Here is a 115,343-nt window from a genome sequence, read left to right on the forward strand (position 1 = left end):
ATCTAGTTGTTGAGTTTGCAATATTTGGTCTGTAATCACCATGAAAACCGATTGTTTTAATTTGGTGTCATTAAGACATTGGCCTTGATAAAGCGGGTACTGAGGTACGGCATCTGTAAAGGCAAGCGGGCTGGTGCGACGGGCAATATAATCCACTTGATCGAACATACCATATTTGGTTAATAAAGTTTTGGCCGTTGATGGATAAGACAAGGGCAATACTGTGTCTTGGCGTAGTACATCATATTCAAGGTTGGCATCAGCCCAAATATGAATAATATGACTAAAAAAGAAAAAGCTCACCAGAGGAATAACGATAAAGCGCGCAAAAATAGTTTTTTGTAATTCTTTTAGGTGTTTCCAAGCATAATTGGACGCTATTAGTTCAAACGATAATATCACCATGGTCAATACTAGGCTAACAAACCAGAATGCTCGGCTATTTTGTTGTATTTCGTTATTAATAAGGTCAAGTATGGGCGCACTTGATGAAATATTTAAATGATAGCCTAAGCGGGTATAGATAAATGCGTCGAGCAGCAAAAGCAATAACTGGGCACTAAAAATGATAGAAGCGACCACCCGAATAAATCGGGTTCGAGGAAACAACAGGGTGATTGGAAACAAAATGAGCACAAAACTCATAAAAGTTAAGAAAGCTATATGGCTTAACCAAGTGGTAACTAAGTAGGTTTGCCCTAACAAAGTGTCAGGCATTGCTTCACTAAACACATAAATTGACGATAATAAGATCGCCGCAATAATATTAAAAAAAGTGAACCAGTGGCTCCAGCTGATTAACTGTAATAGTCGCTTACTATAGGGTTTTGATTCAAATGAAACCATTGCGTCGTTTAATTCTCTTATTATTTTTATGAATGTTGCTGATTATTTATACGTTTTATTTAGAATTTTGTATAGATTGTTTTAATGCATTGGTAAAATTGTTTACTATTGCCTCTCGTTCCTTTTTCGGCACATTATTTGTAATAATTTCTGTTAGGGTATTTCCTAGGCACATTAGCGCTAGATCAGGGGTTGCAGACTCGTTAACGAGTACATCAAGCAAATCTTTAATAATTTTTTCTACACGTTCGTTGGAATACTTGGATACAATAGGCATCTTATACACTTAATGGTAATTTAATAAACAGACTTAAGTTTATCAAATGCCCGAACAATATAATACTGACCTTTATCTATGAGCTTAATAATTTCGAATATTGCACTGCATTTTTTAACAAAAAAAGAAGAAACTGGCGAAGTTGTACTCAGGTTAGGTCCTGAGAATGTTGCAGCTAGCAGTAAAATTGAAAGTTTTGTTGATGCACTACATAAAATATACAACAGCAAAGGCAGTAAGGCCTACGGACATTTTTCTGCTATGCCAGCCCAAGGCGACAAAGCACGATTTGTTGATATTATGGAAAGCTATCTGGGTGATTCACAAAGTTTTCATCAATTTAGTAGCCAAGCAGGAAATTTACTTAAAAATGAATTAGAAAAATATGACCTTGCAGAAACCGGCTATTTAATTGTTTGCCATTACGAGTATATGGGTGGACGCTACTTACTAGCGGCGATAATTCCTATTTCTGAACATTATTCAGTTGATGGTGATTTACATATTTCAGCTGATCAACACCTTGATACCAATAAGCTTCAGTTAGCGGCTCGCATCGATTTATTCGATTATCAGAATAATGCCCAAGGTAACCGTTATATTTCTTTTATTAAAGGTCGCGCGGGCAGAAAAGTGTCTGACTTTTTCTTAGATTTTTTAAGCTGTGAAGAAGGCTTAAACTCAAAAGAACAAACCCAAACCTTAGTGCAAGCGGTTGAAGATTATGTTGCGGTTAATCAATTTGACGCCAATGAAAAACAACACAGTCGTAAAGAGCTCTTAAGTTACTGCAAAGAGCAAAAAGAGTCGGCGCAAGATGTTTCATTGCAAGAAATAAGTCATGTGATTAAAACCGAAGAGAGCGGCCAAGATTTTTATAAGTTTTGCCAAGAGCAATCATACCCCATTGAGGAGTCGTTTCCTCATGATCAAGCCGTAGTGAATAAAGTCACTAAGTATGCGGGTTATGGTAACGGTATCAGTTTAAGCTTTGAGCGTAGTCATTTTGGCCAAGATGTGGTTTATAATCCGGCCAATGAAAGTATTACCATTTATAAAGTGCCGCCAAATTTAAAAGATCAACTACTAGCGTTATTAGAAAGTAATGCGAACCAGAGCACTAGCCAAAGCCAAGCCATAACGTCAGAGCTAAGCTCAGAAGGCTCTGAAAACGAATACTAGCATTAGCTCAAGCTAATAAGTGATAAAACATATTGTCTACTAACGGCAGTAGCACATGAATAGATTACATTAGGAAAGAAAATGACTACATTAACGATTACTCGACCAGACGACTGGCATGTACATTTGCGCGATGGCGCGAGCTTAAGTAACACCGTTGCTGATATTAGCCGCTACTTTGGCCGTGCTATTATTATGCCAAACCTAGTACCACCGGTAACCAATGCTGAATTAGCGCGTCAATATCATCAGCGTATTATGGCGGCAAAGCCGAGTGCACAGTTCCAACCGCTAATGGTGTTGTATTTAACCGATCAAACCAGCGCAGAAGATATTAAAGCGGCAAAAGCCTCAGGTATTGTTTATGCGGCCAAGCTTTACCCCGCAGGAGCGACAACAAATTCTTCATCTGGCGTAACTAACATCGACAATCTTGCCCCAGTATTTGCGGCGATGGAAGCAGAGAACATGCCTTTATTGGTGCATGGTGAAGTAACCAGTCACGATATTGATATTTTTGACCGTGAAGCGGTCTTTATCGATACTATATTGCGCCCACTGGTGGCAAAACATCCAACATTAAAAATAGTGTTGGAGCATATCACCACCAAAAATGCGGTTGATTTTGTTAAAGCAGCGGGTGACAACGTAGCCGCCACCATTACCGTTCATCATTTATTATTTAATCGTAACCACATGTTAGTGGGCGGTATTCGTCCACATTATTATTGTTTGCCAATATTAAAACGTAATATTCATCAAGAGGCCTTAGTTGCCGCCGCGACCAGTGGCAGTGATAAATTTTTTCTAGGTACAGACTCTGCGCCGCATTCACAACATGCAAAAGAGAATGCCTGTGGTTGTGCCGGTGCTTACACCGCACATGCTGCTATCGAGTTATATGCTGAAGCATTTGAACAAGCCGGTGCGCTAGATAAGCTTGAAGGTTTTGCTAGTTTACATGGTCCTAAATTTTATAACTTACCGGTAAACACTGACAAAATAACCCTAGTTAAAGCGGCATGGACTGTACCGGCCACCATGGCTTTTGGTAACGACGAAGTGGTGCCTATTCGCGCGAATGAAACCATTGCTTGGCAAGTTAAGTTGGAGGAGAGTTATTAAATGCAGTTATTTGTAAATGATTTAACCGTTATCGACTTCTCGTACTGTTGTGCGGAACGTGGCATTGTGGGCGAAAGTTGGATTGTTGATGTTTTGCTTGAGGGTAGTTTAAATGAAATGAGTATGGTGCTTGATTTTGCTGTGGTTAAAAAGCAAATTAAGGCCATTATAGATGATGCGGTTGATCATAAATTATTATTGCCCATGCAAAATGACACCGTTAGTGTCGAAGTTTCCTCGCATCGAGCAGGTCATGAACTTGTAAATTTCAGTGCCAAGCAGGGTAGCTACTATTTACAATCACCGAGCTGTGCATTTGCCAAAATAGATATCAAGCAAATAGACATCGCCGCGGTGAAAAATTATTTAACCGATATAATTTTGAGTCATTTACCAAAAAATGTTCAAGGTTTGACACTAAATCTACGGCCAGAAAATATTGAGGGTGCGTATTATCACTATACCCATGGTTTGAAATTGCATGACGGTAATTGTCAGCGTATCGCTCATGGTCATCGTTCAAAAATTCATATCTATAAAAATGGTCAACGCTCAGCAGCGCTTGAAGCGGCTTGGAGTTCACGTTGGCAAGATATATATCTTGCGAGTGAAGCTGACCGCATGGCGTCAAGTGAGATAGAATTGTCAGCTACTGCGATGACTAATTTGACTCCCGATCACCAATTATTTTCTTACTTTGCGCCACAAGGTCGATTTGATATTGCCGTGCCAAGTAACATTTTAGATGTGGTTGATTGCGACTCAACGGTTGAGTTATTGGCTGACTTTATTGTGCGCCAACTTAAACAGCAAGCACCGAACGATGAATTTAAAGTAGTTGCTTTTGAAGGTGTTGCTAAAGGAGCCATTGCTAATGGCTAAACAGTATTCATTATTATTAACACTCACCTTCATAGCTAGCTTAGTTGCCACACAAGAGCTGTCAGCAAAAACATCAACTCAAACACAGCTGAGTGAGCAGTTTTTTCAAGGGGCGTTAATTGTAGGTAAAACAGCGCCAGAAAATAAAGTCATGCTTAATGGTAAAGTGATTAAAGTCTCTTTAAACGGCGACTATGCGTTAGGCTTTAGCCGAGATGAAAAAAATAATAGTGAACTCACCATCATTAACCCAAGTGGCGTAATAGAAAAGCAGATATTAAAACCGCTAAAACGTGAATACAACATTCAACGGGTTGAAGGTATTGCTAAAAGCATTATGAACCCTAACAAAAAGGCCAATATCCGTGTTAGGGAAGATAATAAAAAGATTAAAGCCGCTCGAAAAATTGACAGTAACTTAATCGCGTTTGCCAAGGGATTTATTCCCCCTATTGAAGGAGTAATTACCGGTGTTTATGGTAGTCAACGTTATTATAACGGTGTGCCTAAATGGCCACATTATGGTTTAGATTATGCGGGTGATACAGGCGACGCTGTTAAAGCGCCTGCCGATGGTACTGTGCTTATGTTTGTCTCTGATATGTTCTACTCAGGTGGCACAATGATTATAGATCATGGCCATGGTGTTAGTTCAACATTTTTGCATTTAAGCGCTTCATATGTCAGTGTTGGCGACAAAGTAAGCAAAGGACAACTGGTCGCTGCTGTGGGTGCGAGTGGAAGAGCTACAGGCCCACACTTAGATTGGCGCATAAACTGGTTTAATATGCGCTTAGATCCAGCATTAGTCTTAAAGCTCAAGCCTTTGAAATAAAAGTAAAAATAATTTAGTTAAGGCATAAATTAGGTTGCTATGAAAAAATTTCTCTTCTTAGTTTGTTTAATGGTAAATTTTACTAGTTATGCCAAAGATCTTTATGTTGGATGGGAGCTTTGGTTTCCTTACCAATATCGTAATAGCCAGCAAGAGCTTGTCGGCTTAGATTTTGAAATTTTCAACACAATATTTGCCAAAGTTGGTTATACAACAGAATATACTGAATTACCCTGGAAGCGACATTTACACTATATAAAAACCGGTGAAATGGATGTTGCTATGGGCGCGTCATTAAGCGAAGAAAGACGGCGTTACGCTATGTTTAGTGAACCTTATAGGCAAGAGACCGTGCATTTATTTGTTAGAAATGGCCAAGCTAATAGCATTAAGTTAGGTAGATTATCAGACTTAACCAACAGCAATTACATAATTGGTATCGAAAGCGGTTATTATTACGGTGATGAATATCAAGAATTAATGAAAACGGTTGAATTTCAAGAACATATTGTTGAAGTTGTTGATATTGAAGAGAATGTAACATTACTATTAGCTGGGCACATTGATGGTTTTTTGGTTGATCCGGCCACTATTAAAGCCTTCTCTGACAAGTATAAAATGACTGGAGAGTTTGAAAAACATGCTTTAAGTATTTACCAGGCAGACATTCATCTTATTTTTAGCAAAAAATCAGTTAAACCTGACGTGGTTACAGCGATTAATCAGGCCATTGGTGATTTAAAAAAATCGGGTGAGTTAGATAAAATAATTAATAAATGGAATCATCTTAATTAAGTGTAAAATCACTTTTCAATATCGAGTTTTAGTACGATGAATAAATGTAAAGCCACACTTGTTGGCTGTTAAGTTAGACCGGATCAGGTAAAATAATATAAAAATCTTATTTGAGCTTTAAAGCTGACTTTAGTGAGTCGGTGTTAACTGTTTTTAAATCTTAGCTTATCTTAGGCCAGCTAACCCAATAGACTAAATTTCACCGTTAATATTGTTTTTCCTTATTAATATCAATCTCACTAATTATCTGATCATTTTACTGGTTAAAATAACCAACTACTGCGTTATTTATTTAATAATTAGAACAATTATTTATTAAATAAATGCCTTATATTTGGCTGTTTTTCCTGCGTATAAAGTAGGCCACCTAATTAATGAAATTGGTATAAGTTCATTGCCGCTATTGCTTTCGGTTAAGTGTTTTCGATCAAGGATTTTGGCTATTAAATGTTGAACTTGTCGATGCAGTTTGAATAATTTGATTTCTTAACCATTTATTTGCTGGGTCAAAATCGACATTGCTGTGCCAATATAAATGCACGTCAATATCGTGCAAACTCACGGGTAAGGAAAATATCCGTAAATCAAGCAGCTGGCTGTACATTTGCGCTGTTGTTTCAGTCAGAGTTAGCAACATGTTGTTATCGGCAATGACTTGGCAGGCAGAAAAGGCATGCTGACACCTCAAGCCAATTTTTCGTTGTAGTCCTAATCGTCCTAACTCAAAATCTTCAATACTTAATCCTACTGTGCGAGATGAAACCAGTACATGCTCTTGTGCGAGGTAGGTGGCTAAATCAAGTGTCGATTTTACAATAGGGTGATTTTCTCGTGCTAGTACCACTAATTTGCTTTGATCTAATTGGGTATGCAAAATATTGTCACTAACCGGCAATAAGGTATCTATCGCTAAATCAATATCACCACTGGCCAATTTGTTTTCCAATTCATGGCGATTGACTCGGCGACTACTTTGTAAATTAATTAAAGGCGCTTCTTTTCTGATGCGTTGCATTAAAGGGGGTAAGTATGAGGCTTCTAAAGCGCCATGTAGCGAGATATTGAAGTTATTACGCGAGACTAAAGGTTCAAACTGTCTAGACTGCGCCAAGCAAACTTTTAATTGCTGTAAGGCTTCACGCACATCGGCAATAACATTATTGGCAACCGGTGTCGGCCGCATCTGGTTACCTTGACGAATAAATAAAGCATCATCAAAATTATGCCGAAGTTTACTTAATGAATGACTCACGGCAGGTTGCGATAAGTTAAGGGCTGAGGCCGCTTTGGTAATATTCCCTTCACAGTAAATCGCTTCAAACACCACAAATAGATTTAAATCTACTTTCATACTTTCTCCATTTAGTTTAGCAAGCATTAAGCCACTATTGGCAATGTTATTATTTCAATATCAGTTCTTTTTTTGCTACTAGTTAGCTAGATTACAAGTAATCTCCCTTCTTATCTATTCATAATTTGAATAGTAAGTTATAAGAACTATTCATTTGTTTAATTTATTGTAGGCACTTAGCATAGATTAATGGCGTTAAGCTGATATTTTAATCATGACAATGGCAAGTAATAAACTGGTAAGCAATAAAATGATCATAAAAGAATGTTTAAATTTAATTCAAAACCAATACGTTATGGCAGCAGCCTAGTTTTATGGCCGCTATTTATCTGATTCGTCATGGCCAAGCCTCATTTGGTAAAGCTGATTATGATCAGTTATCCAAAAAAGGGGCGATGCAATCTCAGTTATTGGGTAAATCTTGGCAGTCATTGCCGGCGCCTGATCATATTTTTTTGGGAGATTTACTACGCCATGAACAAACCCTTGAAAACTTTTCATTAGGTTATCAGGTGAGTAAACCCGCGAGGGTTTTACATTCAGGTTTTAATGAGTTTAACCATGTAGAAGTACTAACACGTTATGATGCCCAATGGAAAAATTTTGCTGATAAGGTAGCAAAAACAAATAAGTTACCCAACGCCAATCAAGTTTTTCAAGCAGAATTTTCACTGGCAATTAAACGCTGGATTGGTGGCGCATACGACAGTGATTATATTGAGAGTTGGCCACAATTTAAAAAACGTTGTATCACAGCTTTGCAAGACGTTATTAACCAAGAATTAATGAATGCCAAGCGGTCAAACGATATATGTATTTTTACCTCGGGCGGTACAATCTCTGTACTTGTTCAACATATATTAGGTTTATCAGATCAAAATACACTGGCAATAATTCAACAGTTACGTAATACCGGTGTGACCAAATTACTCTTTTCAAAAAAAAACTTAAGCATTGATTATTTTAATAATTATAGTCATTTAACTCAAGCGGGCACTGACTGGGTTACTTTTAGGTGAGATAAGCGTTGAGAGACAAGTAAAAATAAAGACAAAATTTATAACAAGGAATGAAGATATGAGTACCAATTTGTTTGATTTAACAGGAAAAATTGCTTTAGTTACCGGTGCAAGCAGAGGCATTGGCGAGCATGTCGCTAAACTGCTCGCAGAAAACGGCGCTCATGTTATTGTCTCGAGTCGTAAAATAGCAGGTTGCGAAGGCGTTGTTGAGCAAATTATTGCCGCGGGTGGCAGTGCACAAGCCATTGCTTGTCATATTGGTGAAATGGAGCAGATAGAAGCCATATTTGCTCAAATATCAGCAGAGCACGGTAAGCTAGATATATTAGTGAACAATGCCGCGACAAATCCATATTTTGGTCATGTATTAGATACTGATTTAGCGGCGTTTCAAAAAACGGTTGACGTGAATATTCGTGGTTACTTTTTCATGTCAACGATTGGCGCTAAATTGATGAAAGCAAATAACGGTGGGGCGATTGTTAACGTGGCTTCTATCAATGGTGTTATACCGGGTGATTATCAAGGTATATATTCTATTACTAAAGCTGCGGTTATTTCGATGACCAAAACGTTCGCGAAAGAATGCGCTCAATTTAACATTCGTGTTAATGCCATATTACCCGGTGGCACAGACACTAAGTTTGCCTCTACCTTAGTTAATAATCCAAAAATATTAGCACAAATGCTGCATCACGTACCGATGAAGCGAGTGGCTCAGCCTGAAGAAATGGCGGGTACTGTTTTGTACTTGGTTTCCAACGCTTCAAGTTACACCACAGGTACGGCGATTAATGTTGATGGCGGCTATTTGATTGGCTAAGTAATTAATAGCCCTTTAAATTGATATAACAAGTGTAAATTAGTGGTGACTTAGGCTGTCAGACTTATTGTCGCCACTTTAGTTAATTTACTCAGAGCAAATAAAAATGAAAGAGTTTAGGGAATAAGATGACTAGCATTGACGCAGAAACAAAGGTAGAAACAAAAACTGATAATAAGGGCGTAACTAACACCTTAACTAAAGCCGTAACTAACACCGTAATTAGTGCCGCTAAACTTTTTCAACCCATCTCTATCGGTGGTTTAACCTTAAAAAATCGTACTGTCATGGCACCGATGACCCGGACATTTTCGCCAAACTATATTCCAACCGACGAGGTAGCTCAATATTATCGTCGCAGAGCCGAAGGTAGCGTTGGCTTAATTATTACCGAAGGCACTTTTATCTCACATAAAGCCGCCAACGGTTATGAGCGTGTGCCGGCTATTTTTGGTGAAGAAGCTTTAGCGGGCTGGAAACATGTGGTTGATGAAGTTCATGCCGCCGGTGGAAAAATTGCCCCGCAGTTATGGCATGTAGGCTCAGTACGTAAAGAAGGCATAGGCCCAGATAAGGCCATACCGGCTTATAGCCCCTCAGGTTTGTATAAGCCGGGCACGCCCAACGGTATTGCCATGAGCCAAGCAGATATTGATGAAGTGGTTAGCGCATTTGCTCAAGCGGCTGCTGATGCTAAAGTTATTGGTTTTGACGCGATTGAAGTGCATGGCGCGCATGGTTATTTAGTTGACCAATTTTTTTGGCAAGGCACCAATCAACGCAGCGATAAATATGGCGGTTCATTAGAAAATAGAGCACGTTTCGCTGTTGAAATAGTGCAAGCTATTCGCCTTGCTGTTGGTGAAGACTTTCCAATCATTTTTAGATTTTCTCAATGGAAGCAACAAGATTACAAGGCTAAGCTTTGTCAAACACCTGAAGAATTAACCACATTGCTATCGTTACTGAGCAATGCGGGTGTTGATATTTTTCACGCCAGTACACGCCGCTTTTGGCTACCTGAATTTGAAGGTTCAGCCCTTAATCTTGCTGGTTGGACAAAAAAAATCACTAATAAACCGGTTATTACTGTCGGTAGTGTGGGTTTAGATAGTGATTTTACGGGTGAAGGCAGTGTCGATCTTGGGGCAACATCAAACCCAACCAGTATCGATGGTTTGTTGGCACGTTTAAATAATGATGAATTTGATCTGGTCGCTATCGGCCGAGCATTGTTAGTTGATCCAGAGTGGGTCAATAAAATTAAAGACAATAAAGCCGATGAAATCGCACAATTTAATAAAGCCGCGCTGATGAAATTAAGTTAATCGCCATCGCAGAAGTGTTCGCGATAGTGTGAATTTAAGACTGCAGAGGGTTAATGGCGCTAAAACGACATAAATAACAGCCAGATATTAAAAAATAATGAGGATCACCCATGGATTTTGAATACAGCGACAAAGTGAAAGAATTAATGGCACGTGTCGGCACATTTATGGACAGCCATGTTTATCCTGTTGAAGCACAAATGCATGAGCAAGTAGCTCAGGATCAATGGTCAACCCCACCCTTAATGGAAGCACTTAAAGCCAAGGCGAAAGCGCAAGGCTTATGGAATTTATTTTTACCGGTAAGTTACGGTAAATATAGTGCCGGGCTAACTAACTTAGAATACGCGCCTCTTGCCGAAATTATGGGCAAAGTGATGTGGGCACCAGAAGTGTTTAATTGCGCGGCCCCTGATACTGGGAATATGGAAGTATTGGCTAAATATGGTAATGAAGCACAGAAAAAAAAATGGTTAGAGCCGCTACTTGAAGGAAAAATTCGTTCAGCATTTGCCATGACTGAGCCAGAGGTTGCCTCAAGTGATGCGACTAACATTGCATTACGCATAGAACGTGAAGGTGATGAATATGTTATCAATGGTCGCAAATTTTATATCAGTGGCGCCTGTCGCAAACAATGTGAAATTATGATCGTGATGGGCAAAACTGATCCTGACAATAGCAATCGCTATATTCAGCAGTCTCAAGTGCTAGTGCCGATGCAAACACCGGGCGTCACTATGGTACGTCCAATGCAAGTATTCGGTTATAACGACGCGCCCGAAGGGCATGCTGAAATCACCTTTGACAATGTCCGCGTACCGGTTGAAAACATTATTGTCGGTGAAGGTAAAGGTTTTGAAATTGCCCAAGGTCGTTTAGGCCCAGGCCGCATTCATCATTGCATGCGCTCTATTGGCGTAGCACAACGTGCGCTTGATTTAATGTGTCAGCGGGTTAACGAGCGTATTGTTTTTGGTCGCCCCATGATCAAACAGCAATCAGTGCGTGAAGACATCGCTATTTCTGCTTGCCAGATTGAACAAGCACGCTTAATGACCTTAAAAGCGGCGCAAAAAATGGACACTGACGGTAATAAAGCCGCTAAAGATATTATCGCTATGATTAAAATCGTCGCGCCAAGTATGGCACTTGATGTACTTGACCGTGCTATTCAATGCCATGGCGCCGTTGGTGTCAGCCAAGATACCTTTTTGGCTCATGCTTTTGCGGGCCAAAGAACCTTGCGTTTAGCGGATGGCCCAGATCAAGTACACATGATGCAACTTGGCCGCGATTTAGTTAAAAAGACAACCTCAGGTCAATTGCTGTAAACATTGAGCAGGTTAAACCAATGAAAGAGATAAACAGATGACAGCAAGCTTTGCTTTTGATGTAGAAAAATTAACTCAATACCTTGAGGCTCATGTCGTAGGTTTTATTGGCCCTATCACATTAAGCAAGTTTACCGGTGGGCAGTCAAATCCTACTTTTAAAGTCACGGCTGAATCGGGTCTGTATGTATTGCGCAGCCAACCACCGGGTAAATTGTTAAAATCTGCTCATGCCGTTGATCGAGAATTTGCAGTGCTTGATGCTCTTAAATGTAGTGACGTACCTGTTGCTCAAGTCTATCACCTTTGTCGCGACACCGGTATTATTGGCGCTATGTTTTACTTGATGGAGTTTTGTGATGGTAGCGTTTACTGGAGTCCGTCATTAGCTGAAATTTCAACCAATGCCTATCGTAGCCAACTATATGATGCAATGAATAAAACCTTAGTCGCTCTGCACAACGTTGATATTGACCTAGTGGGTTTAGGTGATTATGGCAAAGCAGGTAACTACTTTGAACGACAATTTGGTCGATGGTCTTCGCAATATCGTACGACAGAATTACAGAAAATTTCGGCGATGGACCAGCTGATACTTTGGCTTGAAAAACACCTGCCTGAAGACGATGGCCGAGTTTGCTTAGTACATGGTGACTTTCGCTTAGACAATATAATGTTTGTCAAAGACCAGCCTAAAGTTATGGCGGTGCTGGATTGGGAATTATCGACGTTAGGGCATCCTTTTTCTGATTTAGCTTATCAATGTATGCAGCTGCGTATGCCACAAGGAATGGGTACTATCGATGGCCTGCAAGGGGTTGATAGGGTGAGTTTAGGCATACCCACAGAAGCAGAATATGTTGCAAGTTACTGTCAACGTATGGGGATTGACCATATCGACAATTGGACCTTCTACCTAGCATTTAGCTTTTTTAGATTAGCAGCAATAGTGCAAGGCGTGGCAAAACGTGCTTCAGAGGGTAACGCATCAAATAAACAGGCCAATAAAGTGGGGGCCTTTGTTGAACCTCTAGCGCAAATGGCTTTAAATATTATTGAAAAAACGGACGAAAAACCAGCTGAACAAACAACAGCACACTTAGCAAATAAATCTTCAAAAAAATCAACAGATAAGTAATGTCAAAGGTAAGTGTTGAAGAAAAATATCGCTATGTAAATTGATAGATAACGACGCGTTAGAACAAAAAATTCATCAACAATATTTGTAATGTAAGGGAAATACTATGGATGCACTATTAGATTTTACTGGAAAAGTAGCAGTTATTACCGGCGCAGCGCAAGGCTTTGGACAGCTGTTAGCACAAGAGTTGGCTAAGCGTGGCGCCAAGTTAGTGATCAGTGATATTAACGAGTCTGGTGTGTTAAAAGTTGCTGAAGATATAGCATCAACCGGCGCTGAGGTTATTGCACTGGCCTGTGATGTTTCAAAAAATGATGACTGTAAAGCCATGGTCGACACCGCGATTAAACACTTTGGCCGTGTTGATATAGGGGTTAATAACGCCGGTGTTGCCCACGAATTTATGCCACTACATGAGATAGACGAAGCCATAATGGACAGTCAATTTGCCATTAATGTTAAAGGTGTTCAATTTGGTATGCGCCATCAAATACAACAAATGTTGCAACAAGGTGAAGGTAGCATCCTCAATGTGAGTTCTATGGCTGGCCTAAGTGGTGCCGCCAGAGGTAGTGCTTATGCGATGGCTAAACATGCGGTGATTGGTTTAACCAAATCGGGTGCGGTTGAATATGGTCGTGACAATATTCGTATCAATGCCATTTGTCCATTTTTTACCTTAACGCCTATGGTGACTAATTTTGCTGACCAAGAACAACAAAAGAAAATGGCTAGAGGCGCCCCAATGAATCGCTTAGGCAAACCTAAAGAAATTGTTGCCATGATGCTGATGATGTTATCTCCAGCCAATACCTACATGACAGGGCAATGTATCGCCATAGATGGCGGTGTTTCAGCGCAATAAGTTAATAACCATGTAGTAACTTGCAATAACTCGCTGTTATTGAGTTAAGTAAAAAGATGAGAAGATAATTTTATGTCTGCAACATTAATGAATGAACGTGATCTTGAATTTATGCTCTATGAGCTTTTTGATAGTGAATCACTGATAAAACGAGCACGCTACCAAGACCATGACCGTCAGACTTTTAATGAGGTCATTAATACGGCTAAAGCCATAGCTGAGAAACACTTCTTACCTATTCGACAAAAACTTGATACGCATCAACCTACTTTTGACGGTAAAAACGTCAGTCTTATTCCTGAGTTAAAACCTGCTATTGAAGCGTTAATAGCCTCGGGTATTTCTTCAGCTAGTGCAGATTTTGCCTCAAATGGCATGCAATTACCGCCCATTATTGCAAGCGTGGCTAACACCTATCTAACCGCCGCAGGTGGTGTTGGCTTAGGTTACAACATGTTGACCACAGCTAATGCAAATTTACTGCAAGCCCATGGTAGCCAAGCCCTGATTGAAAAGTGGGTTAAACCCATGCGCTCAGGACGATTCATGGGCACCATGGCGATGACCGAGCCAGGCAGCGGCTCAGGGCTTGGCGATTTAATCACCAAAGCGGTTAAGTCTACAGATGATACTTATCGCATTAGCGGTAATAAAATTTATATTTCTGGTGGTGATCATGACTTAAGTGAAAATATTGTCCATCTAGTACTTGCGCGAGTACAAGGCGCAGTGAAAGGTATTAAAGGTATTTCATTATTTGTCGTGCCTAAATTTTTAGTGAACCATGATGGCACTCTGGGGGAAGACAATGAGGTAGCGCTGGCGGGCTTATTTCACAAAATGGGCGGTCGCGCTCATACCTCGACAGCCTTAAGTTTTGGTGAAAAAAATGGCTCAGTTGGTTACTTAGTAGGTGAAGAGAATCAAGGGCTTAAATACATGTTTCATATGATGAATGAGGCACGTATTATGGTGGGTACTAGCGCTGCAACGCTAGCGATTGCCGGTTATCAATATTCACTTGATTATGCAAAAAACCGTCCACAAGGGCGCTTGCCATCATGCAAAGATCCACTTTCTCCCATGGTTAATATTATTGAACACGCTGATGTTCGCCGTATGTTACTCGCGCAAAAGGCCTATGCTGAAGGCGCACTTGCACTGGTGCTTTATGGCTCACAACTGAGTGACGACGAAAAAACGGCCCCCACAATTGATGCACAACAAGATGCACAAGTGTTATTAGACTTTTTAACGCCAATTATAAAAACCTGGCCGTCAGAATATGGTACTAAAGCTAACGACTTAGCTATTCAAGTATTGGGTGGACATGGTTATATTAATGAGCATCCTGTTGAGTTGTTTTATCGTGACAATCGCTTAAATGCTATTCATGAAGGCACCACAGGTATTCAGTCGTTAGATTTATTAACCCGTAAAGTACCGATGAATAAAATGGCCGGCTACACAGCAACCCTAGCCGAAATTTATAAAACCATTGAACAAGCAAAACCCTATAAAAATTTAGCTGAATTTTCTAGCCAACTTAGTGCCGCTGTTGAGACCTTAAAACAAACCACTCAAGTGGTATTAGGTGCAATGTCGACCCACAATATCGATTTGGCTTTAGCTAACTCAGTAAAATATCTTGAATTTTTTGGTCACGTTATTGTCGCGTGGTTATGGTTAAAACAAGGCATAGTAGCTAGTAAAGCACTGAGCAAAAAACTACATCAAACCGATGAGCATTTTTATCACGGAAAGCTGCAAGCATTACAATATTTTTATCATTTTGAGTTACCAAAAATAGCGCTATGGTCGAGTATTTTAGTTAATGCAGACAGTACAACCTATGACATGGAAATAGACTGGTTTTAAAGCTTAACGAGCATTAAATAACCATGCGCTAAAGAGATATTTACTATGCCAACCATAATAACAAAAGATCAATTAGCCAACTACATTGGCTTTGAAGCTGAGCCAACCCCTTGGCACCAAATAACGCAGGCGCAAATTAATCAATTTGCTGATTGCACCCTAGATCATCAATTTATCCATATTGATGAAAAAAAGGCAAAAGCCACGCCATTTGGTTCAACCATAGCCCATGGATTTTTATCTTTATCAATGCTCTCTCATTTTGCGGAAGACTTTAGTGTCATCATTGAGGGTTGCTATATGGGTTTAAACGCGGGTTTTGATAACGTCAGGTTCTTGCAACCGGTTAAGGTAAATAGTCGCGTTAGAGCACAGGCTAAAACGCTAGCGATTGAAGAGAAAAAACCAGGGCAATATCGTTTATCTACCAAAGTGACAGTTGAAATTGAAGGTTGCGACACGCCGGCATTAGTGGCGGAATGGCTTTCAGTGCAAATGGTGAAATAACGCTATCTATCGTCTAAATGTGGATTGTCTAAATATGGGCAATTAATAAACAATAAATTAAAGCCTGTTAAGGAAATATTATGCCAATAAGTTTTGAAGGTAAGGTCGCCATTGTTACGGGCGCGGGTAATGGTTTAGGCCGTTCACACGCTTTAGCACTTGCAGCACGTGGTGCAAAAGTGCTGGTGAATGACTTAGGTGGTGCGCGCGATGGTAGCGGTGCATCGTCACAAGCCTCTGAAGACGTGGTGGGTTTAATTACAGAAAATGGCGGTGAAGCTATTAGTCACAGTGCTAACGTTGCCAATTTTGATGAAGTACAAGACATGGTGAATCAAGCCATGAAAAAATGGGGTCGTATTGATATCTTGATTAATAATGCCGGTATTTTACGTGATAAATCTTTTGCTAAAATGAGCTTAGATGACTTTAAACTAGTGATGGATGTTCATGTTATGGGCTCAGTTAACTGCACTAAAGCGGTTTGGGACATCATGCGCGAACAAAACTATGGCCGTATTGTGATGACCACCTCTTCAAGTGGTCTGTATGGTAATTTCGGTCAAGCAAATTATGGCGCGGCAAAAATGGCGGTGTTAGGTTTAATGAATACCTTAGTACTTGAAGGCGCAAAAAATAATATTCGCGTCAATGCCCTAGCGCCAACAGCAGGGACACGTATGACGGAAGATTTAATGCCGGCAGAAATTGTCCAAGCTTTTGCACCTGAAGCGGTAACGGCTGGCCTTTTAACACTGTGTGATGACGACGCCCCTAATCGCTTTATTTTATGTGCTGGCGCAGGCGGCTATTCAAGTGCCAGTATTATCGAAACCGAGGGTTGTTTTCTTGAGGGGCAAAACCAAAATCCTGAAACTGTGCGTGAACAATGGCCCGAGTTAACTAATCAAACTGGCCAAGTGGCATTAGCATCAGGTGCCAAACAAGGTGAAAAGTTTGTTTTAAAAGCCATGGCTTTTATGAAATCACAACAAAATAGTCACGCGTAACTATTTAAATATAAAATTTGCGAATAAGTTGGATTAAATTGTGCCGGTTACAGCAACAAAATTAGTGATGGACAAAGCAACAGATGCTATTAGTAAAGTATAAGTTTTATATTGTGCTCAAAAGTTGGGTATTCTAGAAGATCTTCGGAATGTAAATGGTGGTGCTATTGCAATTGGTCATCCATAAGGCATAAGCGGCACACGTATGGTTATGTATGGGTTAATTGAAGGTAAACGACGCTGTGTGAAATATGTGGTGATCAGCATGTGAATTGGTGGGCAAGGTGCAGCAGGTTTATTTGAAGTACTTTAAACATTAAGGCAATGTAGCAGGGTAGCAAAAATAATAATAACATCACTTTTTAAATATCAGATAGTAAGTGCCGATGATTAAAGGTCACTTAATAAGGTGGCTTAACAAGGTCACTTAAAAAATGAATAATTGGGGAGAGAATAAAATGGAAAGAATTTGGCTTGAAAAAAGTTACCCAAAGGGTCTAGCATTTGAAATAGATCCAGACAAATATCACTCTTTGGCAGATTTGTTTTTAAAATACACCAAACTTTATAAAAACAATACCGCCTTTATTAATATGGGTGCCAGTATTTCTTATCAAGAACTTGCACAACAAGCCACTGACTTTGCAGCTTATTTGCAACAAGATTTAGGATTAGTTAAAGGTGATAAATTTGCCATTATGATCCCAAATACCCTGCAATATCCTATCGCATTATTTGGTGCATTGATTGCTGGACTCACTGTGGTTAATGTCAATCCGCTTTATACCCCGCGTGAATTACAACACCAATTAAAAGACTCGGGCGCAAAAAGTATTCTTATTCTTGAAAACTTTGCTCATGTACTTGCCGCCGTTATTGATAAAACTGACGTAGAGCAGGTTATTATTACCGGTGTTGGTGACCGGTTAAGTAAAATTAAAGGCGCTATAATTAATGGCGTATTAAAGTATGTTAAGAAGCAAGTACCCCCGTACCATTTGCCTCAAGCAGTAAAATTTAATCAGGTAATGGCAAAAGGCGCGGCGCTTAATTTTACGCCAGTTGAGGTGGTGGGTACTGATTTAGCTTTCTTACAATATACTGGCGGCACAACCGGACCTTCAAAAGGTGCAATGTTAACCCACCGTAATATGGTTGCTAATCTTGAGCAATCTAATGCTGCGACTAAAAATGTTTACGAGGTTGGCAAAGAAATTATGGTCACCGCGTTACCGCTTTATCATGTTTATGCCTTAACCTCTAACTGTCTGTGTTTTATACCCTTCGGGGGCACTAATTTATTAATTACTAATCCTAGAGATATGGCCGGTTTTGTTAAAGAATTAGCTAAATACCCTTTTACCATCATAACCGGTGTAAATACTTTATTTAATGGTTTATTACATACTCCAGGTTTTGACAAACTTGACTTTAGTCCACTAAAACTTGGTTTTGGTGGTGGTATGTCTGTGCAACGTCCCGTCGCAGAACTTTGGGAAAAGGTCACTGGCACACGTTTATTAGAAGGTTACGGCTTAACTGAGTGCGCACCCTTAGTGACGATGAGTCCCTATAACCAAGAAAACTACAATGGCTCTATCGGCATTCCAGTTTCTTCAACAGATATTCGTTTAGTCGATGATGATGGTATTGATGTTGCGCTAGGACAGCCTGGTGAAATGTGGGTAAAAGGCCCACAAGTGATGAAAGGTTATTTTAATCGTCAAGCTGCCACTGATGAAGTATTAAAAGACGGTTGGTTAGCAACCGGTGATATCGCCACCATGGACGAGAATGGCTTTTTTAAGATTGTCGATCGTAAAAAAGACATGATTATTGTCTCTGGTTTTAACGTTTTTCCCAATGAAATAGAAGAAGTACTTGTGATGCACCAAGGGGTACTTGAAGCGGCAGCCATTGGAGTTAAAAACGATGCTAGCGGTGAAGCAGTAAAAGTGTTTATTGTTAAAAAAAATCCTAACTTAACCGAACAAGACATTTTTGATCACTGTCATGAAATGCTAACCAATTATAAACGTCCTAAGTTTGTAGAATTTATGGATGAATTACCCAAAAGCAACGTTGGCAAAGTGCTGCGAAAAGAATTACGCACCTAAACTGTTAAATCGACACTATTTTCCGCTATCGGCTTAATAAAAATTAACCACTGCTTTATCTGGTTGTCAGGCTTTATTAATCAGGCTCTGTATACTCAGTAAAGAAGATAACTGAGAGAAATTTAATGACTACTTATACCGCAATTAATTTAATCGCTCGTCCAGGTGCTGGACCCATTGGCCCAGAACTATTTGAAATTGTGAAAGTAGCAATGCCAACCGTTGGAGAAGGTCAGTTTTTAGTAAAACAAAACCATATGTCGCTTGACCCAGCCATGTTTGGTTGGATGAGTGCTGACACCGAAAGTTATATTCCGCCGGTGGCATTAGGTGACGTGATGCGCAGTTCAGGCATTGGCGAAGTAGTAGCAAGTCAACATGCTGACTTTAAAGTTGGCGACCGCGTTATGGGCATGATGGGCTGGAAAGAATATCACTTAAGTGACGGTGCAGGCTTGAACAAAGTTGCTGCGCCGCTGCCAGATGAAGCGATTTTATCGGTATTTGCTTTACCGGGCTTAACCGCCACACAAGGTTTGTACAGTATAGGTAAGCCAAAAAGTGGTGAAACACTGGTTGTTTCTGGTGCAGCAGGCTCGGTTGGCTCAATTGTTGGGCAGTTAGCGAAAGCTGATGGCCTTAGAGTTATTGGCGTGGTTGGTAGTGATGAAAAAGCCGATTGGATTATTAACGAATTAGGCTTTGACGGTGCTATTAATTATAAAACAGATAATTTAGCTGAAAAATTAGCCGAGCTTACCCCAAATGGTATTGACGTTTACTTTGAAAATACTGGCGGCCCAATACAGCACCATGTCTTTGAAAGAATGAATGCGCATGGTCGTATTGTCGTTTGTGGCTTAATTGCCGATTATCCAAAACAAAACCCTGACTTAGCGCCAAATTGGATCCCGATCATCAAAAAACGTTTAACGATACAAGGTTTTACCATGCCAGATCATTTTGGTGAAATTCCAGCCTTATTAGCCAAGCTTACACCTTACGTGATGCAAGGAAAAATCAAACATCGTGCGCACGTTTTAGAAGGGCTTGATTCCGCAATTACAGGCTTGAACTTATTCTTCACGGGTAAAAATAAAGGCAAGTTAATCGTAAAAATTTAACCAGTTAGCGAATTATTTTTGCTTGTAAATATTTGCTATAGTCATAAAATCACCCTGGCACTTTAGCGTTCAGCGCCAGGTTTTCGTAATCTTGTACCTGAAAAGGGTGATTGGCTGGTACTTTTAAGCTGAAAAGTATCGTTAGCATTGGCTTCATTAAAAGATGATTCAAAGAGAGTCTTAACTTAAATATAAGGAAACTAAAATGAGTATATCGGTGTTTAAGCAGTACTAAGCGATTTGCTCATTATTAATTTAGGTAATATTTGTGAAGCCATGTGTGGTTTGGAAATTAAGTATCAAAATTAAGGCCGTTTAAAAACGCTTTGGCCTTGTATTTAGTTAATCTCAATGCCCATAACCTTGGTAATGTGCTTTTTTTAAAACTCAATGGATGCCAATAACGGGTTATCGCTCATTTATTGAAGCTTAAAATGCAGTTGTTAACTATATCATTGGATATTACAGCAAAGTTAGTCCTCACAGTTATAGCGAAGGATTAACAACGAATGAGTCAGATAAAAGATATTTGCTAGAATACAAATCCGTGGCCAGTTTTACTTGACTACTACAATCCCATGCAGCGGTATTAATCAAGTTCACTCCATATAAAAACACATTTACCCCAGTGTATTCTCTAAAAGTGTGTTTTGATAATACTTTTAATATAAGTCCTGCTTAACGATACAAGAGGTTGGTACTGATTTAACTAACAAAATTAACATATCGATAACCGGTAATTATGAAATTATGTCGCTTCCTAACTGGTTTCGGTAGATGTTCTTAAAATTTCAAAAGTAAATTTCGAGCTTCTCAACAAGTTTTTTGTAGCGAACTACTTTTAAATACCGGAAGGAAAAAAAGTGGAGCATCAGTACTGGGCATTATGAAATATAGGCCCTTTATTTAGCTAACACTGATACGTTGAGGATATGTGACGAGGCTTTAGGCGATTATTTTTGTATTAATTATCAACCGTGAGCATATTTACTACGTACACCAAAAATAGGTGGTTAACCTTGATGTTTTTTCTACCCATGTTCTCCCTTATTAACCTCTTTTTGAAGCGAAGCTTTACGCAAATCTGATAATTTCTGACTGCCGGTTAAGAACATCGCCCAGCGTAACTGCTCTTTAAAAATAGAGATTCTTTCAATAACCGCTTCTGTGGAGATTAAGGCTGGTGCCAAAAAAGGTTGGGCTAAAGCGGTCATTTTAGCGCCTAATCGAATACAAATTGCTATATCTAGACCATTGCGAATACCACCTGATCCAATGAAATTCAAGGTCGGACATGCTGTATGCACTGTAGGCAGTATTTCAATCGTGTCCATACCCCAGTCAAGAAAAGGGCTAGCAATTTCTTGTTCCCGTTCAGATCCGTTTCGTGCTAATTCAATGCTTGCCCAGTTGGTACCTCCACGTCCAGCAATTTCAATCCAGTTAATGCCTGCATCCATTAATGTTTTAACGCTATTGGGGCCAATACCTGCACCAACTTCTTTAACGATAACAGGTACGTTAAGCTTTTCAGCACAGTGTTGAATCGCCTCTAATACATGCTTCCAGTTTCGGTCGCCATTTGGCTGTATTAACTCCTGTAGCGGATTAAGGTGAATAACCAACGCGTTAGCTTCTACAGATTCTACCGCACGCTGAGCGAGATCAACGCCATGTTGCTGAAGTTGAGTGGCACCTAAGTTACCCAGTACAATAGCTGAAGGCGCCCATCGCCTGACGTTTTGTGGTAATCCACGTTCTAAAGCCGCTCTTTGAGAGCCTAATGACATGGGAATATTACATGCTTGAGCAGCTTCAGCAAGATGTTGGTTAATAATCTCACCATTATCACAACCACCTGTCATTGCGCCTATCATAAATGGCGCTGCGATAGGCATATCCAAAAAATAACTATCAAATTCGACATCTTGAAGAGACATTTGAGGAAGTGGGTTAGGCTCAAATCGAATACGGTCAAAACCAGCCCCGCAACGAGCCTGATGTTTAGGCTGCAATGCAAGCTCAATATGATCCGCTTTGCGGGTACGAATATCAGTCATTTTAGCTTCCCTCGTAGGTAGAGTTTTCTATCCGCGTAATCGACCAGTAACATATGGGGTAAGGTGAGTGCCGCTAAGCCAATAAAGGTAATATTTATTAATGCGATAGAAGAAGGTTCTTGATAAAAATAAAAAATAAATCCTACTGAAATCCAAGAGATAACAGTATATATCGATGCTTCAGTTATACTGCGATGTCGCTCAGTTCCCTCTAAACTATGCCACAGACGCAATATATGTCCTCTGCTGTGCCAAAGACAAAAGTACAAAGAGAAGCTAATTAATGGTGGAAGCATAAAAACCAACCCAATAAAAACCAGTAGGCTAATTAAAGGTTTACGATATTGAGCTTGCCGATAAGCAAAGAAAAAATAGCCGACTAAACAAAGTAACCAAGGGAAGAATAAGTTAGTGATGACGTTCATCAATAAACTCGCATTATCCGCACCCACCAAAATTGTAAAAATAGGCTCAACCAATGTTGGCTGAAGGCTGGGAATAACGATGCAAATCAAACCGCCATGAGCTGCCCAAGGTAATACATCAGTACCTACATCAATAATATCACTCGCACCAAAGTGCAGTGCTGATATCAGTAAAAATACACTGAGACTCGCTAATGGAAATAACCACCAAAGCACAGTAACTAAAGCGGCTAAAACAATATAAGTAAAGTGAAAGACAAACCATGAAATAATACTAGTTGGCCAACCAATACGACGGGCAACGGCGCCATCTAGCCCACCATGAGGTACGCCAAATAATAAAACAGCGAAAATCGCAAGGATATCCCAGTTTGTCATTGAAGGAATATCTGTTTTATAAAGGGTATTTTTGGCATTGCTAATATCACTTTAGCCCAGTCAATAAATGAAGCAGAGCCAAGCATAAAACGCGCGAAACCGTCAGCATCCAAAGCTTTTGCTGTGCGTACCATAATAGTAACGCCAAGTTCAGGTTGTGCCATCAAAACACCATTGAATATTTTATCCATATAGTTTAAAAAGGGGCCAATAGGCACTGGAACTGAAAAATCACCACGACTGATACCCTCAGAAAGCTCACTAATTTGTGCCTGTATATTTGCAAAAGCATAACCTGATGAAAGCCTTACAGCACCACTTGCAGCACCAATGGCGCCAGATTTTATAGCTAATGGATTTAATGACTGCATAGGGATAACCCCAGTTTCTTCACCTAATTTTTCTTCAATTTCAATGTCTTGCTTCTCAAGCCACTGGTGAATAGCCTGCCGATACCACTCTTTATCTTCCAGGTGTTTAGATATCATCGTTGATTCAATTAATAAACGTCGGTCTGAAAAAGGCAATACATAAATAAAATGGAGTCCACGAGATTGGTCTACGCGAAAATCCATTAAGGTTGCAATTTTAGGATTGGTAATGGGCGTTTTTGTACGGATATCCCAGCCTAAAAAATGTTGCTTTAAACTGTCTTTGGACACTTTTGGAGGTCTACTATCATAAATTCTTTTAGCTTTGTATTGTTGTCCTGCAGCATTAAATGAACCGCCTATTCCCTCGGTACAAATATTTTCAGCTGCAGCACGAATTAAATCAACCCCTTCAACTAACTCACTCTCGCATTGTGCCATATACTTAGCCGCACTTAGGCTGATGTAGTGAAATTTTTCACTACTGTGGAGCACTTCAGTATGATGGTCAACAACTCGCCATTGCTGCCAACTGCCTTTAATAGCTGCCTTGAACTGCTTTTTTTGTGCGCTGTTAGCCCACAAAGCCCAACTACAATCACGCTCAGTGGGTGTTTTTGGCTCTACAACAACCGCAGAGAACTTACTTAACTTAGCAGCAAGTGTTATACCGGCACTCCCTCCACCGATAATAGCGATATCAAGTTCGGTTGATTTACTCGAAGTATTATGGAGAAATGACACCAGATAACCCCTTTAAATGTCGATGCAATGGCTCATGATGAGCTGGAACTTTTATGGGTCTAAGATCCATAATACTGCGTAAACTTAATAATGCTTTTTTGGGCGTGGCAACATAAACTCGCCCATGCCACCAACAAAAGTGACGATTTCTCAGTAATACACCAATTTGTCGATAAACACGCAAGGCAACAGTAATAGAAAAACGCGATCGAAATGGTAAGAGTTGAATACCCAGTAGAGCACTTTCATAGTATTCCTCTGCAAGATCGAGCATACGCTTAATCGCCAGAGCGACAGGCTTGTAACTTGTGGTATCTATCTCAGCAATATCCGAGGCAGATAAATTTACCCAACTTGCAGGTAAATAACGGCGTCCCATGTGTGCATCTTCCAAAACATCTCGGGCAATATTGGTTAACTGCATAGCAATGCCGAGGTCTATAGCAAAGCTTTCTGCACGATCTTCTTTACACTTTAGCACTCGGCACATCATGATTCCAACTGTGCCAGCGACCGCATAACAATAACGTAATAATTCCGTTTCATTTTCAAAAGCAGCAGGAGTTTGGTCACTTAACATACCATCAAGTAATTCTTCTGCTGCAGCAAGAGGAATGTTGTTATCAGTGGCGAGTTTGAGAAAAGCAATTATTTCAGCATCCACAGGTTGGTTATCACCCTTTAGACACGCACGAATATTTTCGAGTAATGCCTGACGGTCTGGGATGTCTCCATCGGCTAGATCATCAACATAGCGACAAAACTTGTAAAGTTGCGCTGCACTGCTCGCTAATTTTGGACCAAGAAATAGACTGGCCCAATAAAATGATTTTCCATGACGAGCCAGTAATTTTTTTGGTGATAAATTATCTAGCTGCAAATTATCCATCATCTATCCCCCCGATCCTACTTCAACACCCGTTAATAACTCTTCGACCACTTTAGCTGAGCTTACAACACCCGGAAGACCAGCACCGGGGTGAGTGCCGGCGCCAACAAAGTAAAGGTTAGAAATAGCGCTATCACGATTATGAAAACGAAACCAAGCTGATTGAGTAAGTCTTGGTTCAATAGAGAAACCAGCACCATGCATAGAGCGATAGTCTTTTGCAAAATCCTCTGGTGTCATCCAGAATACTTCTTCTATTACAGAGGAGAGATCTGGTAATATTGTTTCTTCTAGGGCAGTAACAATACGATCACGCAATACTTCTGCTTGAGTGCTCCAATCAACATTACCTTGTAAATTCGGTACTGGACACAAAACGTAAAAAGATTCACACCCCTCTGGCGCAAAGCTCTTATCTGTTGCCGTAGGTCGGTGCACATATAAACTAAAATCTTCACTCATCTTTTTATCATCAAAAATTTCGGAAAGTAATTCTTTAAAACGGGGACCCATCCAAATACTGTGGTGAGCCACATCGGGATATAGTTTTTTAGTACCAAAATATAAAACGTAGAGTCCCATACTATATTGCTTCTTAATTTTTGGCAGGCTAAGTTTACTTTTAGGGAGAAGATGTCGATAACAAGTTTCGGGATCTCCACCAAAAACCACTAAATCACAATTAATTGTTTGGTTATTACTCAGTCGAACTCCAGTAGCCGTATTTTGGGTAACCATAATTTCATCCACATCAGCACCAAATACAAGTTTGATACCCTGGCGTTCCATGAGTGCACCTAATTCATCAACCAATTTCCCAGTGCCACCCATACAAAAGAATACTCCCCAGCGGCGTTCTAAGTAGTGGATCAAGGTATAAATAGCGGTAGTCTTAAAAGGATTTCCACCGACTAATAAAGGATGAATTGAAAATGCTTGACGAATCAAAGGATGTTTCAAATGGCTATTTACCATTTGAGAAACAGTTTTATAACATTTTAATATTAATAAAGCAGGGATCTGTTTAACCATATCCCAAACACGTGTAAAAGGCCTATGCACAAGTTGTTTAAAAGCTACGTCGTAAACTTTTTTAGATTTTTCTAAAAGCTTTAGATAGCCGTCAGCATCTTCGGCACTAAAACGTCTTATCTCTGTAAGGGTATCCTCAATACTCGCACAATAGTCAAATTGTCTACCGTCGGCAAAATGAAATCGATAGAAAGGATCTAAAGGGACGAATTCTAAATGGTCTTCTATTTTTTCGTCAAAAAGTTCAAACAACTCATCAAATAAAAAAGGTGCCGTTATGACTGTTGGACCCGCATCATGGCGATATCCACCACGCTCAAATACTTGAGCCCTACCACCTAGACTATTGAGACGTTCAAGCAAGGTTACTTGATATCCTAACGCTCTTAGTCTCAGGGCCATAGCTATGCCAGCAAAGCCTGCACCAATCACGACTGCTGTTTTGTCTGTTACCATTATTTTTGCATTCAACCAGACCACCCCTGATGTTTAATCACTGTTTTTTGTTTTACTGAGGCAACCAATCCATAAACTACTGGTTGAAGTGGTGTGGGTAACTGATTAACAAGCTGCTCTGCTTTTACTAACCAATAATCGACAGATTCGTTAGCGTGAAGTATGACGTCACTTGAAGCGATACGCCGCTGCCAATGAGTTAATAACAAATTATCATTAGACAGATACCAGGTATTAAAATCGTCTCGTCCCAGACCTTCTTGGGCAAATAAACTAATAACTAAGTTCGGTTTTCGTCCGTCTAAATCACATGATCTGTGGCTAGAAGGTACAATATCATCAATGTCGTTACGGCCTTGATAAGCGAGACCACAAAAGCCAATTAACGTTTCCAAAGACCTTAAACTGTCTGAATTACTACTTAAACCTGCAGCCAAGGCAGCACCTTTAATAGGCGCAATTAGCAGTGGCGCAGTTTTACCTTTGGCAATTCGTTGCCACTCGGCTAATTCAGCACATTGGCGTTGAGTAATATCTGATATTTGACCACTGCAGGTTTCTTGCATGGATTGTGCGAGAAGTCCAACGAGTAGACCACCGTAAGAACTATTTCGTGAGGCTAATTCAAAAGCTTTAGCAACCATCCAATCGCCTAAACACAAAGCCATGTCAGAACCAAAATGCTTATTAATACTTTCTTGTCCTCGACGGTGAGTACTAGAGTCGCTAATATCATCGTGGATTAATGATGCGTTGTGTAAAAGTTCACATGCTGCTGCCCAATGCAAATTATCATGCTCATTTAAGCCTAAAGCCACACCACTTGATAAAGCAAGTTGAGCTCGAAAATATTTCCCTGGGTTTTTAAAATGATAGTTAGCAGCCTTAGTTAGGCTACTGTTTGAATTCGGCATTTCACAACTATAAAGTGTGTCTAATGCTTGTAACGTAAGAACATTATTTTTTATTGTTGGGAACATTATAAGTACCCTTAAAACACGTAACCTATAAATGGTTACTTTGTTATTTTTATTTTGTTAAAAAGGAGGAGTCAGAAACCTGACTCTCCCGGTCTTAAGTTTTTAAAACTTATTTTACTTTGCTTCTTGTTTTGAATCTGTATCAGCAACTGCTGCTGCCCAGATAACAACACCAAAGGCTATCTTGTTCCAGAAATCGGCAACATTATAGATAATGTTCATTGTGCCAGCATCTGCACCATTGGTGAAATAACCGACAAAATAACCTAATGGATAAATAGCCCACCCGACAGTGACTAAGAGTGTCATTGTTTTATAGGCTTTTTGTACATGAAGATTTGCTAAACCACCATTAATGCGGCTTGCTTCACCCTTAAAGATTTCCCAAATAATGAAACCCCAAGCAGCCATTGATGGCCAGAATGCTATTTGCGCGCTCATTATGCCTGTTTCGCCAGCATAGCCAAAACCTAACATCACAATAGACCCAAGCAGTAGTCGCCAAAATACGCCAGCAGGCACTTTTGTTACTGCAGATAAAATCAGGTAAAATTCTACCATAAGCAATGGCACAGTTAGCAGCCAATCAATGTATCGAAACGCTGTTGGGGATTCACCGGTAGCAATCCAAACATCGCGCATGTAAAAGTAGTGTACTGCCGCTATTAGCGTTACAAGCCCTGACACTGTCAAAGATGTTTTCCATTTACCTGCAACACGATCGCGCTCAACAAAGAAAAATGCTGTGGCGGCGACAAGTGCCATAGATATCAGCCAAAAGGACATACCGACATAATCATCGGCTATCAAGTTATTCGTCATTTTAAACCCCTTCAAATAAAGCGTTATTATTATTTTTAGTGCCAATATATCTGATAGAAAGTTGACATACGGCACTTCTATTTCAGCTGTTTCAATGTTTATCTTTTCAGGTAAATACTGAATATCTGATATCTAACTTCAAAACTCTTAAATATAATAAGTTATTTTATTTAAAGGCTTTGTAATGTTTAGACTATATATTATACGAATAAAGTATAGAAAAAGCTCAGTTAACACTGTGCTAATGGTTGATTTGGTTATTTGATATAAGGGCGCCACACCAAAAAATTATTATAAGTAATTAATAAATAAAATAAAAAATTAAAGTTACTTTGAAATTAAATTTTAAAATAAAGTAATTAATTTGTGAAAATAGTTAATATTATCTGAAGTAAAATGTAACACTATCGATACAACGACAACTTTTATTCTAATTATGAATACTAAGCATCATAATTTATTTTTTAATCTGTGATGGGGTCTTTGGTCGAGTTAATATCAAAAAAATTATCTATATTTCGTATAAATTATTTTGCTGTAGAAAAATAGCGGTAATTTTACTTTCTAACTCATAACTTTCCAAGGCTGCTCTATCGGTTTCAGATTGGGACTATAAGGTGGTAATAATCAGCACCATGCAATACTAAATTAATTTTTTCTTATCCGCATAATAGGCTTTAGTTTGCTTGGAAAAATGTATAATTGAATCGCTATTTACTGTTTCATATTGAGCTGTGGTTTTATCTTATAGGTGATGCCAATAACAAAAGGCAAAATCCAAAAACCGAATTTGAGTCCCGAATTCAGATTAGAAGTAGCGTAATTAGTTGTAGATAATGGATATACCCATGAAAGTGCAGCCAAGGCTATAGGCGTTGGCTATTCAACTATTAGCGAGTGGGTTAAGTAGCTTAAATAATAACGTAGAGGGAATTAACCCAAGGCGGCTCCGATGACGGCCGATAAAATTTCAATGCGCGGGCTTGAGGGTGGGGCTTAAATTATTGAACTATAAGGGTATATTTTGATATTACTACCACTACCACTTTGTTAATGTCAGACTTCTTGGGGAACTCTTATTACTTGAGAAAATCAATCAGAGAAATACAATAAAATACCCCATGATTATGTTGTGTGACGTTTTTAATGTTTAGCACAGTAGCTATATGAACAACTAATTTTAAACGCTAAATTATATTCAAACCAGTGCTGAATTATTCAGTGTGAGTCTACATTCATACCTGTGAAGTTCAACCTGGAATTAATATACAATAATTAATTTTTACACAACATGTGTTAATCTCTAAGTATATTTAACTTTTACAAAATTTAAATATTTTGTTGGTACTGGTTAGTGAATAATTAAATACGATACTTTATTCAACAACAACTGTATTAGCAAATAGTTGAACCATAACCAATAATATAAACATTAAAAAAAGAGATTGTTAATGTCATTTGTCGGCACAGAAAAATATATAACAAATAACGAACTACTACTTGCTGTCAATGCAGCAATAACGTTGGAGAAACCCTTATTAATTAAAGGGGAGCCTGGTACTGGCAAAACTATGTTAGCAGAAGAAATTGCCGCTAGCTTAGGAATGGAGTTCATACAGTGGAATATCAAATCAACAACAAAGGCCCAACAAGGGTTGTACGATTATGATGCTGTGTCACGATTAAGAGACTCACAATTAGGCGATGATAAAGTTAATAATATTGCAAACTATATTGTGAAGGGTAAGCTTTGGAATGCTTTTGATAGCGATAAGCGCTGCGTATTGTTGATTGATGAAATAGATAAAGCTGATATTGAATTTCCAAATGATTTGCTTCAAGAATTAGACCGCATGGAGTTTTATGTATATGAAACAAATCAATTAATAAAAGCTAAACATCGTCCAATTATTATCATTACTAGTAACAATGAGAAGGAGCTTCCTGACGCTTTTCTAAGAAGATGCTTTTTTCATTACATTAAATTTCCAACCAAAGTAGAGATGGAACAAATTATTGCCGTCCATCATCCGCATGTAAAACAAGATCTGTTAGCGCATACTTTAGAGGTGTTTTTTGATCTCAGGGAGGTGCAAGGTCTTAAGAAAAAACCGTCAACGTCTGAGTTAATTGACTGGTTAAAATTGCTAGTTGCCGACGATGTTGCTCAAGATGTACTGATCAATAAAAAGTCAGACATCATTCCTTTATTTGGCGCCTTACTTAAAAATGAGCAAGATGTGTCATTACTCGAAAAAATCGCTTTTATTAGTCGCAGAAACAGGCAATAAACGTGTTTATAGATTTATTTTTAACTCTTAGAAAGCACAAAGTACCGGTGAGTTTGCGAGAGCTCTTAGATCTTATTGCGTTACTCAAAAAAGGCGTTGTTTTTGCTAATGTTGAAGCCTTTTATCATTTAGCTAAAATCGTGATGGTTAAAGACGAAATCCATTATGACAAGTTTGATGGTGCATTCGCTGAATATTTTGACGGTGTGCAAAAAATCGATATTTTCGATAAGGTTGTACCAGATGAATGGCTAAGAAAAAATTTTGAAAGCCAACTCAGCCAAGAAGAGAAAGACAAGTTAAAGGCTTTGGGTGGTCTTGACGAATTAATGAAAACCTTAAAAGAGCGCCTTGCAGAGCAAGAGAAACGGCACGAAGGTGGTAACAAATGGGTTGGTACAGGCGGTAAGTCACCGTTTGGCGCCTATGGTTATCACCCAGAAGGTATTCGTGTGGGACAAGACGGCAATCGTAACAAACGAGCGGTAAAAGTGTGGGATAAACGCGAATTTAGAAACTTTGACCAAGATAGAGAACTCGGTACGCGCAATATTAAGCTTGCGCTTAAAAAACTGAGAAAATTTGCTCGCACTGGCGCCAGTGAAAAACTTGATATTAATACCACTATACGTTCGACTGCAAAAAATGGTGGCTTACTCGATGTGCATATGGAGCCTGAGCGTCATAATTCAGTAAAAGTATTAATGTTTTTTGATATTGGCGGCTCTATGGATGAATACATTCATACCTGTGAAGAGCTATTCTCAGCAGCGCATACTGAGTTTAAACACCTTGAATTTTTCTATTTTCATAATTGTGTTTACGAAAGTTTATGGAAAGACAACAGGCGTCGTCGTAATAACACCGTTGATGTAGAAGAAATAATAAGAACTTTTGGCAGTGATTATAAGGTGCTTTTTGTCGGTGACGCTACTATGGGGCCTTATGAAATAATCGCACCGGGTGGCAGTGTTGAACATTGGAATCAAAAAGCCGGCATTGATTATATGCAACGAATTTTGGGGCATTTTAATAAGGTGGCGTGGTTAAACCCACAACCAGAAAATCAATGGGATTATCATCAGTCAATTTCAATTATCAAAGGGTTAATTGACGACAAAATGTTTCCACTAACGGTTGACGGTATCGGTCGTGCTATTAAAGAAGTGAGCTAAAGGCTAATGTAAGTGTAAATAAAAAGTCGAATCTATCTATCACCTACAGAGAATTTACGGGTGATAATGTAGCTTTGGTAATTTTTTTGTAGTTAGAACTTTAGTCCGTCAACTACTAGGCGGGTGATTAACGCTATCGGCCAAAAAATCGGCAGCGAGTATTGTTTCTTATCAGTATTAATGCCAAAAGCAGTTAAATTTCATTTAACCTGACGGACTGAAGTCCATCCTACATAGAGCCTACGGGTGACAATGTAGATTTAGGTGATTTTGTAGTTCGAACTTTAGTCCGTCAACTACTAGGCGGGTGATTAACGCTATCGGCCAAAAAATCGGCAGCGAGTATTGTCTCTTATCAGTATTAATGCCAAAAGCAGTTAAATTTCATTTAACTGGATGGACCCAAGTCCAACCTATATTTACACCTAGATGCTTTCTCTGTAGGGCTTACTATAGATGATCATTATGCACTTAAACTAACTTTCTGATTTAAGTGCATAGGCAGGTATATCAAGCGGTTTTAAAGAATTTCTATAAAGCGATGACCATCGCTGCATCAAGGGCAATTGCCTCATCTAACGTCGCTAAAATATTTTTTCTTGTTTTTAACTTAGTACCGTGATGCGCATTCATATTCAATGTCAGCATATGAGTAGCAGCAATTTTCGCTGTTGCCATTAACTGTTCTGGTTCTACTAAGGTGTCTAAAAACCCAGCTAAAACTGCTGTTTCTGGCGAGAATAATTCTGCATTAATCACTGAGCGCGTTAAATAGTGAGTAGGTATGCGATTGCGGGCTATTTCAATGCCGGCCTGGTGCATAGTCATTCCAATAGTGACTTCGTTTAAGCCAATTTTAAATTTTCCTAAACTGCCGATACGATAATCACAACTTAGTAATAAAAAGGCCCCCTTAGCAATAGCATGACCAGAACATGCCCCGATAATTGGCAAAGGAAATGACAACATACGACGAGACAAAGTAGAACCCGCGGTAACTAAGGCTACTGCTGACTCTGAACTTTCTTTCATGGTTTTTAAGTCAAATCCAGCAGAGAATATACCGGGTTGAGCGGTTAAAATAACCACAGCACCTGCGGTTTCAGCTTGATCTAAAGCGTCATTTATTTCGGCTATCACTTGGTGAGAAATAGCATTAACTTTGCCATTTTTTAAAGTGATTGTTGCAATTTTTTCATTAATGTCTAAATCGATTAATTCCACGGTTCTTCCTAAAGTTATCTAATTTGAATGAAATGGTCTTACCAAGCAAAACTTGTTACTTTTTGGTCGGCTACCTTTGCTAATGTTAACAAGATAAGCTTGGGTCATGGTGCGATTTGCTAATCACCCAAAACTTTCAGCGATTGCTAATATAATTGTGATTATAGTATCAGCGGCAATGAAACAATCGCCAGCAAAATATCTGCGTTTACTTAAAAAATTTTAAATAGATTAAAAATAGCATTATATTTCCTTAGCAATATAACGCTATAGCGATTAAGTGTTGGTCTGCTTTTTAAGGTTATTTAAAAAAGGTAACAGCATTGGCCAGATCTTCACGCTCAGTTCGGGTGTTATTTACGGCAGCACTTTCATCAGCATAACCAAATGACATACCAAATAAAATGCCACGCTGTTCGGGTAAGTTAAGTGCTGCTTTTATAGGATCGGGGAATTGGCCAAGAGCACCTTGCATACAAGATGACAACCCATGCTCTGAGAGTATCAATGAAAGTGTTTGGGCATAAATACCTAGATCAACGGCTCCCATAATATCTAAATATTTATCCATGGTAAAAAAAGCGACATGAGGAGCATCAAAAAATCTCCAGTTTCGTATCATAGCAAGCTGTCTGCCTTGCTTATCTTCTCGGGTCACACCAACAGCACTATAAAGTGCATTAGCTGAACCAAATTGGCGATCCCGATGAACGCCTTCATATTTAGGTAGCCAGTTAAAATCAGGATTGGGAGCAGCACCTTTCATGACTGTTGAGATCAAAGTATTTTTTAATTGCTCTTTTTTCTCACCTGACACTACACAGGTTTGCCAAGGTTGCACATTACAGTTTGAAGGCGCTTGTTGTGCTTGTGTAAAAATGAATTCGAGTAATGGTTGTGGTATTGGTTTATCCAAATAAGCACGGGTAGAATAGCGTTTTTCTAACAGGGCAATCACTGACATAACAGGTCCTTTATAATGATTTAAAATAGCAGATGATTAATTTTCTGTTTGAATCTAAGCTTAATAATAACCAACAACATAGAAAGCATGCTTGTAGTGTTACTTCTGCTAAAGCTGATGTTTTATAACACTAATGAATAGTATTAATAATACGGTATTATAAAAACATATTGTGGTGATGATATATAAGATAAAAACGGCACTAAACTTGACGGTAGTTAAATAAGATATAGCCTATCTTGACACTAGTCAAATTATAGTTATATTTGATGGCTTCTTGTATACGAAAACATAATAGTGGGTAATAAAAAATATCCATTGGTTTTATAACTGTCTTGTTATTATCATAAAATTACAAGACCACTACTACTAATGATGGCCAGAAGACTTTTGATTATTCGAGGTTAACTTTAAATAAATTAAGTGTGACAGGTTTTTTTAGGGTTATTTTATTTAAAAGTAATCTAAAAAACTTAATTTCTCGTACTGGTACTACCACTGTGCTATTTTCAATGCTAGTAAAGTTAATTTCTATTAAAAAAGACTGTATCTAATAATAACTGGAGAATAAATAAATGCCTGAGTATAAAGCCCCGATTAGAGATATAAAGTTTGTTATGCAAGAGTTATTAGACTGCAACAAACATTACCAAGAACTTGGTTACTCTGATGCCAGTGAAGATATGGTTGATGCTATTCTGAGTGAAGCTGCCAAATTTACTGAGCAAGTTATCGCTCCCATCAATCAAATAGGAGATCAACAAGGTTGTACATTGACAGATGGCGTAGTAACTACTCCAGACGGATTTAAAGATGCTTATAAACAGTATGTTGACGGTGGCTGGCCCACATTATCTCAAAGCGTAGAGTTTGGCGGTCAAGGTTTGCCACATTCATTGAATGGCGCGATCAGCGAAATGATGTCAGCAGCGAATCATAGTTTTGCCATGTACCCTGGTTTAAGTCATGGTGCAATGGCTACCATTGAAGCGCATGGTACTGATAAACAAAAGCAACAATTTATGCCAAACCTAGTTGAAGGCAGCTGGACCGGCACTATGTGTTTAACTGAAGCGCATTGTGGTACCGATTTAGGCATGTTGCGCACCAAAGCAGAATTAACAGATGATGGTAGCTACTCATTAACTGGCTCAAAAATATTTATTTCAGCGGGCGAGCATGATTTGTCTGACAACATTGTTCATATCGTTATTGCCCGTATTCCGGGTTCTCCTGAAGGTAGCAAAGGTATTTCTCTTTTCATCGTACCAAAATTCAACGTTAACGATGATGGCACAATAGCGGACAGAAACGCGGTAAGTTGCGGTTCTATTGAACACAAAATGGGTATCAACGCTAACGCCACTTGTGTGATTAATTTTGATAATGCTAAAGGCTATTTAATTGGTGAAGTTAACCGCGGTTTAAACTGTATGTTTACCTTTATGAATGCTGCGCGCTTGGGTGTGGCACTTGAAGGTACGGCAGCAACAGAAGCGTCTTTTCAAGGGGCATTAGCTTATGCTAAAGACCGTTTGCAAATGCGATCAATTAGCGGTGTTAAAAACCCAAACGGCCCGGCAGACCCAATTATTGTGCATCCAGATGTGCGTAGAATGTTGTTAACGCAAAAATCTATTGCTGAAGGCGGACGAGCGTTATTGGGTTATTTGTCACAGTTAGTTGATGTAACACATGCCGAAAAAGATGCAGCCAAAGTAGCAGATGCTGAAACAAGACTTGCCTTGTTAACGCCGATAGCTAAAGCATTGTTGAGTGAATTAGGCTTTGAGTGTACCAGTCATGGTATACAAATATTAGGTGGTCACGGCTTTATCAAAGAATGGGGCATGGAACAATTAGTGCGTGATACTAAAATAAGTTGCATATATGAAGGCACTACCGGTATTCAAGCCTTAGATTTACTGGCGCGTAAAATTTTAGGCAGTAAAGGTGCGATTTTAAAACCTTTTATGACTGATATTGGTGCATTCTGCCAACAGCATGCCGGCAATCCAGAAATGGCAGAACATATCCAAGCATTGGGTGCTTATTCTCAGCAATGGCAAGAATTAACCGCTAACGTAGGTAAAAAAGCCATGAGCAACGCAGATGAAATTGGTGGCGCATCAGTCGACTATTTGATGTTTGCTGGCTATGTTACCTTAGCTTATTTCTGGGCAAGAATGGCTGCAGTGGCTGAAGATAAATTAAAAAATAGCGATGAAGATAAAGCGTTTTACCAAGCAAAAATTAAAACAGCAAACTTTTACTTTAAACGCATATTGCCACGTGCAAAAGGACACGCCGCTTGTATTGAGGGTGGTGTTGATTCAATGATGGCATTAGCGAGTGAAGACTTCGCTTTTTAATTGCTTTTAATTGCTTTTAATGGCATTTAATGACAACAGCATCTGACATTACTTTACGCTTGAAAAGGTGATGTTTTACTAAAAAATATAACAGTAACACTTAGTGTTGATAGGCTCTTTTTCGCTAAGTAATTCATGGTTATGTCTTGTTTAAATAGCAAGACATAACCATTTTTACCTTATATCAGGTGTTAATCTTCAGTGCGAATGGCTATCAACTCATACCCTGAATTAGAAATAAGCTAGCTTAAGTGCAGTTACTGATTAACTAACTCTCTAACCTTAGACATTGATTTTCCGTCAAAGATAAACTCAAAGTGTTTAGTTTGAATAGCGCTAGTGACATGAATAGGTGAAAATAATCCCCAACAGGTGGCACCTTGATTTCTTACCGAGTGATATTGAAAACCTTGCTGAGCATTTTTTTTAAGCTCTGCGCCAAGCCGCCTTGCTAGCGAGTAATCTTCTGGTTCATAAATACCTTTAACCTGAAATAAATCAACAATGCTGGCACTAAAGGTTACTTTTAAACAACGCATATCCACAGTATCATAATGTAAACCCTGCAGGTTTTGAAAGTATTTGTCTTGATGGTAAAGGGTTTCTTTAATGGCGGTATCAATCGTGTCGGCGAGATAAAGCACGCCAAAGTCACCATTGCTAAAGCGTGAGCCCTCAGGATTAATATGGGTAAAAGGCGCGGTTACATAATTTACACCATCAATGCCAAAAGGAATTTCATTACTTGATAGTAGTGATAAGTTGCCAAGCTCATTTAATATTCTTGGGTTGGTGAGCGCTTGAATAGTGTAAACCGTTGCAAAGTCTTCTTGACTGACAACATCATCAAACAGCGTCATAGGAGGAAATTTTGAGTTTACTAACCTAAAGGCAATTTTGTTCAGCAACTTTACTTTTTTAGTGTTCGGCTTCATCTTACCACTGCCCGTTACGCATGGCGTCTATACGCTTGAAAACTTCGTATAACGTGCCAAAATTTCCACTTGAGATCAGCGACAGTGGCGAATGACCATTAAAGTAAGGATTATCGTTTTTCATCGCCATAAAACCATAAACATTGTCAGGATTAGAAAAAACCATTTTTAATGCTTGATGAATATTAGCAATGTAACTAATACGCTCTAATTGGTCTTTAGAAAGGCTGGCGCTTTCATTATGGTTAAAACGATAATAGCTACTTTTGCTCAAACCTAGAATAGCTTGCTTGTCGCTGGCACTGCATTGCCACTTCTCTAATATATTACTACCGAGTTTAAAGGCCACGGCGCTGTTAATTTTAGGTGCTTGATTTTGCTTATTTGCAACGTTCATTTAGATCTCCTGATAAAATCGATGTGCCATAAAAGTCGCTAATTTTATTATTGTTAACCTGATTATTACCAACTTAAGTGTAGTTTCAAATGGTACTTTTATCAATAATTTGCCTCAAATGATGCGATTTTTTTAAATGATCAGGTATTTAATAAGCTAGTTATACTTGGGTACTGTGCTTTTTTTTGATAATTATTTTAAAGGTATTTTCTGCTAAGAGTAAAAATATTACCGCAGAAAGTATGGCGGAGGCGAAAATCATACACATGACAATAATTTGATATCTTACGGCAATTAAAGGAGAAATTCCTGACAGAATTTGTCCTGTCATCATGCCGGGTAATGAGACTAAACCCACAGCGAACAATGAATTAATGACGGGTATTGTCGCCGCATTAAGTGCCTGCTTACGTGCTATTGGATAGGGGGTTTTATTGTCCAGTTCTGAAAATATTCGTTCTGCAGACAAACTAATGCTGTTCATCGCGGTGGCAAATATCATACCCGCCAGTGGAATAATAACTTGTGCTTGATACCAGGGACTTAAAGACAATGCGCCTTGGCTGATCACCAATAAAGTAAAGCCACCGCCACATAATATGGCAATAAAACCTTGTTTAAACAGCACTAGTCGATAGGCAGGCAATGTGCGCAAGGCAATCCAGCAAGAAATACTGACCATAGCTAATAAAATTGAGGTGATTAACCAGACATTGTCGGAATAAAAAATGTAACTTAGTGCGTAGCCGATAAATAATAGCTGTACGAGCATACGTGAAAGGGCATAGCTCGCTTGTTTTACATTAAGTGACCATAAATATAAAAAAGCCAGCGCAATTACAACGGGGATAAAAGCAATAGATATATCAACTAAGCTAATCATTTGCAGGGTATCATTCATGGGCATTAACAGTAGTTAACCTAAGGTCTGCATAAACGTTTTGTCATCAATAACAAGCATTAAAAGAGCGCTATTAGTAAAATTCGCTTATGGGTTGATCAAATTATTTATAAAGGTGAAGCTATTATTTAGTATATTACCTTTAGATACAAATTTAGTGTATAACACGACGATTAAATATTTAATAACAAGCTCTAGTAACAAGCTCTAGTAACAAGGAACACTCAGTGCATAACACCCGTACAAATTTTATACTTTTACTCTTAATAACGACAGGGCTTTTTTCGTCATTTTCACTGTTGGCTCACGGCGTAGACGATGTTACAAAACAGTTTTTAGAAGCTAATAAAGGGGCCGCAATATTTCCATTTATTTATATTGGCGCAAAACACATGCTAACAGGTTATGACCATTTATTATTTCTGGTTGGTGTGGTGTTCTTTTTGTTTCGCAGCAAAGACGTGTTGCTTTATGTCAGCTTATTCACGTTAGGCCATAGTTTAACTTTACTCTATGGCGTATTTAACCAGATTGAAATTAATCCCTATATTATCGATGCCATTATCGGGTTATCTGTGGTCTATAAAGGTTTTGATAACTTAGGCGGTTTTCAACGGCTATTTAACTACCAACCCAACACTAAAATTGCTGTAACAGTATTTGGTTTATTTCATGGTTTTGGTTTAGCCACTAAAATACAAGAATTTCAGTTACCCAGTAATGGCTTAGTGAGCAATATTATTTCATTCAATCTGGGGGTCGAAATAGGTCAGATTTTAGCACTTGCCATGGTGTTAATCGTATTAAGTTTTTGGCGAAAACATAGTAGCTACTTAAGCTTTGCAACATTCACCAATACCGCGCTAATAAGTGCCGGCTTTATGCTGATAGGTTTACAACTCACTGGCTATTTTATCAGTTAGCGTTAGTGATTTACTCTTATTAAAGTACCATTAACTTAGGGTTATTTTAGGGAGTTGTTACCGTAGCAAGTAAATCAATAAAACAAATAAAAAGATATTTAGGATATAACATGCATAAATTTAATATACCTGTACATAGCACAACAACTTTAATTAAAGCCACTGCTATTGCGCTTTTAGTGGCAATAACGCTGCTAATTACCTGCATTTTACCGGCAGAATATAATATTGACCCAATAGGTATAGGCAAAGCATTAGGGCTAACGGCAATAGCCGAAGCGTCAGAAAAGTCGCCAAGCTCGATAGTAGAGCGAGGTAAACAAAATGATCTATTACGAACTGATAACGTTGAGATTATTATCCCTGCAGGCGAAGGGTTAGAATATAAGTTATTTATGGATAAATATGCCCATGTGGAGTACGAGTGGACATCTGGTGATACAGCACTTTATTTTGATTTTCACGGTGAACCCGCAGGGGATACAACGGGATATTTTGAAAGCTTTTCAATTGCCACTACAAACAATATGCAAGGTTCACTCACTACACCATTTAAAGGCTCTCACGGTTGGTATTGGAAAAATACCACGCAACAAGCGGTAACAGTTTCGTTATCAATTAAGGGCTATTATACGATTAAAGGCTAAAGGCTAAAGGCTTTGGTGATAAAAAGTGGTTATCATTGGCTTTTATGAACTGGCTTATTAACAATTTTTATTAATTTTTCAATGCTTTAGACGTTTTTCTGTCTTCATTCCTTACTGAGAATTTAAAGCAGCTAGGAGCGTCGAGACCCTATATTTGCTACATTAAGTGTCTTAATTATTCTATTATTTAGACACTCACTTTGTCAGTAAGGAAACGGCTTTGTTTTCACGTTTATATAACTTTATGCCTGGCTTGAACGTTTTGTTCAATTATCAGCGTAAATGGCTCGCTGATGATGCTAAAGCGGCACTGTCGGTTGCAGCAGTTGCTTTACCTGTTGCTATCGCTTATGCACAGCTGACTGGGGTTAATGCTGTTGTTGGCTTATATTCCTGTGTTTTACCCATGATCATTTATGCGCTATTTGGCACCTCCAAGCAATTGATTGTTGGCCCTGATGCCGCGACGTGTGCGGTTATTGCCGCCGTGGTAACGCCTTTAGCCGCAGGTGACATTGTTAAGCATTGGCAATTAGTGATCACCATGACGGCGATGACAGGTTTTTGGTGCATAATTGCTAGTCGTTTTAAGCTTGGCGTATTGGCGGATTTTTTATCCAAACCTATTTTGATGGGACTATTAAATGGTGTCGCCATTACCATTATTGTGGGTCAGTTTTCTAAAGTTTTTGGTTTTACATTTGATGAAAGGTACCTGCTTGAGCGTTTAGGGGGTGTGCCTGATTATCTCTCGCAAGCGCATGTGCCAACGCTATTAATGGCCTTATTTACTGTCAGCATTTATTTTCTTATTAAACGTTTAAAACCCACTTTTCCCGCTTCTATGTTCGCCATCGCTTTTGCAGCTGCGTTAGTATGGTTTTTTAATTTAGAGCAGTTTGAGATAAAAACCATTGGTATTGTTGAGGGTGGTTTACCCTTATTTAAAGCGCCTGATTTTGATCTTGGTATTATTCGTGGACTAGTTATGCCAGCACTTAACCTAGCGATAGTCAGCTTTGTGAGTATGATGCTGACCGCACGCAGCTTTGCTGAAAAAAATTGCTACGATATTGACTCAGATAAAGAGTTTATGGCTTTGGGCATGGCAAATTTTGCGTCTGCTTTATCCCAAGGCTTCGCAGTGAGCGGCGCAGACTCTCGCACGGCAGTGAATGATGCCAATGGCGGAAAAACACAATTAGTCTCTATTATAGCGGCGATTATTATTGCCATTATTGCTATTTTTTTAACGGCGCCGCTTGAGTTTATTCCTAGCGCGGCATTGGGGGTTGTATTGATTATTGCGTCAATACACCTTTTAGATTTAAAAGCGGTATGGCGATTAAGATTAAAAGACCGGCAAGCATTTTACTTAACCTTAATCACATTATTTGCGGTGCTGTTTATTGGTGTTATTCCTGGCATTACGCTGGCGGTATTACTGGGTTTATTTCAATTTATTCGTACCGTAATGCGCCCTACAGACAATATACTCGGTGTTGATATCAATGGTGTGGTGCGAAGTTTAGATACCAGCGATAAAGCCAAAGCGATAGATGGTGTTTTCATCTATCGTTTTAATTCACCTTTAACATACTTTAATTCTAGTTTTTTTAAACGTAGGTTATTAGAGCAATATGCCCGACAAAAAGATGATATTCAGTGTGTCATTATTGACGCGGTTCCGTGCTTCACCCACTTAGACTTAAGTGTCATGGCAATGTTGGCGGATTTGAATACTATCTTTAAAAAACGCGGGGTACGCCTTGAACTTGCCGGTAGAAAACGCCAACTGCTGGCGTGGTTTAAAAACGCAGATATTAAATCAGGTAGCGATGGCATTTATGTTCATTCTGATTTGTATTTAGCGCTGAGAATAAATAAAAGTAAACAAATCGCCGATAAAGAGGCGCAAGGTTAAGGGCTTTATGTGATCTATGTTCCACTAAATATTCGTTTTTACACCATTATATTCTAGTAAAATTAGGCTGACTTGTTGGACACGCCGTACAAAACTCTTTTTACATGCTCGCTCGTCTTTTGTATGGTCGTGTTCTCCAAAGGGACCAAATCCGTCAAGTGTTACTACGCCCGTTGCTGAAACAATGTTGGCGTCACTGACTCCACCTCTTGTTTCTGTCGGTAATTTCTCACCTAAAATAGATTCTAGCTTGGCGATAAATTTAGCCTGCTTATCGTTAGCTTGCATAACGTCGCGTTGGATATCGCCAGACAATTTGGCGGTGACACCTTTTACCTGCTCGGTTGCGACGATACCATTGATTGCAGCGAGTAAACGATCCCGTTCGTTGCCTTTGTGGTAACGAATTTCCAGAAGTAGATGTGCATTGGGTGAAATTGTATTGGCACCGATTCCGCCGCTAATTTTTCCAATATTTACGGTTGTGCCTTGTGCAAGATTGGTGAGCTGATTTAGTTTGATAACCATCTTTGCTGCCGCTAAATTAGCATCAGCACCTTGTTGATAATTGTTACCAGCATGGGCGGCTTTACCGCTAAGATCAATAACAAAAGTACCAACACCTTTGCGCCCAACCACCACTTCACCGTTTTTACCTGCGGCTTCAAATACCAGACAGGCCTGATAGCTTCTTGCTAATACGGCTGTGATCTGTCGGCTATCATCACTGCCTGTCTCCTCATCGCTCACTAGCAGTACGTCGATATCAGCAATACTTCCATACCTTTTCGCTACTTCCCTAAGGGCGCAAATGGCGACATGAATGCCACCTTTCATATCGCAGACACCTTGTCCATAGATCCAATCTTTATCTTCACTAAACACGTTAGGTACTTCTGGCGGCAAAACAGTATCGAGGTGACCAAGCAGTAAAAGTTTATTACCGCTGTGAGTTTGTGAGCTAAATAGTAGATGATCGCCGATATGATTTCTGGGGTATCGTTTGGTGTGATACCCCAATGTTTCAAAGAGGCTTTGATAGCGCTTACCTAAAAGATCGACTCCTTTTTTGTTGTGGGTATTAGAGTTCATTTTTATGAGTTCAGCGAGCTCCGAAAAATCATAATTTGATCCGTCAGATTTAATTGGCTCAGTGCCCGGTTTCAAGTCTAAATTAATCTTCATATGGCTCCTTATGGGTCAATAATATAGGCGATAAAAATACGGATGAACACTTATTACAAAGCTTAAAAAATTTAATAATCCCTCACCCTGACATTTGTCAAATTAGTTGCAGCTTAATTAATTTATAATTATTCAGATGAGGTTAATAACCGTTCGAACCAGCGTTGATATTTAATAACTATACGAGCGTTTATTTTTAGATTAACTCTGCTGAGTGGCAAATATATGACTGATTACACTATTGGAATGTGGATGTACCGAAATGGCGGTGGGGCATTAATACAGCAACGTATTATTGAACAACTAAATCAAAACGGGATCGCAGTTATTAATAACTTAAGTTTGAAAAATGGCTACGCAAATAATGGTCATATTTTTTCTGGAGAGGTGGACATGGCAAACCTTGATCTCTACTTTTCCTATAACGCTAGTGAGCAGAGTGATTATCAGGTTTATCTCTACCAAGCGCTCAATATGACGGTGCCTTGTATTAATAGCTTTGAAGCTTTTTGTGTGTCGGAAGATAAGTTTAAAACCTCACATTTACTTAATCGTAATGATGTCCCAACCGCTAATTATCAATTATGTCACAGCCAAGAGCTGGAAAGGGCCAGAGAGATATTGTGTAACTGGGGTGGGAAGGCACTGTTTAAACCCACTAACGGCTGGGGTGGCAAGGGTATTATTAAAATTGAAAGTGCAGCCGAATTCGAACGACTATTACCGTTATTGAATGAGATTAAACCTAGTTATTTTTATCTCGAAAGATGGATAGAAAATGATTTTACAGACTTTAGAGTAGACGTGGTTGACGGGACGATTGTGGGTTGCTACGGACGTAAAGCAGCTCAAGATGATTGGCGTACAAATATTTCTTGTGGTGGTTCGATAATTTTACGGGAGCTAGACGATCAAATTGCCTCTCTTTCACTACGTGCAGCTAGGTTAACAGGCTTAGATATTGCAGGGGTTGACCTGATTTATGACCGAGAACGGGAACAATTCGTAGTATTGGAAGTAAACGGCATTCCTGCCTTTGCTACACCGGAGCAAGAAAAATTTGGACTGGATTTTAATGCGCGAAAAATTGATAAAATTGTCAACTTAATCAAACGCAAAGTTAAACTTAATTCTATAGGAAACATTCATGAGCAAGTACTTGCCAAATACACTGCCTAAAATTGCCTTTTTATATCTGGACCATGTGCAACGTTTTTTTGATTACTCTAATTTTAAAGGCTGGCCAGATAAAATAGAAAAGGTGGTTTACCATTGGGGTAAAGACAAAGAACGCTTTATTGCTACGGTGAAAAGTAAAGAAATTGACGTATTAATCGGTAATATTCCGGCGACCGCTTATGAGACATTCCGTGAGATTGCGCGCGCCTTACCGCGAGTACAATTTATCCCATCTCTAGATAGCCAATTCTCAAATAAATCGAAGGAAAATGTGACTCGGTTTTGTAAAAAATATGCACTGCCTATCCCTAATACGCATATTTTTTATCAACCACAAAAGGCATTTGATTTTCTGTCTAAGGCAGCGTACCCGCTAATCATCAAAAAATCTTATGGCCCCTCTAACTATGGTGGTTATTTTGTCCACAAAGTAGATTCATTTGCGCAGGCCTGTGAACTTTTGCAGTGCAAAAAATATTACCCTGTATACGTGCAAGACTTTATCCCGATGGCAGCAGATATTCGGGTGATGTTAATCGGTCATAAACCAGTATGTGCCTTTTGGCGAAGACCACCGCTAGGAAAATGGTTAACCAACACGAGCCAAGGTGGCTCCATGGATTATCAAGCAGTACCCCGAAAAGTTTTGCAATTATCTGTTAAGGCATCAAAAGCAGCAAACGCTGAATTTTGGGCATGTGATATCGCCGTAGGAAAAGATGGTCAATACCGTATTTTAGAATGTGCCACGGCTTTTGCCGCTTTTTCTTATATCAGAGACTGGATAGGCCAGTACCTAATGTGGACCTTGTCTTCAGGCCAATTTTCTAAGCCTTATATCCCGCTTTATAACTGGGAAGAGTTAGGGAAAATAAATTCTGCTTTGCTTCGCAGTATGCGTCACATCAGTTTTTCACAACAATGTCACCAGAGTGTCAACGATAGTGGTGAAACCTTCGAAAAAATAAGTATAGACGGTTCTCCATTACTTAATACTGAGCCAAATCACTACGAAGAATGGCCGAGTGATATTTGGAATTATCAAGATAATTATGCGCGTTATCAATCAAGCCTTGATACAACCTCTGCAGTGCCTGTTCAATCAGTTGATGCACAGGAAAGTGATATATCTACTTTGGAAAATATAGGCAGAGAAGACATACAAGTAAAAGAGCAATTGTCGCTAGTAATGCCTGTTATAAGCGAACAACAGTAATATTATTGGATTGAAAAATAAAATGGCCTTCTATTATGAAAAAACAATATTCAACTTATCAGCAAACCTGTGAATTTTTGGCCAATGCGATGCGCGACTACCCTCATCTGATTCAGGTTAATAGCATTGGTGAGACGTGGGAAAAACGGCCCATTATGATGGCAACCATTTCAAATGATGTGAGTAACGCGAGCAATAAGCCGGCTTTGCTTTATACCGGTTCAATTCATGCGCGCGAGTGGATTGGCAATGAGTTGGCGATTAAGTTTATTCAATATATTATCGATAACCATCAATATCATCCGATGTTAGCATCGGCACTCAATAGCAGTAGTCTTTATATTGTGCCTTGTCTTAACCCTGATGGTTTTGAATATTCGCATACCCATTTTTCATTTTGGCGCAAAAATAGGAGGGACAACGGCGACAATACCTTTGGTGTTGACCTTAATCGTAATTTTGGCATACGCTTTAAAAAAGGAACAGATACCAGTTCGGCGATATATTCAGGCCCAGCAGCATTTTCTGAACCTGAAACTCAAGCCATCAAAGTGTTTGTTGAGACTCACCCCAATATTCGTGTTGCTCTTGATTATCATTCACAAGGTAATGTTTTTTTCCCCGCGCATAAATTCAATCACGAGAAAGAAATTGAAGGTACTGATTTGAATGTGTTGTGTGCCAACATGAACAATGAAATCAGAAAAGTTACTGGACGAGAATACGGTATTCATCGAGGAAAACCACCGTTTAATTTGATCCACGGTAGCGGCCGAGAGTATTATTATGATAGGGGGATAATGAGTATAGTAGTTGAAGTGGGTAGCCGAAATATTCCCGATTATTTGCAATATATGGCGCAATCGATTGATGAAAATATTCCCGCCTTGTTACTTGCTTTCAGAACAGTTAGAAATTATGTTGAAGAGGCTCCACCGCGTATTGCAAATTTCAATGTGACCGATATCACTGCTGATAGCGTTAGTTTGAATTGGGACGGTCTGGAAAATAAAGCGATATATTACGAAATATTTCGCAGCGACACCTCTAAATCAGCTTGTTCAAGAGAGAATTTGATTGCGATCACTCATAGTGGCGAGTTTACCGATATTCAATTGAAGAGCGGTCAGATATATTATTATAATCTTCACGCGATTGATCCCAGCAATATGCTGAACTCACCGTTTAGCCCCGAAATCAGGTTAAAAACAAGGTTGGCACCGGATGAATTTTCTCGTGCGTTACTCCCTGCCAAAAGCGATATTGGTTACCTTGGCGAATATAGTCTTGATGCCAATAAAAAACATTTTGGTCGAAATTCTATGTTTATTGGTGTTTCTAGTCAAAAAGGGATCTGTTTTGGCTTAATTGCTTTTTCACTGAAAAACTTATCCCCTGAACTAACCATCAAATCGGCCATTTTTTCTTTATATCCGATGAATAGAGTGGGTGCCAAAATTGAAACATATGGCGAATGGAGTATTTCGATCCTTGACGCTAATACGCTGGAAGACATTTCTGACTTTAATCAGGTTCAAAATGCTATACCTTTACATACTTTAGGGCAAACCATTGAGTCTGATCATCTCAGACAAGGTATATGGAAAGAATGGCGCTTTAACGGTGTTGAGCGCACGTTATTACAAAATCAAATTACGGGTGGACATATTTTATTTAGAATACAGGGACCAAACAAATTGCCCTTAGGGCAGAAATCTCAACTTATGCAGTTTGATATTGGTTATGGTCCATTTGGTGGAGGGGTCCATTATCGACCTTTCCTTGATATTATTTATCGCGCGAAACCAACCGAGCTAAGATTAGCGCCGGTAGCCTTAAACACCATTTCAATACACAAGATTGACGAAGATTGTCTGAGCTGCGGGTTTGACAGTGAAGGGGGGGTTGTTTATGGTCAAATGGCTTTTACCTTGGATCAGCTACCAGACCCCGAGGAAACGGTGATTACTGATGCCTATCTTGTTATGCAGAATAAGAATAGTATTAATACAAACAAAGATATTCGCTTTACGATTGAACTGGCAGAGCTTAAAGATCTGGATTATGTTAGCGTCAAGGAACGACAGAAAATTGAATTTATTGGTTATGAAATCAGTAACACACAACTTAAAAAAAGTGCCCAGCACCATCTGATTTTTGACAGCTATTGTCGTCAAGATCTTGAACGGCTTCACTCTGAAGGAAAGCCCGTCTACTTCATTATCAGACCGACGGCGAACTCTCAAGAACGTAACGCTATCATTGACTGGTCATGCCATGACAAAAATAACGAACCGAGTTTAATGATTAACTATGTCACACGTCGTAAAAATGCCGTGTCGCCAGCTACTAATTTAACGCTAACGATTGAAGATTCATTAGTGAAATTGAGTTGGGATAACCCAGAAGATAAAGATTTTATTGGTTGTTATGTGGTGAGAAATTGTTTTCATCCACCTATGTCACCATTCGATGGGGTTAAGCTTTATGCGGGAAGAGACCAATATACCTACGATAAATATGGGAACGCCAACATACCCAAATACTATTCTGTTTTTAGTTATGATGTGGTGCCAAACTATTCGAAGCCCGCAAGTATCTGTTATAACGTGACTGATACCCTGATTGTTAATGAAGATTTCATCGACTTCGATCATTTTGATGAAATGTTGAGCGAGTACGAGAATGATGACGGAGATATTGAATAGCCTGCTTTTTAAGTGTCATTTTACTCGCTCTAATTAAGACGATAATGGGTTTTGTCACCAACAGATGAAAACCATTAAAATGATACTGGCTTTTTTGTTAAGTGTCTTATCAAGTTTTTGACGCTTGATCTTTGTGCCCTTGTGTTATCTACCGATTACTAACTTCTTGGTCATCAGTACGCTTATTAATACTCGGTGGAGTGGGTATCTCGGCAACATATATGCCTTTGCTGCGCCATATTCCTGTATTCCAACGCTTTAAGGCTATCATTCCGCGAATACATTCATCTAGACTGGTTGCTAGCCAAATACCCACTAAACCATAGCCATAATGTAGCCCTAAAAGCCAAGCTAAGGGTAACGCCATAAACCACATAATAATGAAGCCAACCATTGACACATAACGTGCATCGCCAGACGCTCGCAATGATGCGCCAACAATGAGATTAAAACTTCGGCCAAACTCACCGATGATTGCAATAATTAATATCAGTTTGCCCAACGCCCAAATTTCAATATTGCTGGTAAATATTGCAAACCACTGGTCAGAAAATGCCAATAAGGTGAAAACAAAAAACATCGCTCCGGCAATACCCAGCTTCAGTCCCAACATCAGTTGTTTATCAGCCTCTTCAAAACGCTTAGCACCGATATAATGGGCGACCTTAATTTGTACGCCTGAACTGATAGCAAAGCCATATAAAATAGCGGTAAAAAGTAAGTTAAAGCTATAAATACGTGTGGCTAAAGCAAGCTCACCCATAGTGACGATCATAACTGTCATCAATATTTGGGTTAGTTGCCACGACATAGGCTCTAACACCGATGGCAGTGCTATTTTTAATATGGGCGCACTATCTGTTTTAAATAATAGCCAGCGCTTGGGTAAAGTAATCTTGATATGTAAATGTTTAATAATGATCACAAGGGTAAAGCATAAACTGACAACCCAAGCGATAACCGATGCATAGGCAACACCTTGTACTCCTAAATCAGGAAAACCGTGTTTTCCGTCAATCAATAGATAGTTAAATAATATATTGACTATGGTCATTACGAAAGTCGACCACATATTCCAATGTGTTTTACCTTGAGAGGTTAAAACAGCGGCAGCAGCAAAGCGTACGGCTAATATCGCAGTGCCCATACCTATGGTGCTTAAGTATATGCTTGCCATACCTGACATATCATCGGTTAAACCCATCCATTGCGCGAATGCAGGCGCAAAAGCCATCATAATAATGCTTAATAAGATACCGACAAAGAGCAGAATGGCAAACAGCACACCATAAGTTGTGGCTAACTTGTTATGATCTCCAGCGCCAATACGCTGTGATGCAACACTACTGCCACCTTGATGCATAGTACTGTAAAGCGCAAAGGCAATGCCTAAAATAGGCATAACAGCACCTATTGACGCAGCTGCAGAATCAGATATACGGCTCAAAAACCAGGCGTCAGTAACATTGATCATGAAAATGAAAAATAGATCAATAAAAATGGGCCAAGTTAAACTTAAAAGACTTTGGTCAGCAACTGATTGACTTGATTTGGGCACATTATCTCCGGGAAACTCGCAATAGCATAGTATAACAGTTGCCGCGGTCATTACTGATGAATACGATTGTTACAAATCGTACTTGTGCGGCGATAGTTAAGCGTACTGAAAAATGAGATAAACGTGAAAAAGTGTGAGGAAAAATCGCCGAATGATGTTTTATTGAACACTTGACAATAAAAATCAAACAAAAAGCCTAATAAGTTAAATTAGCACTTTACAAACCAGTGAACAGTATCTATTATTCGCCCCGTTCTGAAGCAGCAATGCTTTAGAACATTGGTGAGATGGCTGAGTGGTCGAAAGCACTGGTCTTGAAAACCAGCAAGGGTTTATAGCCCTTCTAGGGTTCAAATCCCTATCTCACCGCCAAACTATAAAAAACCGCTAATCGAAAGATTAGCGGTTTTTTTTCGTCTAGAACTTAGTGTTCTACGACAAGGTAAGGTTTATAGCGCTAATCTTTCGAGCAGGGTTCAAATCCCTATCTCACCGCCAAACTATAAAAAACCGCTACTCGAAAGATTAGCGGTTTTTTTTCGTCTAGAACTTAGTGTTCTACGACAAGGTAAGGTTTATAGCGCTAATCTTTCGAGCAGGGTTCAACTCCCTATCTTACTGGCAAACTATAAAAAAACGGCTACTCGAAAGATTAGCGGTTTTTTTTCGTCTAGAACTTAGTGTTCTACGACAAGGTAAGGTTTATAGCGCTAATCTTTTGAGTAGGGATTCAATCCCTATTTCTCCGCCAAATAGATACAAAAATGGGCCTCATATTAATGGTGCCCATTTTTGTTTGTGAAATTGCTGATACCAATTGAAAGTTACTTCCCTCAACTTTAAGCCTTTTTTGGGTAACAACAATTTTTGTAATTATTGCCTTTAGAAAAGCTTTGCTCGCTTCGGGACCCTATAACGTATTTTGTGTAACTGCTAGGTTTAAATAACATCTTTCAAACGGTCTTCAAATTTAATCATAAAACGATTAAAGGCCGTTTTCGAATTTCTTATCGGCATCGTCTATTTTTTCAATACTTGTTCAATCGCTAAGTAGATAACTTTTTTAGCCGAATCATCATGCGGGAATAGTTTACGCTTTTTAATGGCCTTGCGAATGACACTGTTCAGTGACTCAATCGCATTAGTGGTATAAATGGCTTTACGTGTATCATCAAGGTAGTTAAATAACGTATTGACGTATTGACGTATTGACGTATTGACGTATTGACAGTTACTCAGCCATGAGCGCGATATACTTGGGTATTTGTTATCCCATAGCTGTTCAAATTTCTTGAGCGACAACAAGGTTTCATCTTTCGTAACTTATTGGTATATTTGCTTTAAATTAGCCGTGATAGCTTCGTAGTCTTTCTATGGCAGGAACTTTAGTGAGTGACGCACCATATGCACGATGCAGAGCTGTATCTGTGTTTAAGGATAAACAGTATTAATCGCATTAGGAAATCCCTTAGGTCCATCCACACAAGTAATGGGGATATCCTTTACGCTTCGCTTTTGTAGTTCAGTCAGTACATTAAGCCAATACTTCGCACCTTCATTTTCTGATATTCACATACCGATTAATTCTTTATGCCCTTCAACATTGACGCCTAAGGCAAGATAAACCGCTTTGTGAATGACTTGCTTATCTTGCCTGATTTTAACCACTAAGCAGTCTAAGTAGACGATGGGATAAATCGCATCTAACGGTCGAGCTTGCCATTGTACAACCTGCTCAATAACGGCGTTCGTTAACCGAGAAGTAAGCGTTGGAGGCACATCAGCATTCTACATTTCTTTAAACGTCGAGACGATATCACGCTTTGTCATACCCTTGGAATACAGATATAAAATCTTATCATCCATCGAGGTAAAGCGAGTTTGGTTTTCCTTAACAAGCTAAGGCGCAAAGCTGGAGTCTCTATCACGTGGCGTGTCTAAAGCTACCTCACCATCTTCTGTACGAATAGTTTTAGGTGAATAGCCATTACAGTAATTATCTTTGTGGGATTGCTCATAACCTGAATAACTCAAGTGCTCGTCTAATTCAGCATTGAGTGCTGCTTCAACGGTGACCTTAGTGAACATTTTACGAAAGTCAGTTAAGTCTGGCTCGGTTTTAATTGATTTGGCGGCTTGCTTCACAAGCGCTTCAAGTGCTTTCTTATTCATAGTCTGCCTATCCTTAACCCTACATGGGTATTAATAATAGGCAGTTACACATATTTTGTTACAGGGTTCTAGACCACGGCATATTTTTTTAGTCGTGCTTGTCGTCATAACGAAAAAAAGTAGCTAAAAACACGTCAAGTAGTGCCCAGTTCTTATCATGACAGCATGTATGTGTAAGAGTTTAAGCACTTCATCTTACTGCTCTTGAGTTAAACCTACTTCTGGATGAAAGCCTAGCTCAGCTTGTAATTCTTGACCTAATCGTATTCGTTTTTCAGTGTCCATATTCATAATTACTGCTTATAAGGCTACAAGCCACTGGTCGTATTTATACTGTAGTCCTAATCATGTCCCTTATAAAACCAGTAGATTCTGCAAGCTTAACAGCGAAACTAGGATTTATGCATAATGCCTAATTTGTCATAGTTACAACACGATTTAAATAATTTCGTTTAAAAAAATTAGAGAGATACTCACAGTGCTTGCCATCAGGCGACTTAGTCAGTTTGTCACCTCTTTTAAGAGCACTTAAACCTATCTACCATCACTACCTCTTCTGGAAACTTGTCAGTCAATTGTACTAAAAATAATCAAATGACTTGACCCCGTCGATTTTTTTGGTAACAATAAGTTTAATTAAGTAACAAAGTATTACTGAAAGTAACTAGTTATTGCAAATGTCACAATTTATTACCTTTAGTCATATTATATTACTTCTAGTAACAGTATACCACTACCGATGTTACATTATATTGTTCAGTGACATACAAATTATTTACAAAGAAATTACAATTGATATTTAAGATGGTAATTTCGGGTGATAGAAATTTAATGCATTAATTGTATTTATTGCTCTATAAAGTTGATAAACCTCTTAGCTGTATTTAACAAGGAAACATACAACCGTGAATAGTTACCATAATACTCAAACGTTATTTACCACAAAGGCAAAGCATTGTTTGCCAGTATTGGGTAAGTGGTCGGTTTTGTTTTACTTATCGTGCCATGCATTGAATGGAAATACGCAAGATTTATCATCAATAACAGACTTAGAAGACTCTGTATTATCTTTAAGCCTTTCAACAACAGTCAATCTCAATGGGGCTTTAGGCAGCACCATTACAATTGACCAATTTGGTGCATATAACACGACAAATGTTATACAAGCCGGCTCTAATAGCAACGTCATAGAGGTCACTCAGCAAGGCAATAATAACCAAGCTGAAATTACCCAACTTGGGCTTAATAACGAAGTGATTTTGCTGCAAGACGGTGAAAATAATTTGTTTCAAATCATCCAAGATGGCCACGCTAACAGCGCTAATGTAAATCAATTTGGCGGGCAACGTTTCTTGCTGCGTCAAACAGGAAATGAAATGCGCGTCAATATCACCCAATACCAAAACTAGTCATGTGACAGCGTGGCAATTAAAACAATCAAAACAATCAAAATAATCAAAGGAAAAATCAATGAAATTATTAAAAACAAGAATAGCAACTGCGCTTATCGTTGCATTTGCGGTGACTGGCAGCGCCACGGCAGAAGATGTACTTGGTGACCTAATGGCAAAAGATGTGCCTGGTAACCTAGTAATCATCAGCCAAGAAACACTTGAAGGCGCAGAATTAGGCAATGTTACCAGCGTTGTTCAAGGCGGTGATATGAATAGGGCGCAGGTAATGATCGTGGGTGATGCTAACGCCGCAGATATTAGCCAAGAGGATAGTTCTTACGGCATTGTGAATGCCGCCGTTAATGGTCAAAACAACAGCGTTAATGTTGGCCAAGCGGGTGAGAACAATACTTTAGATACAACTATTACCGGTAATGCTAACCAGGTGAGCTTTAGCCAGAGGTACTCGTCTTCAAGTATAATACGTGGTGCTGTCAATGGTGACGACAATCGCATTGATGTTAACTCTGACCAAGGTGATAACTTGACTGATTACACTATCAATGGTTCAAGCAACCGCATAGGAAATTACCAATATGAGTCCGGTGAATCAGTTGTCACCATCAATGGTTTTAATAACAGTGTTCACAGTTTTATAGCTGGAGGCAGTGTTAGTACCTTAATTGAAGGTTCATTCAACAATCTTTGGATCGATAGTCATAATTTTGGGCAAAGTGGTAACAACGTTTCTGCCGTCATAGTTGGTGACCGTCAGTATGTTGACATTATGCAATGGGGTGAGAGTAACACTATAGAGTTAAGTTCCCTTGGCAATGCTGGCTCTAGTCATAGCTCTTTCCATCAAGGTGGTGATTTAAACACGCTTGTTGCGGACGTATCTGGTAGCTACAATGACTTAAACGTTGGGCAAGACGGTTCTAATAACTTTGCTTCGGTGATAGCTTCTGGTGAGAACACTAGAGTTAGTTTTAGGCAATCTGGTACCGAAAACCAAGCAAATATTGACGATCTTGAGGGTATGGGCAACAACATTAACGCCCAGCAACAAGGTGCTTTAAACGTACTTGATTTAGTTGCTAGCGGTGAAAGCAACTCAATAGATATTAGGCAAGAAGGCAGCGCGAACGGGTTTACTGCAAAAGACGGCGGTGCTTTCCAGGTGACGGCTAGCCTTGCTTCGTTTGATCTTGCACAAGTTGGTAATAATAATCTGGTTACGGGCGTGATGGCGGGTGCTAATGGAACAGTATCAATTTCACAAACAGGAGACTTTAACGTCGTAAACATTAGCCAAATGTAAGGCAAACCTCTAGCTAAAGAGCCCTGTTTTAATAGGGCCCTTTTTTTAAAGCACTGCCATCCATTTTTAAAATAAACATGAGCAAACTTATATGATGGTGATATGAAGAATTTCATTTTTAAATATGGCCTAATGGCTTGGCTATGCTGCTCAACGGTGACTATGGCCCAAGAGATTCCAATTTCAGGACTCATTATTGATAGCACTATTAGCCGGCAGGGTCACGATTTCGCCAATCAATTAAGTCGTTTTTGGCAAGATATCCCAAATACCTTTGGTAAAAATGTTGTGGTTAAAGAAATTATCCTGCCTCAAGCGGGCACACAAGTCGACGTGATTTTTGATAAAAAAATTATCTATCGTACTAATTTTGGCAGACGCTTATTGCCACTGGACGAAAAAGTAAATCAAGCAGTGGTCAGATTAGTGAATGCGGTTGCGCAAACATATGCTGAAGAGGAAAATCCCGACTTGGCAGGTGATGAGTGGTAAGTATATGAAAAATATGATAATAATATTTAGCCTATTTGCCCTAATGGAACAGGCAGTAAGTTCAGAGCTTGTTTATACCCCCATTAACCCTAGTTTTGGCGGTAACCCTATGAATGGCAGCATTTTATTGAATAAAGCCAACGGGCAAAATACCCATTCAGCGTCAAGCAATGAAAGAAGTTATGGTGATAGATTACAAGAGTCCCTAGAAAGAGCATACATTAATAAAGTTGTTAGGGAGGTGACAGACCTCGCGTTTGGTGAGCAGCAATTAGACGAAAATGGCGTGCCCGTAGCGAGTATATTTGATAATAATTCTCTTTTTGTTAGTGGTGACTTTCAGGTAGAACTTATTACCTCTAATCCCGATAGTTTAACCGTTCAAATAACCAATATTTTGACGGGTGAAATAACTATTGTTGAAATTCCCAGGTTTGGATAAAAAAATGAAGACTTCTTTAATAGTAGCCATCAGTTTTATGGTGTTAAGTGCTTGCTCCTCCATTACAAATTTGATGCCGCCAAATAAACAACCCGCCACAGTTATTGAAGTCGCCGATACGTTAAGTGATTTAAAAAACTTGCCTAAAGCGGGTGGCAAAATTGCGGTATCCGTTTACGGATTTAGAGACCAAACAGGTCAATACAAGGCATCGTCTGGTTCCAGTTCTTTCTCTACCGCCGTAACGCAAGGGGCTACGTCTATACTCGTGCAGACCCTGGGAGAAACGGATTGGTTCTTGCCTGTTGAACGAGAGGGATTACAAAACATATTAACCGAACGTAAAATAGTTAGGGCCGCGATTAAAGGCGATAACACCAATTCAGCATTACCGCCATTGACGACAGCTAAAATTATCATTGAGGGTGGTATTGTTAGCTATGATACCAATATAAGAACAGGTGGTTTAGGTGCTGAATATTTTGGTATTAGCTCTTCGACTTTATACCGAGAAGACCAAATTACCGTATTTATGCGTGCAGTTGATGTGAGGACCGGGCAGGTTTTAGTCTCGGTGTCCACCAGTAAAAAAGTACTCAGCCAAGAAGTTCGAGCAGGTTTGTTTCGGTATATATCATACAAGCGTTTACTTGAATTGGAGGCTGGATACACAACTAATGAGCCTATGTTTGAATGTGTTAAGCAAAGCATAGAAAAAGCAGTGAGTGAGCTGGTACTGAAAGGCATCGACCGAGGTGTATGGAGAGCGCGGGTTTAATTATAGTTAAGACCAGCGAATACTAAGGTCTATAAAGTAGCAAAAGTGAATGTGCAGATCCAACTGAACTCACCGCTTATTACTGCCTGTCAGGTTTAGTAATTTTGACTCTCGCTTACGAGCCGATTGTACAATTCATTTCTTATATTAGTTGCTAATAACAATTGTAAATGTGTTTCTGTTGAACAATATAAACTCATTTATTAAGTTAAGCTATCCACTCTAAAGAAAGTTTAACTATTTCATTCCAGTGCCTAAACTCTTGCCATTCAGCCCGTTACATTAAAAAACCCGCTAATCAAAAGATTAGCGGGTTTTTGTTTTCTACAGCAAAAATGATTATTAGAGCTCTAGCGCGAATCCGATACTTAGAGTTCAAATCTTTATCTCAACGCTACATTTAGACAACCAGTTAATTTTATTTTTTTAAAGCATTCTGGTTAAGTTTGTGCATTCATGTTTTTTCCTTGGTACGTCTAAGTTCAGTAGGTTAAGTTCATTAGGCTAATCACTATTTTTATTGTGCTTTTAGTCATTGAGTTTATTTGAGCTCATTGGCTTTTCGGTGTTTACCTTGATAGTCAAAAAGTCTGTCTTTAATACGCCAGTAGTACTTTTGTTTTCTGGCAATGACAAAATCTGGGCACGGCAATATGTTAGCTAACTTTAATGCTTGTTCAAGATTAGTGACTTCAAACGACTCCGTTGAACCCAGTTGAACACTGATTTTAGCGCTAAGGCGTTTAGAAAAAATATCATTGAACGCTTTAACTTGATTCGGCTTAGTAAAGTCAAAAGATTCATTGAGTTCAGCGCCTTCCTCATCATGGTAAGTGACTTTTAACTTATCAGCGTCCTTATCACTAACCTTGCCATTAACTCTGGTTAAATTAAGACCTGCGCAGCGAATAATTTTTGAATCTTTAAGTTGCAGTGCCTTTTTTAACATATCATCGGGGTCAACCAAGACCTGAAGGCACTGTAAACAGTTACGAGCAGCTATGTCATTTTCACCACCGCAGTGAGGGCATTCTTTAAATACAAAACGATAGTCACATTGACTCTGGCTTTCTAGTAGGTATGCTTGCTCTTCATTTGGAGCATCGACGAGACCTTGGCATCGTCGGCCGTAGTGTTCCACTAAATAACCGTCATCATCACAAATACCCCAAAATATATTGGGAAATTGACAACTTGGGCAAACAACTTGAACTGGCTGACTTTTACCATTCGGCTTTTTCTCGCCAACTTCGGGATGATAGAGGTCAAAATCATTGCCCGTATAGTCAATCACCAAGCAATCTTTTTTGTTATCACTCAAACGCAGACCACGACCGATGATTTGCTGATAGAGACTAACTGATTGTGTTGGACGTAATATCGCAATCATATCGACATGGGGCGCATCAAAACCAGTGGTTAATACTGAAACATTAACCAGATATTTAATTTCTTTACGTTTGAATGCCTTAATTAACTTATCGCGCTCAGTGTTGTCGGTAGCCCCGGTAATTAACGCACTCAATTTGGCGGGTAAATAACTAAAGACTTCCTTTGCATGTTCAACGGTAGCGGCAAATATCATAATACCTTGACGTTTATGGCCTAACTCGATGACCTGTTCAATAATACCTTGAGTCACCCGAGGATTTTTGTTTAGTAGATGATTAATATCTGTAGGACTATATTCACCAGAGGCGTTTGCTCGCAGGCTACTAAAATCATAATGCTCTATGGTGGCATCGACTAAATTGGGTTCGGTTAAATACTGGCGTTTAATTAAGTAACGAAGTGGTAGTTCATAAATACAGTGCTCAAAAGGTCGCTTTTCTTCACTTCGCATAAAACCACGATAATGCTTTTTATAAATCCAGCCCATGCCTAAACGATAAGGGGTTGCGGTTAAACCCAATAATTTCACTTCGGGATTCACTTGCATTAATTTTTCAATGATTTGTTGATACTGATTACTATTGGACAGCTTGCTTGCTGTTTCTTGTGATTGCTCTTTGGACTCACCTTTAGGTTTACTTTTAGCTTCGTCTTTAGCCAACTCAGTGCTGGCCAAATTAACTCTATGGCATTCGTCAATAATAATTAAGGAGTAGGGCTCACTAAAGTCATCTAGATTACGGGCTGCCGATTGTATGCTGGCGAACGTGACTTGGTACTGAGTTTCTTTTAGTTTTAATCCCGCAGAATAAATACCGGCAGTAACACCATAGCTTTCATATTTTTGATGATTTTGCTCGACCAGTTCTTTCACATGGGTGAGCACCAGTATTTTTCGCTTTGCCAAGCGAGCAAGCTCGGCAATGACCAGACTTTTACCCGAGCCTGTAGGTAAAACAATCACCGCAGATTCGTTGGTTTTTCGAAAGTGTTTGAGCACCGCAGAAACGGCTTCTTGTTGATAATCTCTAAGTTGAAAAACTGCCACGCAGTGCTACTGCCTTATAGGGAACGGATAGCCGCTATAATAGCAAAAGAGTAGATAATTCTAAAATTTAAAGCCAACTTTAAGCCTTCATTAGTTTGCTGGGGGGTAATTTAGAGAGTAGGGCTTAAAAAGAGAGTAAACTGCTGCGCACAACTGGGAATATCATAGAGGTAATTGAGCCTTAATAAGGTTTTTCTACAAAAAAGTAATACAAAGTAGTAGTGAGAGGCAGTTGCACAATCTTTTTTTCAGTCCACTGCCAATAATTAAGAAGTTTTTCATAAAAATCAAACCGGGTATTTATCTGTTTGATTTCTTATCTATAGTGATCATGAGTTTACTCTAGTGGTAATTTCATTGAATAAAGTCAATGCCATATTTGGCCATTCTTCCTGTCAAACTATAAAATTACTAATTGAAAGGTTAGAGGTTTTTTGGTGTTAAATTTATTGAACAGCGCAATAGGTGTTCTATCACTGCAATAAAGGGAACAAGTCTCTATAAATATGGTTAAGTTGAAATCAATGTTTTAGATCCAACGACACAACTAGCTTGTGTAATAAAAAATAACAAAATAATTAAAGGAGAATGTTATGAATAGAAGGTTTTATATGGCACCTTTAAATTTTATAGACATTTTAACGCAAGGTAAAAAAGTGATTGTTATCTTTATATATAATTAATTTTTTTATTTTTAGCAAAAGCATTTAAAAACTCAAAGCGTTATTGCGTTAGTTTATTGTCTAGTACGTCATCTTGAAAAATTGTGAAATTAAGTGACACTAAAGCTGATACAACTGCGGTAATTGATCTCAAAAATAACCTTAAACGTATAAAAAAACTTAAGCTTATAAAACAAGTAAAACAGCCAGCCATGATTAAATCCCAACGATAGATAAAATTAAAATTGTCAAAACGTAAATGGTATTGATTGTTAAAAAGTTCAATGCCGCTAAAGTGTTACGATGAATAAATAAAAATACCAACGGGTTATTCTACAAGCTATTTATACAAATCAGTGGCGTTATAGGAAAATTATATGCTTCGATGGATTATTTTACTGTTTAGCGTAATCACCTGTATTAATGCTAAATCTTCTACCAATTTAACCTCATTAAACAACAACGGTATTGCACTGTGGGAAACTAAAGTATTCTCTGGCAAATCGATTTACACTATAAACCAGCATCAAGGACGCTTGGCACTGCAAGCACTCAGTCAGAGTTCTGCATCTGGATTGGTGTTGAAAAGTAAAATTGATCTGACTATAACGCCTTACATAAACTGGAGTTGGTTAGTAGAAAAAACCTTACATGGGTTAAACGAACGTAGTAAAAGTGGGGATGACTTCGTCGCTAGAGTTTACCTGGTCATCGATGGTGGCTTTATGCTTTGGAAGACCAAATCATTAAACTATGTGTGGTCGAGTAATCAGGCTAAAGACTTGGTTTGGGATAATCCCTTTGCTGGTTCAAGTGTTAAAATGATGTCTGTTCAAGGGAAGCAATCTCAAACAGGTAAGTGGTACGAAGAAAAGCGTAATGTATACCGAGATTTGATTGATACATTTGATGATCAAGGTAGTGAAAAAGCAAACCTAAAAGCTTATAACTACATAGACATTATAGCTATTTTGACAGACACCGATAATAGTGGGGAAAAAGCAGAGTCTTATTAGGGTGATATTGTATTTAGTACCCAGTAATTATTTTACTATTCAGTTTTAGGTGATATTTTTTGTCTGCTTAAATTAACCTGTTGTTTTTTATAGATATAAAAAATACGAGCAGAGCTATTCAAACTTAGCTGCAGTAATCAACCTTTAAACGTCATTACTGGTGTAAACTTTTTAACCACACTAAGAGTATATTAGATGGAGGTTATCAGAAATATAGCTATGTAGATTTCAAGTGGTGAATTTTTTATGACCATCACTTGTTTCCATTATTGCCGCAGTGGAAACAAGCGTAATATAAACGCCCTACCAAAGGAGAATAAGATGAGTAAAATTGTAGATGAAGTAAAATCCGCCAATGCTGATTATGTCGCTGCATTTGGAGATAAAGGTGATCTGCCAATGCCACCTGGTAGGCAATTTGCCATTTTGACATGTATGGATGCACGCTTGGATCCAGCTAAATATGCAGGTCTTGCTGAAGGTGATGCACATGTAATTCGTAACGCAGGCGGCAGAGCAAGCGATGATGCTATTCGTTCATTAGTGATTTCTTATAAATTACTCGGCACAAAAGAATGGTTTGTTATCCATCATACTGATTGTGGTATGGAAACATTCTCAACTGAAATAATAGCAGATTTACTTTCGAGTAGCCTTAAAACCTCAAGTGTTGATGCTTCTGGTTGGCATGACAGTAAAGCAGGCGGTGGTACAACTGATGGCAAGTACATTAATTGGCTCACCATCAGTGATCAAGACAAAAGTGTTTTGGAAGACGTTCAAAGGATAAGAAGTAATTCAATGGTGCCCAGCGAGATTCCAATTTATGGTTATATTTATGACTGCAAAACTGGCAATCTTAATGAGGTGCTTGAAGCCACAGAAGCTGGAAAAGTAAGTTAAAACAACTAATGTCAATCTCATTGGTTTTCTAATCATTTTACCTGATGAAAACAACCAACTATGGCGTTGTTTGTTTAATAAGTACCGCTGCATGGTTGCAGTTTATTAGACAATTCAAGCACCTATTGTCCTGAACAACGCGTTATTAAAATAACTGCCTTATATTGGTTTTTTTTTCTGCTTCGAAGGCCGGATAATTAATGAAACCGGTATAACAAAAAGCTGTACTTTAACAGTACAGAAAATTTATCCCCACATGCACAACAACTAAATGTGCTATTAACTGCACAGGAGATTTGATGAAGTATTTTGCATACGGTTCAAACATGTCAATTTTAAGACTTCAAGAGCGGGTACCAAGTGCCAAAAGGCTTGATACAGTAACACTTAAAAACCACCAATTACGCTTTAATATGAGTGGCACTGATGGCTCTGGAAAGTGTGATTCTTTTCAAACAAATAATATCGAAGACATAGTCATTGGTGCTTTATTTGAGATAAACAGAGCTGAAAAAACAATCTTAGATCGCGCTGAAAGCTTAGGGTATGGATATGATGAAAAAATAGTTTCTGTACAAAATGACTTAGGTGAAGTCTTTAATGCTTTAATATACTGCGCAATTAATATAGACGACTCATTAAAACCTTATTCTTGGTATTTAAATCACGTCATTATCGGAGCAAAGGAAAGTAAGCTGCCTACTGACTACCTTGCTGTAATTGAGTCTATTGTGTGTTTAGAAGACCCTAATAAAACGCAAGACGCAGAGCAACGTGCAATGTACAGTTAACAAAAAATTAAACATGGGTCTGTAATGGTTTGCTACAACCTGTCGTACTAGACAATTTTAGCGAATTATTACTCAGCCCATTTTTTGTTATAAGGCATGTGATTTTGTACTGGTTTGGTATGAAAAATTAGACATTCCACTTAGCCCATAAAATATATAAATCTTCTTTAGTAAAAAAAATGAATTTCGATTGGCTATAAGTATGTATTTTTAACTATTCCTTTTTTAAGTAATCATCCAAATTAACTTTCTCATCTAGCCAGTCTAGATATGTACACAGATAAGTTATGAAACGAAAGACCTAACCGCCTCATTACTTCTTGTCACAATATCATCACTATATGCGAATAAACCGCTACTTTAACGAGTCACGGTCTTTTATGTTTATTATTTGTAAAATACAGCCTTAAGCTTGGTAGAGCTATAGTGTCTAGTAGCCTTAAATCTGCTTAATAGCTGAAATATTGTTAAGTTAGATAGCTAATATCGAATATTAAATGCTTATTTAATAATAAAGAACTTGCCAATACACTATGATCATCAACTAGTGATATTCTCAATAATACTCGCTCACAAAGTGAGTTCTGCATTAGCAGAAGGGTTTGCCCCGAGGATGTTTACTATAGCTGAGTTGTTAGCAGATATTCATCAGGAATTATTAGCCACGTGCATCGACAAACAGCAGTATACTCTGACGGGTTTGTTTATCCTTTATCATGACATATTGTCGCGTTTACCTGATTTGTAAATACTGATCATACTGATTGTTTACAGTGCTATGGCAATAACACCGTTGATTTTTTTCATTGTTTAAAGTGGCCTTGATCGCCATTATACCTAATTTAATTACCACCTCAGTGATTATGGGTATATTAGATATTTTTCGATTCCATTAGATTTAATGACTATTACCATTGCTGCCGTTGCTATGGGTATTTCAATGGACAATACCATTACTACATTCATCGATATTTAGCTAAAGACAAGGTTAAGCAAGCCCTAACATAAGAGCACTGTATTTTAATGCCGTGTTTTATTGCTTTTGTTAGCTGATTCATAACCCTGTTAAAGGTATTAAGGTCAGTTGTTATTAGGTTGTTAGCTTTAATCTCTGTTTTACCCCAATAGTTTATGGTAGCTAAATGACTATCAATTTGAGTGTGTTGCTCATATTTAGTCCACTTTTATAAAGTTATTACTCACTTGAGTTGTTTTATCTGCGAACAACAAGCTCACAAACATAATGTAAATGATATAATCTCGCGTATAAAGTGTCATGTTGTGACATTACTCAATTAAAAAATGCCCTAGTCACCTGGAAAATATAAATCATGCGCGTCACCGTATCTCAGTTTGCCACCGCTTTAAATGTTCAAGAAAACCTAGCAAGCTGTGTTCGCATGATAAATCAGGCGGCGGTTTGCCAGCCATCGTTAATCGTTTTGCCTGAATTTTGTAATACTCAGTCTTCGTACGTCGACCATAACCAAGCTTGGCATCAAGCTTTAGCACTTGATGGTGGTTTTTTACAAGAGATAGCACAGCAAGCAAAAAAGCATCACTGTTATATTATGCTTAACGTAACACTACGCCAAGACCTAACACGCGATCACCAAAATCCGGCGATTAAATCAAATATTAGTATTAGCTCTTGTTTATTTTCACCGCTCGGAGAGCTTATTCATCAAGCGGATAAACAGGCGCTGACAGCCCAAGAAAATGATTTTTTTATTAGCACCAGTAAAGTTTCTGACATTGTAACAACCCCTTTTGGACAACTTGGGCTTTTAGCTGGTAGTGATGGTATTATTTTTGAACCATCGCGTAGGCTTGCCTTAGGCGGGGGGCAATTATTATGCAACTCGCAGAGTTCATTTGCATTAGATCAAAGCCATTTACATGACTTTGCTCGAGCAGGTGAAAATAATATTTTTGTCGCAACAGCGAATAAAATTGGTTCGCTCAGGCAGCAAGAGCCTGCACAAGAACGTTTACAAGAGCAAACACCAGCAGAAAGTGACTGTTTTTCAAGTCAAAGTTCAAGGGCTGAAAAGCACCCGATGGGCGTTGGCCATAGCCAAATAGTTTCTCCCAATGGCAAGGTGTTAGCAAAGCTAGATCATAATGAAGAAGGGTTTGTTTTTGCTGATATCGACTTAGCTGGGGTAGGGTTGAGCAAAAAATTGCGTCCTGATGGGACTAAGCTTATAAAACAACGACGTCCTGAACTTTATCAACAGCAAAAACTAGCCCTGCAACAAGCAACTAAAACAACACTCAATTATACCGTACCAGAAACCGCCAATGTCGCGATATTTGCCACCTATAAGTCTAACGAGCAAGCTATTGAAGATGTTTGTCATTACATTGAAAACAACCTTAGTGACATTATTCAACTACCCGAATTATTTTTTATCGCAGATAAAGCAATCACTAATAACACTGAGCAACTCGCTCAAGTGGCCTGTTTGTGTACTGGGCTCATTAAAAAAATCAGTGCCGTGTTAAGACCTTTTCAATATGTGTGCACGAGTTTAGTTATTGATGGAACGCATCATGCTGTGCTAATAAACGAACAGGGGGTATTTGCAAAACAACAACAATTACATTTTTGTCAAAGATATCAATGGACTGCGCTAGGGGGGGAGCTGGAGATTATAGAGCTGCCGTTAGAGCAAGGCGTGATCAAGGTTGCTATGCTAACGGGTGATGACGCCAATATACCAGAAATGGTTAAGCAGGCAGCTTTAAACAATATTCAGGTGTTACTCGTCCCGTTCGATATTCAAGAAGCAAATGAGGTTGAATTTAGCTTATTATCTTACGCCGCAGAATATAAAATTTGCATCGTTGCGGCCAGTCGCGAGAAAAGCTTTGCCGAATCTGCTCCTATCGATACTTCTGCTGATGCTTCTGGTAAGAACCGTGATGTAGCTAAGGGTAGTAGTTCAAACAACAAAAAAGTAAAACAAAAAAAATCTACAGGATTAATTGCTAATGTACCCGCAGTGTCAGCCTTATTAAATCCCTGGCAGTCAGATAAATTTAATGGCTATATCAACAAACCTTTGGTTAAGTATCAGCATGGTAAAATCACCAAAGCCGTTATTCATCCATTACTTAGGTTAAAAAATAAAATTGACTAAAACAGCAATTTATATTGTTAAAAAATAAAAATAAAAAATTAGTTTAGTTAGCGTATTATGAAGTCATTAATATGAGTAAAAACGAGTAATTATATTTGCTCGCTATCTCGTTAAAAAATATTGGAGAACGTAAATTGAATGAATTAACTAAGCAGTCAATAGGGTGTCCTTATTGTGGTGAGACCATTAAAGTGCTCATCGACTCATCTGATATGGAACAGCAATACATTGAAGATTGCCAAGTATGTTGTAAGCCCATAAATTTTTTGGTAACTAGCAGTATGGACGGTGATCTTAGCGTTCGTGTCTATAGCGAAGATGAAGCGTTTTAATTAAGATAGAAAACCTAGAAAGGTGAGGCTAATCTCCACCGTTTTTTAGCTATTGATAAGCTTTTATACCAATAGCTTATTAAATTTACATTATACATAGCAGTGCTTTTTTGGTTTAAGTTCTGGTTTAAATTTGGCTTTAGGTTATGGTCTGATTTTTGCTTCAGTTACGCTATTATCCTCATTGTAAAATCACTTTTTACATATTCTTCGCGTTTATAAAGTTTGTTAGCTAAGCTAACACGTCGGTATCGCATACTTACTTGTAGCTTTACCAAGGTATTAATAACTTGCTCGGAAATAGGGTAAAACCCTTTACGTTTATACTATAGTTTCGCTGCTTTTTTTGCAGGCAAGTGCACAAAATAGTATCTACCGAGTATCACCGTTAAAATACCACCAAGTACCAATATTGATGACTCAATTAAGCGCAGGGTGATTAATTCACGGGTAAATATAACTCCACCCATAGCCGCAATTATTGGCACCAACAACTGAACAGCTGCGGCTTGAGTCACTGACAGTGTTGTCAGTGCGATATACCAGACAAAATATCCGATGCCAGAGGCAATAGCGCCAGACAATACCGCGAGCAAAAATCCTGTCGAAGTGATGTATGCGTTATTAAAGCCAAAAATTATCAGGGCCAAAACAAAAGGTGAGGTTTTAAGGAAGTTATGAGCGGTATCGCTAAGCGCATTTTTAGATTGTCGTCCTAACAAGGTATAGAAGGCCCAAGCCATACCTGACATGCTCATCAGCATGAAACCCATCAATGATGGCGTGGTCAAACTAGGAATAACTAAATAGGCAAAGCCGCCAAAGGCAATACTTAAGCCTAACCATTCTGACAAATGCAACTTATTACCTGAAATTACGCTGGTAATAATCATGGTTATTTGTACTGCACCAAATAAAATAAGTGCTCCGCTGCCGGTATCTAATGAAATATAACCATAGGAAAAACTTACCGCGTAAATAAATAACATACTGGCGGCTAACCAACTTCCCTTCGACTTACTCTCTATTATTTCTGGCTTTGCTTTACTTGTTACCTTGATTAACGCTAACAATATAATAATAGCCGAAACCAGTCTTACAACCGTAAAGCTTGTGGCATCAATGGTGTTTTCGCCCAAGGCTAACCGACATAGCACTGAATTAGCGGCAAAGGCTAAAAGAGCGAAAACGGTACTGACAATCATTTTTACAGGCTTTGTATTCAAGAAAATACCTTTTCAGCAAGTAATGCCATATTACCAGTAGATAAAATATGGCTTGTTACACCAATGCGGATCAGTACTTTATCACTCTTGTAAGCTAAGATTAACCATAGCTACAATTAATTAACTTATATTAGTGATTTCTAATATAGTCTGTACTAATATAATGGCGAGGTAGCTGATGTCACCGCTAATAAAATTGACAGTATTAAATCTAGATAGTAGCTGTCTTGTTGATTTCGTTCTCACTTTTATTTGAACGTCTAAAACCTAAATACGCATTCAATAGAGATTAAAATGACTGATTTAACCATAAAGTGTTTTTTTGATGAAACAACGAATACGGCAACTTACCTAGTAGCAGATAGTGTTGAAAAGCAATGTGTAATTATTGATTCGGTATTAGGTTTTGATATGTCATCAGGCGCGACATCAACGGCGTTAGCGGATGAAATTATTGATTTTGTCACAGCAAAAAAATGGCAGTGCTTGTGGATTTTAGAAACACATGCCCATGCAGACCACCTAACAGCTGCGCCATACCTGCAAAAAAAATTAGCTGGTAAAATCGCCATTGGTAAGCATATTGTGGATGTACAAAAAATATTCAAGCCTATTTTTAATTTTGAAGTTGAATTTTTCACTGACGGACAACAGTTTGATCAACTTCTTCATGAGGGTAATCTACTTGAATTAGGCCGTTTCACCATTAGGGTATTACATACCCCTGGACACACACCAGCTTGTGTAAGTTACCTTATTGATAACAACGTTTTTGTTGGCGATACCTTATTTATGCCTGACTATGGCACCGCTCGGTGTGATTTCCCCGGTGGTGATGCTGAAACTTTATATCACTCCATTCAAAAAATATTTTCGCTGCCCGACAATACCTGTATTTTCATTGGACATGACTATAAAGCGGAAGGCAGAGACAACTATGTTTGGCAAACTAGTGTCGCTGAGCAAAAGTTGAAAAATATCCATATTAATAGCCATGTTTCAGCGCAAGAATATGTCGCTTTTAGAAATAAAAGAGATTTGACCTTGGCTATGCCAAAACTTATTTTACCTTCGGTGCAAATCAATATTCGAGCAGGGCATTTTCCAAAAGCGGCAGATAATGGCTTGCAGTATTTAACGCTACCTATAAATGCCTTTAAGTAATTAACCATGATCGAACTTGTGCTTATTATTCTTGTTGCGATACTTATTGGTCTGAGCTTAGGTTTATTAGGCTCAGGTGGTTCGATATTGACTGTGCCTGCGTTGACTTATATTTTGGCTAAGATGAAAAACCGCTATTGTAACCTTACTGGTCATTGCAGGCCTAATTGCGTTTTCTGGGGCATTAAAATACCAACAAAATAAAATGCTCCATTGGCCTGTTTTGTTGCAGTGTGCTTTGACAAGTATGTTATTTAGCTACCCCAGACAACAGCTTTACTTGTTAATGCTAATGAAACCCTCCTTATGCAAGATATTCAGCAAGTGTGATCTTTAGTAAAAGCAATGCACCTTATGCTTGGGAGGTACTATTTTACGCCAGTTTTAAATTCGCAAAGCGGTAAGAGAAGATATAAACCCCATGGAATATTCTGAGGTAGTGCAAGTAGCTGATAAAACTGTGTTGCGTGATATGAAGGCAATACCTATGGGTGGCTTATGTCTAGCATGCCATGGCAGCAAGTTAGCTGATGACGTAAGTAATAAAGTTAACGAGTTATATCCAAACGATCAAGCCACAGGTTTCAAGTTGGGTGATATTCGTGGCGCATTTACCTTACCGAAAATAAAGCTTTAGGAATTTTTACCCTAGTAGTTTGATAAACCAGTAAGATAAAACGTGGGATAATTTAATTTGCTGGTTTTTAAGTTAATAATTTTAAGAAACGATAGGGTATAATTATTTATCATCTTTTTCTTAGAGTTAATATTATCCACCAAGCAGATAAAAAAGCAATAAATCAGCAACTTTCCTCTGACGCTGTATCTATCTCAGAAACAAATACCAAACTTAAAGTGGCTACTTTTAATTTGTTCAATTACCTTGAACCCCCTAATGCTTTTTATGATTTTGAGCGAATTTATAGTGCAGAGCAATGGCAAAAAAAGCAAAAGTGGGTGGCTGATTATTTGGCTGAACATCAGCCCGATATTATTGGCTTTCAGGAGGTTTTTAGTACAGAGTCGTTAAAAGCATTAGTTACTGGGCAGGGTTATGCTTATTTTGCCGTGGTTGATCAACCGCGGGTCATTGATGATTTTATTTACCAACGTCCTGTTGTCGCCATAGCTTCACGTTATCCTATTGTTGAGGTAAATGCGGTAAAACCAAACACTGAACTTGCCGAAAGTTTAGGTTTAGCTAACGACTTTTCTTTTAGTCGTAAAGTCATCAGAGCAACGATTGAAGTACCTCATATGGGTCACTGTGATTGTTATGTGGTGCACTTTAAATCTAAACGTTCAATGCTTGAAGTTGATGAGCAAGATAAAAAACGCTCAGCAGAAAAAACCATTATTGAGAGCCTAAAAGCACAAGTAGCGGGCGGTTGGGGCTCCACTATACAACGTGGTAGCGAAGCAACCTTATTAATGATTGATATGATTGAACGGCGAGAGGCAACTGATCACCCTATGATATTAATGGGTGACTTTAATAATAGCTTAGCTGATGGCGTGTTAAGTCATTTACTTACCAATACCTTACGCTTTGTTTCTGCGATTGACCGTGATGCTTATCTGGCCAAATATTGTTTAAACGACGCTTGGGATTTATTTCAAGTAGCACAAATTAATGACAGCAATGAAATTAAGCCAGCTAGTCAAGCAGAAAAGGTAACGCGTACCCCAACTCATTACTTTGGTGCTGGCAGCTCGGTACTCGATTACCTTTTATTTTCCTGTGAATTTGATGCCGGTTATCACGACAGTCTTTATCAAGTCAGTGATTATCACACATATGACCGACATTTAATTAATCCTATTTTTGAACGTGATGGCGAAAGTACCGATCATGGTATTGTGTTAGTGACATTAACGTTAAGATCATAAGGCTCGCTTGTAAGTCTTTTTTACCTTGGACTTTAGTGCCTTAGGTTTTAATCGATAGCTGTCAGTAAAATAGCCATTAGCTTTCAGTTAACCGAAAATAATAGCTGACAGTTTTTGATTTCTGGTCTGTTTGTCTTTGCTTAGCGGTTAATGGAATAAATTCTTAGCTGCAAAGCATTGGCCAAGGTGCTGTTATCCCCGTAGTACTATGTAGGTTTAATGTTGGTTGGCTTTAGTCTGCTATATTTATCTTTTTTAACTGCCTTGCTACGGTATCGATAATACTAAAGGCATTAGTGCTATGCAATACGCTGTCTGAGCTCCAAATATTTGCCACACCCATTTCCTTTAGCCTTGTTAAGGCGTTATCAACAAAAAAGGCATGAGTGACTATGATTGAAATACTGACAGGGGTTTGTTGTTGTATTTGTTTCACGGCTTGTTCTAGGGTTTTTCCTGTGCTGGCAATGTCATCGACAATGATCACGTCTCGGTTGCTTAAGCTTACGGCTTTAATGTTATTTTTATCATGTGTGTTCAAGCTGACCGCAACATTTTTATCACCAAAACGCGCTTTTGTCGCAATAACATAAGGCCACTGATGTGGTTGAGCGATAGCTTTTACCCACTGCTCAGACTCTTCATCAGGGCCAATAAGAACAGGATGACTAAAATGTTGTTGTAAAAATTGTGACATAGCCCCCGTGGTATGGAGAGCGTAGGCTTGAGTAATGGGAATGGCTTCACTTAGGTTATTGATACGGTGTAAGTGTGGGTCGATAGTGATAACGCTATCAAAATAAGCGGCAAGTAAGTGGCCAATAATTTTTTGACTAACGGCTTCTCCGGGATTAAAAGCAATATCTTGCCGCATGTAGCATAAGTAGGGTACTACTAAGGTGATGTGCTTAACGCCTTGATTTCTGGCGGCTGCTGCCGTGATGATCAGTTCAGTAATCTTTGCATTGGGGTTATTTAATGTTCGGCAAATAATAATATGCTTTGGCAGCGTTGTTGGCAATGTTACCTTGGTTTCACCATCAGGAAATTGGTGTAACTCTACCTGCTTAAACGCCGCTGATAAACTTTTAGCTAGCTGCTGAGCAGGTAACAAATAATCATCAAAGCCTAGTATTAAGGTCATTTTTGCTCCTAAGGACTCTTATTAAATAAAGTAGTTATCATCTGTTGAGGGGGGATTTTTCGCTATAACATAAGCATTGTTTTCATGTGCAAATTGTGTGGAAAATTCAAAATCACTTTTAAAACTGGCATAGATAACAAAAAGTGTGTCACCTTTTTTGACTTTATTGGCTACTTTTTTAATTAGATCCACACCGGAATTTTTCTCTATAGGAGCACCCGCCAAACTCGCTATATGGGCAATGTTTAAGTTGTTTATAGCGCTAACATAGCCACTTTTACTTGCGAGCATTGCATATTCTAATGGGGCTTTAACTTGTTTTTTTGGTTGTGCTCCTTGTGCAAGGATAATGGCTTGCATTTTTTCAAAGGCTCGGCCAGATTCCAAAATGTCTCGGGCAATATTGTAACCTTGTCCACCTCTTACATCGGGATCAAACTCTAAAATCCTACCGGCTAATCGTAGCGATTTTTCACGTAAATCACTGGGTGCATTTTTGTGGTTAGTTAACACTTGTTGGACATCTCTTGCCTCTAATGCAGGACCTACACCATTGCCGATTGGTTGAGAACCATCACTGATCACTACATCGATATGTAAACCAAAGAGATCGCCAATATATTCAAATAATTTCCTTAGGGCTAACGCAGCTTGGTTATTGTGAATTTTAGCAGATGGACCTACAGGTATATCAATGAGTAGATGTGTTGAACCTGCTGCTATTTTTTTAGATAAAATAGAGGCAACCAGCTGTCCGGTTGAGTCCATTGATAAAGGGCGTTCAACCGAAATTAAAATATCATCAACAGGTGCTAGCCTTGCTGTGCCACCCCAGGTCAACATGGCACGATTTTGGTGTACTACCTTTTTCATTTGTTCAATAGAAAGCTCTACGTTAGCTAACACTTCCATGGTGTCGGCAGTACCCGCAGGTGAGGTAATAGCTCGGCTAGACGTTTTAGGCATTAACATACCATGTGCCGCTACAATGGGCATCACTATCATAGTCGTACGATTACCAGGTATCCCGCCTATACAATGCTTATCAACCACTATATTTTCACCCCAGTTTAAAACTTCGCCAGTATCAACCATGGCTTTTGTTAAAAAAAATACTTCTTGTCGCTCTAAGCCATTATGGCTACAGGCGACTAAAAATGCGGCAATTTCCATTTTGGAATAACGGTTTTCTAAAATATCTTGGCAAATAAGGTGAAACTCATTTTTTTTTAACGATTCACCGGCAATTTTACGATGTACGGCTTTAAGTGATATGGGGGGCTTAGCTGGCGCGATTCTTACGTCAACACCTTGTTCTTTAACTAATTGTTTAAAAGCTTGGATACTTAAACCCAGCTCATTAATATCAACAATAGTGCAGTCATCAACAATGTTTAATACCGCAAGCACTGGGCCGCCATTGCCCGCTATGTAAATTTCTATCTTCATTAACGCCTGAAAACCTTCAGTGCGATAGAGTGGGCAATCGCGATGTAAGTAGGCAACATTTTCTTTAAAGGTGTCAATGGCAACAGCTTTTAGTTTTAACATAAGGTGAAAATCCTTCTCACTAAGAGTATGGTGAATTAAAACTATTTGGCTGATTATATTTTTTGGTGACAGGACAGTGATAAATAGGGTCAGTGATAAAGCTGCAAAACTAGTTTTACAGCTTTATAGACCCAGTACTTAATTAATGCTTAGAACGTCTAAAAGCTTTACTTATTTTAGGGCCCCGAACACACTGTTTTGATGAGGTTATTCATCAAAACGTATGGCGAGTACATCACATTTTGCGCCGTGTAAAAGGGCATTTGCGGTGGAGCCTAATAATAATCGCAAACCATGCACGCCATGGCTGCCGGTTATAATCAAATCAACGTTATGCTGCTCGGCAAACGCTAATATTTCCTCACTCGTTTGTCCTACGGGTATATGTAGGTTTTGCTCAGAAATATTAAGCCTTTTAATCAAAGGTTGAAGGCCCTCTTTGGCGCGGTCTTGAAATACTTTTGTTGCACTAACACTGTATGAAGCATCAAGGTTAGGCACAACGCCATACATACCACTATAGTAAATGTTAGCCATTGGCTCTACCACGTGAATAATACTCAGTTTAGCTTGAGTCAGCTGTTGTAATTTTTCGACCTTATCTTCAATATAACTTTTAGTTTCATCTAGCTCTGTCGCAAATAAAATATGCTTATACATAAATTTCTCCCTTGTTTAGATAATAATATTTTGCTTATAGCTGGCTTGCACGACATTAGCTTGGTATTGATGTTTCAATTTTTTTGCTAGTACGCTCATGGCTTCTTCCTCGCCATGCACCAATACTACTGGCGGTGTATTTTCAAAGCCTTGGTACCATTCTAATAATCCTTGTTGGTCGGCATGAGCTGAAAAACCACCGATGGTGTGAATTTGGGCATTAACTTGTACCTTTTCACCCCATAAATTAATATTTTCAGTACCGTCAACAAGTAACCGCCCTAAGGTGCCTCTGGCTTGAAATCCAACAATAATCACGTGGGCATTTTTCCGCCAAATGTTATGTTTAAAATGGTGTTTAATTCTGCCTCCTGTGCACATACCACTACCGGCAATGATAATAGCACCTGAGTTTATTTGATTGATCCTCATTGAGTATTGAGTTGTTTCTGACATGTGCAGGTTGGGTAAATCAAATATGCCCTGATGATTTTCTTCAATATCTGTCGCTTTTTTATCATAAACCTCCCTATATTTAGCATAGACGTTGGTCGCTTTTATTCCCATAGGGCTATCGAGAAAAATTTGCCAGTCAGCCACTTGCCACGCTTCAAAGTGTTGTTTAAATTCATAGAGTAACTCTTGCGTTCTACCCACAGTAAAAGCTGGAATTAATATATTGCCTTTGCCGCTTTTAGCGTGGGCAATAATATCGCCCATTTCTTGCCAAGTATCCGCCCAACTGCGATGAAGTCGGTCTCCGTAAGTACTTTCCATTATCACAAGATCAGCATATTTAACTTGAAAAGGATCACGTAAAATAGGGGCGTTTTTATGACCTAAATCACCACTAAAAACAACTTTTTTACTTTCGCCATTTTCAGTAAGCGTTAATTCAACAATAGCTGAACCAACAATGTGGCCTGCATCTCTAAGGGTGAGTTTAACGCCGGAACAAATTTCTAGTTCTTTGTCATAGCTAAGGCCTTGAAAATATTGTAGTGTTCTGCTCGCTTCTTCAGTGGTGTAAAGTGGCTCTATTAATGTTATGCCTTTACGTTCACGTTTTTTGTTTTCCCAGCGTGCTTCTTTTTCATGGATATAACCAGAATCAACCAGCATAATTTCACATAGATCTGCGGTCGCACTATGGGTGTATATATTGCCATGATAACCTTCTTTTATTAGCATGGGTAAACGCCCTGTGTGATCAAGATGAGCGTGGCTAACAATCACGGCATCAAGTTGGGCAACATCAAACGGGAAGGGGTCCTGATTGTGTAGTTCATGACTTTTAGAGCCTTGTAACATGCCACACTCGAGTAATATGTTTTTATTATTAACTTGTATCAAATAGCATGAACCAGTAACTTCTCTGGTAGCACCAAAAAATTTAATATTCATTTAAAGCTCCCGTAATCATTAATGTGGATAGTATTGATATTTGGTGTGTTGATAAGGCACTAGTTGATAATTGGGCTGTAAAAAAGATACTAAATCAATAAGTTCAGTGACGGTCATAACATCATTAAAGATCTTCATATTTGATTTACCATCTGCAGCTTTTGCTGCTGGTAAAGATGGGCTAGCAAATTTATGCGAAGGATTGATAACTGAAGTCACTAATTCTGCGTAAGTGACTATTTTGGTTTTATTACCACCAATAGTAATGGTAATAGTTGGATGTTTTGCAACCTTTGCCTCTGCAGTCCCAATATCTTTAATATTGTTAAGTGTGTGGCAAGCTGAACATTTAAACTTTAAAAACACTTTTTTTCCTGAGTCAATATTGCCTTTAGGTAAACTAAATCCTCGTGGTGAATCAACACCTTTACTACAACTCAGTAGTGTTAATGACATTATGATAAGTAAAGTCAGCAGGGTATATTTCATTATTAATCCTTAATTTTTTGGCCGGTTTAACTAAACCACTCATTAATTCCATTACTTATTCAATAAGTAATGGAAAATAAGGGATATAATTTTTCTAGAGCATTTGAAATACTGTCATCTTTAATACAAATCCTTATAACGGCGATAATAAAACATATAGTTTCCTCTTCCATAGCAAAGTATTACACTTAATTGCTTAGGTATAGCCTACTCAGCGACCCACTTAAGCAGTAAATATATGCTGCGATTACCGCACGATACAAACTAGTGTATTGTGAAAATTTCACTCGCAGTTTGTTCCATTAATCTGGTTACAGAAACATCAGTTACAGAGCACTTAACAATCTAATTGCATTTAGCTTGGCAGGTAGTTCCTCAGGTATCACTAGTTTATAAGGCCCAATATTGATTAAGATCAATATTGGCTTAATTGGTAGGTAGTTAAGCCAATACTGAGGAGGTACTGACAAGAGCGAGTGCAAATGATTTAGATAAATAGATGAAAAAAATAGTGTTGATTTGGGTGTTCACTCGTGCCTTATTTGGTGTTTTCTGAGAGGTTCTTGTCAGCTTATAGCGATAATTATAGTGATGGTATTTCAATGTTTTATTACAGAAATAAGCCATGTTGAGCTAGCTTTCAGAGCTAAGAACATCTGATTATTAAAGATAGTCAAAGACAGTGAAAACAAAAAAATAGTAATGTTTCAGCAAAAAAAAGGTGAAGTTATAGCAATAATATAGCTATTGTTGTGTGACTAAAAATTAAATGTACTAAGTGTTTATTTTTATATCAGAATAATAGCAATGAATATCTTGTATTAATTTCACATAAAAACAATGACTTACTTTTTTATTGGTAGCACGCGTAATCTTTAGGCTGTTAAACTATGCTTTATAGCGAGCATAAGTAATGACACAGGCAATATATTTGCATTAATAAACAAGAGTAGTGAGTAAATACCGTTTTTGAACAGAATAACTGAATAAGTCAAAGCTTTGGTCAGTTTATTAGTGGTTAAATTAGCATCAGCGCAGACATTGGCTAATATTACAAAATCTGTTACTACTTAGAGATTCTTAAACATTTATACAGAATATTTTCTCAGTGTAAAACGTTTGTATCAAATATTTCATGAGGCACAAAATATGGTCGAAAACACCTCAGACAGATTAGGAAGTTAAATTGGCTTTATTGTTATTTATCGCTGCTAATTTTATTAGCATAAATTATAGTTATAGGTTGGTGCGTGTAAAGTCTGTTACGCCTTGAATGCATTTGGCAAAGTCCGTACTAGCGTTTTCTTGATCCGGATTGATTATTTCAATAGGTATAAGGGATGAATATGGCTAAAAAAGCACATAATAGTAAAAATAGCACTGCTAAGGTTGTTATTGGCAAATCTAACCAAGGCATTAATTTACTTGGTTCTACGTTAAGCCTGTCTGGCGTCAGGTCTAAAAATCGTCAGCACCCAGTTAAACCAAGAGCCTTACCTGGTATTGAACATATTGCCGATGCTTCTACTGCCCCTGCATCTGACAGTATTTTTATTAATTATATCGATTATTGTGCTAGTCAACTTGAAACCGGTAATATTACTGATCTTGACGAATTTCTTGCTAAACCACTGCTCGACTGGGTGACCGTCAGATGGATCAACATCAGTCCACCGCACCCTTATGTCATTAATCAATTTCGGCAACATTTTGAGTTTCACACGCTAGCGGCAGAAGACGTTATGCATATTCCTCAACGTCCTAGAGTCGAGCTCTTCGACGATCATCTTGCGTATAATGAAACTGATTCAAATCGAACCTAGTAACACCCATAACATAGCAAGGAGTAAGGCACTAGATTCTGAGCAAGTCAGTCTTTTTCTTTATGATAATGTCTTGATCACTTTTCAGGAAAAAAAAGGTGATGTCTGGCAACCTATCCGTGACCGACTGCAAAAAGATAATGTGCGCATTCGCAAATATGGCACAGATTATCTGCTCTATGCACTACTTGATGCCATTGTTGATCATTGTTTTCCGGTGCTCGAACAATATGGTGATGTGCTTGAAGAGCTTGAACAGGTCACGCTGAATAACCCCTCAGAGGGAGTCTTGCACAGCATCCATAGTGTTAAACAGCAACTTGTCCTTTTGCGACGTGTGGTTTGGCCAATGCGAGAAGTTGTTGATCAACTCTATCGTGAAGAGGATGGTCGCATCACTGATGCCACCAAGCCCTATTTACGTGATGTTTATGAGCACACAATTCAAATTGTTGAGATTATAGAGTCCTATCGTGAGATGGCGAGTGGCCTGACCGATTTATACATGTCTGCCGTGTCAAATCGTATGAATGAAATCATGAAGGTGTTAACTATTATGGCCTCAGTGTTTATTCCATTAACCTTTATTGTCGGTGTCTACGGGATGAATTTCCAGTATATGCCCGAATTAACTTGGCGCTGGGCTTATCCAGTAATATGGTGTGTTTTTATATTGCTTACTATCGTGATGCTACTTTATTTTTGGCACAAAGGCTGGATTGGCAAAAAATAGCTGAGATTAACGCCAACACAATTTATTAATAAAGCTTAACCTATATAAAAAATTAACAGCTCGTTTCTCGCATAAAAAAATATCAGTTTTAAGTAGATTCACCAGAAAAAGCGAGCAAATAAATTTAGTAGTAGTTAATTCGTGACATTATTTAGGTTGAAATAGCTAAAAAAAAGCGCAGAGGGTTAAACAACGACACCTGCGCCAATCATAAGACAGACCAATAAAGTATGGCCTATCTTTTATCTATCGCGAAACAGTCATGAGGCTAGTCTGAGGCGGCTAAATTACGTAGCACAAAATGTAATATGCCCCCATGTTGGTAATAATTAAACTCGTTTGGTGTATCAATGCGAATATTCACATCAAAAGAGCGGTTACTGCCATCTTGAGTTGTGAGCGACACTTTCACTGTTTTTTGTCCTGCACTCACGGCTGGAATATTGAATTGCTCTTCCCCTGTGAGCTTTAATGACTCGGCACTATCACCAGGCATAAACTGTAATGGTAAAATCCCCATGCCGACTAAGTTAGAGCGATGAATACGTTCATAACTTTGTGCGATAACCGCTTTGACGCCCAATAAGGCTGGCCCTTTAGCGGCCCAGTCACGAGAGCTGCCCGTACCATATTCTTTTCCAGCGAGTACAATCGAAGCAACTTTTTGTTGTTGGTATTGCATGGCAGCATCAAAAACACTCATTTTTTCACCCGATGGCATTAGTCGAGTCCAACAGCCTTCGGTGCCTGGCGCTAATAAATTACGTAAACGCACATTAGCAAAAGTACCGCGCATCATCACTTCATGATTTCCGCGTCTAGAACCATAGGAATTAAAATCTTTAGGCGATACTCCAGCACTTTGTAAATATGCAGCTGCTGGGCTATCTAACGCAATTGAACCGGCAGGTGATATATGATCTGTGGTGACACTATCGCCCAATTTTAACAAGCATCGGGCATTTTTAATCGGGTTAATATCGGGTATTTTAGCGGTAATATTGTCAAAAAATGGGGGTAGTTTGACGTAAGTAGAATCTGGCCAATCATACTTTTGGCTTTCTACTATATCCAGTGCTTGCCAGTCTTTATTACCGCTATAAACATCGGCATAGCGAGAGATAAACATTGAACTGTCAATAACCTTTTCTATAACTTGCTTAATTTCCTTACTATCTGGCCAGATGTCATGCAAGTAAACTGGCTTACCTGAAGTATCATTACCCAAAGACTCAGTCGTAATGTCTATCTTCATATTACCGGCCAGTGCGTAGGCCACCACTAGCGGTGGCGAGGCTAAATAATTGGCCTGTACTTCGGGGTGAATACGTCCTTCAAAGTTGCGATTGCCCGATAAAGCCGAGGTAACAGACAAGTCACCTTGATGAATGGCTTCACTAATTTCTCTGGGTAGGGGACCTGAATTACCAATACAAGTAGTACAGCCATATCCCACTAGCTGAAAGCCAAGGGCATCTAGGTCTTTATTTAAGCCTGATTTTAACAAATAGTCGGTGACCACTTGTGAACCGGGTGCAAAACTGGTTTTCACCCAAGGTTTAACATCTAATCCCCTTTGTCTGGCATTTCTAGCTAACAAACCTGCGGCAATTAATACCGATGGATTCGAGGTGTTAGTACAGCTAGTAATTGCCGCAATTACCACTGCTCCATGTTTTAATGTAAAATTTTCACCCGCATACTGACAAGGTACGCCTGAAGTTTCATCACTTGCAGGTAGCATTACCGAGGGTTGTCCGCCTTCGTTTTCAAAACCACTTTCACTTTGGTTGGAATCAACTTGTTTGATGCCATTTTGTAAAGCCAACCAGTCACGATAAGCAAGGCCTGCTTGGTCTAATGAAATTCTGTCCTGTGGACGTTTGGGACCCGCAATAGAAGGCACCACTTCATCTAGTTTTAACGATAGCCGGCTGTGATAAACCGCATGTTGTTGAGACTCGGTGCCCCACATATCCATTACTTTTAAATAAGTTTTAATGCGGTCAATATGCTCGCTGTTACGCCCGGTTAATTGCAAATAGTCTGTTGTTTGGTGATCAATAGGAAAAATACCACAAGTCGCCCCATACTCGGGCGCCATATTGGCAATAGTGGCTCTGTCGGCCAAGGTTAGTTCGTTCACGCCTGCACCAAAAAACTCAACAAACTTACCTACTACGCCGGCAGCACGTAACTGTTCGGTCACGGTCAAGACTAAATCAGTGGCTGTAGTACCTGCAGGTAACTTACCGGTTAATTCAAAACCGACTATTTTTGGTAATAACATGGTGACGGGTTGCCCTAACATGGCTGCTTCAGCTTCTATGCCGCCAACTCCCCAACCCAAAACACCTAAGCCATTAATCATGGTGGTATGTGAATCGGTACCAACCAAGGTATCTGGATAAAGTAAATTATCTTCATCCGATTTTTTGAATACCACTCTGGCTAAATATTCCAGATTAACCTGATGGACAATACCGCGCCCTGGGGGGACTACTTTAAAGTTATCAAAACTTTGTTGGCCCCAGCGCAAAAATTGATAGCGTTCACGATTACGTTGAAATTCAATGGCGGTGTTTTTTTCCATTGCATCGGCTTGACCGAATACGTCTACCATCACCGAATGGTCAATTACCAGCTCTACCGGATTTAACGGATTGATTTTTTCTGCTTTGCCACCCATTTTTACGATAGCATCACGCATCGCCGCTAAATCAACTACAGCCGGCACGCCAGTAAAGTCCTGCAAAATAACACGAGAAGGTACAAAGGCAATTTCGGTATCCTGCCAGTTGTCTACATCCCATTTGGCTAAGGTTTCAATATCCGCCTGCTGAACAAAGTCACTATCCGCATGACGCAATAAATTTTCCAAAAGAATTTTAGCGGCAAAAGGCAAACGTGAAAGATCATACTTATCTGCCAAACCATCAAAACTGTGGTAGTTGCAAACTTCACCGTTAATTTCAAGTTGCTTCAAACATTGTATCGACTTGGTCATAGTAGTTATCTCCATTTAAAAGCATTAGTTTGATTGGTATAACGCATCACATTAGTAAATCAACAGTAACAATACTAGACTAAAAATGTAATGGGTAAGTCATAATATGGGAGTTTATATTGGTCAAAGCACAGGTTTTTTTGTCAGAGAAAAAGGTGAAATACATGAGGGTCGCGCACCAGCGGACTCTGTTGTTGTTCCAGGCAACTTACCATCAAAATGTGGCACCTATAGTTTATATGCTGCCATTATTGTTAAAAAAGTTAACGCAAAGACATGTGCTAAGATAGGTATTAATACGTTACTCCGTTCTGTTTCTGAAGAAAAATCATTTGAAATAATTATAAAAATAGCAATGATTTGTTATCGCTATTTCTTTGACGCATTAAAAATAAAAACATCAACGAGCTCTTTTACCAGCACTAAAAACATAATTCATCAAGAATATAGAATAATGTCACTTTCGATTTTTCACTTTAGTAACATAAGCTTAGATGACTAATAATTGAAAAGACCACTGAGTATTAAATTTCAAAAATATACTTGGCATATCATTTGCCGTTTACATGTATCACTTGTTTTATTATTGACAGATCATGAAAAATATTTTGACCTTAATGACGATCATATTCACTTTATTACTTACTGCTTGCAGCTCAACAAATAACGTAAAAATAGAGAGAAAAATATTGACCTCTGATCATCATTTAATGATGTCATTACTCAATCGCCCCGTAACCGAGGATCAAAAAATGATGCTAGCTTTTGCTCAAGAACGCGAAAGTTACCGTAATGAAATGTTCGTGAATACGGTAAGTATAAAAGGTCCTAAATTTACAGATAATAATAACAATAAGGTGCAACATATTTATGCTGCGTTAATAGAAAGAGATATAAATTCGGTCATTATAATTGCAGCTGAATAAAGTTATTTCACTGAACAAAGCGAATAAATTTTTCTACATCCCAAGAAAGTTCAACAAAAACCTGTAATGCATCATAAATTTCATCTTTTTCCATATAACTTCGATGCACAAATAAACCAGCGGGTTTATCAACGGCAAAAATAAAATTGTCTTGATAGAGTATAGTTAAGATTAATTTTTCATCAAAAGGCAAGAGGGTGCACTTTGCTAAGATTGCCTTTGAGAAATACTTTCTTTATAAAATATGATGAACAGTAATACCTCATTACGGTTGTTTTGTGCTGTGATTTATCATCATTGATTATCTTGGACTGTGACTACTTTGATTTAGGTAATTGTGTAAGGTAATAAATAGGAGAACTATCATGCTAAATCTTGATATTTGAATAGCCAAAGGTGGTTTATAAAATGACCGCTACAAGAGCGATTATTTTATTGTTGTTGGATTTAGCACCTTAACGATAAGCTGATAGGGTAGTGATCAGAAGAGTGAATATGTGTATTTACATGTGCATCGACAACAGTTAATCCGCGACAGTAAATATGGTCAAGGTGCTGAAATAAATGCTTTAGTCTTGGCTGACGCTTCATTTTTACTTCATTTAATGAAAATAACGCAGTGAGCTGACTAAAATACTTCAATCTTTTACTATTCCAGGTATTAAAATCACCGGCCATTAATATCGGCCCGTCATGATGTTCAAGCGTATTAAATACTTGATCTAAATGTGATTTGAATTTTTCGAAAGAAACAAAGTTGATAATATGAGCATTGACCACCAGCAACGACTGCTCAAGGGCATGTAATGGATATATGCTTGCCAATAACATTTTTTTTGTTTTAGAAATGGGTTCACTGTGTTCAGACACGAAATAATAATGTCTTTTTGCCGCAACAGTCGATCCGGTTTTAACACCTGTTTCTATGTTGGTTTTTATGTTTTTAAAACTACGCGCCATAATCCACTGATGCTGCAACGATGCTTTGAAATGGCTGTCGAAGGGAGAGTTGATAATAGCTTCCTGCAAGAGGATTAAATCTTTGTCGCGCATTAGTGTTATAAAATCCTCTTGCCAGCCTTTTTTTTTGCATTTAAAAACATTCCACATCAATATCTCTATGTTTGGTCCTAATACCTGCTTCGAAGCGTGGCCCATAATTTTCAGCGATTCTACTTTGCTGTATCGACCTTTAATCATGAAAAAACCCTCTTTAATAAAACTTATGACCGTTAGGTTTTGGTTTGGTTCTACCTACAAATAAGGTGAAAACAAACGAAATAAGTTGTTGCGAATTTTTTTGTAGATTGGCAGACTATTAAATTCTCTTGCAATAACTAGTCTAGCATTCTGCTTTTTTAAGGCAAAAAAGGTGGTCAGTTTTGCATTGAGATTCGTATCATAGCATTCTAGGTTTATTTCAAAGTTCAGCTCCAGACTTCTGGCGTCCCAGTTGCTGGAGCCTATAAACGACCAAATGTTATCGATAATCACAATTTTACTGTGGTCAAAAGGTCTTTGGTTTTGGTATATCTTTATACCGTGTTTTATTATTCGTGAAAAATTTGCTGCCATTACCCAGTCTATAAAAGTAATGTCGCTGTGCTCAGGCACAATAATTTCGATTGACACGCCACGCAATGCCGCAGCGTGAAGTGATGTCATTAATGTTTGGTCCGGGATAAAATAAGGTGTCATTATTTTTACACTCTTATTGGCGCAAACTAAGGCATTAATTAATGTCCACCTGACTCTGTTATGGTGTTCATCGGGCCCATCTTGTATGACTCGAGCAACAACAGAATGACTGTTTTTTTGCTCAGCAGTGTTTGGCCGACCGTATGGAAAATTAATAAGCTCGCCGGTGGCAAAAAACCAATCTTCGATGAATACCTGACTAATCTGGTCAATCACTGGACCGGTAACTTTAAAGTGAATATCATCAATGGGGTGTGTTGCTGCTTTAATGATATTACTTTTACTGATATTTATGCCCCCCATGTAGGCTACTTCACCATCTATACACAGTGTTTTTCGGTGGTTTCGTAAGTTAATAAAGCGAAAGCTGGTAAGGGAGATAGCGGGTAAAAAACGAGTCGTTTTTACCCCCATTTTTTTTAAGGCACGGTCTACTTTTTGCCAGCTATAGCCAATACCAATTCCGTCCAGTAAAACCTTTACCGTTACACCTCGTTGATGCGCTCGAGCTAAAGCATTAACAAATTGCCGACCCAGTGAATCGTAAGCAAATATATAACTGGATAAAACAATATAATACTTAGCGTCATCAATAGATTGGATCATGGTTGGGTAAGCGGTATCACCATTAATCAGTGGCTCAACGCTGTTACTAGCAAGGTAATTAACTGGGTGAATAGTATGAGCCGCGATAATGGCTGAATGCCAACTTTTAGGTAACTGGTGAAATTTAATGTTTTTTTCTGTTGAGCAGAAGTCTCGCTTAAGTGTTGGGGGGTGTTTTTTTTGTGCTAAACGCTGGATACGATTTATGCCAAATAACCAATAAAATAGGCTGCCGATAACAGGCGAAAGTATGACAAGACCAATCCATGCCAGTGATGTGCGTTCGTTTTCTTTGAACAGAAGTACATGTATCGATGTTATAAAAGATAAGCTAATATGGAAAATAACTATGATGGTTACCCAATAGGTGCTGAGCCATTGAACCACTTCTTCAAATATTTGCATAAAGATCAACTCAAATAATACGTTGCTAAATCAGCTAGTTAATTAATGATGGAAAACCAAGGTGCTTAAAGAATATTATAATCAAGTGGTAAGCTATTTAATGGCAACTTTTGATGCTAATTTTATACTATTAACCCTGTTTTTAACGACAGCCGCTGCAATTGTTTATTTCATCCTAATAAGTTATGTCATTACACAAATGGATTCACGATACTTTGTCCGAAACAACTTAAGCCTTAAAAATATAGCTCATAAAAATAAACTTGGAAAAAATAGCTCTGCCGATGATAGGAGTGAAACTTTGCGCTTAACTCCCATAAATCGGAGCGTAAGCTTGATGATCAACATAGTGAAGATTATGGTTGGGCTATTCTTGTTAATCTGTGGGCTGGTGATGTTAATTTTACCGGGGCAAGGTCTACTCACCATGTTAATGGGGCTGAGCTTGATGCCGTTTCCAGGTAAAAAAAAGCTTGAACAGACCATTGTTGCACATAAGTCGGTTAGGTATTCCTTAAATTGGATTAGAATGAAAGCGAAGAAAAAGCCTTTTATTTTTTAGTAAACGCCAATAAATTCCTTAATGGTTCAACTGCATTTCAATATAAGCAAGCAGGATAAATGTTTAATAATGGCGAACTTGCTTGCGCGATAGTGGCTTAACGGTAATTTAAATGATGTTGTTATTGGCAAAGTATTGCCAAGGTTATTAGCCATTTTATGTTGTATGCAGAACATTTCAATTACTTACTTAATTAGACGAGTATAAAAATATAAACTGGTAAAACAGTTAGCTAACCTACCCAATTAATTTAGTGCAGCTTTTATTGAGCTAACGCAAAGAACTATTAAAAATACTACCCTATAATAATTTTACTTAGTACTAAGGATCAACAGACAGCTGTTAGGTAAGCCGTTATCTGTATGGAAATTTGTTATCAGGAGATCAACATGATTCAACCATATTACAAGCGCAGGTATTTCGGTTGGGGTTTGCCTTATCAGCGGCTCTATGGTTGTTTTAATCGAAAGTTTGGCTCACTTGAGCATAGCGATAACATACCCCCTTTGGATGTTAACCAGCCTAATGAAAATGCTGTAGCATTTTATGGACAGTAAAAGTAAAACCTCACAGAGTGCTGATATAGGCGTATCTGAGCAAAAGTCAGAGAAAAAAAATGACCAAAACGCTGACCAGAGCCATGCTCAAAACTATGGCCCAAAAAAGCCAGCCACAGCGACTAAAAATATGGGTCGTGTGATAGCTGTGCGCGGCAGTGTGGTAGATATAGCATTTTCGGATAAACTTCCCCCCATACGTTCCTTGTTGCATGCGGGCGAGAGTAATCAAATTTCAATCGAAGTTTTTTCACAACTCGATATCCGTCGTGTGCGGGGTATTGCCTTGACACCTACCCAAGGTTTAGCTCGTGGTATGTTAGTACAAGACACGGGGGCGCCGTTACAGGCCTTAGTAGGTAAAGGTATTTTGTCTCGTATGTTTGATGTTTTTGGTAACGTGATTGATCGCGAAGCCCCACCGAACGACGTGCAGTGGCGTTCAGTTCACAATGTGCCTCCAAGCTTAGACAAACGCGCGACTAAAAGCGAAGTGTTTGAGACCGGTATTAAGGTAATTGATGTCTTAATGCCCCTTGAGCGCGGTGGTAAAGCTGGCTTGTTTGGTGGTGCGGGTGTTGGCAAAACGGTATTGCTGACAGAAATGATTCACAACATGGTTGGACAACATGCGGGGGTCAGTATTTTTTGTGGTATTGGTGAGCGCTGTAGAGAAGGTGAAGAACTCTACCGAGAGATGAAAGCGGCCGGCGTTTTAGACAACATGGTGATGGTGTTTGGCCAGATGAATGAGCCACCAGGAGCGCGTTTTCGGGTGGGTCATGCGGCGTTAACCATGGCGGAATACTTTCGTGATGATGAACACCGTGATGTTCTGTTACTAATTGATAATATATTTCGCTTTATTCAGGCGGGTATGGAAGTGTCTGGTTTGATGGGGCATATGCCAGCTCGGCTTGGTTATCAGCCGACCATGGGTACCGAGTTGTCACAACTAGAAGAGCGTATTGCCAATACTGGTAGTGGAGCGATTACCTCAATTCAAGCGGTATACGTCCCCGCAGATGACTTTACTGATCCTGCTGCAGTACACACATTTTCGCATTTATCTGCCTCAATTGTGTTATCGCGTAAACGTGCTAGTGAAGGGCTATATCCGGCAATCGATCCGTTACAATCCAATTCAAAAATGGCTACCCCTGGCATTATTGGTCAGCGACACTATGATTTAGCACAAAAAATACGTAGTACTTTAGCACAATACGCTGATCTTAAAGATATTATTGCCATGCTTGGCATGGAACAGCTGTCACCCGAGGATCATAACGTGGTGGGGCGTGCTCGTCGTCTGGAACGTTTTCTTACTCAGCCTTTTTTTACTACAGAGCAGTTCACTAGTATGTCGGGTAAGTTAGTGAGTTTGAGTGATGCTTTAGATGGTTGCGAACGCATACTCCAAGACGAGTTTAAAGATACACCAGAAAATGCGCTGTATATGATTGGTGCTATTAGGGAGGCTAGTGAAAAAGTTAAACCACTAGCACCCGATGATCAAACTGCAGAGAATAATGAAAATATGGCCAAGGAGGGGGTGGATGCAAGCAGCACAGATGAAGCTTAAGGTTTTATTACCCTATAAGGTGTTTATTGAGCAAGCCCAAGTCATGCGTATTATTGCGGTGACAAACGATGGTGCATTTGGCATTTTACCGCACCGACTTGACTGTGTTATCGCACTATCTGCAGGAATATTAGTCTTTGAAACCCAAGGCGCTGATGAAGTCTATATTGCCGTTGACGAAGGTATATTGGTTAAAACAGGTTTTGATGTGCTGATTTCAGTGCGTAATGCTATTTCTGGCATAGCACTGACTAAGTTACGTGAGGCCATAGAGCAAGAATTTATAAAGCTTGACGAACAAGAGCAAAAGTTGCGCTCGGTACTGGTAAAAATTGAAAGTGGTTTTATACGTCGCCTAGTGACCTTTAAGCAAGAGCGGTAATTGTGATGCCTGATAAACCCAAATCCATACCCAAACCTGGGGCTAGGTTAAATGCAGCGCAATTGGCTGAGGTTAAGTTAGCCAATACTAAATTAACCCAAGCTAAGCAGCGTGACACTAAGTTTAGTCAACAGGTTGGGGATATGGCCGCGCGAAAACTTAAAGCGCAGCGACATGTTAATCAAACCGTATGGTCTGGCCTAGGTATGATGGGGCTAGTGGGCTGGTCGGTGGCGATACCAACAGTACTTAGCGCTGCATTAGGCATTTGGCTAGATGAGCATTATCCAAGCGAAAACTCTTGGACATTAACCTTACTCATTATCGGTTTATGCCTTGGCTGTTTTACTGCTTGGCGCTGGGTCGATAAGGAATATAAAGAAATTCACCGAGACGAGGACGAAAATAATGATGATTGATAATTTAGAGGGATTACTTGCCTTGCTAGTTGGGGTAATGCTTGGTGTATTTTATTTTGCAGGCCTTTGGTGGACTGTGCGTAAGCTTGGATCAAGTCAATATGTTGTGCTGTTATTTGTCTTTAGCCTGTTGTTTCGAACCAGTGCGGTCATTGCTGGTTTTTATTTAATCCTTGGTGACAACTGGCTCCACTTGGTTGCTGGCTTAGTCGGTTTTATGGTGGTGCGCTTTTTGGCAACACGATATTCTGAAAAAAGTACTGAAAAAAGTGTTGATAAAAATCCTCAAAAAGAATCGAGAAAAAATAAACTGTTAGAACCAGTTCAAAAACAAACAGCCTATGGCCGTCATTTATGAATCTTAGCCCAGATCAAATCATTTTCTGGCAACTGGGGTTTATAAAACTCAACGCTACTATAGTTTCCACTTGGGCGGTGATCTTGGTGTTGGTACTGAGCTCGATGCTGATTACCCGTAAGTTAAGCACTAATTTACATCGCTCACGCTGGCAAAATATACTTGAAGTCGTGGTGATTAATATCAGTAAACAAATCGAAGACGTTGGCTTAAAGCACCCTCACCATTACTTAGCTTTTCTCGGTTCACTGTTTTTATTTATTGCCATTTCTGCCTTGGGTACTGTGTTTCCAGGTTTTGAACCCGCGACAGGTTCACTGTCTACTACAGCGGCGCTAGCGCTATGTGTGTTTATCGCGGTGCCACTATACGGTATTCGAGAACAAGGCCTAGCTAGCTACCTTGCTTCTTATACTAAACCAACTTTTATCATGCTACCTTTTAACATTATCAGTGAAATCTCTCGTACGCTGGCTCTGGCCGTACGTCTTTTTGGCAACATGATGAGCGGTGCCATGATCATCGCTATTCTTGTCAGTATTACACCTTTTTTGTTTCCAATCGTGATGACCTTACTTGGCTTGCTGACGGGTATTGTGCAAGCTTATATATTTTTTATTTTAGCCACTGTCTATATCGCTGCGGCTACGAGCACAATAAAACCTACCGCCAAGGGCAGTTAGACAATGCATAAACAACTAGGCTTAACTTTGGAGAACTTATGGACAGCATGACTATAATTGCAGTGGTATCTATTATCACTGCTGGGATTACTATTGCTATTGGTGTTGTTGGCCCGTCGCTCGCTGAAGGTAAGGCAGTGGCGGTTGCGTTGTCTTCTTTGGCTCAGCAGCCCGATGCATCGGCAACCATCACCCGTACATTATTTGTTGGTTTGGCAATGATCGAATCTACTGCCATCTATTGTTTTGTGGTTTCGATGATTTTGTTGTTCGCCAATCCATTTTGGAATTATGTGCTTGCTGCTCAGGTGGTAGGGCCATAAATTATGCTTATTGATTGGTTTACCGTGCTTGCGCAAGTCATCAACTTTCTGATACTCGCGTGGTTATTAAAGCGTTTTTTATATCGACCTATTCTCAATGCGATTGACGCTCGTGAAAAGCGCATTGCTAGCGCGCTTGCTAATGCGGATAAAAAAAGCGTTGAAGCCGAGCAGCAGCGTAATGAGTTTGTGCATAAAAATGCTGTGTTTGATGCCCAACAGACAACGCGCACCAATCAGCTTAGCGCTGAGGTTAAAACTGAGCGCGCGCGTTTGCTCGACGAGGTTAGACAACAATCAGATGACTTACGTGTAAAACTTCAGCTTGCACTTAAAAATGAGCAACTAAGTTTGCAAGATGCTCTTAGCCAACGTGCAAGTGAAGAGGTGTTTAACATTGTTCGCAAGGTACTTAATGATTTAGCAGAAGCAAGCTTAGAAGAACAAATAGTTTTAGTGTTTCTTCAACGTTTTCAAACAATCAGCGCTGAAGAAAAGGCAGCCTTTAAGTTGGCATTTCAACAATTGATGCCAACCAATAAAACCCCGTTGGTCGTGCGTACAGGCTTTACTTTAACAGAGGAACAGCGTGCGCTGATTGAAAGCATGATTAAACATACCCTTGGCTATGACGATAACGAGGCAATAGCCTTTGAATTTGTCATCGATTCAACCGTTGTTAGTGGTATTGAAATCAGTGCGAATGGCCAAAAAGTAGCCTGGAGTATCAGTGATTATCTTACCTCCTTGGCTAAGGGGGTTGATCAAATATTACAAAGCTTAGTTCATGTTGAAAGCCAAGCACAGAGTAATAGTGAAGGCAATAGCTTAGAGAGTAGCTTAGATCATAGCCAAATCAGTGAAAAAGCAATCAGCAAAAACGAAACTACTGTTATTACTGAGGCAACAGCCAGCAATATGATTGATAGGGGCGGTGATGAAACCCGAAGCTGATTTTATCAAAGCAAACGTGTTACAAACAACCTTTGATGATGTTTTTTCAAGCATGGCAAAAGCACAGGGAGCTTTTACGCCACCATTTCAGGCCAAAGAAGTCGGTAATATTATCCGCATCACAACGGGCATTGCCATAGTTTCAGGTTTGCCTAACGTAGGTTTTGAAGAGTTACTTAGCTTCCCAGGCGGTATCTCTGGTATTGCCTTTAATGTGGATGAAAATGAAATTGGTGTTGTACTGCTTGGTGATTATTGGCATTTGCAGGTGGGTGATGAAGTCGAGCGCAGCGGTAATGTGGTTGATGTACCTGTGGGCGATGCACTGATCGGTCGTATTATTAATCCGATTGGTGAACCGCTAGACTCTAAGGGGAAATTACTGACTAGCACACGCCTTCCTGTTGAACGACCATCTGCGCCTATTATGGATCGCGCACCGGTTAGCTTACCATTGCAAACGGGTATCAAAGTTATTGATGCCCTTGTGCCTGTTGGGCGTGGCCAGCGAGAATTAATTTTGGGTGACCGCCAGACGGGTAAAACAGCGATTGCTCTTGATACTATTTTAAATCAGAAAGATCAGAACGTACTCTGCGTATATTGTGCCATTGGCCAGCGTGCTTCAGGTGTGGCTAAAGTCATTGCAACGCTTCGCGAAAAAGGTGCGTTAGCCTATACTATAGTGGTGGTTACTGAAGGTAATGAACCACCGGGACTTGCCTATATTGCCCCTTATTCGGCAACAAGCATCGCCGAGTATTTTATGCAAAAGGGTCGTGATGTTTTGATTGTTTATGACGATTTGACCCATCATGCGCGTGCCTATCGCGAACTGTCTTTATTGTTGCGGCGCCCGCCTGGTCGCGAGGCATTCCCGGGTGATATTTTTTATATTCACTCTCGCTTACTGGAACGCGCGACACATTTGCGTGCAGAGCTTGGCGGTGGATCCTTGACTGCTTTGCCTATTATTGAAACCGAAGCGCAGGATATTTCTGCTTACATTCCAACCAATCTTATTTCTATTACCGATGGCCAAATTTATCTCTCACCATCGCTGTTCGAACTGGGTGTTTTGCCGGCGGTTGATGTAGGAAGATCTGTATCACGTGTTGGCGGTAAGGCACAAAACGCTGCCTACCGTGCGGTAACAGCTAACCTAAAGCTGGCTTATGCACAATTTGAAGAGCTTGAAACCTTTGCCCGTTTTGGCGCTAAACTCGATGACAGTACACTGAAAATCATTGAACATGGTCGGCGTATTCGTGCCTGCCTGAAACAGTCGGAATTCAGTCCTGTTTCTATGGTTGAACAAATTTCTGTTCTGCTCGCTTTGACCGCAAAGCTATTTGATGACATCCCACTAACAGCTATGGCTGCTGCCGAACATCTGGTCCGCGTTTCAGCGGCTGAAATTTCTATTGAGATAACAGAGCGATTACAAAGTGTTAAAACATTAAGTAAGGAAGATAGATTGAGTATTATTGAGCTTGCACGTGATGCGTTGAACACACTTTTGCCCAGTGATAGGCCCAGTAATTTAAGCAGTAATTCAAGTAGTGATTCCCCAGGATATTTGCCTAATAATTCAGCTAATGACTCACCCAAGGATGAAAAGTTAAAGCAATAAAGTAATATTGCTTAACACAGTTTTAATTAATGAGGCTTTATCAGTGAATAACTATCTATCAGTGAATAACTATAAAGGATCAACGATGCAGAGCGAAGGATAAGTGATTATTTATGAGCAATAAAACATGACTGACAGTGTTGCTAGTCTACGGCGAAAAATCACCAGTACAGAAGAACTCAAGTCCGTGGTAAGCACCATGAAGGCTATGGCATCTTCAAGTATTAGCCAATATGAGCATGCTGTGTACTCACTTGATGATTATTATCGTACCGTTCAATTTGGGCTGATAGCTTGTTTTCAACGACACCACTCCCCTAATGTTATAAAAATCAGCAATCAGCAAGATAGACTTGGTGTGGGCGTGATCGTGTTTGGTTCAGATCAGGGGCTAGTGGGTCAATTTAATGAAGTGATGGCAGAATTTGTTACTCGCACTTTGGCAACAATATCAGCGCATAAAACAGGGCATAAAATTGTTTGGGCAGTAGGCGAGCGTATAAAGTCGCGTTTAGCTGATACGCATTGGGCTGAAAAAAAAGTCACCCTTAAAGACGACTTTATACTACCCAATTCAATTAATGCTATAACGGCACTGGTAGGTGACATATTGACTGACATTGAAGCGCAGCGTGAATTAGGCACAATAGATCAAGTTTATCTCTTTCATCATCGTCCTCAAGTCGACTCTATTTATACGCCAGTCAGTCAACAGTTATTACCCTTGAGTGAAAGCTTACAAAAAAATTTCACTGATCTTAAGTGGCCGACGAATAATCTACCTGAAGTGCTACCTGAACGAGATAAAACCCTAAGAGCATTGGTACGTGAATACCTTTTTGTTAGCTTGTTCAGAGCGTGCGCAGAGTCATTGGCAAGCGAAAATGCTAGTCGTCTTGCGGCGATGCAACGAGCAGAAAAAAATATTGAGGAACAACAGAATGATTTGAACCTAAGCTTTCATCGCCTACGCCAAAGCGATATAGATGAAGAGTTATTTGATGTGATCTCTGGCTTTGAAGCCTTGAGTGATAGTGATTAAAATAATGCATTAAGCCAGTAAAAACCCATACCAAAATCACCAGTGCTAACAAAGTGTGATATCGACTATTATTAACACAGTTAAAGAACAAACTAAATATAGATCAATAAATATAGATCAATAAATATAGAAGACTAAAAGTCTGTTGTGACGCTATCTTCTGTTGTGAGCATTAAAACTGTTATTTTAAATACTGAATTAGCGTGCTGAATTATTAATTTCAATAGCTATAAAGCAAGCTATTATTGATTAAATGCTTATATGGCAAAGTGAATGTTTAGGGTTATTATTCTCTGGGTAGTGAGGGTAACAAGGGCATCATGGCAATGCGTCGTCAAAATTAAGGAAGATTGAGTTTATATGGATTATGAACAAAATGATAAGACTGGGAGAGTATCCTTGTCACCACAACAACGCCTTCTTTTTTATTCAATTATTACTGGGGTTTTGGCGGCTTGTTTAATTGCCTTTATGGTTTTTTCTATAGAATCGCAAGGCCGTGCACACATTAATCGTTTGTCGCAGAGTACAGCTAATGGCATAGCTTCGTTACTTAAAGACGACTTAAAAAACCGTATAATAACCCTAACAGAATTTGCCAAGTCATCTCGACTTACTTCAATTATAACAGATGACGACTGGCACATCATTAGCAAAAATTTCTATGATACGCGCGGAGGTTATCAAGTCATTGCTTGGCTTGGTAACGACTACCATATTGCCAGAGTCAAGTCATTTGAGGGTAACAAAATCAACCAAAACCTCAACTTGGCGCTTAACCCTGAGACTTTATCTGCCGCATTTAAAGCAAAAGCAAAAGGTGAGTTCGTTATCACTATGCCACTGAGTTCAATTCGTGGCGGGGCAATCGGAATATACACGCCAATATTTGATGATAAGTCACTAAATGAACCATTAGCAGGCTTTATTAGTAGCTTACTTTTTCTCGAGGATTATATAGCTGAAATCTTACCTTCGTATTTGCTGATGGAACATGATTTTTCACTCTACATTGACGGTCAAAAAATATATTCAGACCAAACAACCCCCACAATAAATACTCGCGATTGGCGCAGCCAAGCAAATTTTAAATTACAGCAGCAGATTTGGGGAATTGATATAGTACCCACAGCCGAATTTTTAAGTCGCTCACATTATTGGATGATAGGGACTTTATTTTTGCTGGGTGTTTTGCTGAGTGTATTTGTTACCTTGGCGACATACACAGCGTTAACGGCAAGAAATAAAACTAAAATCATCATAGATGAGCGCAACAAAGTAGGGCATTTATTGAAAAACCTACCTGGCATGGCATACCAAGCTTATGACAAACCTAACGGACCCATGATGCTCGTCAGTGAAGGTTGTGAGGTGTTAACGGGTTATGCTAAGCACGACTTTGAGTCTCATCGCGTTTTATGGCGCAGTGTTGTACACCCCGACGATTACCAGCGGGTATATGAAATTATTAGGCAAGCGGTCAGTGAGAAAAAATCTTACGAATTTGAATATCGCATAATATGCAAAAATAAGTCGGTGCGTATCGTATGGGAAAAAGGCGAAGCGGTTACCTCACTGTTAAACAATAAAACTGTCCTCGAGGGCTATATCACAGATATTACCGATATTAAAAACACGGATAAAGCCCTTATTCGCAGTCATAAATTTTCTGATGCTATTGTCAATTCAGTGGTTGAAGCTGTGATTACCATAGATCATAACGGCGCTATAAAAAGCTTTAATAACGCGGCGCAACGCATGTTTGGTTATACCTTTGACGAAGTGAAAAACATCAATGTAAAACTTTTGATGCCGAGCGCTTATGCAAATCACCATGATCAATATTTAACTGACTATATACGTACCAACCAAAGCAATATTATTGGTTTTGGACGAGAGTTAGACGCCAAGCGCAAGGATGGCAGTGTATTTCCCATTCACCTTTCAATAAATGATATTCAATGCCATGAAGACAGAATGTTTGTTGGTTTAATCAGAGATATTACTCAGCAACGGGTCATTGAAGATCAAAGACGAATGCACATTGAACAAATGGCTCATGCCGATAGATTAAATTCATTAGGGGAAATAGCGGCTGGTATTGCGCACGAGGTCAATCAGCCGTTAACCGCTATTTCATTATTTTCTCAATCGGGTAAAAGTCTGTGTAATAGCGGTAAGTTCGAAAGATTGCCAGAGATATTCGAAAAGCTGAATCAACATTCACACCGAGCCGGTGCAGTGCTTGAGCGCATGCAAATCATGACAAAACAGGGGGCAAGGCAAAAAGAATTACTTGATTGCAATAAGTTAATTGACGAAGTAGCAAGATTAGCCGAACACGATGCTCGTATGCGTGATATCAATATTAAAATAAGCCACAGTAGCGAAAAATTAACCGTATTGGTCGATCTCGTACAAATACAGCAAGTCTTGTTAAATTTATTACGCAATGGCATGGAAGCTATGCAGTCCATCGATTTTAAAAATGGCAGTGTTATTGAAGTAACGACTCAGTTAACCGCTATTGAGAGTATTAAAATATCAGTTGTTGATAGCGGATGTGGCTTGTCTAGCCATATGCTAGATAAGTTGTTTTTAGCATTTTCTTCAACAAAAAAGAATGGCATGGGTATCGGGCTTTCTATTTCAAAAAGTATTATTGAAGAGCACGGCGGCAGCATTCATTATACTAAAAATATTCCTGTCGGCTCAGTATTTTACTTTATGCTACCCCTTGTTGAGAATGACTACTTAATTGAGGATAGTTCGCTGACCAATGAAACTTATTTTCAATCTTGAGTTTGTTTATTTTCATCAAGAGCGGGTTCAATATGAACAGTGGTATCGACAATGTTAAACTGCGTTGCTAAAAGGTGTTCGATTTTATCTGCAAGCTCATGTGAGCTAGCTAAAGAAAGGTTCAAGTCAACTTTAATGGTGATATCAGCAAAATTAGCCTCGCCATCATTACGGGTACGTACCAATTTAACTGATTTTACTTCGGGGAGCTCTGTTACTGTGTGTGCAATTTTAGCTTGGTTTAATAGGCTTTTATCAACCAATATTGGAATGGATTGTAAAAATAGCTTGTAGGCCAAAAACATAATAATAACAGCAACGGCAATAGCAAAAACTGTATCAAGCCAATAGTATCCGCGTGCTGCTAATTGCCAGCCAATGATAACGGTAATAGAAGTCAGTACATCACTCAATGTGTGACTTGCATCTGCCTGTAATAAAGTCGAATTTAATTTTTTTGCCCAAAAAGATTCCCACAAAGTAAGGCCAGTGTTGAGCACTAAAACAATAAGCATTGCCCCTAAGCCAATCGAGCTATTTATCACAGGCTCACCAAAGCGTTTAGCGGCTTGAACTATAACCTCAATAGCAACAACACTGAGCAAAGTCGCTAGAAAAAATATCGCTAAAGGCACAAATTTTTTATGACCATATTGATGATCTTCATCAGGCGGTTGTTCAGATTGATTGATCGCAAACCAGGCAACAATATTGTTTGCTATATCGGTTAATGAGTGGAGTGCATCAGCTAATATGGCTGTTGAGTAGGTAGAAAAGCCAACAGCTAATTTGATCATCATCAATAAGAAGTTAATAACCCCTTCAATAATTAATACTTTTTTAATGTTCAACATTCACCAACTTTTAAGCTAGGTTAGATATCCATAAAACTGTCAAAATTTATTGATATTCGGTTAGTATACAGATTGTGATTTAAAAATTAACTTCACTTTATCATCAGCTAATCTTAAGCCCAGCGGTATGCCATGACGAATTATTTACTTTTTGTTATCGATAATCGCAAAATATCATCCATCGACTTTTCAGCTGATAAGCCTTAACTATTGGTAGATTACAAACAGCTAAAGGCTACAGAAGGTTGCAAAACAGGAAAAAAGCCAAAGGCTAGCATTTTAAAGCTAGCTGTTGAGTAAACTAATGACTAGCCTAAAAGGGTATAGCACAGATTATTATGTTGGCAAAAAAGCATATGTAGAAATGCGCCATTGATATGACTGTATCTTGAGGGTCATATCAATGGCGTATGCTGAGCTGACACGACTAAAAACAAGGTACTGCTTCAGCGCTATAATATATTTGTCTAATAGGGGTATATTTACCCAGCTAGTTCATGTTCATTTTATCTTTAACCTGCTTTATGTGTTTCTTTATAAAGCATATTGATCATCGCCATTATTTTAAAATGATGAGTTTTTAATTTATGATGTAATGCTTGTTGTTGTGTGTGTATCTTCCGCTCGTGTTGATGCATTGGGGCGGATTTTTTCTCCTTGGCTTTACTCGCGCTACTTAAGTTATGTTCAGCATTTTTCATGATTTTTTCGTGTTCATGAGCAACTTTAGTTTGAGCTTGAATTGCCTGAGTATGCTCCATCAATATTGATGCTTGTTGCTGCATGGTTTCTTCTATGGCGACTAGTTTAGTCAACGCTTTTTGCTGCTCTTTTGTCCAATACTTTATCTCATCTAGCCATAAAGCATGTTCAGAGTCCCATTGACTGTGTTCTTGGTGGGCCGCAAGATGCTGTTCTGTAATGATAGTTTGTGCTTGTTCTCTAAGGCTCTTGGTAAACGCTATTAACTCTACTGTATTTGAATTAGCGATACTTTGTAACTTGTCCCAAATTGAACTATTTACAAAAGCCAGCTCCAACTTTATTTGCTCTTTATAGGCTTCACCTGCACCTTCGAAAGCTTCACCTAACATTCGAAAGTTATCTTTTAAGTCTTTGCTAGCTTGCTCAATTTTATCTTTGCTAATTTCCTTGGCATCTTTGAGCTTTTCTTCTGCGGCATGAAAGGCCTGCTGTAAAGTTTTACCTTCTGTTATCACAAAGTCTTCGATGGCATCAACCATTGCTTTATAACTGACTTGTAATTCTGTTTTTTGCTCATTTTTTTCCATGGTGAGTTACCTTTAAAAATTTACTATAAATTAATATGATAATTACTCAAACCCGTGTTACATACTATTCGGTATTATACTTAATGAATTGTGGAAACTACTTAACGTGATTAATAGACTTAACTAAAGGGTTATCACTTGTTTAGTTACGGGCAGTCTACAAACAAAGGGGAGAGCTGATATATAAACCTTAGTGTCAAGTTTCAAGTGCAACAATTACAGCAAGACTATCGCTTTAACAGATTAATAAAGTGCAAGTAACGCTTGGTTATAATTGTTATACGATGGTCAATTGTTATTTTCTCGTTTGATTTCCTTATTGTTATTAGGCTTATATCAGCAAAAAATCATCTATTTACTTTGTGACAATTGGTACAGCCACCAGAAACTTTACCTGCAAAATAATAATTTGGCTCTTGAAGAGCGGCAGCGGCTCTTGCTTGGTCAATAGCAGCGACAAAGTCTTGCATGTGATCTTGCATAAATGGGTGATTTCCTCCTGCTTCTCCTGTAATTGATTTAGCGGCAGTCCTTCCCATGTTTTGTAATGCTTGCAGTACTTGCTGGCGCTGGTCCTTGGCACCAGCTTGAGTTGGTTCATAACCCTTAATGAGTGCTTTATCGAGTAATAGCATTTGCTGCGATAATCTAGCCATGTCAGATCTAAGCTCAGTGGGTTCAGTGTATTTAAAACCCGGGGGGTAAGTTATCTTACGCATAGACTCTGCAAATTTACTGCTGCAACTCGCTGTGGTTAAACTCACCACAACGACGATGCTCGCAGTCCAAAAAATGCTTGGTTTATTCATAGTTGTAAACTCCATTAACACTCAGTTGTTGACTAATTTTATAGAGTGATTTCAATTAAACTAATCAATTCGATTCAGTCTAGCTTTTAAAAGCTTATTTTTCTGTTCAAGCTTTTTTCTCTTTCATTAAATCTATGACTAAACTAATGGCGACCCAGTCAATTAAAAGTTGTTGGTTTAATTTAATGGCTTTTTTGATCCAATGAGCACTCTCCAAATCAAAAATCCATTCTGAATCTTGACTCTCTGTTATAGGAGCAGCAATGCCGTATTCAACTATTTCTATTATGATGTTTTTTTCAATACCGGCTATTTCACACAACTCATTAACTGATATATGTAAGCTTATGTCTGTCATGTTGGCTAACTCCACTCTGTTCTGGGGTTATACTTTTCTACTTCTGCAAGTTGTTGCCATAACTGTTTTGTTTCAAGGGTAGTTGATGGCGGAATTACAATTTTGATGACGGTAATTAGGTCACCCTGGCCGGACTTACTATTGAGTCCTTTACCTTTTACTCGCAGTTTTTGACCACTCTGGCAGTTAGCGGGAATGTTGAGCTTAACTTTGCCATCAAGTGTCGGTATTTCAATTTTAATACCCAGTGCAGCTTCCCAAGGCGTCAGCGGCACGTTTAATAATAAGTTTGAGCCTTGTACATCAAATAATGGATGTGGCACCAATCTAATAATAAGATATAAATCCCCGCTTAACTTATGGTTGCTGCCAGGTGCGCCTTGGCCTTTTAACCTTATTCGCTCATTATCTTTAACCCCTTTAGGCACTTTCACATTAAGCGATTTTTTGATTTTAGTGAGTTGACCATTGGTGGATGCCGGGACATGATATTCAATGGGTTTAGTGACACCTGAGAGACTTTCTTCTAAAAAAACTGGTAATTCCATTTCAAAATCTTGGCCTTTAAATAGATCCTCGCTATGAGCTCGTGAGTGTCTTTTAGACTTGGTTCGGTCAGCAAAAAATGAATTAAAAAAGTCAGAAAAATCATCATTTTCGTTTGACTGATATTGATTGTTACCGCTCGAAGATTGCCAGTCGGGAGGCACATCAAAACCGTCTGATGAACCTGAACCATAGCGTCTCATTTTATCGTACTCGGCTCTTCTTCCCTTATCTTTTAATACTTCGTAGGCTTCAGCTACTTCTTTAAACTTTTCTTCGGCCCCGGGCTCAGGGTTCTTATCAGGATGATATTTAACGGCTAACTTGCGATAGACTGTTTTGATTTCCTTTAGATCAGCATTTTCAGCCAAACCTAGGATTTTGTAGTAATCTTTAAATTTCATTGATTGACCGTGCCCCAAGTTTTGTTGACTTTATATGGCTAGAAGCACCAATTTACACTTTTTTGAAGGCGATATTTTGATACAAATCAAGATAACGAATAGTTGTCAGTAGCAGATATCGCTATTTTGCATGCTAAGGCAAAGTTATTGTGTATTGCATCTTTTGAGATAAAACTTGTGGCCTGCTCAGGTATGCTAGATATCCATAAACCTATCAAAATTCATTGATATTCGTTTTTGTTTTTGCCATTGCATATCAGCTAAGTTATTGAAAATGTCTTTGACTTTGTGCTCATCAACTTGCTCTGCTACGACTTGGTATACTGCTATGAGTTCATCACTCATTTTCATGGATAATTCTAAAATATCATCCATCGATTGTGTTGACGGATGATATTTTACTATTGGCAGTTTTAAAATTTCTTGATCATTGGCATATTGTAGCCAAGTATCTAAAACACCCGATGGTGTGTTTTTTTCATAATTGGCTAGTGATTCCGCTAATTTCTTTTCTTCACTGATCATGTATTCCAACAATAACTGTGTTCTTGGTATATTTTCATCTTTGGCTAATTTTTGATAAAAAACAAATAATTGCTGATGGAATTCTTTCGCATGCTTAAGTGCATCTCTGGCGCTTTCAAATCGCATAATATTCTCTTTGGTTAAGCCTAGCTGTGATCTTTTTTATCATATAAGTGCGCTAATAAACTTTGATAATGATCAAGTTTCTAACCGTTAGGCTTTATTTTGCTAAAAAAGGGCAACAATTCAAAAAAAATTTAGGATAAGTGACAATAGGTATGAGCTTGACCTTTTTATGTCATGCTTTTTAAAGAACGTTAAAATATGGCAAGGCTGGCGAGAAAATGTTGCACCTAGCGTGATAATAATAGTTAATTGCGGCGAGACTTAATTAATGCCTGTACTGTCAAGTGTTGATGTGTGATGCACAATTCCTGAAAATTGTAAGGTGGCTATCATAAGCATACATAAGATGACGCTAGCAAAAATTGAAGCCAGTTGCCTTTGGGTGATTTAAGCCACTAGCAAGCAAAAACCTATTGCGCAAATAGATAAAACAAGGCGCTGAGCATAAGACCGAAAAAGCTACCATCATTTACTGCGGTAATGTCACCACAACATTAGGATAAATTTTTAGTAATAACTTTAGGTAACGCGATACTTTTTTAAAAGGGGTGGATTATCAACTACAGCAACACGCTTGAATTCAAACACTGCCAAGGTAGATTCATCTTGCGCTATTAACACAGCCGGCGTACTTAGTCGTAATATCAATCTGGTCCGCTTCTATTCTTCCGTTACCTGTTGCAATATCAGCAGGCAAATAATGTTTGTTGATATTGCCTGCATTGCCAAGAAAAAGCTGCAATCACAATAGAACAAGGCTAAACGCCATTAACTTAATGACAGGTTTTTTCATCATTCATTTTCATAAAAGGGAGTGTCTATAATTGTTATATTGAATCAGCGGCAACTAGCATGTATTGAGGGATTTTTTGATCTGCAATATTTGGCTTGTAATGTGCGCTTTAAGTGTTGAGATCGAACAAACTCTACCTTATCCCACTAAGCACCTAAATGATCACTGTAGATGCAGCTCATTGTCTTAAATAAAAATCTTCAGAATAGGTAATCCCTATTGGTATAAGTACAAACCACAGTGTTTTAGAGGGAATCCCCAATGGCTAAGTCATAAAATTCTTCTATCATTACTTGCAATCACCATAAACAATTAAGTTTGTATCAAAAGGATTTAGCATGACTGAAAAATTGACCAGCGATCATAGAAACGTGGCTATTGGCGATCTTGAGATCACCATCCGGCCCATCACTCCTGAAGACAAACACTTAGAAGCATCTTTTGTAAAAAAGTTATCGATGCAAACAAAGTACGAACGATTCTTTGAAGGTATAAAAGAACTATCGCCTTCAATGTTGAATGTGCTGAGTAATATCGATTATGTAGATACCATGGCTTATATCGCGACTATTAACACTGCAGAAGGCGAAAAAGAAATTGGCATGTGTCGCTACTCGGCTGACAAAGTGCCGGGCGAAAGTGAAATGGCAATAACTGTTGCAGATGATTACCCCTATGAGGATGTTGCGACTGTGTTACTGCACTCGTTGTTTGAGCATGCAAAGGCGAATAATATAAAACGTCTTTTTTCAATTGAACTAAGCAGTAATAATCGCATACGCAAATTAGCTGAACGTCTGGGGATGTCTGCTAAAGTTCATCCAGAAGACGCGACTTTGATCGTGTATTCATTGCTGTTAAAGTAACTCGTTTAGCGACCTATGAGTAATTTTTGGGTCGCTTGGGCGATCATAACTTCTTCGTTTGTTGGTATTACCAGCACCTTAACGCTTGAGTCACCTTGGCTAATAACGCTTTTATTCTGATTATTTTTATTTTCATCTAAAATCAACCCAAGCCAAGTTAAGTGCTGACAAATTTGTGCGCGTATGGGGGCTGATTTTTCGCCAATACCGGCAGTAAACACAATGGCATCAATGCCACATAAGGTGCTAACTAGAGCAGCAAGTTCACGAGCGGCGCGATAACAAAACAAGTCAATGGCTTGTTTTGCCTGTGGGTCGTTACTTTGTTGTAGTACTTGCATGTTACTGCTAATACCCGAAACCCCCAGTAGTCCAGACTCGTTATAGAGCATGTGTTCTACGTCATCGACACTCATTTTATAATGGCGTAAAAGGTGGATAACAACACCGGCATCAAGACTGCCACAACGTTGCCCCATCATTAGACCATCAAGCGCTGTAAAGCCCATAGTTGTTGCTACGCTTTGTCTTTGCTTTAAGGCGCACATACTCGCGCCGTTGCCTAGATGAGCGACAATAACCCGTCCTGTGGCAAGTGTGCCCAAATATTGCGGTAAACAGCTAGCAATATACTGATAAGAAAGACCATGAAATCCATAACGAATAATGCCTTTGTCACTATATTCGCGCGGTAGGGCAAATAGCTTTGCAAGCTTGGGTTGTGTCGAATGAAAACTGGTATCAAAACAAGCTACTTGGGGTAATTTAGGGGCCCAGTTGGAAATGGCTTCAATAGCGGCAAGGTTATGCGATTGATGCAGTGGCGCCAGTGGTATCAGTATTTTTAAGCGTTCAATCATGCTGACCGTAAGTTTTGTTGGCGTTAAAAAGTCGCGACCGCCATGTACCACACGATGACCAACAGCTTTAATTTTATAACCTTGGTCATGATGATTAAGCCACTCAAGCAGCCATTTTATTAGCGCTCCATGTGTCGTTTGATCATTAAATGCATCAAGGTCGTTGTCGGTTAAATCACTGCCTTTAGCGTCTATGGCATAAAGTGTCGGCTTTTGACCAATATTGACGACTTTACCACTGAGTAATACCTGCGAACTAGGTGTGGCAAAGCTATAAAGCGCAAACTTGATGCTCGACGATCCTGCGTTAATAACCAGTATCGCATCGTTCATTATATAGTCTTCTTAGTATAATCGACATAGCGCTGAGCTAACACACAAGAGGCAAGTCGTGAAAGCGTTCCGTCGGCCCGACTGGTTAAAATTATGGGTACTGTCGCTCCAAGTACAATACCGGCAGATTCTGCACCCGCTAAATATATCAGCTGTTTAGCGATCATGTTGCCAGCTTCTAAGTCGGGTGCTACTAAAATGTCGGCGTCACCGGCAACCTCTGATATCAGCTCTTTGGCCGCCGCAGCAGATTTTGAAATAGCGTTGTCAAATGCTAAGGGTCCATCGATTATACCGCCCGTTATTTGCTTGCGGTCAGCCATTTTGCATAATCCAGCGGCGTCTAGGGTTGAAAGTATTTTTGAATTAACCGTTTCAACCGCAGATAAAATCGCTACTTTAGGCAGGGGTATGCCTAATGTATGTAGTAAATCGATAGCGTTTTGTACAATGTCACGCTTGGCGTTTAGATCAGGAGCAATATTGATTGCGGCATCAGTAATAAATAGTGGCTTATGGTAAGTGGGCACGTCTAATGCAAATATATGACTCATTCTGCGTTCAGTGCGTAAGCCCTTGCTTTTATGTAGTATAGCTTGCATTAATTCATCGGTATGCAATTTACCTTTCATGATGGCATCCACATTATGTTTTCGCACTTCTTCAACCGCAATTTCCGCTGCAGCATGACTATGTGGTGCCTCAATTATTTTTATGCCAGCCAAACTGCATCCAGCCTCGCCTGCCACCGCAATAATTTTATCTTTAGGGCCAATCAAAATGGGCTCAATAACACCTTGGCTTTTCGCCTCAATGGCCCCGAGTAATGATATTTCATCGCAAGGGTGCACCACTGCCACTCTAATGGGAGCAATATCTTTGGTTGATTCAAGTAGTTTCTGATAATGCGCGCCGTGTTCATGTAAATGCACTTCAGGTAATATCACTCTGGGTCGGCGTACTTTCTCGCTTGGCGCTATAACCCTAGCTTCGCCTATGATAACGCACTCGCCGTCCTGATTTAGGCATTCACATTTAAGCAAGACCTGTTTTTTGTCAGCAATTTTTTCTTTCACTGTTACTCTTACCAATACCTTGTCACCAATGCTAACCGGACGACGAAAACTTAAAGATTGATTCAAATAAATGGTACCTGGACCTGGTAATTGCGTACCCAATACGGCTGAAATAAGCGCACCACCCCACATACCATGGGCAATCACTTTATGGAAAATATCCGCTTTTGCATATTCTAAGTCAACATGGGCAGGGTTAACGTCGCCTGACATGACGGCAAACAATTCAATATCTTGCGGTTTAAGTACCCGAGTAAGTTCTGCTATGTCGCCGACAGCTATTTCATCAAAGGTCTTGTTTTCAATATATTCCATGATATTTTCTCGTTTAAGCCAATACGTGATAACCAGCATCAACAAAGGTAATATTGCCGGTAACACTTTTAGCTGCGTCACTTACAAGGCCGGTGGCTATGTTGCCTACATCTTCGATAGTGACTAGTTGGCGCTTAGGTGCTCGCGCTCTTGCGTCATTGATCAGTTCGTCAAAAAAAGCAATGCCAGAGGCTGCGCGTGTTTGTAATGGGCCCGGAGAAAGCGCATTAACTCGAATACCTGCTGGGCCAAGTTCGGCCGCTAAATAACGTACCGACGACTCCAACGCTGCTTTTACTGGCCCCATAATATTGTAATGTTTGACCACTTTTTCTGCGCCATAGTAACTAACCGTGAGTAAGCAGCCGCCATTTTTCATTAAAGGTTCTGCTTTACGTGCCATACGAATAAAAGAATGGCAAGAGATATCCATTGCCTGAGAAAAGCCTATTCGAGAACAATCAGTGACCCGCCCATGTAAGTCGTCTTTTGGGCAATAGGCAATTGAATGTAAAATAAAATCTAATTCGCCCCAAGTTGAAGCAATACGCTGAAAAACAGCATCAAGTTGGCTGTCATCTTGCACATCCAGTGGTAACAACATTTCAGCGTTAACCTCAGTTGCCACGGGTTCGACATAGGCTTTACTTTTTTCATTAATATAGGTGATAGCGAGTTTTGCACCTGCTAATGAAAATGCCTTAGCACAGCCTGCTGCGATAGATTGCTCATTGGCAATACCTACAACTAACCCTCGTTTTCCTTCGAGTATCTTCATCTTGATTTTCCTCAAGCTTTTAGTTTTGCAATATATAAGTGCCAGGAGCATCACACAGTACACTAATTTTTTTGTTTGGCGCACCCATGGTAGGTGGGGCAGTTAATTTACTGGAATGGTTATGCAGCCACTTTGTTAACTCTGGCCACCACGACCCCTCATGATGTGTTTGCTTAGCTTCCCAGCTGTTTGGGTCAGTATATTTAGCATCTTTTTTAGTGGTGGCTATTTGGTAACTTCTGCGTGGATGCCCAGGCTCGCTCACTATGCCGGCATTATGACCACCGCTGGTTAACAAAAAGGTAATGTCATTATCACTCAATAAATGAAATTTATAGACTGATTTCCAAGGGGCAACATGGTCTTTTTGCGTGCCAACAACAAATGCAGGAGCGCGAATATCAGAAATAGAAATGGGTTTATCGTCTACAAGATAGCGACCTTCAGTCAGGTCATTATCTAAAAATAGCTTACGTAAGTATTGTGAATGCATTTTATACGGCATACGAGTGGTGTCGAAATTCCACGCCATTAAGTCGTTAACCGGTGTGCGTTTACCCATTAAATAATCATGTACCATGCGCGACCAAATCAAGTCATTTGAGCGCAGTAATTGAAAAGCGCCCGACATTTGCTTAGCGTCTAAATAGCCTTGTTCCCACATCATGTCTTCTAAAAAGCTAACCTGGCTTTCATTAATGAATAACATTAATTCACCGGCTTCTGAAAAATCAACTTGAGTGGCCAACAATGAAAGTGATTGAATTCTATCGTCACCGTCTCTAGACATGGCAGCCGCGGCTATTGAAAGCAAAGTACCGCCTAAGCAATAACCAATACCATGGACTTTTGCTTTACTGGTGATTTTACCTATGGTATCGATGGCATCCATAACGCCATACTTGCGGTAATCAGCCATGCCTAAATCACGGTCGTCTTGGTCTGGGTTTTTCCATGAGACCATAAACACGCTAAATCCTTGCTCGGTTAGGTATTTTACTAGCGAGTTTTGAGCTGATAAATCAAGAATGTAGTATTTCATGATCCATGCCGGGACGATTAGAATGGGCTCTGGACGCACCTGCTCTGTTACGGGTTCATATTGAATTAGTTCAATTAAGTGGTTGCGATAAACCACCTTACCTGGGGTAACAGCAATATTTTTGCCAACCGTATATTCTTCAGTACCCATAGGTTTTTTATTACCTATATTGCGTTGCATGTCGTCTATCAGGTTTTTCATACCCCGGACTAAATTTTTGCCACTTTCTTGTTTAGTTTGTTCCAGTAATTGCGGGTTGGTTAGCAAGTAATTTGAGGGTGAAAATATATCCAACATTTGCCGAGTGGCAAACTCAACCACATTCTCATGCTGTTGAGTGACACCGTTGACATCGGTTGTTGCATTTGACCACCACTGCTGGTTGAGTAAAAACGACTGGGATAAAAGATTAAATGGCCACGTTTGCCAACTAGGGTCGCTAAAGCGTTTATCGAAGGGTAAAGGTACTATGCAAGGCTGATTTTGACCTTTCTGTGTTGCGCACTCGCTAAGATAGCCTGTGAGTCGAGTAGACTTTCTCGTCGCTTTTTCCATAAGATGAGCTTGTTTACCTGGCGATAACGCTAAATGAACAGCCCAATCAGCATAGGCCGCCATGAGTGAGCTTGGTGATAACCCTGACGTCAATTTAGACATGGCGGCATGTAGCGTTTTATCCATAGCATCATATTGCGAATTTTCTTTTTTCACTTTATATTCCTTAAATATGTAGTCATCGGCAATTACTGCTGCTTATTTGGTTAAGTGGCCTTGTATTAGCTTATTTTGCCCAATTAAATTAATGGTGTTTGTCGAACATGCTCAATAATTTAATAAGTATCTATAATTTATCAGCGAATAACTTCCCTTAACAATTGGTGATTGCCGCACGCACATGTGGATAACCACAATTGGCTCAGGGTTTAAAATTCAATATACTGATTTCATTTTCAAGTTCATTCAGATCCTTATGAAGACTGAACCACGCCTGATACAACTATCTGTTTTTCTGCAAAATTTATCGCAGACGGTGGCTTTGTGGCTGGCTTTATTAACTGGACTTGGTGTGATGGCCATTCAATATGCCACTTTGTTGCATAGCATAGGGGAAGGGTATTCGCTTTTTACTTTAAGCTTTGCTCAAGGCAGTCAATTCAATCGTCATTTAACGATTAGTTTGTTACTGAGCATATTGTCTGGGCTGTTGGTCTATCAAGGATTGATATACAGAATTAGAACTCAGCAATTAAAAAACAAAGCCAAGTATTTAACAACCTTGTTTCAAAAATTAGCGGGAACTACTCATCGCTTTATTATGGATGCAAATGAGGTGCGTATTGAGGGAATTTCGAGTGATATCTATCAACAACGCATTGCTGAAGATTGTGCTCGTTTACAGACAGAAGAGTTGGCGCATTTGGCTCGCTTAAATGCACTGGGAGAAATAGCGTCTGGCATTGCCCACGAAATTAATCAGCCACTTGCGGCAATCTCTTTATTTGCTCAAGCAGGAAAACGTTTGCTGGCTTGTGGTCAATACGAACGTGTTCCCGAGGTGTTTGACAAATTAAGTCAACATGCGCAGCGTGCTGGTGTAATTATTGAGCGTATACAGTCAATGGCTAAGCCACATAATCGGGTCAAAAAATTGGTAGGCTGCTATGATTTAATCACTGAGGTTGCTCAACTCGCCCAAGCTGAAGCTCGCTTTTATGATATTAAAATAGAGCTAATTATTGCAAAAAAACTGCCTGGGGTCACAATAGATGTAATGCAAATTCAACAAGTTATATTAAACTTGCTGCGCAATGGTATGCAGGCCATGAGTGCAATTAATTGTCGTAATGGTAATGAAATTTTCTTAAAAGCTAAGATGAATAACCGTAATGAATTAGAAATTGGAATTGTTGACAGTGGCGATGGTATATCAGAGCAAGCTGGAAACAGTTTATTTAAAGCCTTTTCAACCACCAAAGAAACGGGCATAGGCATGGGTTTAGTGATCAGCCGAGCGATTATAGAGGCACATAACGGATTGATTAAATTTTTTAATAATAAAAATTGTGGTGCGACCTTTTATTTTACTTTGCCTACCACTAAGCGAGACAGCTAATATGCAAGTAGAACAAATAGTGTATGTTGTTGACGACGATGAAGGGATTCGAGAAGGCTTAAGCCTGTTATTAGAAACTACTGGGCAATTAGTTAAATCATACAGCAATGCGGCTGACTTTTTAGATGACTACGACAAGACAATGCGCGGTTGTCTTATTCTAGATATACGCATGCCGCGTATGACCGGTTTAGACTTACAAAAACAACTGAACAATTATGGCGCTTCGCTACCCATCATTTTTATTACCGGTCATGGCGATATTCCTATGGCGGTTGAGGCTATGCGCCAAGGCGCGCTCGACTTTATCCGCAAACCCTTCAGAGAGCAAGACTTACTCGACAGAATTAATCAAGCCCTTTTGATTGATGCTAGTAGGAGTAAGCAACAACATGATCGTAGCATGACACTAAGAAAATTGGCCTTACTGTCTGAACGCGAACGGCAAATCTTTGAGCGTGTGGCAAAAGGAGAAATGAACAAAGTTATTGGCCATAACCTTGGCATAAGTGAAAGGACAGTTGAAGTACACCGCTCACAAGTCATGAAAAAACTTGAGGTCAAAACTTTAGCAGAACTTGTACGCTTTAAACTGCAAGAAGAAATATCGACACTCAGTTAACTCATCATTTTTTTTTAACCAGATAACTCATGAAGTAAAGCGAGTATATTTCAAAAATAATTTGGTTAATTTTTCTTTGTTATGATTCCATTGTTAATGGCGATTTTCTGAGGTCATCGCTTGTTTAAAGACCCTAAGTTATTATTTCATCATTTTTCTTAGCAGGGCATTATTTTTTTTGTGCTAGATAAATTTATTGTTACCCGATGTTTTAGTTTTAGCACTTTATATCTATCTTTAAAGGATAAACTTTACTAACTGTGTTGATTTTTAGTTTATCAGTTATAGGTAAACCAATAGGGAATGCTTATGTTTCAAGTATTTACAGATTTAGCTTCGTGGTTAGTTGTTGATATATTCGGCCTGTCAAAAGCAACAAAGTTAGGCGACGCATTGCATTTTTTTATTGAAGATACCACTAAGATTTTTTTTCTGTTACTCGTGATGATTTACGCTATTGCCTTGTTAAGAGCGTCAATGAATATCGAACGTGTTCGTGATTATTTAGCCGATAAACATAAAGGTGTTGGTTATTTATTAGGCTCAAGTTTTGGCGCAATAACACCATTTTGCTCTTGTTCAAGCATTCCGGTATTTTTAGGTTTCACTTCTGCGGGTATTCCTGTGGGAATAACTATGTCATTCCTCATTACATCACCGCTGATTAATGAAGTAGCCGTATTATTGTTATTGAGTTTATTAGGCTGGAAGTTTACGGTGCTTTACGTTGTTGTGGGTATGTCGGTAGGTATTTTAGGTGGCGTTTTTCTTGATGCAATCAAAGCTGAACGTTGGTTGCAATCTTTTGCTGCAAAAGCTTTAGCACAAGGCAAAAACACTTCTTCAGAGAAAGCTAAACGAACAGCAGCTTTATCCCTAAAAGAAAGACATGCTTTTGCCAAACAAGAAATGTTAGAAATATTCTCTCGCGTATGGAAATGGGTCATCATAGGTGTGGGTTTAGGATCTGCTTTACATGGTTTTGTGCCTGATGGTTGGATTCAAGCTCATTTAGGTGATGGTCAGTGGTGGTCGGTTCCTGCTGCGGTATTACTTGGCATCCCGTTATATTCTAATGCCACTGGCGTTATTCCTGTTATGGAAGGTTTAATTAAGCAAGGGTTGCCTATTGGTACAACACTCGCCTTTTGTATGAGCACTGTTGCGGCAAGTTTTCCTGAGTTTATTTTGTTAAAGCAAGTAATGCAGTGGCGCTTATTAGCCGTGATTTTTGTGCTATTACTTATCGCCTTTACATTAATTGGTTGGATTTTTAATTTTTTAACACCGTTTATTTAAGCGTTGAATTTCAACGCGTTATTTTAGGTCTACATTAAAGAGGAAACGCTAATGAAAGAAATAAAAGTACTAGGTACGGGTTGTGCTAAATGTATTAAAACAGTAGAAATAATTTCAAAAATAGCCAGTGAACTTAATATAGATATCCAAATAAATAAAGTGACTGATCCCGAAATAATTATGGCTTATGGCGTAATGAGTACACCGGCCATAATTATTGATGAAATAAATGTGCACAGTGGCTCTATTCCCCATCGTCAAGATATCGAATTATGGTTACAAAAATAGTGCAGGTGACATTGCATAGCTCAGTATTTGTTACGGTAATTACTGAGCTATGATCAAAGATGCTAAGTTTATACTCGACTGTTATATGTGTTTAGACACCTGCCGTTCAGCAGCCTTTATAAATAACTAACCTGTTTTAAAGTGAGTGCCAGCTGTGCACCAATTAGTAAGACAGTTAACATTTTGATGTTTTTATAAACTATAAAATTAATTATCAGTGGAATTAGTTTTAACTTTTGAGTCAGATTAGTTGTCTTTCGGTAGCATGCCTTTGTAATCAAGAGATAGTTTGTATTCTTAGCTATTGCAGTATGATTTTTAAGACAGGTTAGAATATTATTTGCCTCTGCAGAGGTTATATTTATTATCTTAGCCATAATTAAATTTTACCCAGATACTGTTTATTTATACAGTGTATTTTGGTAATATCATTTAAACCTTATTTAGCTCATCTCAAGTGACCATGACAAAACAAAAAATCAGCTTTGAACAACGTTATGATGAAATAGGCCAAAGCCTTAAAAGCTATTTTGCTACTTTAGACCTAGCACAAAAAACCTTTGTAAATTACTGCAAATTTAATGGCCGATTATTATTTATAGAAGAACAAAGGTTCAACGAAAAAGAGCAGGGGTTTTCAGAACAATATAAAATAGTGACAGCCTTACAAAAAGTTCTTGCTTTAGAGTATAACGATGCACCCAGTTCTTATGCGTTGCCGGGTAGTACGGAAACTTTTCACGCGGTTATTGCACTGCCAACAGAATGTGCAGAAACCATTATGGATATCAATGAGACAAAGCATCTTATTGGTGAGTTACTAGCTTCAACAGTTGACGCTAGAACAAAAGTTGATGGCAATTGGATACCGATGAATAAAGAATTATTGCGCGCTATTGGCAGACCTAGAGCCAATATTAAACAAGTTAAACGTCGTTTGAATGTGCATAAACAGCAATATAGCCGTATTTCATACAGTGGCACTTGGCAACGGCCAAACTATCGTAAAACATACGAAGATGTTAAAGCCTTATTATCTCAATTTACTTCAGAGCAAGCTAAATATGACCGAGAAACTTTGGATAAATATAAACACCTTAAAAGCTTCGCGTTATATTACGATAAACATTACAGCTCAATGGACGGTAACTTTAAACTAAATGAACCAGTCATAGTAAAGCATAAAGATGGCAGTGAATCAGAAAAAAGTATTTTGACACAAAAGATTTCATCTCCTATTTATCTATTGTGTGAAGGTGATGTCAAAGATGTCGATGTTGAGGTTCGCTATAAAATTAAAGAAAATAAAAATACCCGTAGCTCGTTTAAAGTGGTGATTGAAGAAAAGCCTATTCTTAAGTCAGTGCCGGTTTATTTATATCATGAGGAATAACTGATTAAAGGTTGATTGATTTTATTAGTACTCAACAACTACTCTGATGACTAAAGGTTATAATGAGCATCTAAAAGCGATATAAATAATTTTTATGATTAGGGTTAGAACAAAAGAATATATTTTTTAACGTGATGTTACACAAACACTGTGACCATCTAGCTTGAAAAACATATAGAATCAACACACAACACGAACCTTACAGGTCTGAATAAAGTCAAAGCAACCCAAATTTAAACCTAAGCCGAAAGAAAGGGGGCTAAATTCTACGCGAAGTTCTACCGAGCATGTTGAAACGTCAGTTCACGCGGACAATTACTGAGTCACCGACAAAGCTACTTCGTTTAGTTAGCAACAACTTTTTTGGTTAAGTGCGGTGGTTCAGCAAGCGCCCATTCTTTTATCATATCTTTCGGCTTAGGTTTAAAGTGGACGATTTTTTATAATATACATAAGGTTGTCAAGGGCTATAAGCCAATTTAAATGAGTTATTTAGGTAAATGTTGATCGATATATCCCTTATAGTATCTTGGTACTGTAGCGAAGAGACATCACGTAAAGAAAGTGAATTTTTGGTAACGAATGTTGATATATTAAAATAGAATTTTTTATGCTTATGAATATCATAAGCATAAATATTGGTTGAGAACAGAGAAGTGCTTATGTAATGGATGAAGCTTAAAAAGGGTGCTTAGTGCCATATTTTTTATGGTGTTCAATAATATTAATTTTATCTTTTAAACTAAATGCAAAAAGAAATATAATTGATCACTGATATTATTTAAACATGAAAATGACATCATCAACAGAGATGATGTTTAAATACATAAATACATATTGGATTAGTAAATTAATACCTGATTAAAACAACATTTGCAATGGAACCCTGATGTACAAAAGACAGTTAAAAAGCATGAGCAGGAATCCTCAATAGGTAATTTCATCTACTATGAAGTAACGGTAAAACCAGAGCGATTAACTACCATATTGAAGATGTAGCAGCTAAAGCGATACAAAGACATAAGCCTGGTATTCATAGAAAGACCTCGTCGCCTAAAAATAATCTTGTATTAATACATCTGGTAACAGAAATTCGTGTATTTATATTTCAACGATTAGGCTTAGTACCTTCAAGTAGGCCCACACAGCGAATTCCAAACATTTCAAAACCAAGTATTCCTTATTAGAAAGCTATTTTTTTAGTACCGATGCATGATTTTAGTGTGACGTCAGGCAGTATTGCAGCTAAATAACATCTCGCGCAGAAGCCGAGTATTACTTCCAAACATAAAAATAGATGGTGATAGAGACGGTGTTCCTTGTGAAAACGAGACACTATTTTAATCTCATCATGGATAAGAAGGAGCAACACCAAAATTACTTGGCTTTTCATAGAGAAAGTAGGTTTAAACAATTTTTTGTTAAGATATTTTGTAATAAAAAAAGTTGATGAAAAATTAATTTAATTATAACTTATAAAAGGTTCGGTACAATAATGCGAAAATTAACTTAACCGAGAAGCATGAAAAGGTTTTTTTGCTGTTGCTTGGGCGATTACAGATACGGAAGTTTAAACGCAATATATGAATTATCACAGAAGGCAGTTATTCATTATTTGTAGTTTTAGATGACGGCAATACAGAAGGCTTGATATCGGTAGAATGCCATGACACGAAATCATTCAAAACATCTTTTAGTGAAATAGGCTTATTTGGTAATCAAATTACATCAGTAAACGTGATGCTACGTCAAAAGTAATGAGGTAAGCCTCACAATAAAACATTTCATGCACGTAGCGCACGCTCAAAAATAGTGGTAATTATTATAGGGAATACAAAGCCGCTAATTCAAATGTGAATCAGCGTTATATTGGTAAATCCGTTTTACTTAAAACATAAAATGTTAAAGCAGGCCACTAAAAATATGTGAATACGTTTGCAAGCATTGACTGGAATGTTCAAATAGTATGTTTAGTTTAAGAGGTGATTACAGGGCAATAGGACTGCCCTGTAATCACCTCCACTATGTCCGATACTCTATAATATTGGACATAGTGGGGTAGTTCATTTATAGTGGCTTCACGTAGTATTTTATTGAGCTAGCTAATGTCTGTATTGAAAAATCGACCTGAGCCATTATTTCCAACTTACCCTGAGTTATGTGAATTTACCTTTGAAGATTATCCAACCGTTAAAACTTTATTAACACCCGACATTGCATTGGACTCTGAATTAGACTCTAAGTCTATTTCTGTGTCTGAAATAGAATCTGGACCTCAAGTATGGTGGTTAGAACATTGGCATTGGGGAAAAGATTTTTTAGCCTACACAGGTCGAAATAAATCTGCCCATACTTACGATCGTTTTCGCAATGAAATTGAAAAGTTTCTGCTCTGGAGTTTCTTTATAAACAAAACCCCCATAGACAGATTAAGAAAAACTGACATCTTACAATATGCTGATTTTTGTTGGAAACCACCCGTAACCTGGATTGGTACCAGCAATCAAGAACGCTTCAAATTAGCTAACGGCTATTTTGTCA

Annotated in this window: 97 protein-coding genes, 1 tRNA gene and 3 pseudogenes (2 of these 101 cut by a window edge); 62 read left to right on the forward strand and 39 right to left on the reverse strand. The window is 38.9% G+C overall.

The window, feature by feature from the left end; translation table 11 throughout:
• Both H4J46_RS06555 and H4J46_RS06560 read right to left on the reverse strand, forming a co-directional pair.
• Window positions 1-846 carry the start of a DUF3413 domain-containing protein gene (locus H4J46_RS06555; protein WP_182232738.1) on the reverse strand. Its footprint begins 876 nt before the window's first position, so only the first 846 of its 1,722 coding nucleotides appear in the window; its start codon is at window positions 844-846; its stop codon lies off the left edge, out of view.
• 55 nt (window positions 847-901) lie between these two features.
• Entirely contained in the window at window positions 902-1,123 is a 222-nt protein-coding gene (locus tag H4J46_RS06560; RefSeq protein ID WP_182232739.1) for a DUF1414 domain-containing protein, read from the reverse strand.
• Between the two features lie 78 nt (window positions 1,124-1,201).
• Here H4J46_RS06560 and yejK point away from each other — a divergent pair, with 78 nt between their 5' ends.
• The 5 genes from yejK (at window position 1,202) to H4J46_RS06585 (ending at window position 5,942) form a co-directional block, all read left to right on the forward strand.
• Entirely contained in the window at window positions 1,202-2,305 is a 1,104-nt protein-coding gene (yejK, locus tag H4J46_RS06565) for a nucleoid-associated protein YejK (RefSeq protein WP_182232740.1), read from the forward strand.
• A gap of 81 nt (window positions 2,306-2,386) precedes the next feature.
• The gene (pyrC, locus tag H4J46_RS06570) at window positions 2,387-3,430 is read left to right on the forward strand and encodes a dihydroorotase (protein ID WP_182232741.1); all 1,044 of its coding nucleotides are present in this window, start codon (window positions 2,387-2,389) and stop codon (window positions 3,428-3,430) included.
• Window positions 3,431-4,312 carry a 6-carboxytetrahydropterin synthase gene (locus H4J46_RS06575; protein WP_182232742.1) on the forward strand — a complete coding sequence of 294 codons (882 nt, stop codon included), beginning with the start codon at window positions 3,431-3,433 and terminating at the stop codon, window positions 4,310-4,312.
• Window positions 4,305-5,147, forward strand: coding sequence for a M23 family metallopeptidase (locus H4J46_RS06580; protein ID WP_182232743.1), 843 nt, complete (start codon window positions 4,305-4,307; stop codon window positions 5,145-5,147). The genes H4J46_RS06575 and H4J46_RS06580 overlap by 8 nt, the downstream gene beginning before the upstream one ends.
• 39 nt (window positions 5,148-5,186) lie before the next feature.
• On the forward strand, window positions 5,187-5,942 hold the full coding sequence (locus tag H4J46_RS06585; protein WP_182232744.1) for an ABC transporter substrate-binding protein: 756 nt from the start codon (window positions 5,187-5,189) through the stop codon (window positions 5,940-5,942).
• 427 nt (window positions 5,943-6,369) lie between these two features.
• Here H4J46_RS06585 and H4J46_RS06590 read toward each other — a convergent pair whose 3' ends face one another.
• Window positions 6,370-7,293: a LysR family transcriptional regulator gene (locus H4J46_RS06590; RefSeq protein ID WP_182232745.1), complete on the reverse strand. Its 924-nt coding sequence runs from the start codon at window positions 7,291-7,293 to the stop codon at window positions 6,370-6,372.
• Window positions 7,294-7,607: 314 nt separating this feature from the next.
• On the opposite strand from H4J46_RS06590, the gene H4J46_RS06595 reads away from it, so the two are divergent.
• The 12 genes and pseudogenes from H4J46_RS06595 (at window position 7,608) to H4J46_RS06650 (ending at window position 20,442) form a co-directional block, all read left to right on the forward strand.
• Entirely contained in the window at window positions 7,608-8,312 is a 705-nt protein-coding gene (locus H4J46_RS06595; protein WP_182232746.1) for a histidine phosphatase family protein, read from the forward strand.
• Between the two features lie 58 nt (window positions 8,313-8,370).
• Window positions 8,371-9,138 carry an SDR family oxidoreductase gene (locus H4J46_RS06600; RefSeq protein ID WP_182232747.1) on the forward strand — a complete coding sequence of 256 codons (768 nt, stop codon included), beginning with the start codon at window positions 8,371-8,373 and terminating at the stop codon, window positions 9,136-9,138.
• Between the two features lie 221 nt (window positions 9,139-9,359).
• Window positions 9,360-10,466, forward strand: coding sequence for an NADH:flavin oxidoreductase (locus H4J46_RS06605; protein ID WP_310650214.1), 1,107 nt, complete (start codon window positions 9,360-9,362; stop codon window positions 10,464-10,466).
• Between the two features lie 110 nt (window positions 10,467-10,576).
• Window positions 10,577-11,800 carry an acyl-CoA dehydrogenase family protein gene (locus H4J46_RS06610; protein ID WP_182232749.1) on the forward strand — a complete coding sequence of 408 codons (1,224 nt, stop codon included), beginning with the start codon at window positions 10,577-10,579 and terminating at the stop codon, window positions 11,798-11,800.
• A gap of 37 nt (window positions 11,801-11,837) precedes the next feature.
• On the forward strand, window positions 11,838-12,938 hold the full coding sequence (locus H4J46_RS06615; protein WP_182232750.1) for a phosphotransferase family protein: 1,101 nt from the start codon (window positions 11,838-11,840) through the stop codon (window positions 12,936-12,938).
• A gap of 106 nt (window positions 12,939-13,044) precedes the next feature.
• Entirely contained in the window at window positions 13,045-13,806 is a 762-nt protein-coding gene (locus H4J46_RS06620) for an SDR family NAD(P)-dependent oxidoreductase (protein ID WP_182232751.1), read from the forward strand.
• Window positions 13,807-13,878: 72 nt separating this feature from the next.
• Window positions 13,879-15,684, forward strand: a complete 1,806-nt coding sequence (locus tag H4J46_RS06625; RefSeq protein WP_182232752.1) for an acyl-CoA dehydrogenase — start codon at window positions 13,879-13,881, stop codon at window positions 15,682-15,684.
• Between the two features lie 45 nt (window positions 15,685-15,729).
• Window positions 15,730-16,191: a MaoC family dehydratase gene (locus H4J46_RS06630; RefSeq protein ID WP_182232753.1), complete on the forward strand. Its 462-nt coding sequence runs from the start codon at window positions 15,730-15,732 to the stop codon at window positions 16,189-16,191.
• Window positions 16,192-16,271: 80 nt separating this feature from the next.
• Window positions 16,272-17,201, forward strand: coding sequence for an SDR family NAD(P)-dependent oxidoreductase (locus tag H4J46_RS06635; RefSeq protein WP_182232754.1), 930 nt, complete (start codon window positions 16,272-16,274; stop codon window positions 17,199-17,201).
• Window positions 17,202-17,304: 103 nt separating this feature from the next.
• A pseudogene (locus tag H4J46_RS17130) lies at window positions 17,305-17,472 on the forward strand (acetyl-CoA C-acyltransferase); the annotation flags it as partial.
• Between the two features lie 187 nt (window positions 17,473-17,659).
• Window positions 17,660-19,318 carry an AMP-binding protein gene (locus tag H4J46_RS06645; RefSeq protein ID WP_182232855.1) on the forward strand — a complete coding sequence of 553 codons (1,659 nt, stop codon included), beginning with the start codon at window positions 17,660-17,662 and terminating at the stop codon, window positions 19,316-19,318.
• Between the two features lie 125 nt (window positions 19,319-19,443).
• Complete coding sequence (locus tag H4J46_RS06650) at window positions 19,444-20,442, forward strand: NADP-dependent oxidoreductase (protein WP_182232755.1); 999 nt, start codon at window positions 19,444-19,446, stop codon at window positions 20,440-20,442.
• A 1,031-nt stretch (window positions 20,443-21,473) separates the two neighbouring features.
• On the opposite strand, the gene fni is transcribed toward H4J46_RS06650, so the two are convergent.
• From fni to H4J46_RS06685, 7 genes are all read right to left on the reverse strand, one after another.
• Window positions 21,474-22,502 (reverse strand): type 2 isopentenyl-diphosphate Delta-isomerase, encoded by a 1,029-nt coding sequence (gene fni, locus H4J46_RS06655; protein WP_182232756.1) that lies wholly within the window; start codon window positions 22,500-22,502, stop codon window positions 21,474-21,476.
• On the reverse strand, window positions 22,499-23,305 hold the full coding sequence (locus H4J46_RS06660; RefSeq protein WP_182232757.1) for a Brp/Blh family beta-carotene 15,15'-dioxygenase: 807 nt from the start codon (window positions 23,303-23,305) through the stop codon (window positions 22,499-22,501). Before H4J46_RS06660 ends, fni begins: the two co-directional genes overlap by 4 nt.
• Window positions 23,302-24,420, reverse strand: a complete 1,119-nt coding sequence (locus H4J46_RS06665; protein ID WP_182232758.1) for a lycopene cyclase family protein — start codon at window positions 24,418-24,420, stop codon at window positions 23,302-23,304. The genes H4J46_RS06660 and H4J46_RS06665 overlap by 4 nt, the downstream gene beginning before the upstream one ends.
• Window positions 24,404-25,312 (reverse strand): phytoene/squalene synthase family protein, encoded by a 909-nt coding sequence (locus H4J46_RS06670; protein ID WP_220462966.1) that lies wholly within the window; start codon window positions 25,310-25,312, stop codon window positions 24,404-24,406. Before H4J46_RS06670 ends, H4J46_RS06665 begins: the two co-directional genes overlap by 17 nt.
• Window positions 25,313-26,812, reverse strand: a complete 1,500-nt coding sequence (crtI, locus tag H4J46_RS06675; RefSeq protein WP_259365707.1) for a phytoene desaturase family protein — start codon at window positions 26,810-26,812, stop codon at window positions 25,313-25,315.
• Window positions 26,809-27,777 carry a polyprenyl synthetase family protein gene (locus H4J46_RS06680; protein WP_182232759.1) on the reverse strand — a complete coding sequence of 323 codons (969 nt, stop codon included), beginning with the start codon at window positions 27,775-27,777 and terminating at the stop codon, window positions 26,809-26,811. The genes crtI and H4J46_RS06680 overlap by 4 nt, the downstream gene beginning before the upstream one ends.
• A gap of 114 nt (window positions 27,778-27,891) precedes the next feature.
• Window positions 27,892-28,599, reverse strand: coding sequence for a bacteriorhodopsin-like (locus H4J46_RS06685; RefSeq protein WP_182232760.1), 708 nt, complete (start codon window positions 28,597-28,599; stop codon window positions 27,892-27,894).
• Window positions 28,600-30,050: 1,451 nt separating this feature from the next.
• Between H4J46_RS06685 and H4J46_RS06690 the strand changes: the two genes are divergently transcribed.
• Together H4J46_RS06690 and H4J46_RS06695 are read left to right on the forward strand one after the other, a co-directional pair.
• Window positions 30,051-30,890, forward strand: coding sequence for a MoxR family ATPase (locus H4J46_RS06690; RefSeq protein ID WP_182232761.1), 840 nt, complete (start codon window positions 30,051-30,053; stop codon window positions 30,888-30,890).
• A 2-nt stretch (window positions 30,891-30,892) separates the two neighbouring features.
• Entirely contained in the window at window positions 30,893-32,065 is a 1,173-nt protein-coding gene (locus tag H4J46_RS06695; RefSeq protein WP_182232762.1) for a VWA domain-containing protein, read from the forward strand.
• A gap of 531 nt (window positions 32,066-32,596) precedes the next feature.
• Here H4J46_RS06695 and H4J46_RS06700 read toward each other — a convergent pair.
• Entirely contained in the window at window positions 32,597-33,289 is a 693-nt protein-coding gene (locus tag H4J46_RS06700; RefSeq protein ID WP_182232763.1) for a crotonase/enoyl-CoA hydratase family protein, read from the reverse strand.
• Between the two features lie 301 nt (window positions 33,290-33,590).
• Window positions 33,591-34,253 (reverse strand): nitroreductase family protein, encoded by a 663-nt coding sequence (locus tag H4J46_RS06705; RefSeq protein ID WP_182232764.1) that lies wholly within the window; start codon window positions 34,251-34,253, stop codon window positions 33,591-33,593.
• Between the two features lie 575 nt (window positions 34,254-34,828).
• On the opposite strand from H4J46_RS06705, the gene H4J46_RS06710 reads away from it, so the two are divergent.
• Window positions 34,829-36,625, forward strand: coding sequence for an acyl-CoA dehydrogenase C-terminal domain-containing protein (locus H4J46_RS06710; protein ID WP_182232765.1), 1,797 nt, complete (start codon window positions 34,829-34,831; stop codon window positions 36,623-36,625).
• 257 nt (window positions 36,626-36,882) lie between these two features.
• Here the strand turns inward: H4J46_RS06710 and H4J46_RS06715 are convergent, their stop codons facing one another.
• The 3 genes from H4J46_RS06715 to H4J46_RS06725 all read right to left on the reverse strand — a co-directional run bounded on the left by H4J46_RS06715 (window position 36,883) and on the right by H4J46_RS06725 (window position 38,864).
• A complete protein-coding gene (locus H4J46_RS06715) occupies window positions 36,883-37,560 on the reverse strand; it encodes an RES family NAD+ phosphorylase (protein ID WP_182232766.1) in 678 nt (225 codons plus the stop codon).
• A 1-nt stretch (window position 37,561) separates the two neighbouring features.
• On the reverse strand, window positions 37,562-37,957 hold the full coding sequence (locus H4J46_RS06720; RefSeq protein ID WP_182232767.1) for an antitoxin Xre-like helix-turn-helix domain-containing protein: 396 nt from the start codon (window positions 37,955-37,957) through the stop codon (window positions 37,562-37,564).
• Between the two features lie 160 nt (window positions 37,958-38,117).
• Window positions 38,118-38,864, reverse strand: coding sequence for an ABC transporter permease (locus H4J46_RS06725; RefSeq protein WP_259365708.1), 747 nt, complete (start codon window positions 38,862-38,864; stop codon window positions 38,118-38,120).
• Between the two features lie 221 nt (window positions 38,865-39,085).
• On the opposite strand from H4J46_RS06725, the gene H4J46_RS06730 reads away from it, so the two are divergent.
• The 3 genes from H4J46_RS06730 (at window position 39,086) to H4J46_RS06740 (ending at window position 42,352) form a co-directional block, all read left to right on the forward strand.
• Window positions 39,086-39,781: a HupE/UreJ family protein gene (locus H4J46_RS06730; RefSeq protein ID WP_182232768.1), complete on the forward strand. Its 696-nt coding sequence runs from the start codon at window positions 39,086-39,088 to the stop codon at window positions 39,779-39,781.
• Between the two features lie 110 nt (window positions 39,782-39,891).
• Window positions 39,892-40,428, forward strand: a complete 537-nt coding sequence (locus H4J46_RS06735) for a hypothetical protein (RefSeq protein WP_182232769.1) — start codon at window positions 39,892-39,894, stop codon at window positions 40,426-40,428.
• A 220-nt stretch (window positions 40,429-40,648) separates the two neighbouring features.
• Window positions 40,649-42,352 carry a SulP family inorganic anion transporter gene (locus H4J46_RS06740; protein WP_182232770.1) on the forward strand — a complete coding sequence of 568 codons (1,704 nt, stop codon included), beginning with the start codon at window positions 40,649-40,651 and terminating at the stop codon, window positions 42,350-42,352.
• 24 nt (window positions 42,353-42,376) lie between these two features.
• Here H4J46_RS06740 and H4J46_RS06745 read toward each other — a convergent pair whose 3' ends face one another.
• Window positions 42,377-43,537 carry a M20 family metallopeptidase gene (locus tag H4J46_RS06745; RefSeq protein ID WP_182232771.1) on the reverse strand — a complete coding sequence of 387 codons (1,161 nt, stop codon included), beginning with the start codon at window positions 43,535-43,537 and terminating at the stop codon, window positions 42,377-42,379.
• A 252-nt stretch (window positions 43,538-43,789) separates the two neighbouring features.
• Between H4J46_RS06745 and H4J46_RS06750 the strand changes: the two genes are divergently transcribed.
• The 3 genes from H4J46_RS06750 to H4J46_RS06760 are packed head-to-tail and all read left to right on the forward strand — an operon-like array spanning window position 43,790 to window position 48,640.
• Entirely contained in the window at window positions 43,790-44,716 is a 927-nt protein-coding gene (locus H4J46_RS06750) for a RimK family alpha-L-glutamate ligase (protein WP_259365709.1), read from the forward strand.
• Complete coding sequence (locus tag H4J46_RS06755) at window positions 44,685-45,932, forward strand: RimK family alpha-L-glutamate ligase (protein ID WP_182232773.1); 1,248 nt, start codon at window positions 44,685-44,687, stop codon at window positions 45,930-45,932. The genes H4J46_RS06750 and H4J46_RS06755 overlap by 32 nt, the downstream gene beginning before the upstream one ends.
• 35 nt (window positions 45,933-45,967) lie before the next feature.
• The gene (locus H4J46_RS06760) at window positions 45,968-48,640 is read left to right on the forward strand and encodes a M14 family zinc carboxypeptidase (RefSeq protein ID WP_182232774.1); all 2,673 of its coding nucleotides are present in this window, start codon (window positions 45,968-45,970) and stop codon (window positions 48,638-48,640) included.
• Between the two features lie 148 nt (window positions 48,641-48,788).
• Here H4J46_RS06760 and H4J46_RS06765 read toward each other — a convergent pair whose 3' ends face one another.
• Window positions 48,789-50,198, reverse strand: coding sequence for an MATE family efflux transporter (locus H4J46_RS06765; RefSeq protein ID WP_182232775.1), 1,410 nt, complete (start codon window positions 50,196-50,198; stop codon window positions 48,789-48,791).
• 281 nt (window positions 50,199-50,479) lie between these two features.
• On the opposite strand from H4J46_RS06765, the gene H4J46_RS06770 reads away from it, so the two are divergent.
• A tRNA-Ser gene (locus H4J46_RS06770) sits at window positions 50,480-50,570 on the forward strand.
• 567 nt (window positions 50,571-51,137) lie between these two features.
• Here the strand turns inward: H4J46_RS06770 and H4J46_RS06775 are convergent.
• Window positions 51,138-52,370: pseudogene (locus tag H4J46_RS06775) on the reverse strand (IS256 family transposase).
• 905 nt (window positions 52,371-53,275) lie between these two features.
• Between H4J46_RS06775 and H4J46_RS06780 the strand changes: the two are divergent.
• The 5 genes from H4J46_RS06780 (at window position 53,276) to H4J46_RS06800 (ending at window position 56,797) form a co-directional block, all read left to right on the forward strand.
• On the forward strand, window positions 53,276-53,779 hold the full coding sequence (locus H4J46_RS06780) for a curlin subunit CsgB (RefSeq protein ID WP_182232776.1): 504 nt from the start codon (window positions 53,276-53,278) through the stop codon (window positions 53,777-53,779).
• A 61-nt stretch (window positions 53,780-53,840) separates the two neighbouring features.
• A complete protein-coding gene (locus H4J46_RS06785; RefSeq protein WP_182232777.1) occupies window positions 53,841-55,085 on the forward strand; it encodes a hypothetical protein in 1,245 nt (414 codons plus the stop codon).
• 102 nt (window positions 55,086-55,187) lie between these two features.
• Window positions 55,188-55,577 carry a curli production assembly/transport protein CsgE gene (locus H4J46_RS06790; protein ID WP_259365711.1) on the forward strand — a complete coding sequence of 130 codons (390 nt, stop codon included), beginning with the start codon at window positions 55,188-55,190 and terminating at the stop codon, window positions 55,575-55,577.
• Window positions 55,578-55,581: 4 nt separating this feature from the next.
• Window positions 55,582-56,019 (forward strand): curli assembly protein CsgF, encoded by a 438-nt coding sequence (locus H4J46_RS06795; protein WP_182232778.1) that lies wholly within the window; start codon window positions 55,582-55,584, stop codon window positions 56,017-56,019.
• 4 nt (window positions 56,020-56,023) lie between these two features.
• Window positions 56,024-56,797 (forward strand): CsgG/HfaB family protein, encoded by a 774-nt coding sequence (locus H4J46_RS06800; protein WP_182232779.1) that lies wholly within the window; start codon window positions 56,024-56,026, stop codon window positions 56,795-56,797.
• 541 nt (window positions 56,798-57,338) lie between these two features.
• On the opposite strand, the gene H4J46_RS06805 is transcribed toward H4J46_RS06800, so the two are convergent.
• Window positions 57,339-59,237, reverse strand: a complete 1,899-nt coding sequence (locus H4J46_RS06805; RefSeq protein WP_182232780.1) for a DEAD/DEAH box helicase — start codon at window positions 59,235-59,237, stop codon at window positions 57,339-57,341.
• Between the two features lie 1,039 nt (window positions 59,238-60,276).
• Between H4J46_RS06805 and H4J46_RS06810 the strand changes: the two genes are divergently transcribed.
• The 5 genes from H4J46_RS06810 to H4J46_RS06830 all read left to right on the forward strand — a co-directional run bounded on the left by H4J46_RS06810 (window position 60,277) and on the right by H4J46_RS06830 (window position 66,087).
• Window positions 60,277-60,915, forward strand: coding sequence for a DUF3047 domain-containing protein (locus H4J46_RS06810; protein ID WP_182232781.1), 639 nt, complete (start codon window positions 60,277-60,279; stop codon window positions 60,913-60,915).
• A gap of 321 nt (window positions 60,916-61,236) precedes the next feature.
• Complete coding sequence (locus H4J46_RS06815) at window positions 61,237-61,818, forward strand: carbonic anhydrase (RefSeq protein WP_182232782.1); 582 nt, start codon at window positions 61,237-61,239, stop codon at window positions 61,816-61,818.
• Window positions 61,819-62,117: 299 nt separating this feature from the next.
• Entirely contained in the window at window positions 62,118-62,609 is a 492-nt protein-coding gene (locus H4J46_RS06820) for a gamma-glutamylcyclotransferase family protein (RefSeq protein WP_182232783.1), read from the forward strand.
• Window positions 62,610-63,940: 1,331 nt separating this feature from the next.
• On the forward strand, window positions 63,941-65,755 hold the full coding sequence (locus H4J46_RS06825) for a nitrilase-related carbon-nitrogen hydrolase (RefSeq protein WP_182232784.1): 1,815 nt from the start codon (window positions 63,941-63,943) through the stop codon (window positions 65,753-65,755).
• Between the two features lie 134 nt (window positions 65,756-65,889).
• Window positions 65,890-66,087: a CPXCG motif-containing cysteine-rich protein gene (locus tag H4J46_RS06830; protein WP_182137935.1), complete on the forward strand. Its 198-nt coding sequence runs from the start codon at window positions 65,890-65,892 to the stop codon at window positions 66,085-66,087.
• A gap of 326 nt (window positions 66,088-66,413) precedes the next feature.
• Here the strand turns inward: H4J46_RS06830 and H4J46_RS06835 are convergent, their stop codons facing one another.
• Window positions 66,414-67,292: a DMT family transporter gene (locus H4J46_RS06835; protein WP_182232860.1), complete on the reverse strand. Its 879-nt coding sequence runs from the start codon at window positions 67,290-67,292 to the stop codon at window positions 66,414-66,416.
• 315 nt (window positions 67,293-67,607) lie between these two features.
• Between H4J46_RS06835 and H4J46_RS06840 the strand changes: the two genes are divergently transcribed.
• The 3 genes from H4J46_RS06840 (at window position 67,608) to H4J46_RS06850 (ending at window position 70,367) form a co-directional block, all read left to right on the forward strand.
• The gene (locus H4J46_RS06840; protein WP_182232785.1) at window positions 67,608-68,477 is read left to right on the forward strand and encodes an MBL fold metallo-hydrolase; all 870 of its coding nucleotides are present in this window, start codon (window positions 67,608-67,610) and stop codon (window positions 68,475-68,477) included.
• 421 nt (window positions 68,478-68,898) lie between these two features.
• On the forward strand, window positions 68,899-69,114 hold the full coding sequence (locus H4J46_RS06845) for a DUF3365 domain-containing protein (RefSeq protein WP_182232786.1): 216 nt from the start codon (window positions 68,899-68,901) through the stop codon (window positions 69,112-69,114).
• Window positions 69,115-69,347: 233 nt separating this feature from the next.
• On the forward strand, window positions 69,348-70,367 hold the full coding sequence (locus H4J46_RS06850) for an endonuclease/exonuclease/phosphatase family protein (RefSeq protein ID WP_182232787.1): 1,020 nt from the start codon (window positions 69,348-69,350) through the stop codon (window positions 70,365-70,367).
• Window positions 70,368-70,599: 232 nt separating this feature from the next.
• Here H4J46_RS06850 and H4J46_RS06855 read toward each other — a convergent pair whose 3' ends face one another.
• The 5 genes from H4J46_RS06855 to H4J46_RS06875 all read right to left on the reverse strand — a co-directional run bounded on the left by H4J46_RS06855 (window position 70,600) and on the right by H4J46_RS06875 (window position 75,615).
• Window positions 70,600-71,511 (reverse strand): ribose-phosphate diphosphokinase, encoded by a 912-nt coding sequence (locus H4J46_RS06855; protein WP_182232788.1) that lies wholly within the window; start codon window positions 71,509-71,511, stop codon window positions 70,600-70,602.
• Between the two features lie 21 nt (window positions 71,512-71,532).
• Entirely contained in the window at window positions 71,533-73,062 is a 1,530-nt protein-coding gene (locus H4J46_RS06860; RefSeq protein ID WP_182232789.1) for a thymidine phosphorylase family protein, read from the reverse strand.
• A gap of 207 nt (window positions 73,063-73,269) precedes the next feature.
• Window positions 73,270-73,722 (reverse strand): universal stress protein, encoded by a 453-nt coding sequence (locus H4J46_RS06865; protein WP_182232790.1) that lies wholly within the window; start codon window positions 73,720-73,722, stop codon window positions 73,270-73,272.
• A 15-nt stretch (window positions 73,723-73,737) separates the two neighbouring features.
• Window positions 73,738-75,126, reverse strand: coding sequence for an MBL fold metallo-hydrolase RNA specificity domain-containing protein (locus H4J46_RS06870; RefSeq protein ID WP_182232791.1), 1,389 nt, complete (start codon window positions 75,124-75,126; stop codon window positions 73,738-73,740).
• 18 nt (window positions 75,127-75,144) lie between these two features.
• On the reverse strand, window positions 75,145-75,615 hold the full coding sequence (locus tag H4J46_RS06875) for a c-type cytochrome (protein WP_182232792.1): 471 nt from the start codon (window positions 75,613-75,615) through the stop codon (window positions 75,145-75,147).
• A gap of 1,346 nt (window positions 75,616-76,961) precedes the next feature.
• Between H4J46_RS06875 and H4J46_RS17135 the strand changes: the two genes are divergently transcribed.
• Both H4J46_RS17135 and corA read left to right on the forward strand, forming a co-directional pair.
• Window positions 76,962-77,438, forward strand: a complete 477-nt coding sequence (locus tag H4J46_RS17135) for a hypothetical protein (RefSeq protein WP_259365712.1) — start codon at window positions 76,962-76,964, stop codon at window positions 77,436-77,438.
• Window positions 77,413-78,171 (forward strand): magnesium/cobalt transporter CorA, encoded by a 759-nt coding sequence (gene corA / locus H4J46_RS17140; RefSeq protein WP_259365713.1) that lies wholly within the window; start codon window positions 77,413-77,415, stop codon window positions 78,169-78,171. The genes H4J46_RS17135 and corA overlap by 26 nt, the downstream gene beginning before the upstream one ends.
• 268 nt (window positions 78,172-78,439) lie before the next feature.
• Here corA and acnA read toward each other — a convergent pair whose 3' ends face one another.
• Window positions 78,440-81,178, reverse strand: a complete 2,739-nt coding sequence (gene acnA / locus H4J46_RS06885) for an aconitate hydratase AcnA (protein ID WP_182232793.1) — start codon at window positions 81,176-81,178, stop codon at window positions 78,440-78,442.
• Between the two features lie 103 nt (window positions 81,179-81,281).
• Between acnA and dapD the strand changes: the two are divergent.
• Both dapD and H4J46_RS06895 read left to right on the forward strand, forming a co-directional pair.
• Window positions 81,282-81,494, forward strand: a pseudogene (gene dapD / locus H4J46_RS06890) (2,3,4,5-tetrahydropyridine-2,6-dicarboxylate N-succinyltransferase); the annotation flags it as partial.
• A gap of 373 nt (window positions 81,495-81,867) precedes the next feature.
• On the forward strand, window positions 81,868-82,104 hold the full coding sequence (locus tag H4J46_RS06895) for a hypothetical protein (protein ID WP_182232794.1): 237 nt from the start codon (window positions 81,868-81,870) through the stop codon (window positions 82,102-82,104).
• 7 nt (window positions 82,105-82,111) lie between these two features.
• Here H4J46_RS06895 and H4J46_RS06900 read toward each other — a convergent pair whose 3' ends face one another.
• The 3 genes from H4J46_RS06900 to cls all read right to left on the reverse strand — a co-directional run bounded on the left by H4J46_RS06900 (window position 82,112) and on the right by cls (window position 84,813).
• Complete coding sequence (locus H4J46_RS06900; RefSeq protein WP_182232795.1) at window positions 82,112-82,297, reverse strand: hypothetical protein; 186 nt, start codon at window positions 82,295-82,297, stop codon at window positions 82,112-82,114.
• A gap of 254 nt (window positions 82,298-82,551) precedes the next feature.
• The gene (locus tag H4J46_RS06905; RefSeq protein WP_182232796.1) at window positions 82,552-83,304 is read right to left on the reverse strand and encodes an endonuclease/exonuclease/phosphatase family protein; all 753 of its coding nucleotides are present in this window, start codon (window positions 83,302-83,304) and stop codon (window positions 82,552-82,554) included.
• Between the two features lie 54 nt (window positions 83,305-83,358).
• Window positions 83,359-84,813 carry a cardiolipin synthase gene (cls, locus tag H4J46_RS06910; protein ID WP_182232797.1) on the reverse strand — a complete coding sequence of 485 codons (1,455 nt, stop codon included), beginning with the start codon at window positions 84,811-84,813 and terminating at the stop codon, window positions 83,359-83,361.
• A 61-nt stretch (window positions 84,814-84,874) separates the two neighbouring features.
• Between cls and H4J46_RS06915 the strand changes: the two genes are divergently transcribed.
• The 11 genes from H4J46_RS06915 (at window position 84,875) to H4J46_RS06965 (ending at window position 96,110) form a co-directional block, all read left to right on the forward strand.
• A complete protein-coding gene (locus H4J46_RS06915; RefSeq protein ID WP_182232798.1) occupies window positions 84,875-85,375 on the forward strand; it encodes a hypothetical protein in 501 nt (166 codons plus the stop codon).
• 687 nt (window positions 85,376-86,062) lie between these two features.
• Entirely contained in the window at window positions 86,063-87,514 is a 1,452-nt protein-coding gene (gene atpD / locus H4J46_RS06920) for a F0F1 ATP synthase subunit beta (protein ID WP_182232861.1), read from the forward strand.
• The gene (locus tag H4J46_RS06925) at window positions 87,489-87,896 is read left to right on the forward strand and encodes a F0F1 ATP synthase subunit epsilon (RefSeq protein ID WP_182232799.1); all 408 of its coding nucleotides are present in this window, start codon (window positions 87,489-87,491) and stop codon (window positions 87,894-87,896) included. Before atpD ends, H4J46_RS06925 begins: the two co-directional genes overlap by 26 nt.
• Before the next feature lie 5 nt (window positions 87,897-87,901).
• Window positions 87,902-88,315, forward strand: a complete 414-nt coding sequence (locus H4J46_RS06930) for an AtpZ/AtpI family protein (protein ID WP_182232800.1) — start codon at window positions 87,902-87,904, stop codon at window positions 88,313-88,315.
• Complete coding sequence (locus tag H4J46_RS06935) at window positions 88,305-88,673, forward strand: ATP synthase subunit I (protein WP_182232801.1); 369 nt, start codon at window positions 88,305-88,307, stop codon at window positions 88,671-88,673. The genes H4J46_RS06930 and H4J46_RS06935 overlap by 11 nt, the downstream gene beginning before the upstream one ends.
• Window positions 88,670-89,356, forward strand: a complete 687-nt coding sequence (locus H4J46_RS06940) for a F0F1 ATP synthase subunit A (protein ID WP_182232802.1) — start codon at window positions 88,670-88,672, stop codon at window positions 89,354-89,356. The genes H4J46_RS06935 and H4J46_RS06940 overlap by 4 nt, the downstream gene beginning before the upstream one ends.
• Window positions 89,357-89,394: 38 nt before the next feature.
• Entirely contained in the window at window positions 89,395-89,679 is a 285-nt protein-coding gene (locus H4J46_RS06945; RefSeq protein WP_182137951.1) for a F0F1 ATP synthase subunit C, read from the forward strand.
• Window positions 89,680-89,682: 3 nt separating this feature from the next.
• Complete coding sequence (locus tag H4J46_RS06950) at window positions 89,683-90,633, forward strand: F0F1 ATP synthase subunit B (RefSeq protein ID WP_182232803.1); 951 nt, start codon at window positions 89,683-89,685, stop codon at window positions 90,631-90,633.
• Window positions 90,617-92,266, forward strand: coding sequence for an alternate F1F0 ATPase, F1 subunit alpha (locus H4J46_RS06955; RefSeq protein WP_182232804.1), 1,650 nt, complete (start codon window positions 90,617-90,619; stop codon window positions 92,264-92,266). The genes H4J46_RS06950 and H4J46_RS06955 overlap by 17 nt, the downstream gene beginning before the upstream one ends.
• Before the next feature lie 127 nt (window positions 92,267-92,393).
• Window positions 92,394-93,308 carry a F0F1 ATP synthase subunit gamma gene (locus H4J46_RS06960; protein ID WP_182232805.1) on the forward strand — a complete coding sequence of 305 codons (915 nt, stop codon included), beginning with the start codon at window positions 92,394-92,396 and terminating at the stop codon, window positions 93,306-93,308.
• A 360-nt stretch (window positions 93,309-93,668) separates the two neighbouring features.
• Window positions 93,669-96,110 carry a PAS domain S-box protein gene (locus H4J46_RS06965; protein ID WP_182232806.1) on the forward strand — a complete coding sequence of 814 codons (2,442 nt, stop codon included), beginning with the start codon at window positions 93,669-93,671 and terminating at the stop codon, window positions 96,108-96,110.
• Here the strand turns inward: H4J46_RS06965 and H4J46_RS06970 are convergent.
• From H4J46_RS06970 to H4J46_RS06995, 6 genes are all read right to left on the reverse strand, one after another.
• The gene (locus H4J46_RS06970) at window positions 96,101-96,964 is read right to left on the reverse strand and encodes a cation diffusion facilitator family transporter (RefSeq protein ID WP_259365714.1); all 864 of its coding nucleotides are present in this window, start codon (window positions 96,962-96,964) and stop codon (window positions 96,101-96,103) included. The two genes, H4J46_RS06965 and H4J46_RS06970, sit on opposite strands and share 10 nt — an antisense overlap.
• A 512-nt stretch (window positions 96,965-97,476) precedes the next feature.
• Window positions 97,477-98,256, reverse strand: a complete 780-nt coding sequence (locus tag H4J46_RS06975) for a zinc ribbon-containing protein (RefSeq protein WP_182232807.1) — start codon at window positions 98,254-98,256, stop codon at window positions 97,477-97,479.
• Between the two features lie 347 nt (window positions 98,257-98,603).
• Window positions 98,604-99,065, reverse strand: coding sequence for a hypothetical protein (locus H4J46_RS06980; protein WP_182232808.1), 462 nt, complete (start codon window positions 99,063-99,065; stop codon window positions 98,604-98,606).
• A 106-nt stretch (window positions 99,066-99,171) separates the two neighbouring features.
• Window positions 99,172-99,423 carry a chaperone modulator CbpM gene (locus H4J46_RS06985; RefSeq protein ID WP_259365715.1) on the reverse strand — a complete coding sequence of 84 codons (252 nt, stop codon included), beginning with the start codon at window positions 99,421-99,423 and terminating at the stop codon, window positions 99,172-99,174.
• Between the two features lie 5 nt (window positions 99,424-99,428).
• The gene (locus tag H4J46_RS06990) at window positions 99,429-100,373 is read right to left on the reverse strand and encodes a DnaJ C-terminal domain-containing protein (RefSeq protein WP_182232809.1); all 945 of its coding nucleotides are present in this window, start codon (window positions 100,371-100,373) and stop codon (window positions 99,429-99,431) included.
• Between the two features lie 195 nt (window positions 100,374-100,568).
• Complete coding sequence (locus H4J46_RS06995) at window positions 100,569-101,024, reverse strand: hypothetical protein (RefSeq protein WP_182232810.1); 456 nt, start codon at window positions 101,022-101,024, stop codon at window positions 100,569-100,571.
• A 1,131-nt stretch (window positions 101,025-102,155) separates the two neighbouring features.
• On the opposite strand from H4J46_RS06995, the gene H4J46_RS07000 reads away from it, so the two are divergent.
• Entirely contained in the window at window positions 102,156-102,683 is a 528-nt protein-coding gene (locus tag H4J46_RS07000; protein ID WP_182232811.1) for a GNAT family N-acetyltransferase, read from the forward strand.
• A 5-nt stretch (window positions 102,684-102,688) separates the two neighbouring features.
• Here the strand turns inward: H4J46_RS07000 and H4J46_RS07005 are convergent, their stop codons facing one another.
• The 4 genes from H4J46_RS07005 to H4J46_RS07020 are packed head-to-tail and all read right to left on the reverse strand — an operon-like array spanning window position 102,689 to window position 107,798.
• Window positions 102,689-103,876, reverse strand: a complete 1,188-nt coding sequence (locus tag H4J46_RS07005; protein ID WP_182232812.1) for an acetate/propionate family kinase — start codon at window positions 103,874-103,876, stop codon at window positions 102,689-102,691.
• A complete protein-coding gene (locus H4J46_RS07010; RefSeq protein ID WP_182232813.1) occupies window positions 103,876-105,267 on the reverse strand; it encodes a bifunctional enoyl-CoA hydratase/phosphate acetyltransferase in 1,392 nt (463 codons plus the stop codon). Before H4J46_RS07010 ends, H4J46_RS07005 begins: the two co-directional genes overlap by 1 nt.
• A gap of 13 nt (window positions 105,268-105,280) precedes the next feature.
• On the reverse strand, window positions 105,281-106,045 hold the full coding sequence (fabI, locus tag H4J46_RS07015) for an enoyl-ACP reductase FabI (RefSeq protein ID WP_220462967.1): 765 nt from the start codon (window positions 106,043-106,045) through the stop codon (window positions 105,281-105,283).
• Window positions 106,046-106,064: 19 nt separating this feature from the next.
• Window positions 106,065-107,798, reverse strand: coding sequence for an alpha/beta fold hydrolase (locus H4J46_RS07020; protein WP_310650212.1), 1,734 nt, complete (start codon window positions 107,796-107,798; stop codon window positions 106,065-106,067).
• Between the two features lie 259 nt (window positions 107,799-108,057).
• Between H4J46_RS07020 and H4J46_RS07025 the strand changes: the two genes are divergently transcribed.
• The 6 genes from H4J46_RS07025 to H4J46_RS07050 form a co-directional block, all read left to right on the forward strand.
• The gene (locus H4J46_RS07025) at window positions 108,058-109,200 is read left to right on the forward strand and encodes a sensor histidine kinase (RefSeq protein ID WP_182232814.1); all 1,143 of its coding nucleotides are present in this window, start codon (window positions 108,058-108,060) and stop codon (window positions 109,198-109,200) included.
• A gap of 1 nt (window position 109,201) precedes the next feature.
• Entirely contained in the window at window positions 109,202-109,822 is a 621-nt protein-coding gene (locus tag H4J46_RS07030) for a response regulator transcription factor (RefSeq protein ID WP_182232815.1), read from the forward strand.
• Window positions 109,823-110,131: 309 nt separating this feature from the next.
• Window positions 110,132-111,121 (forward strand): permease, encoded by a 990-nt coding sequence (locus H4J46_RS07035; protein ID WP_182232816.1) that lies wholly within the window; start codon window positions 110,132-110,134, stop codon window positions 111,119-111,121.
• Window positions 111,122-111,172: 51 nt separating this feature from the next.
• Window positions 111,173-111,409, forward strand: a complete 237-nt coding sequence (locus tag H4J46_RS07040) for a thioredoxin family protein (protein ID WP_182189492.1) — start codon at window positions 111,173-111,175, stop codon at window positions 111,407-111,409.
• Window positions 111,410-111,872: 463 nt separating this feature from the next.
• Window positions 111,873-112,802 carry a hypothetical protein gene (locus H4J46_RS07045; RefSeq protein WP_182232817.1) on the forward strand — a complete coding sequence of 310 codons (930 nt, stop codon included), beginning with the start codon at window positions 111,873-111,875 and terminating at the stop codon, window positions 112,800-112,802.
• A gap of 2,105 nt (window positions 112,803-114,907) precedes the next feature.
• Window positions 114,908-115,343 carry the 5' portion of a site-specific integrase gene (locus H4J46_RS07050; protein ID WP_182232818.1) on the forward strand. The gene runs 872 nt beyond the window's last position, so 436 of the gene's 1,308 nt are visible here — the first part of the coding sequence; its start codon is at window positions 114,908-114,910; its stop codon lies beyond the right edge, outside the window.

The organism is Colwellia sp. MB02u-6 (genome assembly GCF_014077095.1).
Taxonomy (GTDB): Bacteria; Pseudomonadota; Gammaproteobacteria; order Enterobacterales; family Alteromonadaceae; genus Cognaticolwellia.

Bases quoted from the DNA above. Each gene is read 5' to 3' on its own strand.
- H4J46_RS06560 (WP_182232739.1), bottom strand. From the start codon at position 1,123: ATGCCTATTGTATCCAAGTATTCCAACGAACGTGTAGAAAAAATTATT.
- yejK (WP_182232740.1), top strand. From the start codon at position 1,202: ATGAGCTTAATAATTTCGAATATTGCACTGCATTTTTTAACAAAAAAA.
- pyrC (WP_182232741.1), top strand. From the start codon at position 2,387: ATGACTACATTAACGATTACTCGACCAGACGACTGGCATGTACATTTG.
- H4J46_RS06575 (WP_182232742.1), top strand. From the start codon at position 3,431: ATGCAGTTATTTGTAAATGATTTAACCGTTATCGACTTCTCGTACTGT.
- H4J46_RS06580 (WP_182232743.1), top strand. From the start codon at position 4,305: ATGGCTAAACAGTATTCATTATTATTAACACTCACCTTCATAGCTAGC.
- H4J46_RS06585 (WP_182232744.1), top strand. From the start codon at position 5,187: ATGAAAAAATTTCTCTTCTTAGTTTGTTTAATGGTAAATTTTACTAGT.
- H4J46_RS06590 (WP_182232745.1), bottom strand. From the start codon at position 7,293: ATGAAAGTAGATTTAAATCTATTTGTGGTGTTTGAAGCGATTTACTGT.
- H4J46_RS06595 (WP_182232746.1), top strand. From the start codon at position 7,608: ATGGCCGCTATTTATCTGATTCGTCATGGCCAAGCCTCATTTGGTAAA.
- H4J46_RS06600 (WP_182232747.1), top strand. From the start codon at position 8,371: ATGAGTACCAATTTGTTTGATTTAACAGGAAAAATTGCTTTAGTTACC.
- H4J46_RS06610 (WP_182232749.1), top strand. From the start codon at position 10,577: ATGGATTTTGAATACAGCGACAAAGTGAAAGAATTAATGGCACGTGTC.
- H4J46_RS06615 (WP_182232750.1), top strand. From the start codon at position 11,838: ATGACAGCAAGCTTTGCTTTTGATGTAGAAAAATTAACTCAATACCTT.
- H4J46_RS06620 (WP_182232751.1), top strand. From the start codon at position 13,045: ATGGATGCACTATTAGATTTTACTGGAAAAGTAGCAGTTATTACCGGC.
- H4J46_RS06625 (WP_182232752.1), top strand. From the start codon at position 13,879: ATGTCTGCAACATTAATGAATGAACGTGATCTTGAATTTATGCTCTAT.
- H4J46_RS06630 (WP_182232753.1), top strand. From the start codon at position 15,730: ATGCCAACCATAATAACAAAAGATCAATTAGCCAACTACATTGGCTTT.
- H4J46_RS06635 (WP_182232754.1), top strand. From the start codon at position 16,272: ATGCCAATAAGTTTTGAAGGTAAGGTCGCCATTGTTACGGGCGCGGGT.
- H4J46_RS06645 (WP_182232855.1), top strand. From the start codon at position 17,660: ATGGAAAGAATTTGGCTTGAAAAAAGTTACCCAAAGGGTCTAGCATTT.
- H4J46_RS06650 (WP_182232755.1), top strand. From the start codon at position 19,444: ATGACTACTTATACCGCAATTAATTTAATCGCTCGTCCAGGTGCTGGA.
- fni (WP_182232756.1), bottom strand. From the start codon at position 22,502: ATGACTGATATTCGTACCCGCAAAGCGGATCATATTGAGCTTGCATTG.
- H4J46_RS06660 (WP_182232757.1), bottom strand. From the start codon at position 23,305: ATGACAAACTGGGATATCCTTGCGATTTTCGCTGTTTTATTATTTGGC.
- H4J46_RS06670 (WP_220462966.1), bottom strand. From the start codon at position 25,312: ATGATGGATAATTTGCAGCTAGATAATTTATCACCAAAAAAATTACTG.
- H4J46_RS06680 (WP_182232759.1), bottom strand. From the start codon at position 27,777: ATGTTCCCAACAATAAAAAATAATGTTCTTACGTTACAAGCATTAGAC.
- H4J46_RS06685 (WP_182232760.1), bottom strand. From the start codon at position 28,599: ATGACGAATAACTTGATAGCCGATGATTATGTCGGTATGTCCTTTTGG.
- H4J46_RS06690 (WP_182232761.1), top strand. From the start codon at position 30,051: ATGTCATTTGTCGGCACAGAAAAATATATAACAAATAACGAACTACTA.
- H4J46_RS06705 (WP_182232764.1), bottom strand. From the start codon at position 34,253: ATGTCAGTGATTGCCCTGTTAGAAAAACGCTATTCTACCCGTGCTTAT.
- H4J46_RS06710 (WP_182232765.1), top strand. From the start codon at position 34,829: ATGCCTGAGTATAAAGCCCCGATTAGAGATATAAAGTTTGTTATGCAA.
- H4J46_RS06715 (WP_182232766.1), bottom strand. From the start codon at position 37,560: ATGAAGCCGAACACTAAAAAAGTAAAGTTGCTGAACAAAATTGCCTTT.
- H4J46_RS06720 (WP_182232767.1), bottom strand. From the start codon at position 37,957: ATGAACGTTGCAAATAAGCAAAATCAAGCACCTAAAATTAACAGCGCC.
- H4J46_RS06725 (WP_259365708.1), bottom strand. From the start codon at position 38,864: ATGCCCATGAATGATACCCTGCAAATGATTAGCTTAGTTGATATATCT.
- H4J46_RS06735 (WP_182232769.1), top strand. From the start codon at position 39,892: ATGCATAAATTTAATATACCTGTACATAGCACAACAACTTTAATTAAA.
- H4J46_RS06745 (WP_182232771.1), bottom strand. From the start codon at position 43,537: ATGAAGATTAATTTAGACTTGAAACCGGGCACTGAGCCAATTAAATCT.
- H4J46_RS06750 (WP_259365709.1), top strand. From the start codon at position 43,790: ATGTACCGAAATGGCGGTGGGGCATTAATACAGCAACGTATTATTGAA.
- H4J46_RS06755 (WP_182232773.1), top strand. From the start codon at position 44,685: ATGAGCAAGTACTTGCCAAATACACTGCCTAAAATTGCCTTTTTATAT.
- H4J46_RS06760 (WP_182232774.1), top strand. From the start codon at position 45,968: ATGAAAAAACAATATTCAACTTATCAGCAAACCTGTGAATTTTTGGCC.
- H4J46_RS06785 (WP_182232777.1), top strand. From the start codon at position 53,841: ATGAAATTATTAAAAACAAGAATAGCAACTGCGCTTATCGTTGCATTT.
- H4J46_RS06790 (WP_259365711.1), top strand. From the start codon at position 55,188: ATGAAGAATTTCATTTTTAAATATGGCCTAATGGCTTGGCTATGCTGC.
- H4J46_RS06795 (WP_182232778.1), top strand. From the start codon at position 55,582: ATGAAAAATATGATAATAATATTTAGCCTATTTGCCCTAATGGAACAG.
- H4J46_RS06800 (WP_182232779.1), top strand. From the start codon at position 56,024: ATGAAGACTTCTTTAATAGTAGCCATCAGTTTTATGGTGTTAAGTGCT.
- H4J46_RS06810 (WP_182232781.1), top strand. From the start codon at position 60,277: ATGCTTCGATGGATTATTTTACTGTTTAGCGTAATCACCTGTATTAAT.
- H4J46_RS06815 (WP_182232782.1), top strand. From the start codon at position 61,237: ATGAGTAAAATTGTAGATGAAGTAAAATCCGCCAATGCTGATTATGTC.
- H4J46_RS06820 (WP_182232783.1), top strand. From the start codon at position 62,118: ATGAAGTATTTTGCATACGGTTCAAACATGTCAATTTTAAGACTTCAA.
- H4J46_RS06825 (WP_182232784.1), top strand. From the start codon at position 63,941: ATGCGCGTCACCGTATCTCAGTTTGCCACCGCTTTAAATGTTCAAGAA.
- H4J46_RS06835 (WP_182232860.1), bottom strand. From the start codon at position 67,292: ATGATTGTCAGTACCGTTTTCGCTCTTTTAGCCTTTGCCGCTAATTCA.
- H4J46_RS06840 (WP_182232785.1), top strand. From the start codon at position 67,608: ATGACTGATTTAACCATAAAGTGTTTTTTTGATGAAACAACGAATACG.
- H4J46_RS06845 (WP_182232786.1), top strand. From the start codon at position 68,899: ATGGAATATTCTGAGGTAGTGCAAGTAGCTGATAAAACTGTGTTGCGT.
- H4J46_RS06855 (WP_182232788.1), bottom strand. From the start codon at position 71,511: ATGACCTTAATACTAGGCTTTGATGATTATTTGTTACCTGCTCAGCAG.
- H4J46_RS06860 (WP_182232789.1), bottom strand. From the start codon at position 73,062: ATGTTAAAACTAAAAGCTGTTGCCATTGACACCTTTAAAGAAAATGTT.
- H4J46_RS06865 (WP_182232790.1), bottom strand. From the start codon at position 73,722: ATGTATAAGCATATTTTATTTGCGACAGAGCTAGATGAAACTAAAAGT.
- H4J46_RS06870 (WP_182232791.1), bottom strand. From the start codon at position 75,126: ATGAATATTAAATTTTTTGGTGCTACCAGAGAAGTTACTGGTTCATGC.
- H4J46_RS06875 (WP_182232792.1), bottom strand. From the start codon at position 75,615: ATGAAATATACCCTGCTGACTTTACTTATCATAATGTCATTAACACTA.
- H4J46_RS17135 (WP_259365712.1), top strand. From the start codon at position 76,962: ATGGCTAAAAAAGCACATAATAGTAAAAATAGCACTGCTAAGGTTGTT.
- corA (WP_259365713.1), top strand. From the start codon at position 77,413: ATGAAACTGATTCAAATCGAACCTAGTAACACCCATAACATAGCAAGG.
- acnA (WP_182232793.1), bottom strand. From the start codon at position 81,178: ATGACCAAGTCGATACAATGTTTGAAGCAACTTGAAATTAACGGTGAA.
- H4J46_RS06905 (WP_182232796.1), bottom strand. From the start codon at position 83,304: ATGATTAAAGGTCGATACAGCAAAGTAGAATCGCTGAAAATTATGGGC.
- cls (WP_182232797.1), bottom strand. From the start codon at position 84,813: ATGCAAATATTTGAAGAAGTGGTTCAATGGCTCAGCACCTATTGGGTA.
- atpD (WP_182232861.1), top strand. From the start codon at position 86,063: ATGGGTCGTGTGATAGCTGTGCGCGGCAGTGTGGTAGATATAGCATTT.
- H4J46_RS06925 (WP_182232799.1), top strand. From the start codon at position 87,489: ATGCAAGCAGCACAGATGAAGCTTAAGGTTTTATTACCCTATAAGGTG.
- H4J46_RS06930 (WP_182232800.1), top strand. From the start codon at position 87,902: ATGCCTGATAAACCCAAATCCATACCCAAACCTGGGGCTAGGTTAAAT.
- H4J46_RS06935 (WP_182232801.1), top strand. From the start codon at position 88,305: ATGATGATTGATAATTTAGAGGGATTACTTGCCTTGCTAGTTGGGGTA.
- H4J46_RS06940 (WP_182232802.1), top strand. From the start codon at position 88,670: ATGAATCTTAGCCCAGATCAAATCATTTTCTGGCAACTGGGGTTTATA.
- H4J46_RS06945 (WP_182137951.1), top strand. From the start codon at position 89,395: ATGGACAGCATGACTATAATTGCAGTGGTATCTATTATCACTGCTGGG.
- H4J46_RS06950 (WP_182232803.1), top strand. From the start codon at position 89,683: ATGCTTATTGATTGGTTTACCGTGCTTGCGCAAGTCATCAACTTTCTG.
- H4J46_RS06955 (WP_182232804.1), top strand. From the start codon at position 90,617: ATGAAACCCGAAGCTGATTTTATCAAAGCAAACGTGTTACAAACAACC.
- H4J46_RS06960 (WP_182232805.1), top strand. From the start codon at position 92,394: ATGACTGACAGTGTTGCTAGTCTACGGCGAAAAATCACCAGTACAGAA.
- H4J46_RS06965 (WP_182232806.1), top strand. From the start codon at position 93,669: ATGGATTATGAACAAAATGATAAGACTGGGAGAGTATCCTTGTCACCA.
- H4J46_RS06970 (WP_259365714.1), bottom strand. From the start codon at position 96,964: ATGTTGAACATTAAAAAAGTATTAATTATTGAAGGGGTTATTAACTTC.
- H4J46_RS06975 (WP_182232807.1), bottom strand. From the start codon at position 98,256: ATGGAAAAAAATGAGCAAAAAACAGAATTACAAGTCAGTTATAAAGCA.
- H4J46_RS06980 (WP_182232808.1), bottom strand. From the start codon at position 99,065: ATGAATAAACCAAGCATTTTTTGGACTGCGAGCATCGTCGTTGTGGTG.
- H4J46_RS06985 (WP_259365715.1), bottom strand. From the start codon at position 99,423: ATGACAGACATAAGCTTACATATATCAGTTAATGAGTTGTGTGAAATA.
- H4J46_RS06990 (WP_182232809.1), bottom strand. From the start codon at position 100,373: ATGAAATTTAAAGATTACTACAAAATCCTAGGTTTGGCTGAAAATGCT.
- H4J46_RS06995 (WP_182232810.1), bottom strand. From the start codon at position 101,024: ATGCGATTTGAAAGCGCCAGAGATGCACTTAAGCATGCGAAAGAATTC.
- H4J46_RS07000 (WP_182232811.1), top strand. From the start codon at position 102,156: ATGACTGAAAAATTGACCAGCGATCATAGAAACGTGGCTATTGGCGAT.
- H4J46_RS07005 (WP_182232812.1), bottom strand. From the start codon at position 103,876: ATGAACGATGCGATACTGGTTATTAACGCAGGATCGTCGAGCATCAAG.
- H4J46_RS07010 (WP_182232813.1), bottom strand. From the start codon at position 105,267: ATGGAATATATTGAAAACAAGACCTTTGATGAAATAGCTGTCGGCGAC.
- fabI (WP_220462967.1), bottom strand. From the start codon at position 106,045: ATGAAGATACTCGAAGGAAAACGAGGGTTAGTTGTAGGTATTGCCAAT.
- H4J46_RS07025 (WP_182232814.1), top strand. From the start codon at position 108,058: ATGAAGACTGAACCACGCCTGATACAACTATCTGTTTTTCTGCAAAAT.
- H4J46_RS07030 (WP_182232815.1), top strand. From the start codon at position 109,202: ATGCAAGTAGAACAAATAGTGTATGTTGTTGACGACGATGAAGGGATT.
- H4J46_RS07035 (WP_182232816.1), top strand. From the start codon at position 110,132: ATGTTTCAAGTATTTACAGATTTAGCTTCGTGGTTAGTTGTTGATATA.
- H4J46_RS07040 (WP_182189492.1), top strand. From the start codon at position 111,173: ATGAAAGAAATAAAAGTACTAGGTACGGGTTGTGCTAAATGTATTAAA.
- H4J46_RS07045 (WP_182232817.1), top strand. From the start codon at position 111,873: ATGACAAAACAAAAAATCAGCTTTGAACAACGTTATGATGAAATAGGC.